Origin of the sequence: Streptomyces hygroscopicus subsp. hygroscopicus (assembly GCF_030269125.1) — a bacterium.
Lineage (GTDB): Bacteria > Actinomycetota > Actinomycetes > Streptomycetales > Streptomycetaceae > Streptomyces > Streptomyces hygroscopicus_C.
In genome coordinates this window covers 1-111,188 of sequence record NZ_BSSM01000024.1, presented here as the reverse complement: position 1 = coordinate 111,188, position 111,188 = coordinate 1, and the positions used below count along the sequence as shown (strand labels likewise).

70 protein-coding genes and 1 pseudogene are annotated in these 111,188 nt (G+C 74.7%); 30 read left to right on the top strand and 41 right to left on the bottom strand.

What is annotated here, in order from left to right:
- The 3 genes and pseudogenes from QSK45_RS35405 to QSK45_RS35395 all read left to right on the top strand — a co-directional run.
- Window positions 1-258, top strand: a pseudogene (locus QSK45_RS35405) (2-oxoacid:ferredoxin oxidoreductase subunit beta); the annotation flags it as partial.
- 147 nt (window positions 259-405) lie between these two features.
- On the top strand, window positions 406-1,392 hold the full coding sequence (locus QSK45_RS35400) for an AfsA-related hotdog domain-containing protein (RefSeq protein ID WP_285563037.1): 987 nt from the start codon (window positions 406-408) through the stop codon (window positions 1,390-1,392).
- A gap of 10 nt (window positions 1,393-1,402) precedes the next feature.
- Complete coding sequence (locus QSK45_RS35395; protein WP_285563036.1) at window positions 1,403-4,171, top strand: AfsR/SARP family transcriptional regulator; 2,769 nt, start codon at window positions 1,403-1,405, stop codon at window positions 4,169-4,171.
- 130 nt (window positions 4,172-4,301) lie between these two features.
- Here the strand turns inward: QSK45_RS35395 and QSK45_RS35390 are convergent, their stop codons facing one another.
- The 10 genes from QSK45_RS35390 to QSK45_RS35345 form a co-directional block, all read right to left on the bottom strand.
- Window positions 4,302-5,195, bottom strand: a complete 894-nt coding sequence (locus tag QSK45_RS35390; RefSeq protein WP_285563035.1) for a 4'-phosphopantetheinyl transferase family protein — start codon at window positions 5,193-5,195, stop codon at window positions 4,302-4,304.
- A complete protein-coding gene (locus QSK45_RS35385) occupies window positions 5,083-5,961 on the bottom strand; it encodes a 2-oxo acid dehydrogenase subunit E2 (protein ID WP_285563034.1) in 879 nt (292 codons plus the stop codon). The genes QSK45_RS35390 and QSK45_RS35385 overlap by 113 nt, the downstream gene beginning before the upstream one ends.
- Window positions 5,958-6,230 carry a phosphopantetheine-binding protein gene (locus QSK45_RS35380; protein ID WP_285563033.1) on the bottom strand — a complete coding sequence of 91 codons (273 nt, stop codon included), beginning with the start codon at window positions 6,228-6,230 and terminating at the stop codon, window positions 5,958-5,960. The genes QSK45_RS35385 and QSK45_RS35380 overlap by 4 nt, the downstream gene beginning before the upstream one ends.
- A complete protein-coding gene (locus QSK45_RS35375) occupies window positions 6,227-7,258 on the bottom strand; it encodes a 3-oxoacyl-ACP synthase III family protein (RefSeq protein WP_285563032.1) in 1,032 nt (343 codons plus the stop codon). Before QSK45_RS35375 ends, QSK45_RS35380 begins: the two co-directional genes overlap by 4 nt.
- The gene (locus QSK45_RS35370) at window positions 7,255-10,335 is read right to left on the bottom strand and encodes a type I polyketide synthase (RefSeq protein ID WP_285563031.1); all 3,081 of its coding nucleotides are present in this window, start codon (window positions 10,333-10,335) and stop codon (window positions 7,255-7,257) included. Before QSK45_RS35370 ends, QSK45_RS35375 begins: the two co-directional genes overlap by 4 nt.
- The gene (locus QSK45_RS35365) at window positions 10,335-10,613 is read right to left on the bottom strand and encodes an acyl carrier protein (protein ID WP_285563030.1); all 279 of its coding nucleotides are present in this window, start codon (window positions 10,611-10,613) and stop codon (window positions 10,335-10,337) included. Before QSK45_RS35365 ends, QSK45_RS35370 begins: the two co-directional genes overlap by 1 nt.
- Window positions 10,614-10,710: 97 nt before the next feature.
- A complete protein-coding gene (locus tag QSK45_RS35360) occupies window positions 10,711-12,483 on the bottom strand; it encodes an acyl-CoA dehydrogenase family protein (protein ID WP_285563029.1) in 1,773 nt (590 codons plus the stop codon).
- Complete coding sequence (locus tag QSK45_RS35355) at window positions 12,477-14,279, bottom strand: acyl-CoA dehydrogenase family protein (protein ID WP_285563028.1); 1,803 nt, start codon at window positions 14,277-14,279, stop codon at window positions 12,477-12,479. Before QSK45_RS35355 ends, QSK45_RS35360 begins: the two co-directional genes overlap by 7 nt.
- A gap of 1 nt (window position 14,280) precedes the next feature.
- Window positions 14,281-16,071, bottom strand: coding sequence for a fatty acyl-AMP ligase (locus QSK45_RS35350; protein ID WP_285563027.1), 1,791 nt, complete (start codon window positions 16,069-16,071; stop codon window positions 14,281-14,283).
- Between the two features lie 174 nt (window positions 16,072-16,245).
- A complete protein-coding gene (locus tag QSK45_RS35345; RefSeq protein WP_285563026.1) occupies window positions 16,246-18,183 on the bottom strand; it encodes an HAD-IIIC family phosphatase in 1,938 nt (645 codons plus the stop codon).
- Between the two features lie 227 nt (window positions 18,184-18,410).
- Between QSK45_RS35345 and QSK45_RS35340 the strand changes: the two genes are divergently transcribed.
- Window positions 18,411-19,673: an FAD-dependent oxidoreductase gene (locus QSK45_RS35340; RefSeq protein WP_285563025.1), complete on the top strand. Its 1,263-nt coding sequence runs from the start codon at window positions 18,411-18,413 to the stop codon at window positions 19,671-19,673.
- Window positions 19,674-19,808: 135 nt separating this feature from the next.
- On the opposite strand, the gene QSK45_RS35335 is transcribed toward QSK45_RS35340, so the two are convergent.
- The 4 genes from QSK45_RS35335 to QSK45_RS35320 form a co-directional block, all read right to left on the bottom strand.
- Entirely contained in the window at window positions 19,809-21,071 is a 1,263-nt protein-coding gene (locus QSK45_RS35335) for a cytochrome P450 (RefSeq protein WP_285563024.1), read from the bottom strand.
- A 163-nt stretch (window positions 21,072-21,234) separates the two neighbouring features.
- Window positions 21,235-21,648, bottom strand: a complete 414-nt coding sequence (locus QSK45_RS35330; protein WP_285563023.1) for a DUF4260 family protein — start codon at window positions 21,646-21,648, stop codon at window positions 21,235-21,237.
- A 118-nt stretch (window positions 21,649-21,766) separates the two neighbouring features.
- Window positions 21,767-22,567: a thioesterase II family protein gene (locus tag QSK45_RS35325; RefSeq protein WP_285563022.1), complete on the bottom strand. Its 801-nt coding sequence runs from the start codon at window positions 22,565-22,567 to the stop codon at window positions 21,767-21,769.
- A 113-nt stretch (window positions 22,568-22,680) separates the two neighbouring features.
- Window positions 22,681-23,481 carry an AfsR/SARP family transcriptional regulator gene (locus QSK45_RS35320; RefSeq protein ID WP_285563021.1) on the bottom strand — a complete coding sequence of 267 codons (801 nt, stop codon included), beginning with the start codon at window positions 23,479-23,481 and terminating at the stop codon, window positions 22,681-22,683.
- A 213-nt stretch (window positions 23,482-23,694) separates the two neighbouring features.
- On the opposite strand from QSK45_RS35320, the gene QSK45_RS35315 reads away from it, so the two are divergent.
- From QSK45_RS35315 to QSK45_RS35305, 3 genes are all read left to right on the top strand, one after another.
- On the top strand, window positions 23,695-23,964 hold the full coding sequence (locus QSK45_RS35315) for a DUF6059 family protein (RefSeq protein ID WP_285563020.1): 270 nt from the start codon (window positions 23,695-23,697) through the stop codon (window positions 23,962-23,964).
- A gap of 51 nt (window positions 23,965-24,015) precedes the next feature.
- Window positions 24,016-24,288, top strand: a complete 273-nt coding sequence (locus tag QSK45_RS35310; RefSeq protein WP_285563019.1) for a hypothetical protein — start codon at window positions 24,016-24,018, stop codon at window positions 24,286-24,288.
- Between the two features lie 172 nt (window positions 24,289-24,460).
- Window positions 24,461-25,447, top strand: coding sequence for a L,D-transpeptidase (locus tag QSK45_RS35305; RefSeq protein WP_285563018.1), 987 nt, complete (start codon window positions 24,461-24,463; stop codon window positions 25,445-25,447).
- 489 nt (window positions 25,448-25,936) lie between these two features.
- Here the strand turns inward: QSK45_RS35305 and QSK45_RS35300 are convergent, their stop codons facing one another.
- The 5 genes from QSK45_RS35300 to QSK45_RS35280 all read right to left on the bottom strand — a co-directional run bounded on the left by QSK45_RS35300 (window position 25,937) and on the right by QSK45_RS35280 (window position 32,868).
- A complete protein-coding gene (locus QSK45_RS35300; RefSeq protein WP_285563017.1) occupies window positions 25,937-27,616 on the bottom strand; it encodes a class I adenylate-forming enzyme family protein in 1,680 nt (559 codons plus the stop codon).
- Window positions 27,613-29,331 carry a CoA transferase gene (locus tag QSK45_RS35295; protein ID WP_285563016.1) on the bottom strand — a complete coding sequence of 573 codons (1,719 nt, stop codon included), beginning with the start codon at window positions 29,329-29,331 and terminating at the stop codon, window positions 27,613-27,615. The genes QSK45_RS35300 and QSK45_RS35295 overlap by 4 nt, the downstream gene beginning before the upstream one ends.
- A complete protein-coding gene (locus QSK45_RS35290) occupies window positions 29,328-30,137 on the bottom strand; it encodes a methyltransferase domain-containing protein (protein WP_285563015.1) in 810 nt (269 codons plus the stop codon). The genes QSK45_RS35295 and QSK45_RS35290 overlap by 4 nt, the downstream gene beginning before the upstream one ends.
- A gap of 404 nt (window positions 30,138-30,541) precedes the next feature.
- Window positions 30,542-31,684, bottom strand: coding sequence for a DegT/DnrJ/EryC1/StrS family aminotransferase (locus QSK45_RS35285; RefSeq protein WP_285563014.1), 1,143 nt, complete (start codon window positions 31,682-31,684; stop codon window positions 30,542-30,544).
- Window positions 31,681-32,868 (bottom strand): DegT/DnrJ/EryC1/StrS family aminotransferase, encoded by a 1,188-nt coding sequence (locus QSK45_RS35280; protein WP_285563013.1) that lies wholly within the window; start codon window positions 32,866-32,868, stop codon window positions 31,681-31,683. The genes QSK45_RS35285 and QSK45_RS35280 overlap by 4 nt, the downstream gene beginning before the upstream one ends.
- A gap of 297 nt (window positions 32,869-33,165) precedes the next feature.
- Here QSK45_RS35280 and QSK45_RS35275 point away from each other — a divergent pair, with 297 nt between their 5' ends.
- The 6 genes from QSK45_RS35275 to QSK45_RS35250 are packed head-to-tail and all read left to right on the top strand — an operon-like array spanning window position 33,166 to window position 38,907.
- A complete protein-coding gene (locus tag QSK45_RS35275) occupies window positions 33,166-34,233 on the top strand; it encodes a Gfo/Idh/MocA family protein (protein WP_285563012.1) in 1,068 nt (355 codons plus the stop codon).
- 1 nt (window position 34,234) lies between these two features.
- The gene (locus QSK45_RS35270) at window positions 34,235-35,113 is read left to right on the top strand and encodes a sugar phosphate isomerase/epimerase family protein (protein WP_285563011.1); all 879 of its coding nucleotides are present in this window, start codon (window positions 34,235-34,237) and stop codon (window positions 35,111-35,113) included.
- Window positions 35,110-36,417: a M20/M25/M40 family metallo-hydrolase gene (locus tag QSK45_RS35265; RefSeq protein ID WP_285563010.1), complete on the top strand. Its 1,308-nt coding sequence runs from the start codon at window positions 35,110-35,112 to the stop codon at window positions 36,415-36,417. The genes QSK45_RS35270 and QSK45_RS35265 overlap by 4 nt, the downstream gene beginning before the upstream one ends.
- Window positions 36,414-37,529 carry an Ldh family oxidoreductase gene (locus tag QSK45_RS35260; RefSeq protein ID WP_285563009.1) on the top strand — a complete coding sequence of 372 codons (1,116 nt, stop codon included), beginning with the start codon at window positions 36,414-36,416 and terminating at the stop codon, window positions 37,527-37,529. Before QSK45_RS35265 ends, QSK45_RS35260 begins: the two co-directional genes overlap by 4 nt.
- 2 nt (window positions 37,530-37,531) lie before the next feature.
- The gene (locus tag QSK45_RS35255; protein WP_285563008.1) at window positions 37,532-38,467 is read left to right on the top strand and encodes a Gfo/Idh/MocA family protein; all 936 of its coding nucleotides are present in this window, start codon (window positions 37,532-37,534) and stop codon (window positions 38,465-38,467) included.
- Window positions 38,464-38,907, top strand: coding sequence for a DUF6917 domain-containing protein (locus QSK45_RS35250; RefSeq protein ID WP_285563007.1), 444 nt, complete (start codon window positions 38,464-38,466; stop codon window positions 38,905-38,907). Before QSK45_RS35255 ends, QSK45_RS35250 begins: the two co-directional genes overlap by 4 nt.
- Before the next feature lie 204 nt (window positions 38,908-39,111).
- Here QSK45_RS35250 and QSK45_RS35245 read toward each other — a convergent pair whose 3' ends face one another.
- The 3 genes from QSK45_RS35245 to QSK45_RS35235 all read right to left on the bottom strand — a co-directional run bounded on the left by QSK45_RS35245 (window position 39,112) and on the right by QSK45_RS35235 (window position 41,426).
- On the bottom strand, window positions 39,112-39,645 hold the full coding sequence (locus QSK45_RS35245; RefSeq protein WP_285563006.1) for an EF-hand domain-containing protein: 534 nt from the start codon (window positions 39,643-39,645) through the stop codon (window positions 39,112-39,114).
- 155 nt (window positions 39,646-39,800) lie between these two features.
- The gene (locus QSK45_RS35240) at window positions 39,801-41,060 is read right to left on the bottom strand and encodes a nucleotide sugar dehydrogenase (RefSeq protein ID WP_285563005.1); all 1,260 of its coding nucleotides are present in this window, start codon (window positions 41,058-41,060) and stop codon (window positions 39,801-39,803) included.
- 57 nt (window positions 41,061-41,117) lie between these two features.
- The gene (locus QSK45_RS35235; RefSeq protein WP_285563004.1) at window positions 41,118-41,426 is read right to left on the bottom strand and encodes a hypothetical protein; all 309 of its coding nucleotides are present in this window, start codon (window positions 41,424-41,426) and stop codon (window positions 41,118-41,120) included.
- Between the two features lie 293 nt (window positions 41,427-41,719).
- Between QSK45_RS35235 and QSK45_RS35230 the strand changes: the two genes are divergently transcribed.
- Window positions 41,720-42,292, top strand: a complete 573-nt coding sequence (locus QSK45_RS35230; protein WP_285563003.1) for a class I SAM-dependent methyltransferase — start codon at window positions 41,720-41,722, stop codon at window positions 42,290-42,292.
- 87 nt (window positions 42,293-42,379) lie between these two features.
- Here the strand turns inward: QSK45_RS35230 and QSK45_RS35225 are convergent, their stop codons facing one another.
- On the bottom strand, window positions 42,380-42,979 hold the full coding sequence (locus tag QSK45_RS35225; protein WP_285563002.1) for a hypothetical protein: 600 nt from the start codon (window positions 42,977-42,979) through the stop codon (window positions 42,380-42,382).
- Between the two features lie 224 nt (window positions 42,980-43,203).
- Between QSK45_RS35225 and QSK45_RS35220 the strand changes: the two genes are divergently transcribed.
- The 4 genes from QSK45_RS35220 (at window position 43,204) to QSK45_RS35205 (ending at window position 47,043) form a co-directional block, all read left to right on the top strand.
- Window positions 43,204-43,638, top strand: coding sequence for a VOC family protein (locus QSK45_RS35220; protein WP_285563001.1), 435 nt, complete (start codon window positions 43,204-43,206; stop codon window positions 43,636-43,638).
- Window positions 43,639-43,729: 91 nt separating this feature from the next.
- Complete coding sequence (locus tag QSK45_RS35215) at window positions 43,730-44,323, top strand: DUF4291 domain-containing protein (protein WP_285563000.1); 594 nt, start codon at window positions 43,730-43,732, stop codon at window positions 44,321-44,323.
- Window positions 44,324-44,467: 144 nt separating this feature from the next.
- Complete coding sequence (locus tag QSK45_RS35210) at window positions 44,468-45,676, top strand: LuxE/PaaK family acyltransferase (protein ID WP_285562999.1); 1,209 nt, start codon at window positions 44,468-44,470, stop codon at window positions 45,674-45,676.
- Window positions 45,673-47,043: an acyl-CoA reductase gene (locus tag QSK45_RS35205; protein WP_285562998.1), complete on the top strand. Its 1,371-nt coding sequence runs from the start codon at window positions 45,673-45,675 to the stop codon at window positions 47,041-47,043. Before QSK45_RS35210 ends, QSK45_RS35205 begins: the two co-directional genes overlap by 4 nt.
- An 882-nt stretch (window positions 47,044-47,925) precedes the next feature.
- Here the strand turns inward: QSK45_RS35205 and QSK45_RS35200 are convergent.
- The 10 genes from QSK45_RS35200 to asnB form a co-directional block, all read right to left on the bottom strand.
- On the bottom strand, window positions 47,926-49,119 hold the full coding sequence (locus tag QSK45_RS35200) for a serine hydrolase domain-containing protein (RefSeq protein WP_285562997.1): 1,194 nt from the start codon (window positions 49,117-49,119) through the stop codon (window positions 47,926-47,928).
- A gap of 20 nt (window positions 49,120-49,139) precedes the next feature.
- Window positions 49,140-52,259, bottom strand: a complete 3,120-nt coding sequence (locus QSK45_RS35195; protein ID WP_285562996.1) for a non-ribosomal peptide synthetase — start codon at window positions 52,257-52,259, stop codon at window positions 49,140-49,142.
- Complete coding sequence (locus tag QSK45_RS35190) at window positions 52,256-57,871, bottom strand: type I polyketide synthase (protein WP_285562995.1); 5,616 nt, start codon at window positions 57,869-57,871, stop codon at window positions 52,256-52,258. The genes QSK45_RS35195 and QSK45_RS35190 overlap by 4 nt, the downstream gene beginning before the upstream one ends.
- Window positions 57,872-57,981: 110 nt before the next feature.
- Complete coding sequence (locus tag QSK45_RS35185) at window positions 57,982-66,714, bottom strand: non-ribosomal peptide synthetase (protein WP_285562994.1); 8,733 nt, start codon at window positions 66,712-66,714, stop codon at window positions 57,982-57,984.
- Complete coding sequence (locus tag QSK45_RS35180; RefSeq protein ID WP_285562993.1) at window positions 66,711-71,177, bottom strand: type I polyketide synthase; 4,467 nt, start codon at window positions 71,175-71,177, stop codon at window positions 66,711-66,713. Before QSK45_RS35180 ends, QSK45_RS35185 begins: the two co-directional genes overlap by 4 nt.
- A gap of 251 nt (window positions 71,178-71,428) precedes the next feature.
- Window positions 71,429-72,166 (bottom strand): aspartyl/asparaginyl beta-hydroxylase domain-containing protein, encoded by a 738-nt coding sequence (locus tag QSK45_RS35175; protein ID WP_285562992.1) that lies wholly within the window; start codon window positions 72,164-72,166, stop codon window positions 71,429-71,431.
- 1 nt (window position 72,167) lies between these two features.
- Window positions 72,168-78,719: a non-ribosomal peptide synthetase gene (locus QSK45_RS35170; RefSeq protein ID WP_285562991.1), complete on the bottom strand. Its 6,552-nt coding sequence runs from the start codon at window positions 78,717-78,719 to the stop codon at window positions 72,168-72,170.
- On the bottom strand, window positions 78,716-80,431 hold the full coding sequence (locus tag QSK45_RS35165) for a non-ribosomal peptide synthetase (RefSeq protein WP_285562990.1): 1,716 nt from the start codon (window positions 80,429-80,431) through the stop codon (window positions 78,716-78,718). Before QSK45_RS35165 ends, QSK45_RS35170 begins: the two co-directional genes overlap by 4 nt.
- Entirely contained in the window at window positions 80,428-81,189 is a 762-nt protein-coding gene (locus tag QSK45_RS35160; RefSeq protein WP_285562989.1) for an aspartate/glutamate racemase family protein, read from the bottom strand. The genes QSK45_RS35165 and QSK45_RS35160 overlap by 4 nt, the downstream gene beginning before the upstream one ends.
- Window positions 81,186-83,066, bottom strand: a complete 1,881-nt coding sequence (asnB, locus tag QSK45_RS35155) for an asparagine synthase (glutamine-hydrolyzing) (RefSeq protein ID WP_285563039.1) — start codon at window positions 83,064-83,066, stop codon at window positions 81,186-81,188. The genes QSK45_RS35160 and asnB overlap by 4 nt, the downstream gene beginning before the upstream one ends.
- Window positions 83,067-83,287: 221 nt before the next feature.
- Here asnB and QSK45_RS35150 point away from each other — a divergent pair, with 221 nt between their 5' ends.
- On the top strand, window positions 83,288-84,082 hold the full coding sequence (locus tag QSK45_RS35150) for a thioesterase II family protein (protein WP_285562988.1): 795 nt from the start codon (window positions 83,288-83,290) through the stop codon (window positions 84,080-84,082).
- 59 nt (window positions 84,083-84,141) lie between these two features.
- Here QSK45_RS35150 and QSK45_RS35145 read toward each other — a convergent pair whose 3' ends face one another.
- The 3 genes from QSK45_RS35145 to QSK45_RS35135 form a co-directional block, all read right to left on the bottom strand.
- A complete protein-coding gene (locus QSK45_RS35145; protein ID WP_285562987.1) occupies window positions 84,142-91,467 on the bottom strand; it encodes an amino acid adenylation domain-containing protein in 7,326 nt (2,441 codons plus the stop codon).
- A gap of 111 nt (window positions 91,468-91,578) precedes the next feature.
- Window positions 91,579-92,076, bottom strand: a complete 498-nt coding sequence (locus tag QSK45_RS35140) for a GNAT family N-acetyltransferase (protein ID WP_285562986.1) — start codon at window positions 92,074-92,076, stop codon at window positions 91,579-91,581.
- A 118-nt stretch (window positions 92,077-92,194) separates the two neighbouring features.
- Entirely contained in the window at window positions 92,195-94,312 is a 2,118-nt protein-coding gene (locus QSK45_RS35135) for a M20/M25/M40 family metallo-hydrolase (RefSeq protein ID WP_285562985.1), read from the bottom strand.
- 233 nt (window positions 94,313-94,545) lie between these two features.
- On the opposite strand from QSK45_RS35135, the gene QSK45_RS35130 reads away from it, so the two are divergent.
- The 4 genes from QSK45_RS35130 to QSK45_RS35115 are packed head-to-tail and all read left to right on the top strand — an operon-like array spanning window position 94,546 to window position 97,755.
- Window positions 94,546-95,622, top strand: coding sequence for an ABC transporter ATP-binding protein (locus QSK45_RS35130; RefSeq protein WP_395484715.1), 1,077 nt, complete (start codon window positions 94,546-94,548; stop codon window positions 95,620-95,622).
- Between the two features lie 31 nt (window positions 95,623-95,653).
- Window positions 95,654-96,484, top strand: a complete 831-nt coding sequence (locus tag QSK45_RS35125) for an ABC transporter permease (protein ID WP_285562984.1) — start codon at window positions 95,654-95,656, stop codon at window positions 96,482-96,484.
- A gap of 23 nt (window positions 96,485-96,507) precedes the next feature.
- Window positions 96,508-96,678 carry an MbtH family protein gene (locus tag QSK45_RS35120; protein WP_285562983.1) on the top strand — a complete coding sequence of 57 codons (171 nt, stop codon included), beginning with the start codon at window positions 96,508-96,510 and terminating at the stop codon, window positions 96,676-96,678.
- A 33-nt stretch (window positions 96,679-96,711) separates the two neighbouring features.
- The gene (locus QSK45_RS35115; RefSeq protein WP_285562982.1) at window positions 96,712-97,755 is read left to right on the top strand and encodes a P1 family peptidase; all 1,044 of its coding nucleotides are present in this window, start codon (window positions 96,712-96,714) and stop codon (window positions 97,753-97,755) included.
- Between the two features lie 20 nt (window positions 97,756-97,775).
- Here QSK45_RS35115 and QSK45_RS35110 read toward each other — a convergent pair whose 3' ends face one another.
- Both QSK45_RS35110 and QSK45_RS35105 read right to left on the bottom strand, forming a co-directional pair.
- Window positions 97,776-98,411 carry a response regulator gene (locus QSK45_RS35110; protein ID WP_285562981.1) on the bottom strand — a complete coding sequence of 212 codons (636 nt, stop codon included), beginning with the start codon at window positions 98,409-98,411 and terminating at the stop codon, window positions 97,776-97,778.
- Entirely contained in the window at window positions 98,408-99,667 is a 1,260-nt protein-coding gene (locus QSK45_RS35105; RefSeq protein ID WP_285562980.1) for a sensor histidine kinase, read from the bottom strand. Before QSK45_RS35105 ends, QSK45_RS35110 begins: the two co-directional genes overlap by 4 nt.
- 123 nt (window positions 99,668-99,790) lie before the next feature.
- On the opposite strand from QSK45_RS35105, the gene QSK45_RS35100 reads away from it, so the two are divergent.
- The 3 genes from QSK45_RS35100 to QSK45_RS35090 all read left to right on the top strand — a co-directional run bounded on the left by QSK45_RS35100 (window position 99,791) and on the right by QSK45_RS35090 (window position 103,708).
- Window positions 99,791-100,876, top strand: coding sequence for an ABC transporter permease (locus QSK45_RS35100; protein WP_285562979.1), 1,086 nt, complete (start codon window positions 99,791-99,793; stop codon window positions 100,874-100,876).
- Window positions 100,873-101,556 carry an ABC transporter ATP-binding protein gene (locus QSK45_RS35095; RefSeq protein ID WP_285562978.1) on the top strand — a complete coding sequence of 228 codons (684 nt, stop codon included), beginning with the start codon at window positions 100,873-100,875 and terminating at the stop codon, window positions 101,554-101,556. The genes QSK45_RS35100 and QSK45_RS35095 overlap by 4 nt, the downstream gene beginning before the upstream one ends.
- Window positions 101,557-102,535: 979 nt before the next feature.
- Window positions 102,536-103,708, top strand: coding sequence for a DUF3103 family protein (locus QSK45_RS35090; protein WP_285562977.1), 1,173 nt, complete (start codon window positions 102,536-102,538; stop codon window positions 103,706-103,708).
- 523 nt (window positions 103,709-104,231) lie between these two features.
- Here QSK45_RS35090 and QSK45_RS35085 read toward each other — a convergent pair.
- Window positions 104,232-104,693, bottom strand: a complete 462-nt coding sequence (locus tag QSK45_RS35085) for a universal stress protein (RefSeq protein ID WP_285562976.1) — start codon at window positions 104,691-104,693, stop codon at window positions 104,232-104,234.
- Between the two features lie 36 nt (window positions 104,694-104,729).
- On the bottom strand, window positions 104,730-105,779 hold the full coding sequence (locus QSK45_RS35080; RefSeq protein ID WP_285562975.1) for a lactonase family protein: 1,050 nt from the start codon (window positions 105,777-105,779) through the stop codon (window positions 104,730-104,732).
- Window positions 105,780-105,826: 47 nt separating this feature from the next.
- Here QSK45_RS35080 and QSK45_RS35075 point away from each other — a divergent pair, with 47 nt between their 5' ends.
- From QSK45_RS35075 to QSK45_RS35060, 4 genes are all read left to right on the top strand, one after another.
- Window positions 105,827-106,195 carry a hypothetical protein gene (locus QSK45_RS35075; RefSeq protein ID WP_285562974.1) on the top strand — a complete coding sequence of 123 codons (369 nt, stop codon included), beginning with the start codon at window positions 105,827-105,829 and terminating at the stop codon, window positions 106,193-106,195.
- Between the two features lie 154 nt (window positions 106,196-106,349).
- Window positions 106,350-108,179: a glycoside hydrolase family 15 protein gene (locus QSK45_RS35070; protein WP_285562973.1), complete on the top strand. Its 1,830-nt coding sequence runs from the start codon at window positions 106,350-106,352 to the stop codon at window positions 108,177-108,179.
- Window positions 108,176-109,624, top strand: a complete 1,449-nt coding sequence (locus tag QSK45_RS35065) for a glucose-6-phosphate dehydrogenase (RefSeq protein ID WP_285562972.1) — start codon at window positions 108,176-108,178, stop codon at window positions 109,622-109,624. The genes QSK45_RS35070 and QSK45_RS35065 overlap by 4 nt, the downstream gene beginning before the upstream one ends.
- Before the next feature lie 16 nt (window positions 109,625-109,640).
- A complete protein-coding gene (locus tag QSK45_RS35060) occupies window positions 109,641-110,222 on the top strand; it encodes a gluconokinase (RefSeq protein WP_285562971.1) in 582 nt (193 codons plus the stop codon).
- A gap of 69 nt (window positions 110,223-110,291) precedes the next feature.
- Here QSK45_RS35060 and QSK45_RS35055 read toward each other — a convergent pair whose 3' ends face one another.
- Complete coding sequence (locus QSK45_RS35055; protein ID WP_285562970.1) at window positions 110,292-110,786, bottom strand: hypothetical protein; 495 nt, start codon at window positions 110,784-110,786, stop codon at window positions 110,292-110,294.
- Between the last annotated feature and the right edge of the window lie 402 nt (window positions 110,787-111,188).

The following is a 111,188-nucleotide window of genomic DNA, read 5'->3' as shown; positions in this document are numbered from 1 at the left end:
CCGCGCAACGAGGCCGACCTCCTGGTCCACGACGCCCACGCCGCCTCCCCCACCACCGCCTTCGCCCTCTCCCGCCTCGCCGACCCGGACACCCTGCACCACACCCCGATCGGCGTGTTCCGCTCGGCCGAACGGCCCGTCTACGACGAGCAGATGAGCGAACAGCTGGACACCGCGACCGAGCAGAAGGGCAAGGGCGACCTGGCCGCGCTGCTCGCGGGCGGCGACACCTGGACGGTGGCGAACCGGAGGGACTGAACGCCGGGCGAGGGGGCGGTGCCAGGGCCCCGCTTCAGTGCGGCTTCCCCGGTCCTTCAGTGGAATCGGGCAACGTGCTCTCCATCAAGCGCACGTGCCCAGCAAGCGTTCCGCAGAGCCGCCGGACACCGCCGTAGAGGACCCCCCATGGACACCTTCACCCCCACGTCCCCCTCTTACCTCGGACCCCACCACCTGGTCCACAGGCCCGTCAGCCCCGAGGCCTTCCTGCTCAAAGCGACCGCGCCGGTCCGGCAGAACTTCGCCTTCTCCGCACAGCTTCCGGAGGAGCGGAGGGTGTCCGGCGAATCCGGGTCGCGGTACCACGACCTGCTGTTCCCCCTGGAGTCGCTGCGTCGCACGATGTTGTTCGCGGCCCGCCCGTACTTCCGGGTGCCGGCGGACCGGCGCCCCGTGCTGGCCTCCGGTGGCGCCGCCATCACGCGTCTCGACGCCTGGCGCCGCGAGGGCACGGGGGCCGCGATCGCCCTCGACCTCGGCCTCACACCGCTGGACGTCCTGGGCGGCGTGCCGCGCGGCCTGGACTGCCAGGCCGCCGTCTCGATCGACGGCAAGCGCTGCGGCACCGCCTCGGCGCGGCTCGTCTTCCTCGCCGAGGACGTCCACGGCCCACGGGCGTTCGGCCGGACGGAGAGCGGGGAGGCCGCGTCGGCGCGGGACGCCGACCCGGTGTCCACCGGTATGCCGCTGCCCGAACAGGTGGGCCGTCACGACAGCCGTGACGTCCTGGTCGGCCTGCCCGAGTACGCCGGGGCCGACGGCGGGGACTGCCTGGTCTTCCCCCTGCGCACGCCGGCGGCCACCGAGGCACCGGGCGCGACGCCGCCGGTGCCGTACCTGGAGGCGTCCCGTCAGGTGGGGCTGCTGGCCGCCGCGGAGCTGCGTGGCTTCGTCCCGTCGTACGCCGTGCTGTCCCGGTGGCGGGCCACGTTCCGCGGCCCGGTCGAGCCGGGCCTGCCGCTGCGCTGCTCGGTGCGTGAGGGGGTGCGCCGCACCGACGGACGGGTGTCCCGGGACGAGGAGGGCCGTCCGGTGATCGACCTGCGGCTGTCGTTCCGCCAGGGCGACCGGGTCGTCGCGGGCGTCTCCGCGACCGTGCTGCAGGACTGCTGAGGCGCGCGGGATGAGATACCGAGTCCTCGGCCCCGTGCACATGTCCCCTCGTACGCCGTCCGCGGCCAAGCTGCGGGCGGTCCTGGCCACCCTGTTGGCGCAGTGCAACACGGTGGTGTCGACCCACTCCCTGATCGACGAGCTGTGGGGCGCCGAACCCCCGCGCACGGCCACCACCACCCTCCAGGTGTACGTGTCCCAGCTGCGCAAGGCCCTGGTGGCGGTGAGCGGCGAGACCCCGGCGGAGTCGGACCCGGCGCAGCCGCTGCTGACCCGGTCGCCCGGCTATCTGCTGCGGGTGGCCCCCGGTGAACTGGACCTGTCCGCCTTCGAGGCGCTGCGTGCCGAGGGCCGGGCCGCGTACGGCAGGGGCGAGTACGAGGCCGCCTCGCGGACGCTGAGCCGGGCGCTCGGGCTCTGGACGGGGCCCGCGCTCTCGGGCATCCCGCACGGGCCCGCGCTCCAGGCCTCCGCGATCAGGCTGAACGAGCTGCGCACCGAGGTGCTGGAGCAGCGGATCTCAGCGGATCTGCGGCTCGGGCTGCACCAGGAGCTGATCGGTGAGCTGATGGCACTGGCACACGAACACCCGCTGCGCGAGACGCTGCACGGTCACCTCATGGTGGCGCTCTACCGGTCGGGCCGGCAGTCCGACGCCCTGCGGGCCCACCAGCGGGTACGGCGGTCGCTGGTCGACGAACTGGGGGTGGAGCCCGGCCCGGAGCTGCGCGGGCTGCAGGAACGGATCCTGGCCTGCGATCCCTCGCTCGCCTGGCGTGGCGAGCCGGAGCACCGGTTCGCGCCGGCCGGCGGTTCCCACGGCCACCCGCCGAAGCGGCCCGTGACCGGGGCCGGCCCCACGGTGTGGTTGCCGCCCGCCGTGGCGGGCTTCACCGGACGCGAGCGCGAACTCGCCGCCGGTGAGAAGCTGTTGATGGACGACGCGCCGGGCCGGAACAAGGTGCTGCTGCTGTCGGGCCGGGCGGGCGCCGGAAAGACGGCGCTGGCCGTCAAGCTGGCCCACGGCGCCGCCGACCGGTTTCCCGACGGGCGTGTCCTGGTGACGTTGCGGGACGCGGCCGGGCGAGCCGTCACGTCGAGGGCCGCCCTGACCGTCCTGCTGCGCCGGTTGCGGGGACCCGGGGCGGCGGGAGCGGTGACGGACTCCGGGAGCGAACCGCTGCCGCCGTCCGAGGCGGAACTCGCGGAGCTGCTGCACCGGCGCACCGCGGGCCGCCGGATGCTCCTGATCCTGGACGACGCCGTCTCGGAGGCCCAGGTACGACCGCTGCTGTCGGCCGTACCGGACAGCACCGTCGTCCTGACGAGCCGTCATGTGCTGGGCGCGCTCCAGGAGGTGGAGCGTCTGACGCTCGACGTGCTGTCCGGGCCCGAGGCCGAGGTGCTGCTCGGCGCGTGCGGGGGCCGGCGGATGCGGGACGACCCCGAGGCGGCGGGCGAGATCGCCCGGCTCTGCGGCCGGTTGCCGCTGGCCCTGCGGGTGGCGGCGGCCGGGCTCGCGGCCCGCCCGCACTGGACCGCCGCCGGGCTCGCCCGGCGGCTGCGCGACGAACGCACCCGGCTCACCGCGCTCCGGCTGGGCGACCTCGACGTCCGCGGCACTCTGCTGACCACCTACCGCGATGTGGACGAGGAGGCCAGGCACGCCTTCCGCGTCCTGGGGCTGGCCGCGCCGCCCGACTTCGCCCTGTGGAGCGCCGCCGCGCTGCTCGGCACGGGCCCGGCGGAGGCCGAGCGGCTCGCCGAGGAACTGGTGCAGGCCCATCTGCTGGAGGCGCGGCGGCAGCCCGGAGGACGGGCCCCCGTGCGCTACGGCTTCCACGCGCTGCTGCGCTCACTGGCCGTCGAGGAGCTGGACCGCAGGTGCCCGCAGGAGCGCGCCGCAGCCGTGGAGCGGCTGTGCCGCGCCTTCCTGGCGCTGGCCAGACACGCGGACGCCCGGCTGACGCCCGGCCGGGACCGGCTCGCGCACCGGGCACGGACCGAGGACGGGATCTCGCCCGAGCCGGCCGGGTTCTCGCCCGAGGAGGTGGTCGGCGATGCGCCGCTTCGGTGGTTCCAGAAGGAGTCCGCGGGCCTGTCGCAGGCCGTACGGCGGGCCCATGCGGCCGGGTGGTGGCAGCTGTGCTGCGCCCTGGCCTCGGCCTCGGCCGGCTACTACGAGACGGGCGCCCTGTGGGACGAGTGGGAGTCGACGCACGGCCTCGCGCTGGACGCGGCCCGCAGGTGGGGCGACGGCCACGCGGAGGCCGTCGTCCTGCGCTCGCTGGGCGACCTTGCCTGGCAGCGTCGGCAGACGTCGGCGGCCGTGGACCGCTTCCGCCGGGCCGGGGAGCTGTTCACCCGGCACGGTGACCGGGCGGCGGCGGGCCGCTGCCTGTCCGCGGAGGCGGACGTGCTCCTCGGGACGGGACGGACGGCGGCGGCCGAACGGACGTGTGCGCGGGGCCTGTCGGTGAGCCGGTCGGCCGGCGATGTGCGCGGCACGGCCGAGGCGCTGCGCGGACTGGCCCTGGTGGCGGTGCGCGAGGGGCGTCACGAGGAGGCGCTGACCCGTCTGGCGGAGTGCGGGAGGGCGGCGCGCTCGGTGGGTGACCGGCGCTGGGCCGAGTACGCCCACCGCACGGCCTCCGCCCTCCGCACGGCGCTCACGTCCGGCGGCCCGGCCACGGCGACGGCGATCCCCCTCGAAGTCCGTCCGGGTGTCTGGCTCTTCAGTCCGTCCGTGCCGGCCCCGCGAGCGGAGTGCGCGGTATGAGCGCCGCCCGCCCGGGTTCCGGAGGTCTCCGGTTCCCGGGTGGGCATCCGCGGCAGGGGCACGGGCGGTGTTCCGAGGGGATACGCCGCGCGGGCCGGTCGCGGCCGGGGTCCGCACGCCTCCCCCGGCCTCACCACTCGTCGCCGGCGACGGCCGGCCGCTCCTCCTTGCCCAGTGCCGCCGCGACGGCGTCGACGACGGCCGGGTCGAGTGCCGTGCGCGCCGCCGTGTCCGCCGTACGGCCGAAACCGGCGTCCTCCACGGCGACGGCGAGGGTGTAGCGGCCGCCGAGCGACGACGTGCGCAAGAGCCATCTGCCCATCGAGGCGGGGGTGCCGTCGGGGCGCAGCACGTCTTCGGGCGCCCGGTCGGGGGTGAAGCCGAAGTCCGTGAAGCGGAAGCGCAGTCCGAGCCCGCGGGCTTTGCTGTATGCCTCCTTCAGGGTCCACAGGCGCAGTACGGCGGGATTGCGTTCGGCGAGCGGGAGGGCCTCGATCCGGGCCAGCTCGTACGGGGTGCACACGTGCCGGTCCAGTCCCGGTCCGTACAGGGTCCGTGTGGCGGGCTCGGCGTCGACGCCGATCGCGCCGTCGGTGGCCAGGCCGACCAGCAGCAGGCCGTCGGTGTGGCTGAGGCTGACGTGGACGCCGTCGTAGCCGCGCAGTTGGGGGCGCCCGGTGAGGCCGTAGCCGATCTCGACCGACTCGGGGCGCGCACCGAGCGCCGCCGCCGCCGCGAACCTCAGCAGGACGCGCGAGGCGGCGAACCGGCCGCGTACCCGCGGATGCGTCAGCTCCAGATAGCGCTCCCAGTCCCGGCCGAGGAGCACACGCAGCCGCGGCAGGCCCGCCCGTTCCGGGCACCACGTGTCCTGGTGGGCGAAGAGCACGGCGGCCCCGTGCCGGTCCAGGTCAGCGCGTACCCTGCCCCAGTCCCCCGACGGGCCGCGGATCTCGATCGGCTCCCCGAGCGTCCGCCCCGGTGCCCGGCGCGTGGGTACCGGCCGCGCCGTCGCCGCCGTCATGGAATGCCTCCATCGTGTCGTGGAGATCGGACAGCACATCGGCCGCGGCGGCGCCGTCGATCACCCGGTGGTCGAAGGTGAGGCCCAGCCGCATCACGGGCGCGGGCACCACGACGCCGTCGCGTACCACCGCACGGTCCACGACCCGGCCCGCGCACAGGGTGACGGCGGTGCCGCCGGCCGAGTGGAAGCCGTCCACGCTGCGATGGCCGAGCGAGCTGACCGAGACGGTTCCGAAGGCGGCGGCACGTCGGCGCGGGTCGCGCAGCGCCGCGGCGAACGCGGCCCGGCCGACCGTGACCGGGAGCCGGCCCAGCATCCGTACGCCCTTGAACTCGGGCAGTTCCGCGGCCTGTGCGCCCCGGTAGCGGTCGACGCGTCGCTGGATCTCGCCGAGGGTGGCCGTCTCCAGGCCGGGCAGGAGCGCCGAGAGCACGGTGCGCTCGCCCTCGACCGGCCGGTCGAGGGCGAGTTTGGCGGTGACGCCGTCGTAGCGCACGGTCCTCGGGCGCCGCAGTGGTCCGGGCCAGCCGGGGGCCATCGCGGCGTTGGCCTCGGGGTGGCGGTCGAGGACCCGGCCGGTGGCGTACAGCAGATAGCTGACGATCGAGTAGCGCAGGCCGTGCTCGCGGGCGGCGGCGCGGTGCGCCAGGACGCGGGTCATGTCGATGTCCGTGTCCAGGTGCACGGGCCGCTGGGCCGCCGCCCACTCCAGGAAGTACAGGGTGTGGCGGCGGCGCCGTTCGGCGGTGACGGCGGGTGTCACCCGAGCACCGCCAGTTCGTAGATCTCCTTCAGGCTGCGGGCCTCCAGCACCTTGCCGACGGGGACCCGGCGGCCGATGGCGGGTTCCAGGGCGGTGACGAGCTTGAGGAGGTGCAGCGAGTCCCAGTCGGGGAGTTCGTCGAAGTCGGCGGCGACCTGCTCGGGCGCGAGCGGCATCCCGGTCTCGTCGGTGACGAGCCGGACGTAGTCGTCGAGGGTGAAGCCGCCGGGGGCGGTCACGGACGCGGGGGCGGTGCTGTCGGCACTCATATCTTCTCCAGGGCGAAACCGGCCTTGATCCACTTGCTGGACTCGACGGCGACCGCGAGGGCCCGCTCGCCGACGAACATCCGTTCCAGCAACTTCTCGATCTGCAGGAAGGGCAGGGCGTTTCCGTTGTTGCCCGTGTCCGCGACGCAGCTGACGTCCCGCGCGGTGGGCACGTCGAGTTCCTCGGTGATGCGGCGGGTCATCCGGCCGGACAGCTGGGGCGGCAGCAGGTAGTCCACCTGGTCGGCCTCCCAGTCGAGTTCGCCGAGCATCTCCCAGAGGATCTCGACGGCCATGACGGGCACGGACTCCTCGATGGCCTTGTAGTCCTCGACGAGGGCCTGGCGGTCGTCGTACCGGTCGGCGAGCCCGAACCACTCGATGACCTGGCCGGGCTTGCGGCCGAGGCCGGTGAAGCGGTTGAGGACATGGCGCAGGGCGACGCGCTCGCCGCGCGGCTCGTCGGTGACGACGGCCGCGCCGGCGCCGTCGCCGAACAGGACGTAGTTGACGAGGTCGCCGGGGGCGGCGCCGGCCACGTCCCGCTGGAGGTCGAGGTGCTTGCTGCACACGTCGCCGCCGATGACGAGGCCCGTGCGGTACTGGCCGGAGGCGATCATCGTCTGCGCGACGCCCAGGGCCTGTACGGCACCGGCGCAGCCGGACTGGAGCTGGAAGGTCGGCACCTGGTCCAGGCCGAGCTGGTCGGCGACATGGTTGACGGTGGCGGGCATCAGGGTGTCGGGGGTCGCCGTGCCGAGGACGATGAAGTCGATCTCGGACGGGTCCACTTCGGGGGCGGCGAGCGCCTTCTGCGCGGCCTGGGCGCACAGGTCGGCGAGCGACCAGCGGACGACTCCGGTGCCGAGGTCCCGGGCGAAGTGCCGGGTCCTGGTACCGATGAAGACCTCGATCCAGTCCTCGTTGATGCCCAGCACCTTGGCCAGGGTGGCGTTGTCCACCGGCGCCCCGGGCAGAGCGGTGCCGAGGGAGGCGAGGTGGGTGGTGGCGGCCGTCGGGGTGGTCATGCCGTCCTCTCTTCTTCCATGAGCGTCCGCTGGTGGGCCTCTTCCCGCGGCGTCCGCTGGTGCGCCGTGCCGCCGGAGCCCGCGGAGGCGGGCGGCGCCGCACCGGTCTCGCGCAGGAAGGCGACGAGGTCGCCGACGGAGGAGAGGCGGGGCAGGAGGTCCTGGACCGACAGGGTGGCGATGCCGGTGAGCCGGGACTCCAGCCGGTTCTTCAGCTCCATGATCATGACGGAGTCGAAGCCGAGATCCTCGTACAGCCGGTCGTGCGGGCCGACCTCGGCGACGGTGTAGCCGCCGACCGTCCGGACGGCGCCGAGGACGGCGTCGGCGAGCGGGTCCGGCGGGCCGCCGGGCCGGTCCGGGCCGAGGACGGCGGCGGGCGCGGACCGCGTTCCCCGGTGGGGCGCGGGCGTCTGTTCCGCCGGTTCGACGACCGTTCCCCGGCCGTGCACCGGATTCCTCGCCCAGTAGCGGTGTTCCGTCGAGAAGGTGTACGGCGGCAGCGGGTGCGGCACCCGGTCCTCGGGTGGGTGGACGGCGTCCCAGTCGGGGTCGACGCCGCCCCGGTACAGCGCGGCGAGGGCCTCGGCGAGTTCCCGGCCGCCGGACTCGGGGCCACGCACCGGCAGGACGTGCGCCGGGCCCGCGCCCGAGGCGGGGCCGGCGAGTCGGCGCACCATGCCGGAGAGCACCGGCTGGGGGCCGGTCTCCACCAGGTGCGTCGGGCCGTCGGCGAGCAGGGCGCCGGCCGCGTCGGCGAACAGCACGGGGGCGCTGACGTGTTCCACCCAGTACGCGGCGTCCATGGCCTCGCCGTCGAGCACCCGTCCGCGGACGGTCGAGTACAGCGGGATCTCGGGCGCTTTCCCGCCGACCTCTTCGGCGATCACGGCGAAGCGGTCCAGGACGGGCCGCATCAGTGGTGAGTGGAAGGCGTGCGAGACCTTGAGGAGGCGGGTGCCGATCCCCCGGTCCGCCAGCTCTGCGCCGATCTTCTCCAGGGTCTCCAGGTCGCCGGACAGGACCGTGGACGTGGGGCCGTTGACCGCCGCGACACCGACCAGGGGTTCGTGTTCGATCCGGGTCTCCAGGTCCGCGCGGGGGGCCCGGACGGCCAGCATGCCGCCGCCCTCGGGCAGTTCCTGCATCAGGGCGCCGCGCGCGGCGATCAGCCGGGCGGCTCCCTCCAGCGGGAGGGCGCGGGCGAGGACGGCGGCGGCGAACTCCCCCACGCTGTGCCCGAGGAGCAGGTCGGCGCGCACGCCGAGTTCCGCCAGGGTCCGGCCGAGGGCGTAGCCGACGGCGAACAGGGCGGGCTGGGTCCACCGCGTGCTGTGCACCGCCTCGTCCCCGGCGAGGAGCAGATCGCGCACGGATGCGCCCGTGTACGGCAGCAGCGCCGCGTCGGCCTCGTCGAGGAAGTGCCGGTACAGCGGCGCCTGCGCGTACAGTCCGGCGGTCATCCTCGGGTACTGCGAGCCCTGGCCGGTGAACAGGAACGCGGTGCGGGGCCGCTCGGCGGGCCGCGCCGACAGCCGGTCCAGCAGCCCGGGGTCGGCGGCCGACTCCCGCAGCGCGGCGACGAGTTCACCGGTGTCGGTGACGGCGGTCGCGAAGCGGTGGCGGTGTCCCGCCTTGACCCGGTTGCTCGACCTGGCCAGCGGGCCCAGCGGGACCCGGCGGGCCGCCACCGCGTCCGCCTGGGTCAGCAGGTTGCGGCGCAGCGCGTCGGCGGTGGGCGCGGTGAGCGTGAAGACGGCGGCGCCGATGCCGGCCGGTGCGGCGCTGTCGGCCGCCGGTGCGGGCGCGGCGGGCGCGGACTCCAGGACGGCGTGGGCGTTGGTGCCGCCCATGCCGAAGCTGCTGAGCCCGGCGACGGTGGGTCCCGCGGGCAGCCGCAGGGGTGCCTTGAGCAGCCGCAGCCCGTGCTCGCGCAGTCTGAGCCGCTTGTTCTCCTTGGCCGCGAAGCGGCTGGCGGGGACGACCCGGTGGTGCAGGGACAGGGCGACCTTGATGAGTCCGGCGATGCCGGCGGCGCCCTCGGCGTGGCCCAGGTTGCCCTTGACCGAGCCGATCGCCATGGGCTTCGCGGCACGGCCGGCGTGGTGGTGGCCGAGCGCCTTGACCTCCATCATGTCGCCGAGCGCGGTGCCGGTGCCGTGCGCCTCGGTGAAGGCGACGTCGCAGGGCTCGACGCCGGCCCGGTGGTAGGCGGCGGCGATCACCTCCTGCTGGGACCAGCGGTTGGGGGCGGTGATCCCGTTGCTGCGGCCGTCCTGGTTGACGGCGGTGCCGCGGATGACGGCGTACACGCGCTGGCCGTCCGCGACGGCGTCCCGCAGCCTGCGCAGCACGATCACGCCGACGCCCTCGCCGCGGCCGATGCCGTCGGCCGCGGCGCTGAAGGGCTTGCAGCGGCCGTCGGGGGCGGACAGCCCGGCCTGCGTGTAGAAGATCGACAGGGCCGGGGTGAGGGCCACGTTGACGCCGCCGACGAGCGCGGTGTCGCACTCCTCGGCCAGCAGCGCGTTCGCCGCGAGGTGCGCGGCGACCAGCGAGGACGAGCAGGCGGTGTCGACGGCGAGGCTGGGCCCCTTGAGGTCGAGGTGGTACGAGATCCGGTTGGCGGTCATGCAGTAGCCGTTGCCGGAGCCGACCTGTGCGGTGACGTGGGCGTAGTCGGTGAGGTGCAGGTGCGCCCACTCGTTGCCCATGATGCCGACGAAGACGCCCGTACGGGTGCCGGCGAGGGTCCGGGGCGCGACGCCCGCGTCCTCGACCGCCCGCCACGCGCACTGGAGCAGCAGCCGCTGCTGGGGGTCCATGGCGGCCGCCTCGCGCGGCGAGATGGTGAAGAACTCGTTGTCGAAGGCGTCCGGGTCGGCGATGAAGCCGCCCTCGGTGGTGTTGGAGTGCCCTTCCTCCCCGGCCGCCGAGTGGAACTCCTTGGCGTCCCACCGCTGCCGGGGCACCTCCCCCACCCCGTCCGCGCCGCGCATCAGCAGGTCCCAGTAGGCGCCGGTGTCGGGCGCCCCCGGGAATCTGCAGTCGATGCCGACGATGGCTATGGGCTCCATCAGGCGCCGCCGTCCTGCGCGGCCAGCTCCGCCACGAGGTGGTCGGCGAGCGCGTGGACGGTCGGGTAGTCCCAGGCGGCCGTCGGCTCGATCACCAGGTCGAAGTCGTCCTCGATGTCCCCGCACAGGCTGAGGGCGGCGACGGAGTCCAGGCCGTACTCGGCGAGGGGCACGTCCGGGTCGATCTCGGTGGGCCGCCGCTTGAGATAAAGGGCGATGCGTTCGGCCAGCCACGTGGTCAGCGACTCGGTGGTGTGTCCGGCGGTCGGAACGGGCATGGTGCACTCCTCGCGGGGGTGAGCGGTTGTCGCGTGCTGTCGTGGTGGGGTCCGGCGGCCGGTGCGGACGGGCCGTTGGCCGCGCCGGCCGACGTCGTCAGCCGGCGAGCGGGGTGTCGTACAGGTCGTAACTGGTGCGTTCGCGGAATCGACGCAGCACTTCCTCGTGCAGGCGCGCCGCCACGGACGGCGGGAGGTCGGCGGGCCGCCGGCCGAGGCGCCGGGCGAGCCGGTGCAGTACGGCGGCGAGCCAGGCGGGGTCGGCGAGGAACGCGTCGCCGCCGTCGCGGGCGGCCTGCTGCCACACGCCGGTCGCGGCGGCGGCCGCGAGCAGGACGGCGTAGCGGTCGGCGAGGGCGAAGACCGCGGGCCCGGCGAGGGCCGTGCGGTCCTCCGGCGCGAGCGCGCGGCTCGCCTCCTGGACCTGCCGCAGCTCGTCCACCAGCTGGAGCACGAGCCCCTGGACGGCCCGCTCCTCGGGCGAGGCGTCCGGCAGCCGGTCCACGGCGGCGACCAGGGTGGCGCAGAGCGCGTCGCGCCCGCTCGCCAGGGTGAGCCGGTCGTAGGGGAGACCGGGCAGGCCGGTACGCGGCTGGAAGAGTTCCGCGGGGGCGGGTTCGTCACTGAACCAGGAGCGCCGGGCGAGCCGGGACAGCTGCGGGATGATCGTGGCCTGGCAGGCGGCGGAGCCGGCGTGGCCGAGGCTGAGCACCGGCAGGTCGCGCAGGTGCTTCTGGAAGATGCCGTGCTCGCCGTCGCGGATGTAGAAGCGGGCCCCGAGCACGACGGACAGCTCGTGCATCGCCTCGGTGAGCACCTTGGGGACGAGGTACTTGGTGGCGGCGGCGAAGACGCTGGTCTGCTCGGGCAGCAGGTGCACCGCGCGGGTCGCGGCCAGCGAGAGGATGTCGCAGGTCAGCAGGTCGGTGAAGGCGCCGGACAGGGTGTCCCTGGCGTGCGGGATCTCCATGACGGACCTGCGGTAGAGCTGCCGGCCCAGCGCGAAGCGCACGACGGTCCGCAGCGCCGTGTCGGTGGTGCCGACGGCCATGCCGGGGAGCGCGGACCGGGTGATCTGGAAGGCGCGCAGGGCGGTCTCGACGCCCTTGCCGCGCTCGCCGACGAGGGCCGAGCCGGGTACGGGCGTGCCGTCGAACCGGAGGCCGGACAGGTGGCAGCCGCGCACCCCGACGGCGTCGTAGCGGGGCAGTACCCGCCAGCTGTCCGGGTCCAGGCCGGCGCGCTCGACGAGGAGCACGGAGTGGCTGCGGCTGCCGGGTGCGGGGCTGGTGCGGCTGAACAGGACCCAGGCGTCGGCGCGTTCGGCGTTGTTGATGACCTGCTTGGCGCCGTGCAGCCGAAAGCCGCCGCCGTCGGCGGGGCGGGCCTCGAACTCGTTGCGCACGAAGTCGTTGCCGTGCGCGAGCTCGTGGTAGGCGACCGACACCTTGCCGCCGCCGGTGAGGATCCGCGCGAGCCTCTCGCGCTGCGGGTCGTCGCCGGAGGTCCACACGTTGACGGCGGCCATGAAGGAGGTCACGCCGTATCCCAGGCCGAGGGCGACGTCGCGGCGGAACACCTGGCGCATCACCCGCACCAGGGTGTCGAGCCGCTCCAGGCGGCCGCCCAGGGCACGGGGCACGAAGTCGGCGCCCAGGCCCAGTTCGTCGAGGGCCCGTTCGCCGGCCGCGGACAGTTCACCGGCCTCGTCCGCCGCCAGCAGCCGGGCGTAGGACAGCTCGTTGTGCTCGTCGGTGGGGTCGCCGAGGCGCCGCTCCAGCTCCGCGACGCGGGCCGCGGCCCGCGCTTCCTGTCCGGTGGCCCGCGGACCGTCCTCCACGGCGCCCCTGGGCTCTGTGCCGATCAGCATGACGTCCTCTCACTCCCCCCGGCGGCCCCGCCGGTCGTCGCGGGCTGCCGCTCCGGGGTCCGCTGGGGCAGCAGCGAGAACAGCCGGCCCTCGGTGCGGGCCGCCCGCAGGGCGCCGAGCAGGTCTTCGTACGTCTCCTCACCCGCCGCCGCCGGTTCGCCGAGACGGCGCAGCAGCCGGTCGAGGACGGTGTGCAGCCACAGGCCGTCGCGCCACAGCGGCCCGGTTGCCGGGTCGTCGCGCACGTGGTCGGTGCTGTGCGTCCACAGGCCGAGGCAGGCCGCGCCCGCCCAGCACAGGGTGTAGCGGCGCGCGGCCTCGAAGGCGGCGGGCGGGACCTCGGTGAGGACGCCCTGGTACTCCTCCATGTCGGTGTGCACCGCGGTGGTGACGGCGAGCAGCCGCCGCGCGGCCTCGGCCACCGGGGCCAGCGCGGGGTTCCGTGCCGCCCGCCGGGTGATCTCGTCGACGGACGCGGGCAGGGACGCCGTCATGCCGCTGCCGTGCCGGGCGATGAGCGACAGCCGCGACGGGTCGAGGGGCGGCAGGGGCGCCGTCAGGTCGCAGGCCACGCCGGCGCCCGCCGTGTCGCCGGTACCGCGCCGGAACCCGCGGACCAGGGAACGGAACTGGTTCACCAGGGAGTTGAGGTTGACCAGGGTGTTGCCGTCGAAGAGTCCGACGAGCCGGTGGTCGCGCACGAGTTTCTGGAACCGGCCGTCGGCGTGGACGCCCTTGAGGAAGGCGCGGGCGCCGAGCAGCCCGGTCAGGTCGGCAAGGACCCGGTCGGTGCCGGTGGGCAACAGGTACTTGGTGACGGCCGAGGTGACCCCGAGTTCGGCGGTCTGGGCCTGTACGGCGCGGGCGGCGACCAGCGCGACCGCCTCGTGCAGCAGGACGTCGGCGGCGGCGCCGGTCAGCACGTGCCGGGCCTGCGGCAGGTCGACGAGCCGGCGGCCGTACAGCTCGCGCTCCTCGGCGAAGTCCAGGCCGAGCCGCAGCCCGTGGTCGCCGGCGCCGAGCGACAGCGCCGCGCACATGGTGCGGGTGAGCTGGAGCGCCTTGAGCACGATCTCCAGGCCGGCGCCCTCGGCGCCGACGAGGGCGCCCTTCGGCACCCGGGCGCCGTCGAAGGCGATGCCGGAGATGTCGGCGCCGCGGATGCCGAGGGTGCGGATCTTCGGGAGGTGGCGGTAGGTGTCCGCGTCGAGTTCCCGCTTGTCCACGAGGAGGACGCTGAAGCCGCGCGGGCCGCCGTCCGGGCGCGTGCGGGTCAGCAGCGACAGCACCGAGCCCCGTGTGGCGTTGTTGATCAGCCACTTCTCGCCGCTGACCAGCCAGTGGCCGCTGTCGTCCAGGGCCTCGTCGTCGGTGCGCACGTCACCGGCCAGCAGGTCGCTGCCGTGGGCGCGTTCGGTGAGCCCGAGGGAGACGGGAACCCCCGCGATGATGTCGGCGCCGAGCCGGGCGCCCTGCTCCGCCGAGCCCGCGACCCAGACGCAGACCCCGCCGAGATAGGTCTTGCCGTGACCGATGGCGCAGGTCAGATCGCGGCGGGCGACGGCGCGCACGAGCTGGAGCACCTGCTCGTAGTCGCGCAGCCGGCCGCCGTACTCGACCGGTACGTACTGCTCGGGCAGGCCCCATTCCTCGAAGCGGCGGCAGATGTCCGCGGGGAACTCCTCCCTGTCGTCCAGGTCCGCGCAACGCGCGTAGGAGAAGACCTCACCGGGGTCGTGGGGGTCGCCGAGGTAGTGGTCGAACTCCTCGGCGAGCCGGTAGGGCCGGTGTTCCATGTCAGACCACCGTTTCCAGGGACGGCGCCGCGGCGGCGGCGGTGGCGATCAGGTCGCGGACGGCGGGGTCCAGCACCTCGTGCAGCGCGGTGATCCGGCCCTCCAGGAAGAGCCGGCGCATCAGGGTCCGCTGGATCTTGCCGCTCGTGGTCTTGCGGACGGTGCCGGGCCGTACGAGCACGACGTTGCCGGCGGGGACCGCGAACTCCCCGCTGATGAACCGCTGGACCGCGGAGGCGAGGGTGGGCAGGTCGGTGGAGACGGCGCCGGGGCGGACCTCCTGGACCGCCACCAGCTGCTCGTGGTCGGTGTCGACGGCGAAGACGGCGCCCGCGCCGTTGCCGAAGGCCGGGTCGACGGACTGCACGGCGCGTTCGACGTCCTGCGGATAGAGGTTGCGACCCGCCAGGATGACCACCTCCTTGAGCCGGCCGGTGACGTAGAGTTCGCCGTCCTTCAGGACGCCCAGGTCGCCGGTGCGCAGCCAGCCGCCGCCGTCGTCCGCGCCGCTGCCGTCGCGCACCGCCGCGTCGAAGATCTCCTTGTTCGTCTCGGGCCGTTTCCAGTACCCGCGGGCGACGCTGTCGCCCTTGAGCCAGATCTCGCCGACGTGTCCCTCGGGCTTCCCGGTGAAGGTCTCCGGGTCCACGACGCGGATCTCGAAGTCCCGTACGACTCCGCTGCTGACGAGGGAGCGGCTGGGTTCGTCGCCGCGCGGGTCCGCCAGTTCGCCGCGCTCCAGGGCCGCGGCGTCGACGTCGAGCACGCGGGGGCCCGCGGTACGCGGGATGCCGGAGACGAGCAGGGTCGTCTCGGCCATGCCGTAGCAGGGGAAGAACGCCTCGGGACGGAAGCCGGCGGGAGCGAAGCGCTCGGTGAAGGCGCGGATCGTCTCGGCGCGCACCGGTTCGGCACCGTTGTTGGCGGTCGTCCAGCTGGACAGGTCCAGCGTCGCCAGCTGTGCGTCGGTGACCCTGCGGACGCACAGGTCGTAGGCGAAGTTGGGGCCACCGCCGGTGGTCACGCCGTAGTCGCCGATCATCTTCAGCCAGCGGTAGGGGCGCTTGAGGAAGGTGAAGGGAGCCATCAGGACGGCGGGGGTGCCGAGGTAGAGCGGGTGCAGGATGTGCCCGATCAGGCCCATGTCGTGGTAGAAGGGCAGCCAGCCGCCGCAGACGGTGTCCGGGCCGGTGCCGATCGACCGCTGGATCGCCGCCTCGTTGGCGAGCAGGTTGCGGTGCGAGACCGCGACGCCCTTGGGTTCGCTGGTCGAGCCCGAGGTGTACTGGAGGAAGGCCAGGCTCTCGGGGGTGAGGGAGGGCGTGCGCCAGGCGTTCGCGTCGCCCTGGGCAGGGTCGTCGGTGGCCAGGCAGGGCACGTCCGTGCGGCCCTCCGCGGCCAGCCAGGCCGAGATCTCCGGGGCGCTCGCCGAGTCGGTGAGCACGGCGACCGCCTCGGCGTCGCGCAGGATGCCGGAGACCCGGGTGAACTTCCGGCCCTGTTCCGTGGGCACCGGCGCGGGTACGGCGACGGCACCGGCGTACAGGCAGGCGGTGAACGCCTTGATGAAGTCGAGGCTGGACGGGTAGAGCAGCAGCACCTGGCGGTTCGCCGCGCCGCGCGCCTGGAGCCAGGAAGCGATCCGGCGTGCCTCCTGGTCGAGCCCCGCGAAGGTGAGGTGCCGCGGCACCGAGCCGCGGGCGTCGTCGGGCAGGAAGATGAAGGCATCCGCGGCGCTGCGGGCTTCGGTGCGCTCCAGAACCAGTTGCGTGAAGGTCCGGAAGTTCGTCAACGTCTTTCTCCGACCTCTCCGAGATCCGCTGGCGTGGCGCCGGCACGGGTCGCTGTGACATCACGATCGTCGTCCGCGGCGCTAAGGAGACGCTTGTGCGTGTCCGCCCCGCGGCGGTGGGGGGTGGTTGGGGGACAGGGGGCCCGCCCCGGGTGCGGTGGGGCGGGCCTTCGGTCAGCCGGCGTCGCGGCGGAAGTCCGCGTCGAGGGTGATGTGCCCGGGGACTTCGGGCAGTTCGGTGAGCGGGTGCCGGAACTCCGCCGCGCCGTCAGGCGACTCGGCGGTCCGCTCGAAGCCGAGCGAGGGGTACAGGCCCGCCACCTTGTGGTTCTTGGCGGTGGGCCGGTAGCTCGCGCGTACCTCGGCGGCGCCCGATTCCCTTGCGTGCTCCAACAGCGCGGCGAGCGCGGCCTGTTCGATGCCGCGGGCGAAGACCCGGCAGCTGAGCAGCATGTTGTCGATGCGCAGCGCCTGGTCCTCGCGGTGGGCGAAGAGGGCGCCCACGACCCCGTTGTCGCCGAAGCGGTCGCGGGAGCGTACGGCCAGTACCAGGTGGTCCGGGGAGTCGAGCCGTTCGCGGACGTCGGGCACCTGGAGCCGGCGGGTGGTGAGGTTGAACTGGTTGGTGCGCAGCGTGATCTGGGCGAGCCGGGCCACTTCGTGGTCGCGCACCGGGGTGACCTCGACGCGCACGCCGAGGGCGTCCAGGTACTCCGCCATCGAGCCGGTCGCCTGCTGGAGGTCCTGCCGCTTCGCCTCCTGGTGGTACTGCGCCGCGCGGCCCCGGTCCGCGGTGGTCAGTTCCCGTACGTCGAACCAGCCGTCGGCGAGCAGTCGTTCGATGTGCAGCGCCGGCTCCTCGTCGAGCGCGATCAGGGCGACCTCCGGGAGCGAGGAGGCGACGAGACCGCGTTCGAAGGGCGAGTCGTCGGCGAAGACGAAGCTGTCGGTCCCGAGATTGAGCCGGTCGGCGAGGGCGCGCAGTCGGCCGTCCTTCGGCTCCCAGTCGGCGCTGATCCGCACGAAGTCGTCCTCGCGCAGGATCATGTCGGGGTGGGTGCGCAGCACGTCGAGGACCGGCTCGCTGTCGTTCTTGCTGCACACCGCGAGCAGCACGCCCTGGCCGCCGATCTGCTTGACGACGCGCTGGAACCGGCCGAACGCCGCGCCGCGGTAGGTGGTGGCGGCGGCGATGCCGTCGGGCCCGTCGTCGCCGAGGATGCCGTCCCACAGGGTGTTGTCGAGGTCCACCACGAGGACCTTCCTGGTCCGGCCGCGCAGCGTCCGCAGCAGGTGACCCGCCTGCCGCGCGTACCGGCCGAGCAGTTCCTCGCCCAGGTGCACCTCGGCGTAGGCGGCGAGCCGCGGGTCGCGGACGGGTCCGCCCTCGGCTATCAGCGGCTCCAGGTCGACGACGTGCAGCCGCGGGTGCGCGAGGGCGAGCCGCAGCAGGCCGATGTTGAACTCACGCCACACGATGGAGAGTTCGGTGCGGGAGCGGTGGTCGACCAGTTGCCGCGTGTGCTCGGGCAGCAGCGGCAGCGTGTTGAGCACGAGGGTGCCGGTGCCGTGTTCGTCGTAGCGGGTGGCGAGCGCGTCGAGGAGGTCGAGCTTCCCGGCGACGGCCTTGGCGACGTCCTCCGCGCCCCAGGGCAGGGGCAGTTCGCCGAAGACGACCTGGGCGTCGAGCAGGCACAGGGCGAGTTCGGTGCCGGGGGCGTACAGATGGCTGCCGGTGTCCTGGAGATCGCGCAGCCACGCGTCGTGGTCGCCGACACTGACGCGCAACGGGACTCCGTGGCGGGCGAGTTCGGCGGTGAGCGGTGCGGTCAGCCCGTCGATCGTGCCGTGTCCCGTGACGGCGACGGCGGCGGGTTCGATGCCGGGGTGCCGCTCCGCGATGTCCTCGGGGGCGACCTTCGCGAGCAGCCGGCCCGCGCGGGACAGCTGGGCCGGCCCGTCGTCCCGCCGCGCGAGTTCGGCGAGCAGCGCGGGCACCGCCGGATAGGCGGCTGCGAGCCTCTTCTCGCCGTACAGCGCGCGCAGCCGGTCGAGGGGGCCCTCGGGGCCGGTAGGCTCCGGGCCGGACGGCGTCGTCACTGCTGTGCTCACGGTTCGTTCGCCTCTCTGACAGGGCGGGCGGGCTCCTCAGAGGGTGCGCCCCGGGCCTAAAGACGGGCTTGCGCCGGGGCGCCCGCCCGTTCCGCGGGCCGCTGCGCGCGCCGCCCGTGGGGGCCGGTCCGCGTGCCCTGCGTGGGGGCCGCCGCCGTCCGCAAGAGCTGCTTTAGGCGCGGTGTGGACCATCGGCGCAGGATGACTCCTTCTGAAAGGCAGCGTTGATGACGACAACTGAGCTGACCGCAGAGGTGTGTGTGGTCGGAGGAGGCCCGGCGGGGCTCACGCTGGCGGTGGAGCTCGCCAAGCGTTCCGTCTCCGTCGTGGTCCTGGAACAGAGCGGGCACTTCGACCGGTCGTTCCGGGGCGAGTCGGTCTCTCCCGACTCGGTGTGGCTGCTCGACGAGTTGGGCGTCCTCGACCGGCTGCACGGCGCCTACCAGCAGATGCACAGAATGGAGATCGTCGACTCCGGCAGCACCGTGCTGCGCGCCGACTTCCGCCGTTTCCGGTATCCGCACCCCTACCCGGTGGAGATGCCCCAGCCGGCGCTGCTCTCGGCGCTGGCGGCCCTCGGGCAGGAGGAGCACCCGGAGCACTTCGTCCTGGTGCGCCGGGCGACGGCCACCCGGCTGCTGCGCTCCGCCGACGGCGGCGGGCCGGTCACCGGGGTGACGGCGCGCACCCCCGAGGGCGAGATCACGGTGCGGGCGGCGCTCACCGTGGCGGCGGACGGCCGGTTCAGCAAGGTCCGTGAGATGGCGGGTCTGCCGTACACGAAGCTGCCGCTGGACCGTGACGTGGTGTGGCTGAAGCTGCCGTTCCCGCCCGAGTGGGACGACCGTACGTACCGCATCCGCATCCGCGGCGACCAGCACGGGCTGTTCATCCCGACCCACCCGAACAGTGTCCGCGTCGGTTTCAACATCCCCAAGGGGGGTCTGAAGGCGCTGCGCGCCCAGGGGCTGCCCGCGCTGTACGAGCGCCTCGACCTGCTCGCACCCGAGCTGTCCGGGTCGGTGCGCAGCGAGATCCGTTCGTGGTCCGACACGTCGATGCTGGACATCTTCACCGCGCTGGTGCCGCGCTGGTCGATGCCGGGCCTGGTCCTGATCGGCGACGCGGCGCACACGCTGACACCGATCCTCGGGCAGGGCGTCAACCACGCGATCATCGACGCGGTGACCCTGGCCCCGCTGGTCCGCGAGGCGATCGACGCGGGCGGGGACGAGGCGGCGCTGCTGCGGGCGTGCGAGGAGTTCCAGCGGGCGCGCGAGGAGGCGGTGGGCAGGTCGCGCGGGCTGCAACTGCGGCAGGAGCGGCTGTTCGCCCTGCACGGCGCCGGCGGGGTCCTCCGCCGCTCGCTGTACCGGGTGGTCGACCAGAGCCAGAAGCTGAAGGAGAAGGTGCTGGGAGGTGCGTACTTCCAGCTGCAGAAGCCGGGACCGCACGCCGTGCGGGCGCAGGTGCCCGCCACCCGGATGTGACCGCCGCGGCCGGGTGCGGGCGGCACAAGGCCCTGGACCGTACGTTCCCGTACGGTCCAGGGCCTTCGTCGGGCTCGCCGGAACACCGCCCGGCCGCCGGCCGGTGACGGCGGGGGCGGTGCTCCGGCGGGCCGGTCACCAGGTGACGGGCAGACGGGTCAGGCCGTGCACCATCATGCCGGTGGTCAGCTCCAGGGACTCGACGTCCTCCGCGAGCCGCAGGCCGGGGAAGCGGTCCAGCAGCGAGGTGAGGACGATCTGCAGCTCCGCCCGCGCCAGCGCGGCCCCCAGGCAGAAGTGCGGGCCGTGGCCGAAGGCCACATGGTGGACGGCCTCGGGCCGCGCGGGGTCGAACTCGTCCGCCGTCGCGCCGGGGAACCGCGCGGGGTCCTGGTTGGCGGAGCAGACCGCCGCCAGGACCGCGCTGCCCTTGGGGATGACGGTGCCGCCGACCTCGACGTCCTCCAGGGTGATCCGCAGCGGGCCGCCGTCACCGATCGGGTTGACCCGCAGCAGTTCCTCGATGGCGTGCTCCATCATCTCGGGACGTTCGCGCAGCGCGGCCATGTGCTCCGGGTGGCGCAGCAGGGTGAGGACCATCTTGCCGATCATGCTGACGGTGGTCTCGTGACCGGCGACGAGGATGGTCGCCGCCATGACGATCAGCTCGTACTCGTTGAGGCTTCCCTCTTCGTCGTGGGCGGCGACGAGCGCCCCCATCAGGTCGTCCGTCGGCTCCTCCCGCTTGCGGCCGACCAGGGCGGCCAGGTACTCGATCATCTGCTGGCGCTGCGCGGCGGTCTCCTCCGCGGTGTGCGCGGTGAGCGAGACGAACGCGTCCGACCACTCGCGGAACCGGTCGCGGTCCTCGAAGGGCACGCCGAGCAGTTCGCAGATCACCATCACGGGCAGCGGGAAGGCCAGCGCCGCGTTGAGGTCGACGGGCTCCCCGGCCTTCGCCATCTCGTCCAGGAGACCGTCCGTCAGCTCCTGGATGCGCGGACGCATGTTCTGCACACGGCGGGCGGTGAACTCGCGCGAGACGAGCCTGCGCAGCCGGGTGTGCTCGGGCGCGTCCGTGGTGAACAGACTGCCCGGCACGGGGGGCGTGCCGGTGAGCTGCGGCGCGTCGGGCGCGATGGTGGCGGCCCGGCTGAACCTGGCGTCCGCGAGCACGGTGCGCACGTCGTCGTAACGGCTGACCACGTAGCCCTCGTCGCCGCTGGGCAGCCGGACGTGGGCGACGGGGCACTTGGCCCGCAACTCCTCGTAGACGGGGGGGACTTCGACGGCCGAGGGACGGTGGAACGGGTAGGTGAGGAGGGACTGGTCCGTCTCCGGGCCGCTCCCCGCCGTCTCCGTCGCCGCTGTCGTCTCCGTTGTCTCCGTCGTTTCCATACGCTTCCTCCGGCAACAGGTGGTCAGGGTCGCTGATCTGCGGTGGTCCGGTCCCCGGGAGGCGGCGAGGCCCGCCGGGGACCCGACGAGCCTCGCAGCAGGGGCTTGCGCGGAGGCAAAGCGCGCCCCGGCCGGCCCGCGCCCCTTCCGGGATCGCCCCGGGTCAGCGCTGCCAGCCCTCGGCGGTGCGCAGGCCGAAACCGAAGGCGCGGTCGGAGGCGATGTGCTGCAACCAGACCAGACCGAAGTTGAAGAGGGGAATGGCGACGGCCGGCGAGTCGGGGATCAGGCAGGAGAGCATGACGAGGACGGCGACGACGGGCCGGTGCAGGAGGTTGTAGAGGGGAACGGCCTTGGGGGACAGCCGCCCGTGCTGGTGCGGCCCGGACAGGCCGGCGAGGAACGACAGGTCGGGTACGACGATGCCGGCGACGACCGCCGCGATCACCCAACCGCCGTACTTCACCGCCTCGAACACGGCCCAGACCAGCAGGAAGACGGACAACACCCCCCAGGCGATGCGGACCTGCCGGGAGGCCGAGCTCCTGATGGCGCCCTGCGTGGCGTCGTGGGTCACGGCGCTGGTTCCTTTCGCGATGGTTCCGTGAACTCTCCGGGGCACCGCCGTACGGGCGTGACGGCGCCCGCGCGGCGGGGCCCCGGTATGACATGTCGGTGGCCGGGGAGCGGGAGGCTCACGAACCGGCCGCGGCCGGCACCTGGTGCGCCGGGGCGCGTTCCATGGCGTACCGGCGGGTCAGGGAGGCGAGTTCGCGCAGGAACGCGTCCTCGTCCGACCTGATGAAGAAGTGGCCGCCGGGCATCGTCCGCACCGCGCAGCCGGCGCCCGCGTGCCGCCGCCAGGAGAGCATCTCCTCGACGCCGGCGAGCCGGTCCGCCAGCCCCGCGAACAGGTGCAGCGGCACCCGCAGCGGCTCGGTGGGGACGGCGGTGCCGCCGAGGCACAGCCGGAGGTCGTCGCGGGCCACCGGGAGCATCGCCAGGAGGATCTCGGGATGGTCGAGCAGCGTCCGCGGGATGCCGCCGAGCGCCACCAGGGCGGCGAGGAGTTCCTCGTCACCGGCGTCGGGATCGGCGATCGCCGGGGGCGGCAGGTGCGGGGCGCGGCAGGCACTGAGCACGAGGGCCCGGGGCAGGCTCGCGCCGCGCCGCTGCCGGTGCCGGGCGAGCGTGTACGCGATGAGCGCGCCCATGCTGTGGCCGTAGAAGAGGTGGGGCTCGGACAGCTCCTCGTCGAGCTGCGCGTCCATGTCCTCGACGAGGGCGTCGAGATCCGTGAACCTGGGTTCGCCGAAGCGTTCCTCACGGCCGGGCAGTTGCACGGGCACCACCCGGACTCCGGCGTCCAGGGCGTCGAGGCCGCGCTGCCATCGCCTGTACGCCGACGCTCCACCGCCCGCGTAGGGGAAGCAGAACAGGCGTGTCGTGGGGGTCGTTTCGTGATCCGGGCGCTTCCGGGACAGGTATCGCGTCATGGTGGTCCGTCTCGGTTCCGTCCAGGGGTGAGTGGGGGTTTCCCGGGTCCGGTCCAGACACCCGGGGTCATGGGGCCGGGTCCGGCGGGTGCCGGCCAGACTGCCCGGGAGTACTAAAAGGCTGCCAAACTCGGTGTGGCGAGGTCGAGTTGTGGATCACCGGAGAGGATCGCCCGGTGTAAACGCTGGATGCGCAGGGAAGGTTCTATACCCAACTCCTCGACGGTCGACGCGCGTAGCTTTCGGAAAATCTCAAGCGCCTGCCACGAGCGACCGCTTCGGTAGAGCGCGAGCATCAACAGCGCGTGCAGATTCTCTTCGAGCGGCAACCGTTCGGTGAGTACCAGGAGTTCGCCGATCACGGCGGCGTGTCTGCCGAGCCGCAGGTCCGCGGTGATCCGTCCCTCCAGCGCGGAGCGCCGGGTCTCCTCCAGCCGGAGCGACTCGACGCGCAGGGCGGGACCGATCCGCACGTCGGCGAGGACCGGCCCGCGCCACAGGGCGAGCGCCTCGCCCAGCAGCCTCGACGCGGTCTCGTCGTCGCCGCCCGCCAGGGCCCGCAGCCCGCGCGCGGTGAGCTGCTGGAAGATCTCGGCGTCGACCACGCAGGTGGGCATCTTCAGCACGTACCCGGCGTAGCTGCGGCTCAGGACCTCCTTCGGCGCACACTCGTGCCCCGGTCCCAGGGCCAGCGCGATGGCCCGGCGCAGCTGCTTGACATAGGTCTGCACGACGCCCGCGGGCCCCTTGGGGGGACTCGCGTCCCACAACTCCTCCGTCAGGGTCGTCACCTTCACGTCCCCGCCCGCGTTGACCGCCAGCACCGCCAGCATCTGGCGAGGCTTGGCCGCGCTCGGCACCACGGAGGTGCCGCAGATGTCCACCACGAGCGACCCCAGAACCCCGATCTTCATGCCAATCCTCCTTCCACCTGGCGGAACAGTGACACGTTGGCGCTTACAACGACACTCAGCCGATCATGATCGCGTCTAGGAATCTGGCCGGGTCCGGGCATGAGATTTTCACGCCCCTGCGGCTTTAAGCGGCGCTTCAGGCCGGCCGGTGACCATCAGGCCCGCGGGGTCGCCCCGCCACGGCCTCGGGACCGGATCGAAGGAGGGGCCCGTATGCGACTGCGGATCTGGCTCGGCAGGACCGGCGCCGCCGCGGTGAGGGAACTGCTCGTGCAGCTCCGCGGTCTCGGCGTCTTCTTCACCGGCCCCCTGCCGGGGGTGCACTACGACGACCTGGGCGGCGATGTCGGCCCTGCTCGCCGCGAAGCCGTGCCGGGCCCTCCGCCCGGCCACCCGGAGCGGTACTGCGCGACCCCGCCGAGCCGCCAGGAGCGGGAGCTGTGGGCGTCACTCGGCATCGACACGGAGCGGACCGGAGGCTGACGAGGGGACCCTCCCGTGGACCGGCGTCGGGGCCCGGCGTACCGTCCAGCCATGAACAGAACACTGCGCCGGGACCTGACCCTCGTCGCCGTCGGCGTCGTCGCCGCGGCCGTGGCGAAGGAGCTGCGCAAGCCGCCGGGGGCACGCACCTGGACGGGGACCGTCCTCGGCGTCCCGTACGACTTCCGGTGGCCCACCGCCGAGAGGATCGCCCGCGAGTTCTGGGATCCCGGGAACGACGCCTTCCTCACGCCGCACACCTTCGGCGTCGGATACGGGGTGAACCTGGCCCGGGTGGTGCGTGAACTGCGCCGTGCGCCGTGACGGGCGACACCTGGGTCGCGGGTCGCCCGAGTGCGCCCGCCGCCGACCGGTTGCCCGACGCACGGGTTTTGGGACACTTTTTGCACGGCACCCGCAACTGTGGCCCGCCTTCCGTCTGTCTGGCAGGGAGTCGGGACACACAGAACCGAAGAGCGAGAGAGCGGGGCAGGCAGTGGGACGGCGCAAGGGCGGCATAGGGATCGCACTGGTCACGGGCGCGTTGCTGATGGGTGCGAGTGCCTGCGGCGGGGGCGGGGGCGCCAAGGCCGGCGGGGACGACGCGAAGGCACCGGGCAGGTCGACCGCGAGCGCCTCCCCGTCACCGACGAAGCCCGCGGGGCCGCCGATGCTGCTGGACACGATCACCCCGCAGACCGGGGCCACGGTGGGCGTGGCCATGCCGATCTCGGTGGTCTTCACCGACCCCGTGGCGGCCAAGGCACGCGCCACGGTGGAGAAGCACATGAAGGTGAGCGCCTCCCAGCCGGTGGCCGGCGCCTGGCACTGGTTCGGCGACAGGCGCGCCGACTGGCGGCCGAAGACGTACTGGCCCTCCGGTACCAAGGTGCGGATCGACGCCGACATGAAGGGCGTCGGCAACGGCGCCGGACGCTACGGCGTGCACGACTACACGCACACCTTCACCATCGGCGACGACGTGCGCGCGGACGTCTCGGTGACCGGCCACACCATGAAGGTGACCCGCAACGGGAAGCTGGAACGCACCCTGTCCATCAACGCTGGCAGCGCCCAGTACCCGACGTGGAACGGCACGATGGCCGTCATCGACAAGCAGGAGAAGGTCCACATGACCTCCTGCAGCGTCGGCATCAGCTGTGACAAGGGCAGCCCCAACTACTACGACCTCACCCTGCCCTGGGACGTGCACCTGACCCAGAGCGGCACGTACGTGCACTACTCGACCGGCGACCCGAGTCCCGGCAGCGGCAGCGCCCGCGGCTCGCACGGCTGCGTCCACCTGTCCCTGTCGGACGCCAAGTGGTTCTACGGCCAGGTCGAACAGGGCGACCCCGTCACCATCACCGGCTCGCCCCGTGCCAAGGCGGCGCCCGACAACGGCTACGCGGACTTCAACCTGGGCTGGGACCAGTGGCTCGCGGGCAGCGCCTCCGGGGAGGCGACGACCGGGGCCCTGTGACCCGGGGCCGGCAGCGGCGCCGCCGCAGGTCGCGTCGGCCGGAGACCGGCCGCAGGACGCGGGGTCCCGGCGCCTCGGGCCCGCGCGGCCGCGCCCGGCGCGTGCGTGGCGGCCCGGGAACCGGTTCCCCGGCGAACTCGCCGTCACGGCGGCGTCACCCGGGGCCGAGGCGTCGCGGTGGCGCCCGGCCCGCTGCGCCGACGGACCGCGCCGCCCCGTCCCGGATGTCCGAAGCGTGCGGGACGGCGCGGCGATCCCGCTGCCGTACGGGCCCCCTCGACGCCCTGCCGGCCGGGAACGCCGCGCGCCGCTCGGCGCGGCCCTCGGGGACCCGCGCCCGTCCCGGGCCCTCGCGCCCGGCGGCGTCCCGGCCGGCGGTGCACGCCATGGACGACGGGGCCCAGTGGGTCTCCGGGCTCACCCGCGCCGACCGCCGCGCCCCGTCGGCCGTCGTCGGGAGCGCCTCCCCCGCCGGGCCGGGACCGGCCCTCATCCAACCGGCCCTCCGTCGCCCCCCGTACGGCTCGCGCGGGCGGCGAGCGTCCGGTAGCAGATCTTGCCCGTGGGACCGAGGGGCATCTCGTCCAGCAGCAGGAGCCGTTCGGGATGCTTACGGCGGCCGAGGCCGCGGGCCAGCAGGTGGGCGGTGAGGTCGGCCAGTGTGGGGGCGGGGGTGCCGGGGGCCGGGCGGACGCAGGCGCACAGCCGTTCCCCGAGGTCCGGGTCGGGCACCGGGACGCACACCGCCTCCGCGACGGACGGATGGCCGCCCAGTTCGTGTTCGACCTCGGCGAGGCTGATGTTGAGGCCGCCGCGTACGACCACGCGTCTGAGCCGGCCCACGACGTGCAGCCTGCCGTGCTCGTCCAGCCGGCCGATGTCGCCCGTGCGGACCCAGCCGCCGGGGGTTCGGTAACGGGCGTTCAGCTCGGGTGAGGCGACGTAGCACATCGGTGTCATGGGGCCCAGGGCCTCGATCTGGCCGCGGTGTCCGGCGGGCAGCGGTGCTCCGTCGGGACCGGTGATCCGGATGCGGGCGACCGCGGGGTCGGGGGTGCCGACGCTGTCGCCCGGGGGGCGACCCTCCCCCGCCGTATGGCAGTTGACGCCGTCCGAGGAGCCGTAGACGGTCACCACCGGGCGGCCGAAGCGCCGGCGGCAGGCCCGTGCGACGGCCGGCGGCAGGGGGGCGCCGCTGGAGACGACGGCGCGCAACGACGAGGTGTCCTCGCCCGGTCGGGGCGGCAGCTCGGCGACGCGCCGCAGCATGGTGGGCACCGCGAACAGGTGGGTGGGCCGGTGCTCGGCGACCAGCCGCAGCGTGTCCGCCGGGTCGAACCGCGCCGGCACGATCAGGGTCCCGCCGAGGACGGCGAGGGTGACCGGGGTGCCGAGGGAACCGAAGGAGGAGGCCAGCGGGACGAGGACGAGGTGGCGGGGCGGCGCGGCGGGGTCCGGGTGCAGGGAACGGACGTAGCGGGCCCGGCCGCCGGCGAGGGCGTGATGGCTGTAGGCGACCATCTTCGGCTCGGTCTCGGACCCGGACGACACCAGGATGCGGGCGGGGCCGTAGGGGTCGACCGGCCGTGGCCGCCAGGGCAGGGCCGCCCGGGACCGCGGTGCGTGCAGCCCGAGCGCGTGTCCGTCGCCCGCTCCGGGCACGAACACCGCTTCCAGGTACGGGAGTTCGGCGACGGCCCGGCTCCGGTGTGCCGAGGCGAGGACGGCGGCGCGGGCCCGGGAGCGGGCGAGCAGGGCACGGGTGTCGCGGTCGTCGGTGCCCGGGGGCAGCGGGAGGGCCACCGCGCCGATCGCGTACACGGCGAGTTCCGCGGCCACGGCGTCGCGCCCGTCGGGCAGCCGCAGCGCGACCACGTCCCCGGCGGTGAGGCCCGCGTGCGCGAACAGGGCGGCGACGCGGCGGACTTCGGCACCGAGGGCCGTGTAGGACAGCGTGCCGAAGCCGTCCACCACGGCGGCGCGGTCCGGGTGTTCGCGGACCCGGGCGGTGAACAGCGTGTACAGGTCGGTGTCCGGGCACAGGCCCTCCCGTACCCAGGCCCGGCGCCGGTCCCGCGGCACGAGGTCGGGGAAGGGGACGCCGGCGCGTGAGGTCCACACCGGGTGCCCGCCCCGGACCCCGGGGCGGACGGCGGGGGCGACTGTCATGCGAACTCCCAGGGCGCGTGCGGGCGGGCGTGGCCGACGACCGGGTCGGACGGTGCGACGGCCGCCTCGAACGCGGGGTCGTCCGCCAGCGCGGCCAGGTCGGTGTGGACGGGAGTGGCGGGCAGGCCCGCTGCGGCCAGCCGTCCGGCGCACTCCGCGGTGGTGAGGGCGGCGAGGCCCGCGGGGCCGAACAGGCGGTGCACCGCATCGGGGTGCGCGCGGGCCTCGGCGCCGAGGTAGAGATGGCCGTCCGCGGTGCGCAGCGGCCGGTCCAGTGCCGTCCAGCGGACCCGGTGCGCCGGACGCGGGACCAGGGCGGCGGCGGACATCAGGCTGGAGTCGACGCGGCAGCCACGCCCGGTCCGCTCCCGGGCCGCGAGGGCGGCCAGCACGCCCTGGGCGCAGACCAGTCCGCCGAGCACGTCGGTGAGGGTCATCAGGGAGGGCGCCGGGGGTTCGTCCGCCGGGCGCACGGCGGCGGCGAGTCCGCCGTGCACCTGGGCGAGGTAGTCGGTGCCCAGGGGCGGCCGGTCGCCGAGGGCGTCGCCGAAGCCGGAGGCCCAGGCGTACACGAGGGCGGGACGGGCGGCCGACAGGTCGGCGGCGTCCAGGCCGAGCCGGGCGGCCTTGCCGGGGGCCCAGTTGTGCACGAAGACGTCGGCCTCGGCGGCCAGCGCGCGCACGGTGTCCCGGCCCTGCCCGGTGGTGATGTCGGCCTCGACCACCCGCTTGCCCGCGTTGAGGGCCGTGAACCGGGCCGAGGTGCCCCCCGCCAGCGGGGGCAGCCAGCGCATCGGGTCGCCGCCGGGCGGCTCGATCCGGATCACCTCGGCGCCCAGTATCCGCAGCACGTGCCCGGCGAGGGGGCCCTGCACCCTGCGCGTGGACTCCACCACCCGTAGGCCCGCGAGGGGCAGGGACGAGGCGGTACCGGCGTCCGGGCCGGGCGGTGCCGGTGCGGGAACGGGCCGCCGGAGGCGGGCGTCCGGTGCGGGGGTCAGCCGCCAGGGGTCCGGGCGGACGGCCGGAGCGGGGTCGGAACCGACGACGAGGAGGCTGACGCCGGTGTCGCCCGCGGCGGCCCGTAGCTCGGCCGACGTACGCCGGCGGACGGCCTCCCGCAGTTCGTCGGGCAACGGGCAGACGGCGGTGGCGAACCGCTGCTGGAAGGGCAGCCAGCCACGGCCGGCGAGCGCGGGCGGTACATCGAGCCGGGCCCAGAACTCCCGCCAGGCCGGCGGGTCGAGGGTCTCCAGCTCCACGCGGACGCCGTCGCACGTGTCGAGCGTCGCCAGCCCGCCCGCGCACACCCTCGGCTCGGGCGGTCCGTCGTCCTCCCCGGCGGTCGCGGCGGCGAGGTACTGGCCGACCGCCAGCAGCGCCCCCTGGGCCACCGAGGTCCGCGCCTCGCGCAGCCCCAGTCCTCGGGCCCGCCCGATCGCGACCGCGGTGGCGCCTTGGGCGGCGAGCACCCCGGCGACCACCGAGGCGTAGTCGACGGCGAGCGGGACGGGGCCGCCGGTGGCCCGGCCGTGGACGTGCATGAGACCGCAGGCGGCCTGTACGGCACGCTCGTCCGGCAGGTCCATGGCGACCGGGCCCGCCCGGTCGATGGTGTGCCGCCCCACCCGCGCCCCCGGCGCGGTGTGCCGGAGCAGCCGGTCGGCGATCGCGGTGGCGACCGCCGGTACGTCGGTACGAGGACTCGGCGTCACCTGTGCTCCTCGCCGGGCCGGCGGCCCTGCACCGAGTAGAAGACGCTGGAGGCGGCGCGGAACGACGGGTCCCGCATCAACTCCCCGACCCGGTCCAGTTCCTCGTCGGTCATGCCCTGTGCCACCAGCCGGTCCCTGAGGTTGCGGGTGTGGTTCAACTGCAGCCCCAGGCCGGGGTCATGGGCGTGTCGTACGCCGATGGACAGGTGGACGTCGATGCCGGTCAGCCCCGCCGCGCGCAGGGCGCCCGGCACCCTGCGTCCCCAGTGCGGGTCGCCGCCCGCGGCGCGCATCGCGGCCGTCTTGGCCCGCAGGAAACGGACGTACAGCGCCTCGGCGGCCGCGTCCGGGGTCAGCAGCGGCGGCTCGTAGGAGGCGTCGATCTCGTCGATCTGGAGCAGCCCGCCGGGCCGCAGGGCTCGTACGAGGCCGTGCAGGACCGCCTCGCGGGAGGGCACGTGCTGGAGCACCAGGCGGGCCACGATCAGGTCGTAGGCCGCCTCCGGGACCGGGTCTCGGGCCACGTCGAGGGCGGCGACCTCCAGACCCGGGCCGGGTGCGAGGTCGCGGGGATCGCGGTCGGTGGCGAGCACCGAGCCGCCGGGTGCGACCCGGTCCGCGAGCCAGCGGGCGATGCTGCCGCCGCCCGCGCCGATCTCCAGGCAGTCCCAGCCCGGTCCGACGCCGGCGGCGGCCAGGCGGGGCAGGGTCACCGGGTCGTAGGCGTCCTCCAGACAGCGGTGCTGTGCTCGGCTGTGCGCGGTGCCGTTGGCGAAGACCGCGCGGGCGGGGGCCGGCGGTGCCATGAGGGGGGCTCCTCTCCTCGGGGATCGGCCGGCCGGGACGCGGCCGGCCGGAGGGGGCGGACACGCGGTCGGTCAGGTCCAGCGCCCGGTGCCCGCGGGCCCCGCGCCGGTGAGCCGCCGTGCGAGGACGGCGCGGCGGACCTTGCCGGTGCCGGTGCGGGCACATCGTCCCAGGTGAGAACGGCCGGTTCACGCAGCCTCGGTAGCCCGTTCGTGGCCTGTTCCCGGGCGTCCGGGTCGAGTCGGCCGTCGGCGGTGACCACGACGGGCAGCGGATCGCCGTCCGCGGCGCCAGGACCACGCGTTCCAGGGCCCCGGGCAGCCGCTCCTCCGGGATGTCCTCGGTCCGCGGGCAGCTCAGCCCGGCCGGGCCGTCGACCTCGCGGTCCAGGACACCGACGCCCTCAGCCGTGCCCGGCGGCGAAGGCGCACACGAGGTCGGCGACCCGCTGGACCTGGGCGTCGGTCAGCAAGTGGTGGACCGGCAGCGCCAGATGGCGGCGGGCGGCTTCCTCCGCTCTCGGCCAGCGGGCACCGGGGGGCGCGTAGGGCGCGAAGGCACGGTGCGCGGGCAGGGGCCGCGGGTAGTAGACGTGGGCCGCCACCCCGTGCTCGGCCAGGTGCGCGGCGAGCGCCTCCCGGGCGTCGGCGAGGACGGTGTACACGTAGAAGCACCGGCCGTCCGGGTCGGGCGGCGGCGGGGTCACCCCGCGGTCGGCGAGCGGGGTGAAGCGCTCGGTGTAGTACGCGGCGATCTCGGCCCGCCGCGCGAGACGCGCGGGGAGACCGGCGTAGCGGTGCGTCTGGAAGGCGGCCTGGATCTCGTCGAAGCGGCTGTTGACGCCGACGGCGTGGTGGACGAACCGCCGCCCGGGGGGCTGGCCGTGGTTGCGCAGCATCCGCACCCGCTCCCCGAGCGCCGGGTCCCGGGTGATCACCACGCCGCCCTCGCCGGGCATGCCGCACGTCTTGACCTGGACGAAGGAGTAGACGCCCGCCTCGCCCCACAGCCCGGCCGGGACGCCGCGCAGCACGCCTCCCTGGGCGACCGCCGAGTCCTCCGGCAGGCGCAGGCCATGGCGGCGGGCCAGCTCGGCGAACCGGGGCATGTCGGCCATCACCGAGAACATGTGGGCGGGCATCACCGCCCGGGTCCGCTCGGTGACGAGCCGTTCGGCGTCGTCCGGGTCCATGGTCATGGTGTCCGGCCGGATGTCGGCGAAGACCGGGGTGGCCCCGACGGTGACGACCGAGGAGGCCAGGGGCGCGCAGCCGAAGGCCGGGACGATCACCTCGTCGCCGGGGCCGAGGTCCATGGCCCGCAGCACCAGCGAGAGCGCGGCGGTGCCGCTGGAGCAGGCGACGACGTCGGCGGCGCCGAGGTCCGCGCGCAGCAGTTCCTCGAAGGCGGCGGTGCGCGCGCCCAGGATGAAGCGTTGCTCCTGATCGAGGCCCACTTCGCGGACCAGGCCGATCAGTTCGGCGCGGTCGGCCTCGAAGAGGTCGGGTGGGAAGAAGGGGACGGCGGTGGCGGGCGTGGTGGTCATGCGGTGGTCCTCGTGGTGGCGAGGAAGGAGCCGAGGGTGTCGCAGACGCGGTCCAGGTCGCCGGGGCGGAGATCGGGGTGGAACGGCAGGGCGAGGGCGTGCCGTGCGGCCGCCTCGGCGTGCGGGAAGTCGCCGGGCCGGTGGCCCAGGTGGCCGAAGGCGGGCTGGTGGGGCAGCGGGAGCGGGTAGTAGACCTCGGTACCGATGCCCTGCCGGGCGAGGTGGGCGGCCAGGGCGTCCCGGTGCTCGGTCTCGATCAGGTAGACGTAGTGCACGTCGCGGTCGTCCGGTCGCTCGGCGGTGGTCCGCGGCAGGCGGAGGACGCCGGGAAGGTCCCGCAGCCGGGCGGTGTAGGCGGCGGCGAGTGCGGCGCGGCGGGCGATGTGCTCCTCAAGGAGGGGCAGTTTGGCGAGCAGGACGGCCGCCTGGATGTCGTCCATCTTGCTGTTCCCGCCCACCAGCGCGCTCTGGGTGGAGATGGCCGGGAAGTCGTTCAGTGTAGGGCCGCCCCTGCCGTGGTGGCGCAGGGCCGCTACGGTGTCGGCCACTTCCGGGTCGTCGGTGAGGACGGCCCCGGCGTCGCCGATCGCCCCGAGCGTCTTGGAGGGGAAGAAGGACAGGACGCCGCCGACGCCGTGCAGGCCCGCGTGGACCCCGTGCCTGCGCATGCCGATCGCCTCGGCGCTGTCCTCGACGACCGTCAGGCCGTGCCGCCGGGCGACCGCCTGGACGGCCTCGACGTCGGCCATGGTGTGGAACAGGTGCACCGGCATCACGAAGCGGCTGCGCGGTGTGACGGCGGCGTCGAGCGCCGTGGGGTCCATCGCGTACGTCTCGGGGTCGATGTCGACGAACTGCGGCCGTCCGCCGGCGAGTTCGACGGCCGAGGCGGTGGCGAAGAACGAGTACGCCGGCACCAGGACCCCGTCAGCGGGTCGCAGCCCGCAGGCCCGCAGCAGCAGTACGAGCGCGTCGGTACCGCTGTTCACACCGATCACATGACGGGCGCCGGTGTATTCCGCGAGTGCCGTCTCGAGTTCTCCGACCTGTTTTCCGTGACTGAACTTTCCACTGTCGAAGACGTCTTCCAACGCCTTTTCGACAGCAGGCCACAACCGTTCGAAAGTCGCGGCCTGGGAGAAGAAGGGAATCGGTTCGCCCGCATCCGGGGCGGTCGGCGACACGCCCCCGGTCGGCGCCCGAAGCTGTCCGCTGGAAGGCAATCTCTCACCCGTCCCGTTCGTTCCTGTGGAACGGCAACGCTAGTCGGGTCTTCCCGCGGGCGGAGAAAGGAAAGGATCATCTTCACACTTTGTGGGTAACGGCGTTCCGGATCACTTGACCCTTTCCTTTTCGGGCCGCAATAGTCGTGCGGCGCACCGCGGTTGTGCGCGACGTGACGCGGAAGCCGTGGGCGGCATGACGCGAACGGCGCGTCCCACGCCCGGTGTCCACTCTCCCCCTTTCCCCCAGGAGGCCCCGTGCTGCAGCCCCTCGTGGTCGGGCTCGGCCGCTCCGGGTCCGGACTGCATCTGCGGACCCTCGCCCGGCTGGCCCGGCGCACCGCGGCCACGGGCGATCCGCTCGTCGCCCTGCCCGCCGTCGGCTGCGACCCGCGCGCCGGCGCACCGGGCACCGTGGGCGCCCCCGACGAGGTCACGGCCGTCAGCACGCTGGAGCAGGCCCTGGCCCGGGTGGACCCCGGCACGGCGGTGGCCCATGTGTGCACACCGCCCCGGCTGCGGTACGACGTGATCGCGCAACTGGCCGGGCACGGCGTCCGCAGGCTGATCGTGGAGAAGCCCCTCGCCTCCTCCGCGGCGGAACTCGACGCCCTGGTACGGCTCCGCGAGCGGGCGGACCTCGACATGGTGGTCGTGTCGCACTGGACCAGCTCCCGGCTCGCCGGCCGGCTGCGCCGGCTGGTCCGCGAGGAGACACTCGGCCCCCTCCGCCGTATCACCGTCGACCAGCACAAACCCCGCTTCCTGCGGTCGCTGGCCGCCGACGGGCATCCGACGGCCCTGGACGTCGAGATCCCCCACTCCCTGGCACTCGCCCTGGACCTGGCCGGGCCGGCCGAACTCCGCGTGGCGCGCTGCTGGGACCTGCGCTGCGAGGACCGCGCGCTGCCCCGCCTCGGCGGTGCGGAGGTCGAGCTGGAGCACCCGTCGGGAGTGCTGACGCACCTGCGCTCCGACCTCGGCGCGCCCGTCCGGCAGCGCAGCGTGGTCTGCGCGTTCGAGGGCGGAACGGCGACAGCGCACTTCCCGCTGAGCGAGGACGACGACCACGCCCAGCTCATCGTGCACGGTGGGGCCGCCGAGTCCGAGGCCGCGCACCAGGTGTTCCGCGACGACGCGCTGACCGACTTCCTGGCGGGCGCCTACCGCGGCTTCGCCTCGGGCACGGCCGGTGCCGTGAACTTCCCGCTCGCCTGCGCGACCACCCGTCTGCTGTGCGCGGCCCGCGCGCACTGCGCCGTCGTACCGCACACGACCGCCGTACCGCACACCGTCGTGCCCCACGCCCGTGCCGGGAGCCGCTGACATGCCCGCGCGACAGCGTCCCGCCGTCCACCGCTTCGGACCGCTGACCGGCATCGGCGACGAGGCCGCGCCCGGCACGGACGGCCAGCTGACCGCCCTGCGCCGCCTGGGCTGGACCACCGTCGAACTGCGCGACGTCGACGGCACCGCGCTCGCCGACCTCTCCCCCGCCGCCTTCGGGGCGCTCGCCCGGCGGCTGTCGGACGACGGCGTCACCGTGGCCGCCGTGGCCTCCCGGATCGGTAACTGGTCGCGGCCCGTCACCGGCGACCTCGGGCGGGACCTCGCCGAACTCGACGTGCTGGCCGAGCGGTGCGCCGTCCTCGGCTGCCGGCTGGTGCGGATCATGTCGTATCCGAACGACGGCCTGCCGGAGCGGGAATGGGCCGACCGCGTGCTGGCCCGCACCGCCGTCCTCGCGGACCGCGCCGAGCGCGCGGGCCTGCTGCTGGCGCACGAGAACTGCGCGGGCTGGGCCGGGGACCGGGCCGACCGCGCGCTGCGGCTCCTGCGCGCCGTCGACAGCCCCGCCCTGCGGCTGCTGTTCGACACCGGCAACGGCGTCCCCTACGGCTACGACGCCCCGGCCATGCTCCGCGGCCTCGCGCCGTACGTCGCGCACGTCCACGTCAAGGACGCCGTCCGCCTGCCGGACGGCTCCACCGCCTACACGCTGCCCGGCGAGGGAGATGCCGGGGTGGCCGAGTGCCTGCGCATCCTGGCCGCCCACGGCTACACCGGGGCCCTCTCCCTCGAACCGCATCTCGCCGTACGGCCCCACGAGGGGCTGACCCGGGCCGGTGAGGACGCGGTCGATCTCTTCGTACGGGCCGGACACGCGCTCGCCGCGCTGCTGGGCCCCGGGCGGGCCCTGGCGTGAGCGCTCTGTTCACCGGGCGGTACCGCGACCTGCTCCTGGACCTGCTGCGCCTGCCGAGCGTCAACCCGCTGGAGGCCGGCCCGCAGGACCCGCCGTCCCTGCTGCCCCGGCTCCTGGAGCGCTACGCGGCGGCCGCCGCCGAGACCGGGTTCCGCACGGTACGACTCGCCGCGCCGGCCGCCGACTGCCTGGAGCGCCCCGGCGTACCGGCCACGGTGACCGCCGCCGCCCGCGATCCGCGCTTCCTCGCCGGTCAGCCCAGTCTGCTGCTGCGGCTGGGACCCGAGCGGCCGCGCGCGGACACCGTGATGTTCAACGTGCACCTGGACACCGTCGCCGGACACACCGCGCCGGTCTTCGACGGCGCGCGGTTCACCGGCCGGGGCGCGGTCGACGCCAAGGGGCCCGCGGTCGCGCTGCTCGCCGGGCTGGCGGCAGCCGCGTCGCACCCCGCCGTGGGGCGGGACGTCACGGTCCTCGTGGCGGCGGTCGCCGGGGAGGAGGGCGGTGCCCTCGGCACCTACGGCACCCGTCCGCTGCTGGAGGCGGGGTACCACGGCCGGCTCAACGTGTTCTGCGAGCCGACCGGGCTGCGCGCGCTGCCCCGGGCCACCGCCGCGATGACCGCGCGGATCACCGTGGCGGGCGAGGACGCGGTGGACGACCACCCGGACGCGGGGCACAACGCCACCGTGCTGCTCGGCTTCCTCGCCCAGCACCTCGCCGCCCGCCTGGACGGGGCCGTGCCCGGCGCCCGGGTGTGCGTCGCCGGACTGCACACCGGCCGCACCCACAACCGCGTCCACGGCACCGGGACGCTGCTGCTGAACCTCTCGTACCGCACCAGCGCCGACGGCGGCAGCCTGAAGAGCGCGGTGACCCGGCACCTCGCCGACGGCCTCGCCCGCTTCGCCGAACTCTTCGGCGAACGCCGCGAGTTCGCCCGCACCGCGCGGGACGCGGCGCGGATCACCGGGCTCGCCTGGGACAAGCAGGGGCTGCCCGCCCTGGACAACCGCGACCCCTGGGCCGAGGCCCTGCTGAGCCGGGCGGGAGCGCGGCCGGCGGCCGACGACCCCGGCTTCACCTGCGACGCCATCTGGGCCGCGGGACTGGACGACGCCTTCACGGCCGTGCTGGGTCCCGGCTCCCTCGCCGCCAACCGCGCCCACGCGCCCGGCGAGTTCGTGGACCTCGCCGACCTGGAGGACTTCGCCCGAGTGATCCACCGGCTCGTCACGTCCTTCGCCGAAGAGAACCGATCCGACGAGAACCCGACCCCCCTCCGTAAGGAATCCGGATGACGGCACCCCCCGCCCGTCGAGCGGCCGAGCACACCCCTGTCCTGGTCGGCCACGCGGAGCTGCGCACCGCGCTCACCGCCCTGTTCGCCGGGCACGGCATCCCTGCCGCGCGGGCCCGGCTCGCCGCGGACGCGCTGTGCCACGGCGACCTGACCGGGCTGGACTCCCACGGCGTGTTCAACCTCGGCCGCCTGTACCTGCCGCTGCTCGCCTCGGGCCGCTGCGACCCCCGCGCCGAACCGCGGACCCTCACCGACCTGGGCGCGTGCGCGGTCGTGGACGCCCGCCGCGCGCTCGGCCTGTGGGCCGCGGCCGAGGCCATGGACGACGCCGTGGCACGCGCCGCCCGGCACGGGATCGGCCTGGTGTCGGTGCGCGGGGCGACCCACTTCGGGTGCGCCGGGTTCCACGCCGGCCGGGCCGCGGCGGCGGGGATGATCGGCGTGGTCGCGAGCAACTGCGGCGGCCAGCGCATCGCACGCCCCCCGGGCGGCGCGGTCGCGATGCTCGGCACCAACCCGCTCAGCGTCGCGGCGCCCGCGCTCGACGGACACCCGTTCCTGCTGGACATGAGCACCACCGTCGCGCCCACCGGCAAGGTCCGCGTCGCCGCCCGGCGCGGGGAACCGGTGCCCGCGGGGTGGCTGGAGGACGCGGCGGGCGATCCGGTGACCGACCCGGCGGCCTTCGACCGCGGCGAGGCCTTCCTGCGCTGGCTCGGCGGCAGCGCGGAGACCGGCGTCCACAAGGGCTTCGGGCTCGGCATCGCCGTGGAGCTGCTGGCCGCCGTGGTCTCCGGCGCGGCGCTGGGCCCGGCGCCCGCGGCCCTGGAGGGGGACGGACGGCCGCACGGCAGCGACGACGACATCGGCTTCTTCCTGCTCGCCATCGCCCCGCGGGTGCTGCGCCCCGACGCGGACGTGGCGGGCGCGACCCGCTCCCTGTTCGGCGCGCTCACCGGCTGCCCGCCCGTGCGCGAGGGCGAACCGGTGCGTTACCCGGGCTGGTGGGAGGCTGAACTCGCGGCCGAGCGCCGCCGTGACGGCATCCCGCTGCCGCCGCACCTGTACGACGAACTGACCGCCCTCGGTCTGCTCGGGGGACGCTCGTGAACGTGCCCCTGCGCCTCGGGATCGTCGGCCTCGGCGCCATCTCGCCCTACTACCTGGCCGCCGCCGAACGGCTGCCCGCGTGGGAACCGACCGCCGTGTGCGACGCCCGCGCCCAGGCCCTGGAAGGGTTCACCGGGTCGGCGGCACGCTTTCGCGACCACCGGACGCTGCTGGCCGAGGCCCGGCCCGACGCCCTTATCGTGGCCGTCCCCAACGACGTCCATCTGCCCGTGTGCCGGGACGCGTTGGACGCCGGCGTCCCGGTGTGCGTGGAGAAGCCGCTCGCCCTGACCGCGGCCGAGGGAGGCGTGCTGGTGGATCTGGCGCGCCGCCGCGGGGTCCCGCTGGTGACGGCGTTCCACCGCCGCTACAACACCGCCGTCCGCGATCTGGCACGCCGGGTGGCGGGCCGGGAGATCCGTGCGGTCCGGGTGCGGTACCTGGAGCGCATCGAGGACCACCTCGGCGGCGAGGACTGGTACCTGGACCCGGGCCGCTGCGGCGGGGGCTGTCTGGCCGACAACGGCCCCAACGCCCTCGACGTGGTACGGCTGTTGCTCGGGGACCTCACGGTCACCGGTTGCGCGATCGAGCGCGACGCGTCCGGCGTGGACCGGCGGGCGGGGATCCGGCTGCGCGGCCGTACCGGGGCGACGGCGAAGGTCGAGCTGGACTGGTCGTACCCGGGGGAACTCAAGGACGTCTCGGTGGTCTTGGCGGACGGGGAGCTGCTGGACGCCGACATGCTGGCCGGGCACGCCGCGTTCAAGGGGTCGCTGTGGCATGAGTACGAGGGGATTCTCGGGGAGTTCGCGGGGATCGTGAGCACGACGGGCGGCCCGGCCGGACCGGGGGCGCACGGGGGCTTGCAGGCACTGGAGCTGGTGGAGGCGGCCTATGGGTGCGCCCGGCCGGCGGCGGAGGGGGCGGGCCGGTGAACCCCGCGGAGGACGGCCCGAAGCGCGTGGTGCGCGGCGCCCTGGTCAAAGTGCTGGTGCACCGGCGCACGGACCGCGGTATGCGGGTGGCGGAACATGCCGCGCGCTGTGTACGGCGAGGTGAGGTGCACGAGTTGGTGACGACCGACCAGTGGGAGCCCCGACCGGGCGCCCGGATCGACCGGGTGGGCTTCCTGGGCTTCGTCGAGCTGGGATGCGGCGGGGTGATCGACCGGGGTGACCTGGTGCGGGTCGGGGACACGGCGGTCGGCAGGGTGCTCGGCTTCGACGCCTGCCATCTGCCGAACCACTACAACATCCTGATCCATGCCGAGCGTTCGGTCAGCGGCCGGGACCTGGGGCTGCGGCCGGAGGTGGCCGTCACCTTCACGCAGGGTGGGCCCGTCCTGCCCGGCGCGGACCCGGGGAAGACGTCGTGACCCCCGTACCCACCGCTCCTGACGGCACCGAGCCTGAGCGCGAGGCGGGCCCCTGCGTCCGGCATCGGGTGCAGGGGCCCTCGTGTGACCGGACCGGCGGGGGCCCGGCCTCGGTGTGGTGGTGCCCCGGTGAGGCCGTACCGGGTGGCGCCGACCGCTGAGCCCGGCGGCGCCATCCGGTGCCACCGGAGGCGGTCCGGCAGGTCAGCCGAGCAGCTCGACCTCGAGTCGGCCGAAGTGGAAGTCCCTTACGACTTCGAGGAGTTCGTCCTCGGACAGCCGCCCGTCGCCGTCCTTGTCGACCTTCTGGAACGACAGACCGGCCTCGGAGACCGGGACGCCGACGCCGGCCAGCCAGGACTGGAACTCACGGGCGTCGATGTGGCCGTCGTGGTCGTCGTCGCACAGGCGGACGAGCGCCTTGACGATGGGCGACAGGGCACGGTTGAAGCTGGCCTCGCCCTCCTTGAACAGGATGTCCCCGGTGGCGTCGAGGAACTGCTGGCGGTTGATGGCGTCGCCGGCCTCGACACCGGCCTTGTCGGCCAGGTACTCGTAGAGCCCCTTGAAGGCGTTCTGGAGATCCTGGACCTCCGGCGAGCCGGCGTCCTTGCCGAGGTTCTGGGCGATGCGCCCGGCCTCGCTCTGGAAGTCGGCGGCGTCGAGGACTCCGTTGCCGTCGGTGTCCCACTTGTCGAAACGCTTCACCAGACGCTCGCTTGCGGCAGCGGTGCTCATGTGTCTCTCCTTGGCTTGGCTGGTGGTGCGGCGATACGGACTGCGGCGCCCGGTCAGGGCCGCATCCACGCACGGCGGTGCCGGTGCGCGGGCTCTGGGGGTCGGTTTCGGGCCGGCCGGAGGGCGCGCCGGACGTGGCCGGCGGAAGGGAACGATCAGAGAAGGGTGACTCTGCTGCCCACGGCCCTGCCGCGGGTGTCCAGGAGGGCGCAGCGGGCCTGGCCCAGCCTTTCCCCCGCGTAACAGGCGTGGTCCTGAAGCAGGATGGCCACGTCGGCGCGGGCCAGGGCGTCCTGGAGGTTCTCGGTGCGGGGCAGCGGGCGGCCGTCGACGGTGAACTCGGGCACGTAGGGGTCGTGGTACACGACCTCGACGCCGGCGGCGAGCAGTCCCGCGGCCACCTGACGTGCCGGGGTCTCGCGGATGTCGGCCACGTCGGGCTTGTAGGTGACACCGAGCAGCAGGGCCCGTGCGCCCTCGGGGCGGCCGGTGGCCTCGGCCAGGAGGGTCAGCGCGCGGTCCACCACGTGGTCCGGCATGCGGCTCAGTACGTCCTGGGCGGCTGCCAGGGTGCGGAACGCGAACCCCTGTGACTCCGCGCGGGCGGCCAGATAGCGGGGGTCGACGGGGATGCAGTGCCCGCCGACGCCGGGTCCGGGGCTGAACGACGCGAAGCCGAACGGTTTCGACGCGGCGCAGTGCAGCACGTCCCAGATGTCGATGCCGGTCTCGTGGCAGAACAGGGCCACCTCGTCGACCAGGGCGATGTTGACGTAGCGGTAGGTGTTCTCCAGGAGCTTGGCCATCTCCGCCTCCCGGGTGCCGCGGGCGACCACGAGCTGGTCCACGAACCGGGAGTAGAAGGCCACGGCGTGTTTGGCGCACAGCGCCGTGCGGCCGCTCACGATCTTGGGGGTGTTGCGGACGTCCCAGGTCGGGTTGCCGGGATCGATGCGCTGCGGCGAGTACGCGAGGTGGAAGTCCTCACCGGCCAGCAGACCGCTGCCGCGCTCCAGCAGGGGGCGTACGACGTCCTCGGTGGTGCCCGGGTAGCTGGTGGACTCCAGGACGACGAGCGTGCCGGGGCGCAGCCGGGCGGCGACGGCCCCGGCCGCGTCCTCGACCGCGGACAGGTCGGGCAGGCCCTGCTCCGTGAGTCCGGTGGGTACGCAGATCACCACGGTCTGCGCGCCCTCCAGGACCCCGGGGTCGTCCGTGGCGTGGAAGCCGGCGCGGAGCATGGCCGCGACGTCGGCGTCGCCGACCCCGCCGACGTGTGAGCGGCCGTCGGCCAGGCCGTCCACCACCGTGCGGGACACGTCGTATCCCGCGGTCGCCAGGCCGGCCGAGACCGCGGCTCGGGAGAGCGGCAGCCCGACGTGCCCCAGCCCCATGACGACGAGTTCGGCGGCCATCTGCGCGGGTTCTCCAAGGTGCGGAAGGATGTGCGGGCGGGACGGGAAGGCCGTGGCTCAGGCGGAGAAGCTGCCGCTTGCGGGGGCCACGTGCGAGCCGTACCCGGGCCTCACGATCAGGCCGGGCGTCAGGCAGAAGGGGTCCGCGTACACCGTGACCGGCCGGTCCGTGCGGTTCGTCAGCACATGTGCGTCCGGGGGGAGCTTCTGGCATCCGTGCGGGTCGTGATAGACGGTCAACGGCGACAGTTCCGTCCTGAACACCACGACGTCGCCCTCCTCCGCCGCGAAGGCGGTGCCGGCGGTGGCGCTTGCCGCGAGCAGCGCACTGGCCGCGACGAGCAGGGCGATCCGGCTACGGCGCATGTATGACTCCCCTTCGGTGGCTTCGTTGAGTCGATTATTTTCTGGAAGAACACCGGATAAGCGCAGCGTCTCGCGCAAGCACCTGAACCGGCGACGCGGTCAAGGGACGTTGACGCCGGGGTCCGCCCCGCACCCCTTGGCGTGCGCGAACTCCCCCGCTCTTGGTGAGCCTTTGGCTCCGGATTCCGTGATGCGGAGGGCGCGGAGCGCGGTCGCGGTCGATCTGGCAGTCTGATGTCGGACATACGTCCGGCCGGCGGTGACCGCGCGGCCGCCGCCCACGAGGGAGCCTGATGACGAGGGGCACGGCCACCGCCGATCACTGGGAACCGCTGTGGGCGTCCGGACGCCGGTACCGGGCGATCGACGATGCCGAGGCCGCGCTCCTGGCGGATCATGTCGGCCCCGGACGCGGCCGCCCGGCCCTCGACGTCGGCACCGGTGACGGGGGGCTCGCCCGCCGCCTCCACCGGCTCGGCTACCGCACCACCGGCGTCGACTGCGCTCCCAGCGCCCTGGCCGAGGCCGCCCGGCAGGGGGGCGGCCCCGCCTGGCGGCTCATGGACTTCGCCGCCGACGACCTCGGCACGCCGCCGTTCCGCGCGGGGACGTACGCGCTCGTCACCTGCCGCCTGGTCTACCGGTGGATGGAAGACAAGGCGGCCTTCCTGGAGCGCGTCCGGCTGCTCCTCGCACCCGGCGGAACCTTCTGGGTGGTCACCGAACTCGCGGGCCGCCGCCCGGACGACGACCCGCTCCACCACCTGGGGATCACCCCGGCCGAGGCCCGGACCCTGACCACCGGCTGGTCCAGGGTCCGCACCGCCGACCTCGACGTGCTGCGGTGCTACGCCCTCCGCCGCTGAATCCCCGGGTCCCGGGAACGAGAAGACCGCCGCCCCCGTCGGGCAGCGGTCGTGCTCGTGGTCCCGCCTCCGGAGCGGACGGTGAGGTCAGTGCTGGACCGGCGGGCAGTAGCCGGTCTGCTCGCCGATGGAGTTGATCTCCGCGTTGGACCGCGGGTCACCCGCGTAGTCGATCTGGTTGGTGCAGCTCACGCCGGGCTTCTTCGGGGTGCCCGCCGGCTTGGTGCCCTTCTCCGGCACGGGACAGTAACCGGTCCGCTCCCCGATGGAGTTGATCTCCGCGTTCGACCGCGGGTCACCCGCGTAGTCGATCTGGTTGGTGCAGCTCACGCCGGGCTTCTTCGGGGTGCCCGCCGGCTTGGTGCCCTTCTCCGGCACGGGACAGTGCCCCGTCCGCTCCCCGATGGAGTTGATCTCCGCGTTCGACCGCGGGTCACCCGCGTAGTCGATCTGGTTGGTGCAGCTGACACCGGACTTCTTCGCGGTGCCCGCCGGCTCGGTGCGGGTCGAGCCCTGGGCGGACCTGGAGGCGGAGGGCGCGGGCTGCGCCGTGCTCGTGGCCGTGGCCGTGGACGAAGCGGTCGGGGAGGACGAGGCGCTGTCGGAGCCGCCGCCACCACAGGCCGTGAGCGAGAGGCCGAGAGCCACACCCGCGACAGCGAGCACCGAGATCTTCTGGACGCGCATCAATTCCCCCTGAGGTCGGGCCCCGCTCCTGGCGAGCGGGCCTTGCGACTATCCAGACAGAACCTCCTTCACCCCGGTTGCCCGGCACCCGCCCCTGAGACATTCCTGTGACACGAATGGCCAATACACATATCAACTGGCCGGAAGCGAGAGGAGGTTGCCATGCCGTCAGGGGCCGTCGGCAACCCACAGCAGCGGGTCTCCCGTCCTGCTATGGTGCGCCGATGTCATCGATCAGGCAGTTCCAGGTCACCTTCGACTGCGCGATACCCGAGCGCGTCGCCCGTTTCTGGTGTGAGGTGCTGGGGTACGTCGTACCGCCGCCGCCGAAGGGGTTCGCCACGTGGGACGATTTCGATCGCTCGCTGCCGCCCGAGCGGCAGGGTTCGGCGTTCGCCTGCGTCGATCCCTCGGGCGTGGGCCCGCGGCTGTACTTCCAGCGCGTTCCCGAGGGCAAGGTCGTCAAGAACCGGGTGCATCTCGACGTGCGGGTCGGCACCGGGCTCGTAGGCCGAGAACGCCTCGCCGCACTCGAAGCGGAGTGCGCGCGACTGGTCGCGCTCGGAGCGACGCACGTGAACACGCTGTTCGCCGACGAGCACAACGAGTCGTGCATCGTGATGCAGGACGTCGAGGGCAACGAGTTCTGTCTCGACTGAGCGTCCTTTGGGCGGATGCGGAGCACCACGGCGGCTCCGCACCGCCGAAATTCGATGGCGTGCGCGAAACGGTGTGACCACCCTGGTCCCCGTGACAGAACCCGAATACCGCGTCCGTGCCGTGTACACGGACTCCACAGTGACCGTCTACCAGGCGTACACCCCGGAGATCGGCCTGCCGGCGGCCCGGGACGGCCGTTTTCCGGGGGTGTGGAAACGGGACCGGATGACGTGGGTCAAGCCCTCGTTCCTGTGGATGATGTACCGCTGCGGGTGGGGCACCAAGGAAGGGCAGGAGACGGTCCTCGCCATCGAGATGTCCCGCGCGGGCTTCGAGTGGGCACTGGAACACGCCTGCCTGTCCCACTACGAGCGGGGGCTGCACGCCGACCGCGCCGCGTGGAAGCGCCGGTTGGAGCGGGCTCCGGCCCGTGTCCAATGGGACCCGGAACGCGACCTGCGCCTGCGGCCGCTCGCCCACCGCTCGCTCCAGCTCGGCCTCGCCGGTGAAGCCGCACGTCGCTACGCCGACGAGTGGACCGTCTCCATCACCGACGTCACCTCCCTCGCCCACACCGTCCACGCACGGGTACGAGACGGAGACCTGGAGGCCGCGCGGCAACTCCTGCCCCTTGAACGCCCCTACCCCGTGCGGGAAGGGCTCCTGGCTCATCTCCACCGGTGAGTCCCGGCCTCGAAGAACGCTCCCCCGCGGGACCTGTGCGGCGTCCGAACGGCCGTTGTGGCTCGAATCCTTCGTACGCGTCGGCGATTTCCGGCTCGGCGGGTTCAAATTGGTCCGCATACGTCGTGATCAAGAAGGAGTGCCATGACCACCGCGTCGACCCCTGATGTCGACCTCGTACGCCGACTCGACTCCCTCGGGAAGTACTTCCGGCCCCTGGAGGTGCCGGACCCGGAAGAGCTTCCGAACGTACGGGAGTTGTGCGGCGTCTCCGACCCGTTTCGCACCGATGAGGACGCCGACGAGCTGTTCGTCGCGGCCATGCGGGAGATCAATGCCTGGCATGCCCTGCGCAATCGGCTGTTCGGGTCCGTGTGGAAGGAGGCGGGGGCACCGGATATGGACAGGATCGAGCGGATCACCGACCTTCCTTATATACATGTGAACCTGTTCAAGCGGCACGCGCTGAGTTCGATCGCGGATGATGCCGTGGCCCTGCGGCTGACGTCGTCGGGGACGGGTGGCGAGAAGACGGAGATCGGTTTCGACGCCTGGTCGATCGGGGCGGCGCAGCGGATGGACGCCTGGACGATGAAGGCGCTGGGGCTGATCGACGTGGAACGTCCCGCCAACTACCTCGTCCTCGGCTACGAGCCGGACCCGCGGCTCACCGTCGGTGCCGCGCACGGACTCAGCGAGCTGTGCGACTTCGCGCCCGTGGCCTCCGCGGCGCACGCGCTGCGGAACACCGGCGACGGGCACGAGTTCGATCCCATGGGCTGCGTCGACGCCCTGGTCGAGTTCGCGGCGCGCGCGGAGCCGGTGCGGATCGTCGGCTTCCCCGCCCTGTTGCACGCCGTGCTCGAACGGATGGGGACGATGGGGGTGCCGCCGCTGCAACTGCCTGCGGGTTCGCTCGTGTTGACCGGCGGCGGGTGGAAGAGCCATGCCGATCGGGCCATCGGACGCGGGGAGTTCCGGGAGGCGATCGAGCGGCGGCTCGGCATCGCGGGCGAGCGGGTCCGGGACTGTTACGGCTCCGTCGAGCACTGTCTGCCGTACATCGAGTGCGCGGAGCACCACTTCCATGTGCCGGTGTGGGCGCGCTGCGTGGTGCGGGACGTGCGCACCCTGGAGCCGGTGGGGTACGGCGCCCGCGGCTATCTGCAGTTCGTGTCGCCGTTCATCACGGCGCTGCCCGCCCACAGCATCCTGATGGCCGACCTGGGCACCCTGCGTCCCCCCGGCGACTGCGGGATCGCCACGCCGTGGTTCGAGGTCCACGGGCGGGCCGGAGTCCGCCGCAACCGTACCTGCGCCGTCGCCGCGGCGGAACTCCTGGAGGTCCGATGAAGACCGTCGCGCAGACCACGCCCTACTACTGGCAGGGCGAATGGGTCGACGAAGAGGAGGCCGGACGCCGGCTCGACGGGCTCGGCGGCGTGCTTCCCGCCCTGTCCGGGCCGCTGGACACCGAGCATGTCCTCGCCGCGTGCGGGAGGCTGGCCGCGGTCCTCGGCGATCCGGACGGTGCCGGATACCGCCGGCTGTTCGCCGACCTGACCGACCCCGCCACGACGGCGCTCCCCGCCGAGGACGCGGAAGCCGCCCTCGCGGGTCTGGCCGCCGCTCTCGATCCCGAGCAGCTGTCCGCCCAACTGACCGCCGAACTCGGTGGTACCGCGCCGCACCGGCCCGTCCCCTCTGCCTTCGGCCAGGGCGCGACCGAACTGTGGCAGCCGATCGGGACGCTGGTCCACATCGCCCCGCGGAACGTGGCCGTCGCCGGGGTGCTCAGCGTCGTCGAGGGGCTGCTCGCCGGGAACGTCAACGTTGTCAAGACCAGTGGCGCCGAGGGCATGTTCACCCAGCACGCGCTGGCGGCGCTGGCCGATGCCGATCCCTCGGGGCAGGTGCGCGAGCGGCTGGTGGTGCTGCGGTTCTCCTCCCGGAACACCGAGTGGCTGCGCCGGCTGTGCCGCCCGGCCGACGCGGTGGCGGTCTGGGGCACCGAGGAGGCGGTCGAGGGGGTCGCGCGGTTCCTGCCGTCCGGGTGCCGGCTGGTCGAGTGGGGGCCCAAGATCTCCCTCGCCTATCTCGACCGCACGGGGGACCGGCGGGACGGGCGGGCGCTGCGGGCGCTGGCGCGGGACATCCTGCGCAACGGCCAGCGCACGTGCACCAGCCCGCAGGTCGTCTACGTCGACACGGACGACACGCAGGCGCTGTTCACCGAGGCCCGCGCCCTCGCCGACGCGTTGGCGGCCGAGGCGGACGGCTTTCCCGAGTTCCCGAGGGAGCCGGCCGAACAGGCGGAGGTCACGAACGTCGTCACGGTCGCGCGGCTCGAGGAGCACCTGGGCCTCACCCGGACCTTCAGCGGGCCCGGAGGCCGCTGGCACGTCCTCGCGGACAAGCGTGCCGGGCTCACCGCCTCTCCCCTGTTCGGTACCGTCTGGGTCAAGCCGCTGCCGCGCGAGGAGATCGTGCGGGTCCTCCACCCGATGCGGCGCTATCTGCAGACCGTGGGCCTGCACGCCGCCGACGACCGCGTGATGCCGCTCGCCACCGAGTTCTTCCGGGCGGGCGCGCTGCGGGTCACACGGCTGGGTTCGATGCTGGAAAGCTACCCGGGCGAGCCGCACGACGGGCAGTTGGCGCTGCAGCGGTACAGCCGCAGGGTCAGCATCGCCGCGGCGGGGGCCGGCGCGGGAGCGTGACGGCCGTGGGCGTCCGAACGCCGTATGCCGCGCCGCCCACGGGCGAGGTGCTCGGCGTGGCCGGCGGCCCTCCGCGCGTGCCGCTTCGTCGCCCGGTCCCTGTCGGACGCGATCGGCGCGGCGCCCGGGGGCGGCCGACAGCGGGCAGGGCGGGCGGAGTTCGGCGCGGACGGGTGGCCGTCGGCGCCGGGACCGGTGTGGCGCCGGCGCCCACCCGCGCCGCACCGGCCCGGCCAGGAGCCCTCACGCCCGCCACAGCGCGGCGCGCGCACAGCCGTGGTCGCGCAGCAGCGCACACGCGACCACCGAGCCCGCGGCGAAGGCCGGACCGGCGCGACCGACGCCACAGGGGCGCGCCGGGGCGGGGTGGGCCCACCTCGCCGGCGGCGAGACCGACACCGCGGCGGGCCGGGCGATCTGTCCCGGCTGCGGGTCGGGCCGCCGGTCGCCCGTGGTCGTCGGGAGCGGGCGATCGAGGAGACTCGGCACGTGTTGAACCGGAGGACCGGCACCAGGCGCAGGACCTCGCCGAGCCGCTCTCCGGCGCCGGCGGACGGAGGAGGCCGTCGCGCTCCCGGGCCCGGCCGTCCCGGCCCGGCGGCACGCCCCCGCCGCGCACCTCGTGAGGGCCGGACGTGTCGAGGAGGCCGTGGCCCTGTTCCGCCGGCCGCGCGGACGTGGGGCGGCGTACGCGTGGGGCGACGTGCGGTGACGCGGGGATTCAACGATCGATTGACCAACCGAAAACGATCGTTGACAGTGCGTGTCCGCCCGTAGCACGATCATGCGGTGGGGCGGCGGCTACGGGGGTACCGCCGCCCCTGCCCGATACCGCGAAGCGCCGTCGCCCCGGCGCGGTGCGGCTCTGCCGCCCGGAGCCGCTCAGTCGCCCGCGATGCCGAGCGCGGAACGGATCGCGCCCGCCAGTCGCGCGTCCAGGCCCGGCACGGTCATGCGGTTCTTGACCAGCGCGAAGGAGAAACGGTGCGCGGGGTCGGCGAAGGCCGTGCTGCCGCCCGACCCGCTGTGGCCGAAGCCGCCCGGCGGCCGCACCGGCTTCGCCCCGCTGTCCCCGATCACGAAGCCGCCGCCCATCGTGCAGGTGGTGCCCATCATCCTGTCCACCCCGCTCACCCATCCCCTCGTCGCCTCCCTCAGGGTCGCCGCCGACAGCAGCCGCACGCCCGCCGACTCACCGCCGCAGGCCAGCACCGCGTACAGCCGGGCGGCCCCGCGCGCGGTCATGATCCCGTTGGCCGGCAGCGCCGTGCGGCGGAAGTCGTCGCGGTTGCCCAGCTCCGCCACCGGCAGCACCCCGCGCGGAACGCACGTGAAGAACGGCGCCCCGGGCGGCATCCGTTCGAGACGGGCCGCCCAGCCGCCGTCGTCACAGGTGGCCACCCGTGGCGCCAGGTGCCCGGGGACGTGGAAGAGCAGTTCGTCCCCGATTCCGAGCGGGTCGGCCAGTTCCTCGCGCAGCAACCGGTCGCAGGTCCGGCCGGTGGCCCGGCGAAGGATCTCGGCCAGCAGCACCCCGTAGGTCCAGGCGTGGTAGCCGAACGCGCTGCCGGGCTCCCACCGCGGCCGCTGCCCGGCGATCCAGTCGGCCATCGCGGGCAGGTCGAGCAACCGCTCCGGCGTCACGTCCGCCGGCAGGTGGGGCAGGCCGGCCGTATGTCCGAGCACCTGCCCCAGGGTGATCCGCTCCTTGCCCGCCCTGGCGAACCGCGGCCAGTACCGCGCCACCGGTGTGTCGTACGCCAGCACTCCCTGGTCCACCAGCACCGCGACCAGGGCGGCCGCCACACCCTTGCCGGTCGACCAGGCCGGCACCAGGGTGTCCGGTCGCATCGGCCTGCCCTCGGCGGCGTCGGCCGTCCCGGCCCAGGCGTCGACCACCGTCTCGCCGTCGTGCCAGGCCGCCACCTGCACCCCCGCCTCCACGCCCGATCCCGTCAGCTCCGCGAGGATCTCCTCGACGCGCCGCTGCGCCGGGTTGTCCGGCGCCGTGCCGGGGCGCACGGCGCCGCTGGCGTCCGCGGGGACCGGGCGAGCGGCTTCGGAGGGTGTCTGCACGATGGGGGTCGCCTTTCCTGTCAGTTCCCGGCTGCCGTGATCCGGGCGATACCGGCCGCGAGTTCGCGCACCGTGGAGTAGTCGAAGAGCAGCTCGACGTCGAAGTCGTCGCCCAGTTCGGACTGGATGCGGGCGGCCATGCGCATGGCGCGCAGCGAGTCACCGCCCAGGTCGAAGAAGTCGTCGTCGGGCCCGACTTCGGGCAGCGCGAGCACCTCCCGGAAGAGGCGGGCGATCAGTTCCTCCAGGTCGTTCGAGGTGCTCGGGTCCGCGGGGGCGGCGGGAGCGGGCTCGTCGGCGGGGACCGTGAGTGCGAGGAGGTCGGTCTTGCCCGCGGGGGTCAGGGGCAACTCGTCCAGTGTGACGAGGACTTCGGGGATCATGTAGGACGGCAGCCGCAGCCGCAGCCGTTCGCGCAGCTCCGCCGGGGTGGCCGGCGCCGCGCGGTCGGCGGGCACGGTCCAGGCGACCAGGCGGTCGTCGCGGGCGTCGACGACGGCGGATGCGATGCCGGGCACGTCGAGCAGCACCTGCTCGATCTCCCCGGGCTCGATGCGGTAGCCGCGGAGCTTGAGCTGGCGGTCGATGCGGCCGAGGACCTCGATCCGGCCGTCCGGCAGCACCCGGGCGTGGTCGCCGGTGCGGAACATCCGGGCGCCGGGGGCGTAGGGGTCGGTGACGAACCTCTCGGCGGTGAGGTCGGGGAGGTTCCAGTAGCCCTCGGCGACGCCGTCGCCGCCGATGCACAGTTCGCCGACGCAGCCGACGGGGACCAGCGCGTCGTCGCGGTCCAGGACGCGCAGGGTGGTGCGGGAGATGGGCCAGCCGACGGTGACCCGGGTGGTCCCGGCGTGGATCTCCTCGACACTGGAGTAGACGGTGGTCTCCGTCGGGCCGTACATGTTCCAGACCGAACGGCCACGCTTGGCGAGGGGTTCGGCCAGGTCCGGCGGGAACGCCTCCCCGCAGCTGTACAGGCGGGGGCTGCCCTCGCCCTGCCAGCCGGAGTCGAGCAGGGCCCGGTAGCGGGAGGGGGTGGCCTGGAGGGCGGTGATGCCGTGCCGCGCGAGGTAGGCGTCCACGTCGCGGCCGCTGAGTCCGAGGGTGCCGCCGCCGATGTGGACGGTCGCCCCGACGGCGAGCGGTACGAGGAGTTCGGCCAGGGAGGTGTCGAAGGTGAGCGTGGTCAGGGCCAGGAACCGGTCCTCCGGGGTGAGGCCCGGGTGGCGCAGGGCCAGGCTGTCCACGAGGTTGGCGAGCGCGCGGTGGCTCACGGCGACGCCCTTGGGGCGGCCGGTGGAGCCGGAGGTGTGGATGACGTAGGCGAGCCGGTCGGGCGCGCAGCCGGGCAGCGTGGCGGCCGCCTCGGGGTCGGCGGGCGTGAGGGGCTCGTCCGAGAGGTCGAGGACGGTGCCCTCCCAGCCGTGGGGGCGCAGGGCCACCGTGGCGTCGGTGAGCAGCAGGGCGGGGGCCGCGTCGGCGAGGACGTAGGCGATCCGGTCGGCGGGGTGCGCGGGGTCGAGGGGGACGAACGCGGCGCCGGCCCGCGCGATCGCCAGCAGGGCGGTGACCAGGTCGGTGCCGCGGCTGAGGCAGACGGCCACCCGGTCGCCGGTGGCCACGCCGTGTGCGGTCAGGCGAAGGGCCAACGCCGTGGCGCGGTCGTCCAGTTGCCGGTAGGTGCGGGTGGCGTCGTCGCCGACGACGGCGGGGTGCTCGGGGCGGGTGCGGACCGCTTCGGCGATCAGGTCCCCGAGCAGGGCGCGCGGCGGGGTGCGGTCGATGTCGGTGCCGTTCCAGCGGTCGAGGAGCAGGGCGCGCGTCTCCTCGGGTACGGCGAGGAGTTCGCGGACCGGCTGGGCCGGGCGGTCGGCGAGGCGTTGCAGTACGGCGGTGAAGTGGCGGAGCACGTCCCGGGCCTCGTCCTCGTCGATCGCGGCCGAGTCCACGATCAGTTGGACGTGCAGCTCACCGGCGGCGCGGACCACGAGGGTGGCGCGGTAGTTGGTGCGGGTCTCGTAGCGGACGTCGGTGGTGCGCAGCGCCCCGTCGGCGAGGACGGCCCGGGAGGCGTCCGGGTAGTTCTCGAACACCACCACCGTGTCGAAGAGTCGGGCCCCGCGCTCGGTCCCCGCCCAGCGCTGGACGTCGGTGAGCGGGGTGTGCTGGTGCTCCAGGACGGGGTGGCGGGAGGAGGCGTAGCGGGCCAGCCACTCCTCGGCGGGCAGGTCGTGCTCGACACGGGCGCGCACGGGCACGGTGTTGATGAACATGCCGATCATGGCGTCGGCGCCCGGCAGCGGGGGGCGTCCCGCGACGGTGACGCCGAAGACCACGTCGTCGCGGCCGCAGTAGCGGGCGACCGTGCCGGCCCAGGCAGCCTCGACCAGGCTGCCGAGGGTGGTGGAACGGGCCGCGGCGAGGGCGCGCAGCCGTCCCGCGGACTCGGCGGACAGGGTGGCGCGGACGGTGCGGAACTCCCCCGACGGCTTCGCGCCCGGCCGCACCCGCGGCAGGGTGAACACGGCCGGCTCGTCGTAGCCGTCCAGGTAGGAGGTCCAGAACGCGCGGTCCCGCGCCGGGTCCTGGCGGCGCAGCCAGGCGATGTGCTCCCGGAAGGCGGGCGGCGGGGGCGGGGCGGCGGCGTCGGGTCGGGCGAGGCGGGCGGTGACGTCCGCCAGCAGCAGGGCGGCCGACCAGCCGTCGAGGATCATGTGGTGGTAGGTCCACACCATCAGGTGCTCGTCGGGGCCCAGCCGCAGGGCGAGCAGCCGCATCAGCGGCGCCCGGGTCAGGTCGAACGGCTCGGCGCGGCGGCGGGCGATCTCCGCGTCCACGGCCCGGTCGCGGGCCGCGCCGTCCAGGGCGGTGAGGTCGCGGACGTCGATACGGACGTCGGCGCTCGGCAGGACGACCTGGCGCGGGGCGCTGATGCGTTCGTGGACGAAGGCGGTGCGCAGCACCGGGTGCCGGGCGACCGCCGAACGCCAGGCCGCCGTCAGCGCGTCGAGGTCCAGGGCGCCGAGGAGACGGAAGGTGGTGGTCTCGACGTAGAGGCCCTGGTCCGGGGAGGTGGTGGTGTGGAAGAGCATCCCCTCCTGGGCGGGCGAGAGGGGGTAGATGGCCTCGATGTCGTTCACTGGGTGTCCTCTCCGGACCGGAACAGGTTCATGACCTGGGCCAGGTCCTCGGTGCTGAGATCCGCGTCCGGGAAGGGATCCGGGTCGGGGGCGGGGTCGGTGGGCGCTTCGGGGGCGGCGGGCGGCTCGCTCGCGGTGCGCGCTTCGGGAGCGGCGGGCGGGGCCGGCTCGTTCGCCGCGAGTCGGGCGGCGAGGGCGCCGGGGGTGGGGTGGGCGAAGATGTCGCCGGGTGAGACGGGCAGGCCGGCACCGCTCATCTCGCCGGCGATCTGCACGATGGTCAGCGAGTCGGCGCCCAGCTCGAACAGGTTGTCGTCCGTGGTCACGGCGGGCAGTCCGAGCATGTGGGCCCAGATCCCCGCGATCCGGGAGGGGATGTCGTCCGGGCCCTGGCTGCCGTCGGGGCGGTGCTGGGGAGCGGGGCGCGTGGGAGCGGCGGGCCGGGGCCGGGTCGCGCGGGGGGTGACCAGGACGTGGGCCAGGTGCGGGTTGTCCAGCACGCGTTCCAGGGCGTGCAGGCCCTCGTGGGTGGGGATGCCCGCTGCGGGGTCCTCGGCGGCGGGTCGCGCCCCCGGGGCGTGCCCTGGCGCGGACGCGGCGGGGCGCAGGACGAAGCCCTCGACGGTCACGGTGGGGTGCCCGTCCGGGTCGGTGAGCGTCACGTCGGCCACGAGGGTGTCGTTCTCGGCGGCGGGGTCGCCCGAGCGCAGGACGATCCGGGCGTACGCCCGCGCACCGATGTCCTGGTGCACCGTCACCTTGCGGTAGGCGACGGGCAGGTGACGACCGGTGGTCTGGGCGACGGCGCCGGTGGCCGCGTCCAGGAGCGCCGGATGCAGGGGGTGGGCCCCGGTGTCGTCGTGGTAGCGCTCGGGCAGGCGCAGGGCGAGCAGGAGGTCCGGTCGGCCCTGCTCCCGGCCGCCGGGTACGGCCCGTTCCACGCACGCCCAGCGGGGTCCCGTCTCCAGGAGTCCCCCGGCCGCGCGCGCCGGCGCCCCGGTGTCCGGGCCGGCGGGTGCGCGGAGGGGGGCGAGGTCGAGGCGCTCGGGGCGCGGGGCGCCGTCGTGCCGGACGCGGCCCTGGGCGTGGGGCCGGGTGGGTGCGGCGGAGGACCGCACCTCCCACTCGTGGCCGCCGTCCGGGTGCGGGCGCAGTCGTACGACGACGTGTTCCGCGGGCATGTACAGGGGTCCGGTGAACACGGCGTCGAGGGCGACGGGTCCGGGGCCCGCGCCCTGCGCGTGCAGGAGGCGGTGGGCGGCCACGGCCAGGTCGAGGAGGGCCGTGCCGGGCAGCACCGGTTCGCCCGACAGACGGTGTTCGTCTGCGGCCCAGGAGGTGTGGGGGCCGTGCCGGAGCAGGAGTTCCTGCCAGCCGTCGGGGGTGTCGCGGCGGGCCGCGAACAGCGGGTGGTCCAGGGGTTCGCCCTCGCCCGCCGTCCAGGTGACCGTCGTACCGCGTACGGCCATTCCGGTCTCGGACCAGCGGTCCCAGCCGATCGAGACGGCCGTGTCGGTGGTGTGGGCGTAGCTGTCGAGGAAGGCGTTGGCCGCGGCGTAGTCCGCCTGGCCGGGGCCCGCGGCGACGGCGATCACCGAGGAGCACAGCACCATGACCGGGCGGTCCGGTTCGGTCAGCCGGTGCAGCAGCACGGTGCCGCGGACCTTCGGTTCCAGGACCCGGGCGATGTCCTCGGCGGCGCGCAGCGCCAGGACGGTGCCGCCCGGGACGCCCGCGGCGTGGACGACACCCGCGATACGGCCGTGACGTGCGCGGACCTCGGCCAGGGCGGCGGTGAGGCCCTGTTCGTCGGCGACGTCGCACTGGACGACGCAGACCGCCGCGCCCCGGTCGGCGAGCCGGGTCAGGGATGCGGCGAGGGCGGGCGGGCACGGCGGCGCGGGGTCGGCTCCGGTCCTGATCACGTGCCAGGCCGGTCCGTCCGGCACGGGGCGGCGGGTCAGCAGGACGAGGGTGCGGTCCGGTGCGGCCAGCCGGTCGGCGACGGCGGCGCCGATGCCGCCGAGACCGCCGGTGATCAGCCAGGTGCCGGTGGGGAGTCGGTCGGCGGGCGGGTGGCCGTCGCCGTGGGGGGCGAGGACGGGGCGGGACGGCTCGGGGACGAGTCGGGAGCGTCCGCGCAGGGCCACGACGGGGGTGGCCGGGCCGGGGTCGGTGCCGCCGAGCGCGGACAGTTCGGTGACGACGGCTTCGGCCGCCCGGGTCAGGCCGGGGCCGGAGCGGGGGAAGTGGTCCAGGTCGAGGACGCGGACCGCGCTGCCGGGCAGCTCCTGGGGCAGGACGCGGGCGGGGCCGGTGGCCGCGGCGGCGGCGGGGGTGCGGGGGCGCCCGCCGCCCACGGCCAGTGCCTCCTCGCTGACCAGGAGCAGCCGCGGCGGCCGGCCGGGGAACCGGTCGCCGAGGGCCCGGCCCAGCGCGGCGGGGACGGTCACGGCCCTCAGCGCGGATCGCGCCATGTCGTCGGGGCTCGCCAGGTCGACGGAGCGGTCGTCCAACGCCCAGCAGGACACGACGGCTTCGGGCGCGGCGCCGGCCGCCGCCAGCGCGGCGGCCAGGGCGGGGAACGACTCCGGGTCGTCCGGGTCGATCCGGTGGCCGTCGTCCTCGGCGGCCAGGCCGGACCCCGGGGCGCCGGCGCTCACCCGGTGGACGCGGGCTCCGGCGCCGGTGAGGCGTGCCGCGATCTCGTCGGCGAGGCCGGATCGGTCGGCGAGGAGGAGGACCGCGCCGGGTACGGGGGCGGGAGCGGGGGGCAGGGTGGGCGACCAGGTGAGGACGTGGAACCAGTCGTCGATCCCGGTGGTGGGGGCCGGCCCGTTCGTGTCCGGTGCGGTGCGGAGGGGGCCGGGCCGCGCCGCGGCGGAGGAGCCGGTGCCGGGCCGCGCGGCCGAGTCGGACCGGACGGGCCCGAAAGCGGCCGTCGGCGTGGCGGCGGGTTCGAACCAGTGGCGGGTTCGGGCGAAGGGATACGTCGGCAGGGGTATCCGGCGGCGGCCGGTCCGCTCCCCCAGCGCCGTCCAGTCGAGGCCGGCGCCGTGTTCCCACAGCCGGGCCACGGTGGCCAGGCGGGTCGGGGGCTCGGCGCCGGCGCGGCCGAGGCCCGGGAGGGCGGTCCGGCCGGCACCGAGGGTGCGGCGCGCGAAGCCGGTGAGGGCGGTGCCGGGGCTGGCCTCCAGCAGGATCACGCCGTCCGGCAGGGCGCGCAGGGCGTCGGCGAAGCGGACCGGTTCCCGCAGTTGCCGGGCCCAGTACCGCGGTGACGTCGCCTCCGCGGCGCCGAGGGGCCGCCCGAGGACGGAGGAGACCAGGGGGATGACGGGCGGCCGCATCGGTGTGGCGGCGACCAGTTCGGCGAAGTCGTCCAGCAGGCCGTCGGCGTGGCGGCTGTGGAAGGCGTGCCGCACGGACAGCGGGCGGGCCGGCACGCCCGCGTCGGCGAGCACGTCCGCGAGGCGGGCGATCGCGGCGGGGTCGCCGGCCGCCACGCAGCGGTCGGGTGCGTTGACCGTGGCGATCTCGGGCGCGGGCGCCTCGTCCTCCTTCCAGTCCGCGAGGACGGCGCGCAGTTCGGTCTCCGGCAGCGGTACGGCGAGCATGGCGCCCTCGGGCATCGTGCCCATCAGCGCGCCGCGCCGGGCGACGAGCCGGGCCGCGTCCGGCAGCGTGAACACCCCCGCGGCACAGGCCGCGACGAGTTCGCCGACGCTGTGCCCGGCCAGCGCGGTCGGCCGCAGGCCGAGCGCGGTCCACCACTCGGTCAGCGCGTGTCCGACCGCGAACAGGGCGGGCTGGGCCGCCTCGGTGCGGTCGAGGCCGCCGACGTGCGCCGGATCCAGCAGGAGTTCGCGCAGCGGGGCGTCGGTCCAGGGCCGCAGAGCGTCCAGGCAGCGGTCGAGGGCGGCGCGGAAGACGGGCTCGTGCGCGTACGGTTCGGCGGCCATACCGGGGCTCCCGGCGCCCTGGCCGGGGTAGAGCAGGGCCACGCCCGGGAAGGTGTCCGCCGCACGCACGGCCGCTCCGGAAGGGCCGGCGCCGAGGGCCTCCGGACGGCCGGGCCCCACCACGACCGCCCGGCGCCACGGATGGGGCTCGCGGCCCGTCTGCACGGTGTGGGCGGTGTCGGCGAGGTCCGGGGCGTCGGGGCCGGCCAGCGCCTCGCGGAACCGTTCGGTGAGGCGGTCCAGGGCCTCGGGGGCGCGGGCGGACAGCGGCAGTACCTGCCAGGCGCTCGCACCGCCGGCGGGTGCGGCGGGGCGGGCGGCGGGCGGCGCGTCCTGGAGCACCACGTGCGCGTTGGTGCCGCCGATGCCGAAGGAGCTGACGCCCGCCACGCGCGTGCCGTCCGCGCCGGGCCACGGCTCGGGGGCGGTGAGGACGCGGAAGCGTCGCGGATCCAGGTCCTCGGACGGCGTCTCGAAGTGCGCGGTGGGCGGCAGCGTGCGGTGGTGGAGGGCGAGCACGGTCTTGATGAGCCCGGCCATGCCCGCGCAGGTGTCCAGGTGGCCGACGTTGGACTTGACCGCGCCGAGGACCCGGCGGTCGTCCGGAGCGTCGGCGAACACCCGGTTGAGCGCGGTGAGTTCGATGCGGTCGCCGAGGGCGGTTCCGGTGCCGTGCGCCTCGATGAGGGAGATGTCGGCGGGTTCCACCCCGGCGACGGCCTGTGCCGCGGTGATGGCCCGGACCTGCCCGTCCAGGCCGGGCGCGGTGAAGCCGACCTTCCGGTCGCCGTCGTTGCTCAGCGCGGAGCCGAGCAGCACGGCCCGTACCGTGTCGCCGTCCCGCACCGCGTCCGCGAGTCGCTTGAGGACGACGACGCCGACCCCGCTGCCGAAGACGGTGCCGGTCGCGTCGGCGTCGAAGGGCCGGCAGCGGCCGTCGGCCGACAGGATGCCGCCCTCGGTGTGCAGATAGCCGAGCCCCTGGGCGACGCCCGCGGACACCGCTCCCGCGAGGGCGATGTCGCACTCCCCGCTGAGCAGCGCCTCCCCGGCGAGGTGGACGGCCACCAGAGCGGAGGAGCAGGCGGTCTGCACGCTGAGGCTCGGGCCGGTCAGGCCGAGCCGGTACGACGTCTGCGTGGCCAGGTAGTCCTTGTCGCCACCGGCCAGCCACTGCACGTCGGCACGGTGGCCGAGCTGCGCGGCGTGCGGCAGCAAATGATGGGTCAGGTACGAGTTGAAGCCGGCCGACGCGTAGACCGCGACGTCGCCCGCCGTGTTCCGGGTGCGCTGCCCGGCGTCCTCCAGCGCGGTCACCGCGCACTGGAGGAACAGCCGCTGCTGGGGGTCCATCAGCGCGGCGTCGGCGGGGGTGATGCCGAAGTACTCGGCGTCGAACTCGTCGATGCCCTCCAGCACTCCCCCGGCGGGCACGAACCGGGGGTCCGCGAGGCGGTCGGCGGGCACGCCGAGGGCGGCCAGCTCGTCGCGGTCGCGGAAGGTGATGCTGTCGCGGCCGGCCAGCAGACCGGTCCAGAAGGCCGTGGCGTCGGGCGCGCCGGGGAACCGGCAGGCGAGTCCGGTCACGGCGATCGCGTCCGGCAGGTCCGCCGAGGCGTCGGGACCGTACCCGGTGTCCTGACTGGTCATCGAAGTCTTTCTCCTATCGGGGCGGTACGGGCCGCGTGCCCTGGCGGTGCGGGCCGCGGTCGAGGGCCGCGCGGGCGGGCGGCGGTGCCGTCCCGCCCGCGCGGTGGGCCTCAGTCGGCGGACGGGGCTTCGGGTCCGCCCGAGCGGCGTACGGCGCGCCGCCGCTCGTGGTGCCTGCGCCGGCCGGCGGCCGGTTCCGCGTCCTGGGCCTGGGGGGCCGCGGCCGGGGTGACCGGAGCGGCCGGGGTGACCGGAGCGGCCGGGGCGGCCGGGGCGGGGGCGGTGCTCTCGAGCAGCTCGGCGAGGAGCCGTACCGTCGGGCGGTCGAACATGTCCACGACGGACAGTTCGACTCCGAACTCCTCGGTGACGCGCCGCTGGACCCGTACGAGGTGGAGTGAGGTGGCGCCCGCGTCGAAGAAGTTCGTGTCGATGGCGAGTTCCTGGCCCTCCATCACCTCCTGCCACAGGGTGGTGAGCCGCTCCACCGCGGAGCCGGACGGGACCGTCGGCGCGGGCGCGGGCGCGGCGACGGGCGTGGGAGCCACGGCCGTTGCCGACGCCGATGCCGTCGCCGTCGCCGTCGCCGGCGCCGTCGCCGGCGCGGCCGGGACCGGGTCGCCCAGCCGGGCCAGCGCCTTGCGGTCCACCTTGCCGTTGGCCGACAGGGGCAGCGCGTCGGCGATCCGGATGTGCCGGGGGACCATGTAGGCGGGGAGCTGCCGGGCCAGTGAGGCACGGAGCGTCTCCTCCCACGGCGTCGCGCCGGCGGCGGTGACCGCGCCCGCGAGGGGGCCGCCCAGGAGGGTGTGCAGGACCGTCTGGTCGTCCTCCAGGCGCAGCACCTCGTGCAGCGGCTCGGCGTACACGTCCCCGATCGGGCACAGGCCGATCCGGCAGTCACCGGCGCGCTGCCGCAGCAGCTGCGCCATGGCGCCGGCCTCCAGCAGTCCGAACCTGCCCGCCAGGCCGCCGTAGACCGGGGTCACGGCGGCATTGCGGGCCACGAGGTAGACGGCGAAGCCCGCCGCGCCCGCCAGGGCCCGGTTGGACTCGTCGAACAGCAGCGGTTCCAGGGCGCGTCCGGCGCCGTCGGGGCCGTCCATCGCGACCAGGGCGGGGCCCGCCGGGTCGAGGTAGTACGCGCCGGCGGGGACGCCGTCGACGCCGCCCGGCGCGACCGCGACGTACGTCTGCACGGGGTACAGGCCCCCGGCCGAGCCGTAGGCGTACCGGGGCACTCCGTCGGCGTCCTGGCGGGCGAGCACGGTGAGCAGCGCGTACAGGTCGGCGGCGCAGACCGTGCCCGTGCCGAAGCCGGTCGCCGCGCTCCACGCGGCGGAGGTGGCGCGCAGCTGTCCGCTGTCGGCGGGCAGGGCGATGGGGACGATCTCCCGCCCGGCGAGGTCCTCGCGGCGGCCCGGCTGACGGAGCCGGGTCTCCAGCCGGCGCACGCGGGTGGCGTCGAGGGTGGCGGGGGCCGCGGCGCCCGTGGTCCGCGGCTCCTGAGCCCCGGGAACAGCGGTCGGCCGCGGTACGTCCCGCACCACGTACGCCGCCAGCTGCGCCGTCATGCCCGTCCCCTCGACCAGCGCGGCCGCCGCGCGGACCCCCTCGGCCCGCAGCAACGCCGACTCGATCTCGCCCAGTTCGATGCGCATGCCGCGCACCTTGACCTGGGAGTCGGCGCGGCCGAGAAACTCCAGGTCGCCGTCGGGCAGCAGGCGCGCCAGGTCGCCGGTGCGGTAGAGGCGTTCGCCGGTGACGGGGTGGACGGGGAAGGCGCGGCCGGTGAGGTCCGGCGCGTTGCGGTAGCCGACGGCGAGGCCCGCTCCCGCGATGAACAGGGCGCCGGGCACGCCGGTGGGGCGCAGCCGGAGGGCGTCGTCGAGGACGTACATGCGCTGGTTGCGCATGGGGCGGCCGTACGGGATGCTCGGGCGCTCCGCGTCGACGGTGCCGATCGGGTGCAGCACCGACCAGATCGACGCCTCGGTGGCGCCGCCGAGGCTGATCACCTCGGCCTTCGGGGCGACCGCGCGGATGCGGTCGGGCAGGCTGACGGGGATCCAGTCGCCGCTGAGCATGACCAGGCGCAGGCCGCTCACGTCCACGGCCGGGTTGCCGGCGGCGTGCACGAGGAGCATCTCCATCAGGGCCGGTACGGAGTTCCACACGGTGACCCCGTGGTCGGCGAGGAGCCGGGCCCAGCGGACCGGGTCGCGCTCCTCTCCCCGGCCGGGCAGGACGAGCGCGGCACCGGCGGCGAGGGTGCCGAAGATGTCGTACACGGACAGGTCGAAGCCGAGGGAGGAGAGGGCGAACACCCGGTCCTCGGCGTGGACCTCGAAGCGCTCGTTGATGTCGGTGACGGTGTTCAGGGCGCCCCGGTGGTCGGTCATCACGCCCTTGGGGTCGCCGGTGGAGCCGGAGGTGTAGATGACGTACGCCAGGTCGCCGGGGGCGGTGGCGGGGCGCGGGTCGTGGTCGGCGCCGAGGGCGGTGCCGCGGTCGACGGCCTCGGTGAACCGCAGGACGGTGACGCCCCCGGGTACCGCCCCCTCGACGGTCGTCTCCTCGGGCGCGAGCAGGGCGACCGCCCCGGCGTGTTCGAGGGAGCGCGCCACCCGGGCGGGCGGCAGGCCGCTGTCGAGGGGCAGGTAGGCGGCGCCGGCGCGCAGGACGCCGAGGGCGGAGGCGACCTGTTCCCAGCCGCGGTGCGCGAGGACGCCGACGAGGTCGCCGTCCTCGACGCCGGAGGCGCGCAGGGTGCGGGCGACGGCCAGGGAGACCCGGTCCAGTTCGCCGTAGGTGACGGTGCCGGTCGCGGAGACGACGGCGGTGCTGTCCGGGGTGCGCCGGGCGCGCTCCAGGAACGGCTCGTGCAGCAGTCCGGCCGGGAGCGGTCCGTCGGTGGCGTTGAGGACGGTGTAGCGGGCGGCCTGCCGCGGCGGCAGGATCTCGCGGTGCGGGTCGGACCAGGCGAGGGGTTCCCGGGCCAGGGCGGTGAGCAGCGCCGTGTACGCGTCGAACATGTCGTCCAGCGTGCCGGGCGCGAAGAGCGCCTCCACGGCGTCCCAGGTGAGCCGGAGCCGGCCGCCGTCCTCGGCGATCTGGTGGTCGAGCCAGACCTGCGGCGTCTGGGTGATGGTGTACGCGACCCGCGCGCCCAGCCCGGCCGGGGGCGTCGCACCGGCGTCGGCGGCGCCGAGTTCGCTCGTGAAGACGACCGGCATGACGGCCTCGGCGACACCGCGGCGGCGGGCGAGTTCACCGGCGACCCACACGCCGCTGACGAGCTGGTGGTCGAGGTCGTTCCAGAGCCGGTCCTGGATGCGGCGGGCCCGCGCCTCGAACGCGTCTTCGGTGGCGCCGTCGATCTCCAGCATGGTCAGCGCGGTGAAGTCGCCGACGAGCGACGGGAGTTCGGGGTGGTCGCCGACGCGGTTGAAGAGGGTGAGGTTGAGGGTGAAGCGGTCGGTGCCGGACCAGGCGCCGAGGACGGTGGCGTAGGCGGCCAGGGCGAGCGCGGACGGGGTGATGCGGGCCGCGGCGGCCCGTTCCTTCAGCCGGGCCCACAGGCCGGCGTCGAGGTGGGCCTCGCGGCGCCGGAAGCGGGTCTCGGTGAGCTGCTCGGGGCGCTGGGCCAGGGGCAGCGGCGGGGCGGGCGGCAGGGTGTCGAGGCGGTCGCGCCAGTAGGCGAGGTCGCGTGCGCGTTCCGGTCCCTCGCGGCGGGCGCGCTCGGCGACGACGTAGTCCCGGAACGACAGCTCCATGGGCTCCGGGTCGAGTTCGCCCCGGTAGACGGCGAGGAGTTCGCGCAGCAGGATCTGGACGCTGCCCCCGTCGGCTATCAGGGTGTCGATGCCGAGGTGGAGGCGGACGGCGCTGCCGGTGGTGCGGCTGGCGCGGATGTCGAACAGGGGCCAGGTGTCGGAGGGCAGTACCTGGTGCGACATGGCCTGCCGGGTCGCCTCCAGGCGCCGCTCCCGGTCGGCCGCGTCCAGGGCGCGCAGGTCCTCGGCGCCGATCCGGTAGTCGGGTACGTCGGCGAGGACGCGCTGTTCGCCGTCCTCGTCCACGACGATGCGCAGCGCGTCGTGGCGCCGCACGAGCGACTGCCAGGAGGTCTCCAGGCGCGTCAGGTCGACGTCGTCGAGGTCGAGTTCGACGTACAGGTGGCAGGAGACGTCGCCGCCGACGGCGCCGCTGCGCCCGATCCAGTAGGCCCGCTGCACCTCGGTGAGCGGGAACGGGTCGTGGCGGTGCTCGGGGTCCGGGTGGAGCCCGGCCGGGGCCGCGGTGTCCCGCTGTCCTGCGGCGGCCCCGGTGTCGGTGCCGGTGTCGTCCACGGCGCGGGCGAGGGCCGCGACGGTGGGGGCCTCGAAGAGGGTGCGCAGCGGCAGCCGTACCCCGAGGGCGCGTCGGATGCCGGCGACGACCTGGGTGGCGAGCAGCGAGTGCCCGCCCAGTTCGAAGAAGTCGTCGTGTACGCCGACGCGTTCGGCGCCCAGCGCCTCGCGCCACACCCGCGCGATCGTCTCCTCGGTGGGCGTGGTAGGTGCCGTGAACGCCGTGCCGTTCTCGCGGCCGAGCGGGCCGGGCGCGGGCAGCGCGCCGCGGTCGATCTTGCCGTTGCCGGTCAGCGGCAGCGCGTCGAGCAGCACGTAGTGCGAGGGCACGAGGAACCCGGGCAGGCGGCGGGCCAGTTCGGCGCGCAACTCGGCCGGGGCGGGGGGCCGTCCGGGGTCGGCGGGTACGACGTGGGCGGCGAGCGCGGCCCGGGAGGTGCCCGGCGCGTGGGCGGTGACGACGCACTGGCGCACGGACGGCAGGGCGGTGAGCGCGGCCTCGACCTCGCCGGCCTCGACGCGGAAGCCGCGGATCTTGAGCTGGTTGTCGTTGCGGGAGAGGTACTGGAGCCGGCCGTCGGGGCGGACGCGCACGATGTCGCCGGTGCGGTAGAGGAGTTCGCCTTCGCCGGTGGTGACGTAGCGTTCGGCGGTGAGTTCGGGGCGGCCGAGGTATCCGGCGGTCACCCCGGCGCCGCCGATGTGCAGTTCGCCGGGGACGCCGAGGGGGACGCGGCGCCCGTGCGGGTCCAGGACGCGGACCGTGGTGCCGGCGATGGGCCGCCCGATGGTGACGGTGCCTTCCGCCGGGTCGACGGTGTCGGTCGTGGACCACACCGTGGTCTCGGTCGGCCCGTACATGTTGCGCAGTGTGCCGCGCAGGTGTCCGGCGAGGGCGCGGACGAGGTCGGCGTCGAGGGGCTCGCCGCCGAGGAGGAGTTCGCGCAGGGTGCCGAGGGCGGCGGTGTCCTCCTCGTCGAGGAGGGCGCGGGCCTGGGAGGGGGTGCACTGGAGGTGGGTGACGCCGTGCGCGCGGACCAGGGCCGTGAGGTCCGCACCGACCGCCGCGGGTCCGGCCCCCGCCGGGGTTCCGGTGCCCGGCGCCGCGGACGCGGCGGCGCGGGACCTCAGCTCCGCCAGTGCGGGCCAGGCCGCCGCGGCGGCGTCCGCGTCGACGCCGAAGTCGACCAGGCAGGCGATCTCGTCCACGCCCGCCTCGGTCAGCCGCCGCACGAGCGGCAGCCGGTCCTCGACCGTGCCGATGAGGGAGCTGTCGGCGAGGTAGCGGGCGCAGGCGTGGTCGAGCAGGGCCTCCTGGTCGTCGTCCGTGAAGTCGTCCGCGGTGATGTCGACGCCGAGGGCGCGGGCCATGTTCTCGATCAGGCCGACGGAGGACCGCAGATACTCGCGGAACGGCTCCCAGGCGTGCGCCCGGACGTCGTCGGCGTCGGCGCCCACGAAGGTGTGCAGCATGAGGGTGACGTGCGGTTCGCCCGCGTGGCCCGCGCTCCGCCAGGCGTCCCGGTAGACCGCGATGCGCTCGGCGAGGTCCTCGACGCTCTGCCCGAGCAGGTGCGTCAGCAGCCGGGCGCCCGTCTCGCCGGCCCTGCGGCAGGTCTCGGGGCTGCCCGACGAGGTGAGCCAGACGGGCAGTTCGCCCTGGACGGGCCGGGGCAGGACGCCGACCTCGACGGTGCGTCCGGCGGGTCCCTCGAAGGGCACGCGCTCGCCGCGCCACAGCCGGCGGACCGTGTCCAGGCCCTCGACGGTGCGGCGTTGGCGGTCGTCGTAGGCGTCCTTGGCGAGGACGAAGTCGTCCATGTGCCAGCCGGACGCGAAGGACAGGCCCACCCGGCCGCCGGACAGGTTGTCGACCACGGCCCACTCCTCGGCCACCCGGACCGGGTGGTGCAGGGGCATGACGACGCTGCCGGCGCGGATGCCGATCCGGCGGGTCGCGGTGGCCAACGCCGCGGCCAGGACGGAGGGCGCGGGGAACGGGCCGCCGAACGCGTGGAAGTGCCGCTCCGGCAGCCATACGGCGCTGAGCCCGTGCTCGTCGGCGAAGCGCGCGCCGTCCATGAGGAGCCGGTACTGGTCGGGTCCGGGGAGGGTGTGGCCGGTGTCGCTGGCGAAGTAGAACAGGCTGAACTCGGGGGCGGACCCCGCGGCGGCCGGGGTGGCCTTCGCGGGGACCGGGGCGGTCTCCGTCGTGACCGGTGCGGCGGTGTCCTTGTCGGGGCCGATCACCACGCGGTGTCCCCGGCTGACGGTCCACAGCAGTTCGAGGACGGAGATGTCGAAGGAGACGCTGGTCACCGCGAGCCAGGTCACCGGCTCGCCGCCGGTCCCCACGACCTTGTCCATCGCGGCGAGGAACGCCGTGAGGTTGCGGTGGAGGACCACGACGCCCTTGGGCCTGCCCGTGGAGCCGGAGGTGTGGATGACGTACGCGGGGGCCTCGGGATCGGCTGCCGCGTGCGCGGGCTCGGTCCCGGCGGCGTGCGGCGTCCCCGCCTCGTGGTCGAGGTCCACCAGCGCGGTCCCGTCGGGGACGATGCCCGAGGCGAACGCCTCCCGGGTCGGGGTGTGCACCAGTACGGCGGACGGGGTGGCGTCGCCGCACACGTACCCGAGTCGCTGCGCCGGGTAGTCGGGGTCGAGCGGCACATAGGCGGCGCCGCTCATGAGCACGGCCAGCAGCGCGGCGGGCAGATCGGCACCGCGCCGCAGCCCGATGCCGACGCGGTCGCCGGGGCGGACGCCGGCGGTGCGCAGATGGGCGGCGATGCGCCGGGCGCGCTCGTGCAGGGCGCGGAAGGTGAGGGTGGTGCCGCCGGAGACGACCGCCTCGGCGTCGGGGTGGCTGCGCACGGCCTCGGCGAACGAGGCGAGCACGTCCGGCGTGCCGTCCGCTACGCGCCCGCCGTCCCCGGCCGCGTCGAGGACGGCCTGCTCGGCGGGGGTCAGGGCGAGGAGTTCGGACAGGCGCAGCCCCGGGTCGGCGGTGGCACGCCGCAGCACGCGTTCGAGCGCCCCGGTCAGGGTCTGCGCGGTGGTCGCGTCGAACAGGTCGCGGCTGAACTCGCAGATGCCCTCGGTGACGTCACCGCTGCGGGCCAGTTCGAGGCTGAGGTCGGTGCGGCACAGGCCGTTGTCGAGGTCCACCGGCTCGACGCGGACGCCGGGCAGGGACAGCTCGCGCTCCGGCACGTTCCGGTAGCCGAACTGCACCTGGTACAGCGGGGCGTGGCCGAGGGCCCGGTCGGGGCTCAGCTCCCGCACGAGCCGTTCGAAGGGCACCTCGGCGTGGGCGAACGCGCCGAGGGACGTCTCGCGCACCTGGGCGAGCAGCTCCTCGAAGGTGGGGTCGCCGGACAGGTCGGCGCGCAGCACCAGGCTGTTGACGAACATCCCGGCGAGGCCGGCGAGTTCGGGCCGGTCGCGGCCTGCGGTGGGTACGCCGACGACGACGTCCTCCTGCCCGGAGTGCCGCATCAGGACGGCCTGCCAGGCGGCGAGGGTCACCATGAACGGGGTGGCGCGGGCCTGCCGCGCGGCGCTCTCCACGGCCTCGGTGAGCCGCGCGTCCAGGGTGAAGCGGGTGCGGCCGCCCCGATGGCTGGGCACGGCGGGACGCGGCCGGTCGGTGACCAGGTCGAGCAGCGGCGGTGTGCCGGCGAGGCGCTCCCGCCAGTAGGAGAGGTGGTCGGCGAGGTGCTCGTCGGTGAGTTCGCGGCGCTGCCAGGCGGCCCAGTCCCCGTACCGCAGGGGCGGCGGGGCGGGCTCGGCGCCGTCCCCTTCCAGCTGGTCGCGGTACCCGGAACACAGCTCGTCCACCAGGACGGCACGGGACCAGGCGTCGCCGACCATGTGGTGGTTGACGACGAGCAGCAGGGCACGGTCGGGCGCCGAGCGGATCAGGACCGCGCGGAACAGGGGGCCCCGGGCGAGGTCGAAGGGCCGGGCGGCCTCCCGCTCGGCGATCGAACGCTCGGCGATCGAACACCGGGCCGCGGACGCGTCGGCGGCCTCGCCGTCGTCGGTCTCACCGTCGTCGGTCCCGCTGCCGTCGGTCCCGCTGCCGTCGACCTCGACGACATCGAGGACGGACCGTCCCGGCGGCAGCACCCGCTGCACCGGCACTCCGTCGGCCACCTCGACCACGGTCCGCAGCGCGTCATGGCGGTCGGCGAGCCGGGTCAGGGCGGCGTCGAGCGCCGATAGGTCGAGCGCGCCGGTGAGCCGCAGCGCCACGTACTCGTTGTGGACCCCGAGGCCGGGGGCCAACTGCTCCAGGAACCAGAGCCGTTCCTGTCCGAAGGACAGCGGCACGGGTCCCTCGGCCGGGGTGATCGCGGACTTGCGGTCGGCGTCGGGGGGCGCGGTGGCGTTCGCGACGGCGCGGCCGCGGGTGCGTGCCTCGAAGGCGGCCCGCTGTTCGGGGGTGAGCCGGGCGAGTCGGTGCTCCCGGCCGGTCGGCTTCGTCACTGGTTCTCCAGTTCGGCGAGGATGCTGTCCTCGATCAGCTCGGCGAGTTCGGCCACCCGGCCGCCCTCGAAGAACGCGCGGGCGGGCACCTCGACGTCGAACTCGGCCCGCAGACGCGCCACGACCTGCGCGGCGAGCAGGGAGTGGCCGCCGAGATCGAGGAAGTCGTCGTCCACACCGACCCGGTCCAGGCCGAGCATCTCGGCGTAGATCGCGGCGAGGCGCTCCTCGGTGGGGGTGCGCGGGGCGACGTACGGGGTGGTGAGGTCGGGGCGGGGCAGCGCGACGGCGGCCGGGCGTGCGACGGCCGGCTCGTCGGTGAGGCGCAGGGCGCCCTCCGTGACGACCGCCGAGGCGCGGGCCACCACATGGCGGCCGGCGGGCCCGTCGAGGAGCGCCGCGAAGGCGCGGGCGCCCTGGTCCGGGGTGAGTGCCCCGGCGAGCATCCGTTCCTGCAACGCCTTCAGGTCCGCGGGGACTTCGGCGTCCGCGGCCATGCCGACCTCGCGCCACATGTCCCAGTCGACGGCGAGGACACGGCGGTCGCCGTGCCGCGCCTCCGCCTCCGCGGCGGCGGCCAGGTAGGCGTTGGCGGCGGCGTAGTCGGACTGTCCGTAGGTGGGGACCAGGGTGGCGAGCGAGGAGCAGACCAGCAGCACGCGGGCCTCGTCGGGGCGGAGCGCGGCGAGCAGGTTGCGCATGCCGGTGATCTTGGGGGCGAACACGGCTCGGGCCTCGGCGTCCTCCCGCAGCGCCACGGAGCCGCCGCCGGGAACCCCCGCGGCGTGCACGACGCCGTCGATCCGGCCGAAGCGGGCACGCACCTCGTCCAGCGCCGCGCCCAGGGAGTCGGCGTCGGTGACGTCGGCGCGCAGGGCGATGACCTCGGTGCCCGCGTCGCGCAACTCCCGCGTGAGACCGGCCTCGGCGGCGCTGCGGCCCAGCAGGGCGAGGCGGGCGCCCCGGGTGCGGGCCAGTTCGGCGGCGAGGGTCCGGCCGATGCCGCCGAGACCGCCCGTGACGACCCAGGTCTCGCCGTCGGCGGGGCGGTCGGGGACGGTCGGGACGGTGCGCTGCGTGAGGGCGCGGGTGAGCAGGGTGCCGTCCCGCAGGGCGAGGAGCCGGGCGGGCGTGGTCAGGACCGCGCCGAGGACGGTCTCGGCCGTGGCGGTGTCGAGCGCGGCGCCGGGCGCCAGGTCGATCTGGGCGCAGCGCAGGTTGCCGTACTCCTCGGGGAGCACCTGCACCGGACCGCTGAGCATCGCGGCGGCCGGGTCGGGGCGTTCGCCGTCGCCGGTGCGGAAGGCGCCGGTGGTGACGACGCCGACGCGGACCTCGTTGACGACGCTCTCCTCGGCCATCGCGCGGGCCAGCCGGACGAGCCCGAAGTAGCAGGCCGTCTCGTCCGGTTCGCCGATCTGCGCGGCGTCCAGGCCCCAGGCGTAGAGGACGGCGGTGGGGGTGCGGACCAGGGCGCGCAGGTCGGCCACGAGCTTGGCGTACTGCGCGGGGTCGCGGGGGTCGAGTTCGTACACGCCCCGGCGCACGCGCCGGTACTCGGTGCCGGGCCGGACCACCGTCACGATCTGGCCGCGCGCGGTGAGCAGGTCCACGGCGGGCTGGGCGGCGCCCGCGCGGTCCATGAGGACGAGCCAGGTCTGCCGGCGGCCGCGCAGCGGCTCCCCGCCGTCCGGGGCGGTGTCCAGGGGGCGCCAGACGATACCCGCGAGCACGGCGTCGGCCGACTCCCGCGCCACCGGCTCCTCGACGGGAGCGGTGCCGGGATCTATCCAGTGGTCGAGGTGCTCGAACGGGTAGCCGGGCAGCCCGGTCACCCGGGCCTCCCCGCCGACCGGTTCCCAGGCCACGGCGGCGCCCCGCGTCCACAGTCCGCCCAGGGACAGGACGGCGCTCGCGGGCTCGTCCTCGGGGCCGCGCCGGCCGCGGGCGGGCAGCGGTGCGGGGGCCGTGTGCGGCGCGTCGCCGCCGGGGCGCACCGCGCGCACCAGGTCGGTGAGGACGCTGCCGGGACCGTTCTCGACCAGCACCAGGCCGTCGTCCAGGGCGGTGAGGGTGGCGAGACCGCGGTCGAAGCGGACCGGCTCGCGCATCTGCCGGGCCCAGTAACCGGGGTCGGTGGCCTCGGCGTCGGTGATCCAGTCGCCGGTCACTCCGGACACGAACGGGACGCGGGGAGCGCTGCGGGCGGTCTGTGCCACCGCCTCGGCGAACCGGTCCGCCGCCTCGTCGCACAGCCGACTGTGGAAGGCGCGGTCGACGGGCAGCCGGAGGGTGCGCAGGCCGCGCTCGCCGAGGGCGCGGGCGGCGCGTTCGACGGCGTCGAGGGGGCCGGCCAGCACGGCCGCCTCCGGCCCGTTGACCGCGGCCAGGTCGAGGCCGTGGGCGGCGGCCTCCGCGGCCGCGGCGTCCTCGGCGAGCGGCACGGCGAGCATCGCCCCGGGCCCGGTGTCCGCCATGAGACGGCCGCGTTCGGCGGCCAGCCGCAGGGCGTCCGGCAGCGCGAAGACGCCGGACAGGGCGGCGGCGGTGAACTCGCCGAGGCTGTGCCCGAGCAGCGCGGCCGGCCGGACGCCCCAGTGCGCCCACAGCCGGGCGAGGGCGTGTCCGACGGCGACGACGGCGGGCTGGAGCAGGTCGGTGCGGCGCAGCTCCTCCTCGCCGTCGCGCAGCAGCTCGATCAGGTCCCGGCCGAGGACGGGCCGCAGGTGGTCCGCGCACTCGTCCAGCGCGGCGCGGAAGACGGGATGGGTGTCGTACAACCCGACGGCCATGGACGGCAGTTGGCTGCCCTGTCCGGGGAGCAGGAACGCGACCGGCGCGTCCACCCGCCCGGTGCGGGCCGCCACCGTGTCGCGCCGCCCGCCCGCGCGCAGGGCGGCCACGGCCTCCGCCGAGTCGTGGGCGAGGACGACTCGCCGGTGGTCCAGTTCCCGGCGACCGGTGCGCAGGGTGCGGGCGACGTCCGCGAGCGGGACCTCGGGGTGTGCCTCCAGGTGCGCGGCGAGCCGTTCGGCGAGGGTGTCCAGGGCGGTGGCGGTACGGGCCGACAGCGGCAGGGCGACCGGCACGGCGGGCCTGCCCGGCGCGGGGCGGCCGGCGGGAACCGGCGCCTCCTCCAGGATGACGTGCGCGTTCGTGCCGCCGATGCCGAAGGCGCTGACGGCGGCCCGGCGGGGCGCCTCGCCCGCGGGCCACTCGGCGGACCGGCCGGGCGCGTGGAACGGCGTCCCGGACAGCGCCTCGCCCGGCGTCCCGGCGTCGCCGTGCAGGGTCGCGGGGATCCTGCCGTGGCGCAGCGCCTGCACGGCCGCGATGAACCCGGTGACACCGGCGGCCGCGTCGAGGTGGCCGATGGTGGACTTCACCGAACCGAGGGCGCACCAGGCCACGTCGTCGCCCGCCGTGCCGGCGGCCCGGTAGGCGCGGGTGAGGGCCTCGATCTCGATCGGGTCGCCGAGCGCGGTGCCGGTGCCGTGGCCCTGGACATAGCCGATCGTGCGCGGCGGGACGTCGGCGACGGACAGCGCCTCGCTGATCACCGCCGTCTGCCCGGCGACCCCCGGCGCGGTGTAACCGGCCTTCGCCGAGCCGTCGTTGGTGACGGCGGAGCCGAGCACGACGGCGTGCACCCGGTCGCCGTCCGCGAGCGCGTCGGCCAGCCGCTTGAGGACGACGACGCCGGCGCCGTTGCCGAAGACCGTGCCGTTCGCGTCCGCGCTGTAGGGACGGCAGCGGCCGGTCGGCGACTCGATGCCGCCCTCGACGGGCAGGTACCCGGAGCGCTGCGGCACGGTGACGGTGACACCGCCCGCGAGGGCCACGTCGCACTCCTGCCCGAGCAGGCTCTGGACGGCCAGGTGCACGGCGACGAGCGAGGTGGAACAGGCCGTCTGCACGGTGATGGCCGGACCGCGCAGGTTCAGCTTGTAGGCGGCGCGGGTGGCGAGTTGGTCGGGCTGGTTGCTCTGGAACAGCAGCGGCACGCCGAGGGAGGCGCGCAGGTCGGCGCGCGGCAGCAGGTTGTGGATGAGATAGGTGCTCAGCAGCGAGCCCGCGTACACGGCGATCGGTCCGCCCGCGCGGTCGGGGTCGCAGCCGGCGTCCTCCAGGGCCGCCCAGGCGCACTCCAGGAAGATGCGCTGCTGGGGGTCGATGACCGAGGCCTCCAGCGCGCCGTATCCGAAGAGCCGGGAGTCGAAGCCCGCGATGTCGTCGAGGGCACCCTTGGCCGGCACGTAACCCGGCGCGGCCGCCTCGCTCGCCGGCACGCCGGAGTCCCGCAGCTCCCCCGGGGTGAACCGGGAGACGGCGTCCGCCCCGGAATCCAGCAGGCGCCACAGCTCGTCGGGCGTGTCGGCACCGGGGAAGCGGCCCGCCATGCCGACGACGGCGATACGGCCCTCGACGTCGTCCGGGTCGGGCTGGACTGGCTCTGCGTTCACGTTGGTCTCCGTTGGTGGCTCGGCGCGGACACCGCGCGGCGGCGGGCGAGGAGGGCGGGGGTGGGGCCGGGGCGGGTCGGACGGTCGTCGGGGAACCGGTACGGCCCCTGCGGCGGCGGTCGGACCGCCGTCAGGTGGCCGGTGCCGTACGGCCGTGTGCCGCACGCGGCCCGGCCCGGCACGACGGCGACCGGCCCCGTGCGACGACCGCTCGCGCGGGCCGGCGGCTGGTTCCCCGCGACGGCGGCGTGTCAGACCGCCATCAGATAGCGCTGGAACCGCGGCATGAGGTGCTCCAGCGCGCGGACCTCGGTCTCGGTCAGTTCGGGGTGCCAGACGTCCCAGAGCAGGACGGCGCGCTGCTGGGTGCCGCGGTTCCACGCCTCGTGGATGAAGCTGTCGTCGAAGAGGATGACCTTGCCCTCCTCCCAGCCGCGCTCGTCGTCGCCGACCTTGACGGCGCAGCCGGGCGGCACGATCAGCGGCAGGTGCGCGGTGAGCAGCAGGTTGACCCCGCCGGTGTGCGGGGTGATGTGCACGCCGGGGTTGAGGACGGTGAACATGCCGTCGCGGGGCCCGTGCGGGGTCGCCGCCAGCGCCTCGCACGTCTTCGGGCAGCGCTCCCGCGCCTCGTCGCGCCACTTGCCGTCGCGGTAGATCTGGTACGTGTCCCAGCCCTGCCAGCCGAGTTCCTTGGTGTACAGGTCCTCGTAGGGGGCGAAGCGGGCCTGTGCCTCGCGCAGCGCGAGGAACTCGGCGCGGATGTCCGCGAAGGCGGCCTCCATGCCGGCCGCCCACGGCTGGGCGGCGGCGTCGTGCCAGGGCAGCGCGCTGATCCCGGGGAAGAAGAGCCGGGTGGGCTCCTGGTCGTCGTGCAGGTATTCGGGGGCCTTCTCGCCGACGAGGATCGCCAGGCACTCCTCGACCCGTTCCAGGCCGTCGCCGCCCACGGCGTCCCGCAGCTCCGTCATCACGCTCTGCACGTCCATGTCAGTCTCTCCCTGTCGGTGTGTCGGACCCCGTGGGTGTGTCGGAACCTGTCGGCGTGCCGGCCCCCGGCCGCGTGTCGGGTCTCCCGGCCCGGCCGCGGGCGCGGGCGCGCACGGCGGAGCGTCGTCGGGTGCCGCGCGCGGCGGCGTCGTCCGCGGGGGCGTCGGGGGCTCCGGGTCCCGACCCGGCGGGGCCGTCCAGACCGGCGACGAACTCGGCGATCGTGGGCCGGGCGAAGACGTCCACGAGGCGGACCGGGCGGCCGAGGCGGTCGGCGAGGTCCAGCTGGAGCCGGGCGGCGAGCAGTGAACTGCCGCCCGCCTCGAAGAAGTTGGTGTGCCGCCCCACGGGACGGTCGGCGCCCAGCACCCGACGCCACGCGTCGGCGACCAGCTGCTCGACGGCACCCCTCGGTGGCGCGGCCGTGTCCGGGGCGGCGTCCTCGGGTGCCGGGAGCCGGGCACGGTCCCGCTTGTTGGTGCGGGTGCGGGGCAGGGCGTCCAGGAGCAGCACGCGTTCCGGTACGACCGCGGCGGGCAGCCGTTCGGCCAGCCGCGCCCGGAGTTCGGCGGCCGTGACGTCGCCGCTCACCACCGCGTATCCGATCAGGCGGGGTGCGGCGGCCGTGCCGTGCAGGGCGGCCGCGGCCTCCCGTACCGCCGGATGGGCCTCCAGCAGGGCCTCGATCTCCTCCAGTTCGACCCGGTTGCCGTTGATCTTGACGAGGCTGCCGGTGCGGCCGGTGAAGGCGAGCTCGCCGTCGGGCAGCCAGCGACCCAGGTCGCCGGTCCGGTACAGGGTGCCGCCGGGCACCCAGGGGTCGGGCACATAGGCCCGCGCGCTCTCCTCGGGGCGGCGGTGGTAGGAACCGGCCAGGAATCCGCTGCGCAGGTGGATCTCGCCGACCGCCCCGACCGGGCAGGGCCGGCCGCGGTGGTCGAGCACGAGGGCCTGCCGTCCGGGTATAGGCCGCCCGATGGGGACGGAGGAGGAGAACCGTTCCTTGGGCGCGAGTTCGCGGTGGGTCGCGAGGACGCACTCGGTGGGCCCGTACAGGTTGTGCAGACGGGGGCGCACGGGGCGCTCGGCCCAGGCGGCGGCGAGGGACGGCGGCAGCACCTCCCCGGCCAGCAACACGTGTTCCAGGTGGGGCAGTTCACCGTCGGCGCGGTCCAGCGCCTCGGTGAGGACGGCGAAGAACCCGGGCACGGTCTGGATCTGGGTGACGCGTTCGGCGCCGAGCCAGTCGGCCATCGCGACCGGGTCGCGCCGGACGTGCTCGGGCGGGACGGACAGCGCGGCGCCGTGGCACAGGGCGGCGAACACCTCGGTGTAGGCGGCGTCGTAGGTGAACGGCGCCCACTGGGCGACCCGGCTGTCGGGCCTGATGCCGAAGTGCTCGCCCTGCCAGTGGGCGAACTGCGCGAGCGTCGCGTGCGGCAGGGCGATGCCCTTCGGGGTGCCGGTGGAGCCGGAGGTGTACACCAGGCACAGGGTGTCGTCGCCGGTGACGGCGGGGGCGGGCACGGCCGCCACGTCTCCCGGCTCCGGCACCCCCCCTTCGAGCGGCTCGACGGGAACCCGGCCGAAGGTCCCCCGCCCGGCGTCCCACAGGCCCGGCTGGGCGGCCAGGCATTCCTCGGCGGCCAGGACGCACACCGGATCGGCGTCGGCGAGGACGGCCCGCAGACGCAGTTCCGGCGTGTCGGGGTCGAGGACCGCGAACGCGGCACCGGTCTTGGCCACGCCCAGGATCGCCGCGGTCTGCGCCGGTCCCGTGGGCAGCAGCACCGACACGAAGCGGCCGGGCCCGGCGCCGCGGTCGCGCAGGCGCAGGGCGATCCGGTCGCTCCAGGCGTCCAGCGCGCCGTAGCTGACGACCTGTCCCGCATGGCGGACGGCGGGGGCGTCCGGCCGGGCGGCCGCGCGGGCGCGGAACAGCTCGTGCACGGGCACCGCATGGCTCTCGCGGCCGGTGCCCGCCGGGCGCGGGGACGGCGTCTCCCGCTCGTACGGGTCGACGGAGGCGCGGGCGGCCTCGGCGTCCGGGTCGTCCAGGGCCGCGTGCAGCAGGGTGCGCAGGTGGCGCGCGAAGCGGGTCGCCCAGGCGGCGGTGAAGCGTCCGGTGGCGTACTCCAGGACGCCCTCGATCCGGTCGGGGTGTTCCTCCAGCGCCACTGTCAGGTCGTACTTGGCGGTCCGCGTGGACACCGGCCGCAGCACGCCGGAGGCGGCACCGAGCCGGAGCCGGTCCTCGGGCGCGTCCTGGAGGACGAGGGTGGCCTGCGCGAGGGCGGTGCGCCCGGGGTCGCGGGCCACGCCGAGGGCGTCCACCAGCCGGTCCAGCGGGACGAGGGACCGGTCGAGGTCGGCCGCGAGCAGGGCCGCGGTGCGGCGGGCCAGCTCGGCGAAGGAGGCGCCGCCCGCGAGGTCGACGCGCACCGGCAGGGTGTTGACCAGGGAACCGATCAGCCCCTCGAGACCGGGTGCGCCCCGGTTGGCGGCAGCCACCCCGACCACGATGTCGTCCGTGCCGCCGTACCGGCCGAGCAGGGACGCGTAGGCGCTGAGCAGCAGGGTGAACGGGGTGACGCGCAGCCGCGCGGCCACCGTGCGCAGCCGGGCGGTGAGGTCGGGCTCCAGGACGAACGGCACGGTGGCGCCGGCGCCCGCGGGGGCCGGTTCCGCGTCGGGGTCGGCGGGCAGCTCCAGGACGCCGGGGTGGCCGTCGAGGCGCTCGCGCCAGTACGCGAGGTGCTCCTCGCGGACGGCACGGGCGGCGGGGCGGGCCTGGGCGGCGGCGTACCGAAGGAAATCGACTTCGGGCAGCGGGGGTTGGGACCCCGTGCCGGTGTGCTGCGCGTACAGCGCGGACAGTTCGCGGACGGCGACGCCGATCGACCAGCCGTCGAGGGCCATGTGATGCGCCGTCACGATGAGGTGCGCCTCGCCGCCGTCGACCACGGTGACCCGCAGCAGGGGCCCCTCGGACAGGTCGAAGGGCCGTCCGGCCTCGGCCTCGACGGCGTCGTCCAGGGCGCGCCGGGTGCCCCCGGGCACGACGCGGGGGCGCACCGAGTCCGCGGGCAGCCGGAGCAGGACGGGCCCCTCGTCGGTGAGGGCGCAGCGGGCGGCGAGGACGGGGTGGCGGGTGGCCAGGTCCCGCAGGGCGCGGGTCAGCGCGGCGAGGTCGACGGGCTGGTCGAGGCGGACGGCGGCGGCGAGGTTGTAGGCCGCGGACTCGGGCGCCAGGCGCTGGGTCAGCCACAGTTGCCGCTGCTGGTCGGTGAGCGGGACGGGACCCTCGGGAACCGGCTGCCGGTCGAGGGGCGTGTCCTGGGCCTCGGCGGCGTCGGCCGCGCGGGCCAGGCCCTTCGGGGTGGGATCGGCGTAGAAGCCGGCGAGTGAGGGCGTCCGGCCCAGGGTCTCGCGGAGGCGGCCGAGGAGGCGGGTGGCGACGATGGAGTTGCCGCCGGCGGCGAAGAAGTCGTCCGTGGTGCCGACGGACTCCGGTGCCGCGCCGAGGAGTTCGGCCCACAGCCGGAGCACGGTCCGCTCGGTGTCGGTGACGGGCGCCGTGGGCGCGGCGCGGCCGTCGATCTCCCGGGCCCGGCGCGCGAGGGCCGGACGGTCCACCTTGCCGCTGGTGTTCAGCGGGAGTTCCGCGACCGCGGCGAAGACGGCGGGTACGACGGCGGCGGGCAGCAGGGTGCGCAGATGGCGGCGCAACTCGGCGGCCAGGGCGTCGGCTCCGGCGGCGGACGCCCCGGCGCGCTCCGGTGCGCCGGGTACGACGAAGGCGACGAGCCGGGGTGCGGCGGGCCGCTCCCGGTCCACCACCACGACGGCGGCCCGTACCAGCGGGTGGGCCGCCAACCCGGCCTCGATCTCGCCCAGTTCGACGCGATGGCCGAGGATCTTCACCTGCTGGTCGGAGCGGCCGAGGACCACGATCCGTCCGTCGGGCAGATAGCGGGCCAGGTCGCCGGTGCGGTAGACGAGGGCGTCCGGGTCGCCGGTGGCGAGCGGGTCGGCGGCGACCGGGTCGGGGACGAAGGCGGCGGCGGTGAGGTCGGGCCGGTTCCAGTACCCGGCGGCGACACCGGCGCCGCCGATGACGAGTTCGCCGACGGCGCCGAGCGGGACCGGGCGGTCGTACCGGTCGAGGATGTGGCAGTAGGTGCGGGCCAGCGGGCGTCCGACGGTCACCGGTTCGCCGGGCAGGACGCGTCCGGCCGTCGACCAGATGGTGGTCTCCGTGGGGCCGTACAGGTTCCACAGTTCGGCGCAGCGCTCCAGCAGCCGGCCGGCGAGCGCCCGGTCGAGGGGCTCGCCGCCGCTGAGCGCCCGCAGTCCTGGCAGCCCTGGCCAGCCGTCGTCGAGCAGCGCCCGCCACAGGGACGGGGTGGCCTGCATCAAGGTGGCCCCGCTGTCGCGCAGCAGCGCGGCGAGGCGGCCCGGGTCGCGGACCGTCTCGTGCCCGGCGATCACGACGCGGGCGCCCGCGACGAGCGGCGCGAACAGTTCGAGCACCGAGATGTCGAAGGTGAGCGCGGTGACGGCGACCAGCACGTCCTCGGCGCCGATGCCGGGCTCGCGGACGACGCTGTGCAGGAGGTTGGCGACGCGGTCGTGCGGTACCGCCACTCCCTTGGGGCGGCCGGTGGAGCCCGAGGTGTACATGAGGTAGGCGAGCGAGTCGGCCGGGGGGCCGTCGGGGAAGGGAACGGCCGGGACGGTGTCCCCCGCCGGCGCGAGCGCGTCCTCCTCGGCCAGCAGCGCGCGTGCCTCCACCCGGTCCGGGCCGTCGGCCGCCGCCGACCGCTCCCCGGCCCCGCTCACCACCCACCGCGCCCCGCTGTCCCGCACCACGTACCCGACCCGTTCCGCGGGCAGGTGGGCGTCCAGCGGCACGAGCACCGCCCCGGCCCGCCACAACCCGACGACCAGGGGTACGAGCGCCGCGTCACGCGGCGCCAGCAGGGCCACCCGGTCCCCCGGGCGCACGCCGTACCGGCCGGCCAGCCGGGCGGCGACCCGGTCGGCCGCCCGGTCCACCTCGGCCCGGGTCAGCACCCGCTCCCCGTCCGCCACGGCCGGGGCGTCACCCTCGCGCGCGGCGAGCAGCCGCAGCGCGTGCGCCACCGTCGGCCACGGCGGCGGGGTCCGGTCCGCCGTGTTGAAGCCGTTCACGACCCGGTCGCGGGCGTCCCGCGTGGTCACCGGCAGATCGGCGAGGCGCCGCCCGGGGTCGGCCGCGGCCGCCCGCAGCAGGCAGAGCAGTCCGTCGGCGATGCCCTCGACGGTGCTCGCGGCGAGCGCGGCCGTCCGGTACTCCAGGGCCGCGTCGAGGTCGCCGGAGGGCCGTGGCCGCAGGAACAGGGACAGGTCGTACTTGGCCGCGCCGCTGTGCGAGGGCACGGGTGTGGTCTCGACGCCGGGCAGGGCGAGGGTCGTGGTGGGCCCGCTGTGGAAGGCGTACATCAGCTGGAACAGCGGCGACCTGCCCCCGGAGGCGTGCGCGAGGTCCTCCACGACGAGGTCGAACGGCGTGTCCCGGTGGGCGAGGTCGGCCTTCAGGTCGCGCCGGGTGCGGGCCAGGGCCTCCTCGAAGGTGGGGGTGCCGGTGAGGTCGACGCGATGGGCGATGACGTTGAGCAGCGGGCCGACCACCGCGCCGAGGGCGGGCCGGTTGCGGGTGGCCACGGGCATGCCGACGACGAGGTCGCCCTGTCCGGTGTAGCGCTGGACGACCGCGCTGTACGCCGTCAGGAGGGTCGCGGGCAGGGTGGCGACGCGGCTGCGGGCGAGGGCGGCGAGGTCGGCCACCAGCTCGGCGGGGATGACGAAGTGGTGGATGCCGCCCGCGATGGCGTCGGCGGGGCGGGCCCCCGCCGACGCGTCGGTGGGCAGGCTGAGCACGGGCAGGTCGGTGCCGAGGCGTTCTCGCCAGTGGGCGAGGCCCGTCCCGGCGTCGGGGTCGGTGCGCTGCCAGGCCGCGTAGTCGCCGAAGTCGACGTCGGCGCGGGGGAGCCCGCCGGCCGTGCCGGCGTACCGCGCCGCGAGTTCCTCCAGGAAGAGGCCGAACGCCCAGGCGTCCACCACGATGTGGTGGGCGACGAAGAACAGCAGGTACCGCTCCTCGCCCAGCCGGAACAGGCAGGTGCGCATGAGCGGTGGCCGGGTCAGGTCGAGGGGCTCGGCGGCCGCGCGGGCGACGAGTTCGAGCAGCCGTGCCTCCCGCCGTTCTTCGGGCAGACCGGTGAGGTCGACGCGTTCGACGGTGGGGCGGACCGCATCCGCGAACCGCTGGTACGGCTCCCCCGCGTCGTCCGTGGCGATCACGCACCGCATGACCTCGTGCCGGGCGGCCATCTCCGCGAGGGCGCGTTCCAGGGCGTCGGCGTCCACGGGGCCGGTGAGCCGGAAGGCCGCGGTCTCGTTGTGCAGCGCGCTGCCGGGGACGAGCTGTTCGGCACGCCAGATGGCGCGCTGGGCGTAGGACAGCGGGGCGCGGTCCCGGTGCGGGCGCGGCGGGAAGGGCGCGGTCATCGGCTGCTCCCGGCGCTCACGGCGGCGGCGAGACCGGCGACGGTGGGGTTCTCGGCGAAGACGCGCAGGGGGAGGTCCGTGCCGTAGCGCGAGCGCAGCCGGTCCAGGAGCCGGGCGATGGCCAGCGAGTCGCCGCCGAGCAGGGTGAAGCTGTCCTGCCGTCCCACGGCGGGCAGGTGCAGCAACTCGCACCACAGCGTGGCGATCTCGGTCTCGACGCCGTCCCGGGGACGGTCGTCGGCCTCGATCGTCCGCGCCGCCGAGGGCACGGGGAGGGCGCGCCGGTCGGCCTTGCCGTTGAGGGTGCGCGGGATGGCGGCGAGGCGGACGAACACGGCGGGCCGGCTGCCCGGCAGGAGCCCGGCGTCGGCGTGGGCGCGCAGCTCCTCGTCGGTGACGGTGTCCTCGGCGACGACGTAGGCGCACAGCGCGGGGTCGGCGTCGCCCTCCGCCACCGCGGAGGCGCAGGCGTCCCGCACCCCGGGGTGGCGGCGCAACACGTCTTCCACCTCGCCCAGTTCGACGCGGACGCCGTTGACCTTGACCTGCTGGTCGCGGCGGCCCAGCACCTCCAACGCGCCGTCCTCGCGCAGCCGTCCGAGGTCGCCGGTGCGGTAGGCGTGCGGCTCGGCGAACCCGCCGGGGCGGCCGTCCAGGTAGCCGCCGAGCGGGAAGGGGGTGCGGATCTCGATCTCGCCGATGGTGCCGGTGACGGGGCGGCCCGCGGCGAGCACGCGTACCTCCACGCCGGGCAGGGGCACTCCGGCCGGGACGGTGCGGGCCTCGGCGTCCTCGGCGCGCAGCCGCCGGAAGACCTTGGTCATGGTGGTCTCGGAGGGCCCGTAGAGGTTCACCAGGTCCTTGCGGTCGCCGAACAGGCCGTGCCACCAGGCGATGTCGGCGGGCCGTACGGCCTCTCCGGCGAGCAGCACGGTGCGCAGCGCGGGCAGCGAGCCGGCGGTGAGACCGGCGGCGCGCAAAGTGCGGAAGACGGTGGGGACGCAGTGCAGGATCTCGACCCGCTCGGCCTCCAGCCAGGCGGCGAGTCCGGCCGCGACGGGCGGGGTGCCGGTCGTGGCGGCGTGCACGCTGCCACCGGCGCGCAGCGGGAGGAGGGCGTCGCGCAGGAAGGCGTCGAACCCGGGCGAGGTGAGCAGCGAGACGCGGGTGCCCTCGGTGACGGCGAACTCGGCGGTCTCCCAGTCGAGGAAGTGCTCCACGGCCGCGAGGCTGCCCTTGATGCCCTTGGGGCGGCCGGTGGTCCCCGAGGTGAAGTACACGTATCCGGCGTCCGGGACGTCGGGGTCGCGCCAGTCGTCGGCGTGCCAGGCGCCCTGCTCGGCCTGCCCGGCGTCGATGAGCCGTACGGCGTGTCCGGCGAGGGCCGCGCGGCCGGTCCCGTCCACGACGACGGCCGTGGGAGCCAGGTCCTCGAGGAGTGCGGTCCAGCGCGCGGCGGGCTGGCGGGTGTCGACGGGGGCGAAGGCGCGGCCCACGGCGGCGCAGGCGAGGAGGGCGGCGACGACCGGTACGGGGTCGGCGCAGGCGATCAGCACGGGTCCCTCGCCCTCGGCCAGGCGGTCCCTCAACCCGGCCGCGTGCCGGGCGAGTTCGCGCCGGGTCCAGTGGCGCCCCGGGGTGGCGATCGCGAGGGCGTCCGGGTCCTTCTCGACGTGGTCGGCCCACCGGCGCAGGATCGTGGTGTGGCTCACAGCTCTCCGTTCTTGATCCGCCCGGCCACCACGGCCAGGGGGTCGATGGCCGGGAACTCGGCGGACAGTCCCGCGGCTTCGACGGCCCGGGTGACGAGGTGCAGCTCGGTGCAGGCGGCGACGAACCGCCGTACGCCGTATCGGGGCAGGACGGTGCGCAGGAAGTCGAGGGTGCCCAGCGGGTCGCCGCCGGTCTTGAGGCGGTAGACCTCGCGGTGCAGGGCCTCCTGGTCGTCCGGGCGCAGGGCGAGGAGGTGGCGGGCGGCGGTCGGGCGTCCGGCGGTGAGGATGCCGGCCTGGGCGGTGCCCTTGGTGCACAGCAGCAGGTGCGGGCGGCCGTCGCGGGCGAGTTCCTCGTGGACGACGTCGACCAGGGAGACGCAGCGGCGCAGCAGCGCGGGCGGCAGGTCGCCGAGGACCCGGTGGGCGGTGACGCACGCGACGACGATCCGCTCGGCTCCGGCGGTGGCCAGTCCCTCGACGGCCTTCTCGACGGCCCGGTACAGGGCCTCCAGGCGGCCCGCGCCGATGGCCTCGGTGCGGTCGACCACGGCGGGGTCGGACCACAACAGCACGCGGGGCGCCTGTTGTTCGGGGCGGCCGTCCGCGGGGAGGTAGACGCTGCGCAGCAGTTCGGTGGAGGCGAGGGGGCCCATGCCCCCGACGACGCCGACCAGGGGCAGCGCGGGAGGGGCGTCGCAGGCGGGGCCCGACGGTGCGGGCGCCGGGCGGTCCGGTGGTGCGGAGAGGCGGGTCATCCGAGACACGGCAGGCCGAACTCCTCTACGAAGAGCGCGAAGGTGGCGATGACCATCAGGTAGTCGGTGTCGAGGTGCGCGTGCACCTGGTCGCCACCGGCCCGCTGGTGGCGCACGAGAGTGGAGACCGCGTCCGGGTCGAAGTAACCCTGTTTCCGCACGACTTCGGGAGACAGGAGTTCCTCGAACCAGTCGGCGCCGGTGTGCAGCAGATGACTGCTGGTCTGGCCGCGGAAGCCGAACTTGGGCCGGGCGAGCACCTCGCCGGGGACGAGGGGTGCGGCGAGTCTGCGCAGGACGGCCTTCTCGGTGCCGCCGGCCACCATGAGGTCGGGGTGGAGACGCAGGGCCTGGTCGACCACCGGCCGGGCGAGGAAGGGGAAGCGTGGCTCGACGGCGTTCGCGAGGGCCATGCGGTCGCCGTGGTCGCCGAGGAGGTGGTCGGCCAGCCGCAGATGGAAGTCGAGGTAGGACCGCTGGTGCAGGGGGTGACGGCCGCGCAGCCGGTCGGCGTCCACCAGCCGCTGCCCGGTGACGGCGAACTCCTCGAAGGAGGGCGCCAGTTCGGGGGCGTACAGGTCGCGGCGCAGTTCCTGCGCGGTGATCTGGTCCTGCTCGTAGGCGATGTCGACGCCCCACATGCGCTCGCGTATCTCGCCCTCCAGCAGGGCGTCGAGTCCGTCGAGGCGGCTGCCGCCGAGGCCCGCGGCGTCGTAGCGGTACCCGGGGTAGCCGCCGAAGAGTTCGTCGGCGCCCTCGCCGGTGAGGACGGCGACGGTGCCGTCGGCGCGGACCGCCTCGGACAGCTTGAGCGAGCAGACGTTGTACGACTCGCGGACGGGCGTCTCGGCGTGCCGGACCATCTGCCGGAGCCGGTCGGCGAGGTCGTGGCCGTGCACCGGCACCTCGTGGTGACGGGTGCCCAGCTTGGCGGCGACCAGCCGTTGGTGGCGGCTCTCGTCGAAGTCGTGGCCGGGGAAGACGACGGAGTAGCTGGGCCAGGCGTGTCCCGGGCGGGCGCCGGCGGCGAGGGCGGCCAGGAGGCTGGAGTCCAGTCCGCCGCTGAGGTAGAGGCCGACCGGGACGTCGGCCATGAGCCGGTCGCGCACCGCGCCGTCGAGGAGCGTGGCCATGTGGTCCGCGGCGCGGTCGAGTTCGGCGTCGGGACCGGCCGGCGCGGGGTCCAGGTCGGCGGCGGCCGGGTAGTCGAGGTCCCAGTAGCGCTCCACCCGCACCCCGTCGGCGTCGGCCAGCAGCCGCTCGCCCGCGCGCAGGGAGTGGATGCCCTCGAACATGGTGCGGGGGCTGACGAGTCCGGGCAGGGTGAGGACCTGGTCGAGGCCGCGCAGGTCGACGCGGGGACTGACCGCGGGGTGCCGCAGGATCGCCTTGATCTCGGAGGCGAAGAGCAGCAGTCCGTCCACCACGGTGTAGAACAGGGGCACGATGCCGGCGTGGTCGCGGGCCAGCATCAGCCGGCGCGCGGCCACGTCGTACAGGGCGAAGGCGAACTGGCCGTCGAGCCGGTCGGTGAGGCCGACGCCGTGGCGGCGGTAGAGGTGGACGAGCACCTCGGTGTCGCACTCGGTGCGGAACCGGTGGCCCGCGCCGCCGAGTTCCGCGCGCAGCCGGCGATGGTTGTAGATCTCGCCGTTGCAGACGGAGACCAGACCGCCGTCCTCGGACAGATGCGGCTGGTTTCCATGCTCCAGGTCGTTGAGCGCGAGTCTGCGGAATCCCAGTGCGATTCCCTCGCCGGTGTAGTGGCCGACATCGTCAGGACCCCGGTGGATCAACTCGGATGTCATTTCACGAATAACACCTGTTTCGCAATGGCGCGCCCCGCCGAGCGAGAACATTCCCGCAATTCCACACACGTTGGAAAATCCCCGTTTCACGTTTGCACGGCATTGCCGGGTGCGAGTGTCACCCTAGCCGAGAAGTTTTTCCAGATCAATGAAAAGTTTTCGGACCGCACTGCCGCACAAGGTTATTGACGACCCGTCGTACTGGCCTGACGGGCGAAAACCCAAATAGGCTCCGCGGTGCGGGCCGCGGTACGGCACGCAACTCCACGACAGCGGAAGGGCACAACGCAGTGACACACAACCGATGGACTCCCTGGGACTCGGCCCCCGCGACCGACGGCGGCGCGGCTCCGGTCCGGGTCTACTGTCTGCCGCACGCCGGCGGCTCGGCGGGTGCCTATCTGGCCTGGGCGCGCTCCCGGCAGGCGCCGGGACTGCACTTCGTGCCGGTGGAACTGCCCGGCCGCGGCACCCGGATGGGAGAGCCGCTGCTGACCTCCATGCGGGACGTGGTCGACGGAGTGCTGTCGGTGCTCGGATCCCGGCCGGCCGACGAGCCGTTCGTCCTCTTCGGGCACAGCATGGGCGCCCAGATCGCGTACGAGACGGCACGCCGCCTGGTGGCCGAGGAGCGGCCGCTGCCGCGGGCCCTGGTGGTCTCCGGATGCCGGCCGCCCGGCTCCCCGGCCGCGCTGCCCCTGCGCGACCGCGACGACGAGCAGCTGGTCAAGGACATGGGGGAACTCGGCGGCACCCCGGCCGAGATACTGCGCCACCGCGAGCTGCTGGAGATGCTGCTGCCGGTGCTGCGGGCCGATCTCACCCTGCTCGACGCGTACATGCGCGAGGTGCGGCCGACGGTGCTGCCGTGCCCCACGGTCGCGCTCGGCGGGACCGAGGATCTGCTGTCCGGGGCCGAGTGGGTCGGCGGCTGGCGCGCGGTGACCGCGGGCGGCTTCCGGCAGCGGATCCTGCCCGGCGACCATTTCTTCCTGCACAGCAGGGTGGACGAGGTGATGGCGGAGATCTCCGCCGCCGTGGCGGACCACGCCGGCACAGCGGGCCGGGCCGACGCGGTGGGCTGAGCCGGCGCCCCGCCGCCCGGAGGCCGCGGCGGCCTCCGGGCGGCGGGTACACGCGGGGCTCACCGCTCCTCCAGCCGGGCGAGTTCCGCGGCCAGCACGCGGCCGATGAAGTCGATGTGGCCGGGCTCGGCCAGCTCCAGGTGCCGGGCCGCCATCGGATGCTCGGTGACCTCGCCGGTCAGGTACGGCGCCCACAGCTGGGCGCTGCTCGCACCGCCCAGCTCGGCCGCCCGCCTGGCCTCGGCGGTCGCGGTGAAGGCGAGCAGGCCGCCGTCGTGGACGCGGGGCGTCCAGCGGATCATCAGCTCGCCGTGGTAACGGCAGGCGTCGACCATCGCGGCGAGCCCGGCCGGGTCCTTCGGGGCGGAGGCGCCCATCGCCGGGGCGAGCAGCCGCAGCAGCTCCGCGGGCTCGGGCACCCGACCGCCGTCCCGCACCGCGGCGATGTCCGCCGCCGGCGCGCCCACGCCGTCGAGCAGGCCGAGCAGCACGTCCTTCTCGCTCACCGGGTCGTCGGGCGCGCGCCGGTCGGACTCCAGGGGCGGCACGCTGTCCATCAGCGCCAGCAGCTCGACCCGCTCGCCCGCCTCGCGGAGCTGGACGGCCATCTCGTGCACGAGGACGCCGCCGAAGGACCAGCCGAGGAGCCGGTAGGGGCCCTCGGGCTGGATCCGCCGTATCCGCGCCAGGTACTCGGCGGCGAGCCCGCCGAGCGTCGCGGGGCGGGGGCCGTTGCCGGCCGGGCCCGCGCCCTGGAGGGCGTACACCGGCTGCTCGGGCCCGAGGCCGCGCAGCAGGCCGACGTAGCCGAAGCCGTCGCCGACGACGGGGTGTACGCAGAACAGCGGCCTGCGGCTGCCCTGCGCGCGCAGCGGCAGCACCGGCTCCCAGGTCACCCGGTCGTCCGCGAACCGGTGGTCCAGACCCGGGTCCCCGGCGATCCGGTCGGCGAGACCGGCGGCCGTCGGGTGGTCGAAGAGGGTGCGCACGGCGAGCTGCACGCCGGTCTCGGCGCGGATCCGCTCGACCAGCCGGACCATCATCAGCGAGTGCCCGCCGAGCAGGAAGAAGTCGTCGTCCGGGCCGGCCCCGGGGACCTCCAGGACCTCGGCGACCAGGGCCGTCAGCACCCGTTCCAGCGGCGTGGCGGGCTCCCGGGCGGTCCGCTCCTCGGCGTCCGGGACGGCCGCGGGTTCGGGCAGGGCGGCGCGGTCCAGCTTGCCGTTGGGCGTGACCGGCAGCTCGTCGAGGATGACGTAGCCGGTCGGCACCATGTGCTCGGGCAGCCGGGCGCGCAGGTGTTCGCGCAGTTCGCCGGCCGTGGGCTCCGGACCCTGTCCCACGGGCACCACGTAGGCGACGATGCGGGGCGCGCCGTGCCGGTCCTCGCGGACCAGGACCACCCCGGCGGCGACGGCCGGGTGGTCGCCCAACGCCGCCTCGACCTCGCCGAGCTCGATGCGGAAGCCGCGGACCTTCACCTGGCCGTCGACGCGGCCCAGGTACTCCACCGCCCCGTCGGCGCGCCAGCGGGCGATGTCGCCGGTGCGGTACATGCGGGACCCGGGCGGCCCGTAGGGGTTGGCGACGAAACGCTCGGCGGTCAGCGCCGGGCGGCCCAGGTAGCCGTCGGCCAGCTGGGCGCCGTCGAGGTACAGCTCGCCCGCGACACCCGGGGGGAGCAGCTGGAGTTCGGCGTCGAGGATGTGCACCCGGGTGTTCCACACGGGCCGTCCGATCGGCACCGGGCGGCCGTCGTCGTCCCCCGGCCGGCAGGTCCAGGCCGTCACCTCGATCGCGGCCTCGGTGGGCCCGTACTGGTCCACGAGCCGGATCCCTGGCAGCACCTGGTGGAAGCGTCGGGCGGTCGCCGTGCTCAGCGCCTCGCCGCCGACGATGACCAGGCGCAGCGAGTCGCACCGGCCGGCGTCGGGGTGCTGGAGGAACGCGTCCAGCATGGACGGCACGAACTGCGCCACCGTGACCCGCTCCTCGCGGATCAGTTCGCACAGGTATCCGGGGTCCCGGTGGCCCTCCGGCCGGGCCACGACGAGGGTGGCGCCGGTGCTGAGCGGCCAGAAGATCTCCCAGACGGAGACGTCGAAGCTGGACGGCGTCTTGTGGAGGACCCGGTCCTCGGCCGTGAGCAGGTACTGGTCCTGACCCCACCGCAGCCGGTTGGTCACGGCGCCGTGCGGCACGACGACGCCCTTGGGGCGGCCGGTGGAGCCGGAGGTGTAGATGACATAGGCCGGGTCGGTCGGGGCGGGGACGGCGCTCGCGGCCCGCTCCGCCACCACCGGGACACCGGCCGTCCCCCGCTCCACCGGCGCCGGAGCCTTCGCCCCGGCCCGCTCCCGCGCGGCCTCGGCTCCCGGGAAGACCAGTGCCACGCCCTCCGGCACGCTGAGCCGCTCCGCCTCCGCGGGCGTGGCGACGACCGCCGTCGGCCGCGCGTCCTGGAGCATGAACGCGAGCCGGTCGGCCGGGTAGTCCGGATCGAGCGGCACGTACGCGGCCCCGGTCCGGTGCACCGCGCACAGCGCGACGACCAGTTCGACGGAGCGGGGTACGGCGACCGCGACGGTGTCGCCCCGTCCCACGCCGTGCGCCGCGAGCCGACCGGCGAGGCCGTCGACGAGCGCGTCGAGGCCGCCGAACGTCACCTCCTCGCCCTCGAAGACGACCGCGGTCGCCTCGGGGGTCCGGGCGATCTGCTCGGCCACGGAGGCGGCGAGCGTGGTGGGCTCCAGCTCGTGCCGCGTGTCGTTCCACTTGTCGAGGACGAGGCGCCGCTCGTCGTCCGAGAGCAGGGCGACCCGGCCGATGCGCCGGTCGGGGTCGGCGGCCACGGCGGTGAGCAGCCGGGTGAGCCGGTCGGCGAACGCGGCGGCGCCCGCCTGGTCGAACAGGTCGGTGCGGTACTCGACGGTGCCGGTCAGCGGCCCCTCGCCGCCGTCCTCGGCGCGCTCGGCCGCCAGGGTCACGGTGAGGTCGAACTTGGCGGGGGCCAGCTGGACGGTGATCCGCTCGGCGGTGACACCCGGGATGTCGAGGCGGACTCCGTCGCCCTGGTCCACCACGAGGGCGACCTGGAACAGCGGGTGCCGGCCCGGCTGCCGCTCGGGGTTGACGAGGTCGACCAGCTGCTCGAAGGGCAGGTCCTGGTGGGCGTAGTCGGCCACGTCCCGCTCCCGCACCCGCTCCAGCAGCTCCCGGAACGTGGGGTCTCCCCCGGTGTCGGTGCGCAGCACCAGCGTGTTGACGAAGAAGCCGACCAGGTCCTCCAGGGCGGCGTCGGTGCGGCCCGCCACCGGGGTGCCGAGCGGGATGTCCGTGCCGGCGCCGAGGCGCGTCAGCAGGGCGGCGAGCGCGGCCTGTACGGCCATGAAGAGGCTCGCGCCGCCCGCCCGCGCGAGGTCCGCGAGTGCCTTGTGGGTCGCGGCGTCGATCCGGACGGGAACGGTGCCGCCCTCGTGGCCGGTCTCGGAGGTGCGGCGGCGGTCGACGGGGAGCGGCACCTCGTCCGGCAGGCCCGTCAGGGCCGTACGCCAGTACTCCCACTGCCCGGCGGCGAGCGTGCCCGGGGTGCGGGCGTCGCCGAGCAGCCGGTGCTGCCACAGGGTGTAGTCGGCGTACTGGACGGGCAACGGCGACCAGTCGGGGGCGCGCCCCTCGGCGCGGGCCCGGTAGGCGGTGGCGAGGTCGGCGGCGAGCGGCTGGAGGGACCAGCCGTCGCAGGCGATGTGGTGCACCGTCAGCAGCAGGACGTGGCGGCCGGGTCCGAGCAGGTACAGCCGGGCCCGCAGCGGCGGCCGGTTCGCCAGGTCGAACGGCACGGACGCCGCGGCCCGCAGCTCGGCCGCGAGCCCCTCGCCCTCGGCACGAGCGGGGTCGAGCGGGGCGATGTCCAGCAGTGACGGCAGATCCGCCGGGTCCAGGACCCGCTGGTGGGGTACGCCGTCGCGGTCGGGGAACACCGTGCGCAGCGCCTCGTGGCGGACCACGACGTCGTGCAGCGCGGCGCCGAGCGCCCCGATGTCGAGGGGTCCGTCGAGCCGCAGCGGCAGCGGGATGTGGTAGGCGGGACTCTCCGTCTCCAGGCGCTGGAGGAACCACAGCCGGCGCTGGGCGTGCGAGAGCGGGGTCTCGGCGGGACGTTCGGCCGGGACGAGCGCCGGGCGCTGCTCCGTGCCGCCGAGCAGGCGGGCCAGCCGGGCGGGGGTGCGGCCCTCGAAGACGGCGCGGATCGGGAGTTCGGCGCCGGTGACCGCGCGGACCCGGCTGACCAGGCGCATGGCGAGCAGCGAGTGCCCGCCCAGCCGGAAGAAGTCGTCGTCGGGGCCGACCGCGTCGGCGCGCAGCACCTCGGCGAACAGCGCGCACAAGGTGGCCTCCCGCTCGTCGGCGGGCGGGCGGCCGCCGCCGTCGGTGACGCGCAGGTCGGGTTCCGGCAGGGCGCGCCGGTCCAGCTTGCCGCTGCTGGTGAGCGGCAGCCGGTCGAGGTGGGCGAAGGCCGCGGGCAGCATGTACGCCGGGAGGTGCTCGGCGAGGTGGTCGTGCAGTTCGGCGGCGCCGGGCGGCCGGCTGCCGGCCGCGGGGACGACGTAGGCGGCGAGGTGGGGGTCGCCGGTCTCCTCGCCGCGCACGGCGACGGCGGCCTGGGCGACGCCGGGGTGCCGGGCGAGTACGGCCTCGATCTCGCCGGGTTCGATGCGGAAACCGCGGATCTTGACCTGGTCGTCGGCGCGGCCGAGGTACTCGACCCGTCCGTCGCGCAGCAGCCGGGCCAGGTCGCCGGTGCGGTACATGCGGCTGCCGGGCGGCCCGTAGGGGTCGGCGACGAACCGTTCGGCGGTCAGCGCGGGGCTGCCGACGTAGCCGCGGGCGAGCTGGGGTCCGGACAGGTACAGCTCGCCGGGCACGCCGAGGGGGGCAGGGCGCAGGCGCTCGTCCAGGACGGCGGCGCGGACGTTCTCCAGGGGGCGTCCGATGACCGGGACGGGGCTGTCGCGCAGTTCGCAGGAGAGCGCGTCGACGGTGAACTCGGTCGGCCCGTAGTAGTTGTGCACGTCCGTGCCCTCGACCGCGGCGAGCCTGGTCCACAGCTCGGGTCCGACCGCCTCGCCGCCGAGCATGAGGACGCGCGGCCGGTGGTGGCCCGCGTCGAGGAGACCGGCGGCCAGCAGCGCCTGGGTGTAGGTCGGGGTGAGGTCGAGGAAGTCGAGGCGCTCGCGCCGCACCTCGGCGACGAGGGCCTCGGGGTCGAGGCGCACCTCGTCGGGGAGCAGGTGCAGGCAGTGCCCTTCGAGGAGCCAGAAGAACGGTTCCCAGGCGGTGTCGAAGGTGATCGAGGCGACCAGGCCGAGCCGGAGGCGGGGGGCGCCGTCGGGCGCGTACCGGCGCGCCATGCGGACCCGGTGGTGGTGGGCGAGGTGGCTCAGCGCCTCGTGGCTCACGGCGACGCCCTTGGGGGTGCCCGTCGAGCCGGATGTGTGGATGACGTACGCCGTGTCCTCGGGGCGGACCGGGGCCGCGCGGTCCGCGTCGGTGAGGCCGGTGTCCGGGCGGGCGGCGACGCGTTCGCGCGTGCCGGGGTCGTCCAGCACCAGGGCGGGCGTGCCCCCGGGCAGCCGGGGGGCGGTCACCGCGGTGGTGACGGCGCAGACGGGACCCAGCGTGGAGGCGACGGCGGCCAGCCGTTCGGCGGGGGTGTCCGGCGTGAGCGGGACGAAGGCGGCGCCCGACTTCAGGACCGCGAGCAGCGCCACGACGAGGTCGGCGGTGCGGTCGAGCAGCACGAGGACCGGCGCCCCGGGCGCCGCGCCCCGCTCGACCAGTTCGCGGGCGAGCCGGTTGGCGCGGGCGTCGAGTTCACCGAAGGTCAGCCGGGTGTCCCCGGCGACGAGCGCGGGCGTGTCGGGGTCGGCCGCGACACGCTCCTCGAAGGACTGGTGGTAGGCGAGCGCGGGGACCTCGCTCGCCGGGCCCTGCCACAGTCCGGTGAGGACGCGGTGGTCGTCGTCGGTGACGAGGTCGATGTCGCCGAGGCGGAGGTCGGGGTCCTCGACGACCCGCTCCAGGAGCAGGACGAGCCGCCGGGTGAGGTCCTCGGCACCCGCCCGCTCGAACAGGTCGCTGCTGTACTCGACGAAGCAGGTCAGCCCGGCCGGGGCGCCCTGGGGGTCCTTGCGCTCCATGACGTTGAACGACAGGTCGAACTTGGCCCCGCCGGGGTCGGCCTCGACCACCTCGCAGTCGACGCCGGGCAGCCGGAGGGCCGCCTCGGGCAGGTTCTGGAAGGCCAGCATGACCTGGAACAACGGGTGCCAGGCGAGCGAGCGCGGCGGGTTCAGGGCGGTGATCAGCCGCTCGATCGGCATGTCGTGGTGGGAGAAGCCCTGGAGGTCGGTGTGGCGCACCCGCTTGAGCAGTTCGCGGAAGGTGGGGTCGCCGGAGGTGTCGACGCGCAGCACCAGCGGGTTGACGAAGTAGCCCACCACGTCGTCGTACCGGGAGTCGGCGCGCCCGGCGGTCGGGCTGGCGAGCGGGATGTCGTCGCCGGCGCCGGAGCGGCTGAGCACGGTGGCGAGCGCCGCCTGGACGACCATGAAGAGGCTGACCCGGCAGGTGCGCGCGAGGGCCAGCAGGTCGCGGTGCAGGTCCGCCGGGATCTCCCAGGGGAAGTAGTCGCCCTCGTGGGACATGGCCGCGGGGCGCGGCCGGTCGGTGGGCAGCGGCAGGCAGTCCGGTATCCCGGCGAGCGCCTCCTTCCAGTAGGCCAGTTGGGCGCTGATGCCGCTGTCGGGGTCGTCCAGGCTGCCGAGGGAGCGGTGCTGGGCGAGGGCGTACTCGGCGAAGTCGGCCGTCAGGGGCGGCCAGTCGGGTGCCTCGCCGGCGAGGCGGGCGACGTACGCGGTGTTCAGGTCGCGGGCCAGGGGGGCCATGGACCAGCCGTCGCCGGCGATGTGGTGCTGGACCAGCAGGACCAGGTGGTCCTGCGGCCCGAGCGCGAACACCCGCAGCCGCAGCGGGATCTCGGTGGCCAGGTCGAAGCACTCGCGGCAGGCCGCGGCGATCAGGCCCGGGAGGGCGGCCTCGTCGGCGGGCTCCACCGTCAGGGGCGTCTCGACGTCGGCGGCGTCCAGGATGCGCTGGTAGGGGGTGCCGTCCCGGTCGGGGAACACGGTCCGCAGGGCGGCGTGCCGGCCGATGACGTCGGTGAGCGCGGCGCGCAGCGCCTCGATGCCGAGCGGGCCCCGCAGGCGGAGCGCCACCGGCATGTTGTAGGAGGCGTCGCCCTGCTGGAGCCGGTCGTTGAACCACAGCGCGAGCTGCGCGTAGGACAGCGGGATCTCGCCCGCGACGGTGCCTTCGCCCTGCACTAGGGTGTTCCCTCCCCTGATCACGGCGGGCGGAGGGGTCCTGCCGCGGCCCGCCGTTGTGGTGGATGCACTGCGTGGTGATGCGTGGTCGGGCCGGGCCCCGACGGTGGGTCAGCGAGCCGTCCAGTGGTACGTCACGTCGGGCTCGTTCTCCTCGTTGCGGCTGCCGTCGTCGAACTCGCCGGCGGTGAAGCCGTGCCGCTCGTAGAAGGCGCGGGCGTCGGTGTTGCGCTGGAAGCAGTGCAGCGACAGTTGCTCCGGGGACGCCTGTTTCACGGTCTCGAGCAGAGCCGTGCCGATGCCGCGGCGCCGCACGTCGGGGTGCAGGTACAGGTGGTCGAGGACGGTCTCGTCGAGGGCGGCGAAGCCCACGATCCGGGCGTCCTCGCCCTGTTCGGCCACCCACACGGTGCAGGAGGGGAGAACGACGTGCTCGAAGAAGCCGAGGGTCTCCTCGTCGCTGTAGAGCCGGGGCAGGTAGGGCAGGGCCGCGGCCCGGGAGGCGAGGAAGACGGCGGTGATCTCCGCCGCGTCGGCCGCGACCGCCGTGCGCAGGCGGAAGGGCTCCGGGTCCGCGGTGGTGTCGGCGTGGTGGGGGGTGGAGGGCATCAGGGCGCTCTCTTCTGTCGGGGCCAGGGGTCGCCCGGCCGGATGTGGTCCTGGTCGCGTGGTGGCCAGGTGTCCCGGTGTTCCGGTGCCCGGGTGTCCAGGTGTCCAGGTGCCCGGGTCAGATGGTGTACAGGCGGCTGGCGAAGGAGAGTCCCGCCGCGCCCGGTTGCCAGGTGAGGTCGGCGGGCCGCGGTCTGCTCAGGGCCCCGTCGGGCAGCCCGGCGTCCTCCGTCATCGCGAGCAGGCGCACTGGCTTGTCGCCGTGGACGACGAGGGTCACTTCCTGGCCTCGCGGGCCGGGAGCCACCATCAGCAGACCCCACTTCCACGGTGATCCGGCGTACCGGCGGTTCTCCCCGCCGGACAGGTCGGGTGTGCCGGCGGGCGCGCCCTCGACGCGGGCCCGCACGACCCGCGTGGTGGAGGTGTCGACGTACAGGGCGAGCAGGGCCGGCTTTCCGCTCTTGGGCCGGACCTTGAGGCGGACGGTCCGGGTGGCGCCGGCGCGGGTGTCGGACACGGTGGTGACCTCGGGGGTGGTGACTGGGGCTACCGGGGCCGGCCCGGCGAGCAGGCCGCCCGGCGGCGCGGCGAGGGCAGGCGACCAGCTCTCCAGCGTGTCGGTGCGCCGGTGCCCGGTGTATCCGGTGACCCAGGAGGCCGGGTCGGCGTCCTCGGACACCCAGTAGGCGCGCCCGTGATCCGCGTCGAGGGCGTACATGAGGCTGACCGGCCGCGGATGGTCCGCGTCGGGCCGGTCGGCGGCGACGGCTCCGCCGACGCAGGCGGTGCCGGCCAGCGCGACGACGGCCGCGAGGGCGATCAGACGCCTGGCCCGCAGACCGCGGAGCAGGCGGGCCAGGGGTGTCGCCAGGACGGCGAGGGCCAGGGCGGCCAGGGCCAGCGGGGCCGCCGCCGTGGCGAGGCCGAGCGTCGGGAAGAGCAGGGTGACGAGCGGCACGAGGACGATCACGGAGGGCAGGGCCGCCCCGAGAAGGGCCGCGGTGCGCCACGGGGACTCCTCGGCGGCGCGGGCGGCGAGGGCGACACCGGCCGCCATGCCGAGCGCCGTCCACGTGAACACGTACGCCGCGCCGGGCAGCAGCAGGGCGGTGGGTACCGCCAGCAGCGCGGGCCACACCGCGATGCCCACGGCCGTGTCCAGGGCGCCGGCGCGCCGGGCCGTCCATGCGGCCCACAGCCCGGTGACGGCGGCGGTGAGCAGCAGCAGGCCGATGACGGCGGGGCCGGTGCGGTAGGGGTCCCCGGTGAGGAACGAGGCGTAGTACGGGCGGATCAGCACCAGAACGCGCCAGGCGGCCCAGCCGAGCGCGGCCGTGGCCAGGAGCACGAGGGGGAAGGTGAGCGCGGGCCTCGGCACCGCCCCGGGCCGCAGCGCCTTGCGGCGGCGGGCGTACCAGCCGGCCAGGAGCAGGGCGAGCGGCGCCGCGGCGGCCAGCGGGAGCACCGCGCCCGAGGGGTAACTGACCAGCACCGGGCCGACGTTGAACCAGGTCGCGTCGGAGGACCGGGTGACGTCCCGCAGATCCGTGGCGGACAGCCGGCGCACGGCGGACAGCACGGTGTCCCCGAGGTCCTGGAGGCTGCCCAGGTGGACGTGGGCGAGGTCGTCGCCGGGGGTGTGGTAGTCGGCGCTGTCGCCGATGACGGCGAAGTTCAGCCCGGTCATGCCGGCCTCGCGCAGCTGGGTGAAGTCGGTGTCGTTCGGCAGCCGCCGGTAGACCTCGGCGGACAGCGAGGTGGCCACGGGCGGGTGGCCGCCGAGCGCCTTCACCAGGGCGGAGCTGTGCTCGCCGGTCTCGAACATGACGGCGCGTCCGGAGGTGCCGCGCGCCTCCAGGTTGAGGACGACACGGGGCTTGTCGGTGGCGTCGCCGAGGCTGTGGACATAGGCGCGCGCCCCGAGTTGGCCGGTCTCCTCCGAGTCGGTGAACAACAGCACGACGTCGTTGCGCGGGCGGGGCCCCTTGGTCAGGATGCGGGCGATCTCCAGGAGGGACGACACGCCGAGTCCGTCGTCGGAGGCGCCGGGACCGGTGAGGACGGAGTCCGTGTGGGCGACCAGCAGGACCTGCCCCGTGGGAGAACTGCCCGCGATGGTGGCGGAGATGTCGTGCACCCGGCCGGCCAGATGGGAGGCGGAGTCGCCGGGGACGACCTCGGTCGCCTCGTCCTCCACCGGTTTCAGTCCGAGCCGCGTCAGCTGACCGCTCACATAAGCACGGGTCCGTTCCGCACGCGCGCTACCCGAAGGATGCGGCGCGTCCGCGAAATGCTCGATATCGGCCTTGGCGCGATAGGCGGAAAACGCCGACGGCGCAGCATCGGCCCGCACTGGATCGGGGACCGCGTGTACGACGAAAGCACAGTCGGCACCGATGAGCACCAGCAGCAGCCCGGCGACAAGCACGACTATGCGTGCCCTCATCAAACCCCCCGGATTGGAACATGCCCACGTCGGGGCTTGATCACGTCGCACCTTACCAACAACGTCGCGCAGGCAGAAGGGGGTTCACAACCGGGTGCCGGGTGCGCTTGTATGGGCGGATGCGGCGGGCTCGACGCCTTGGGACCTCGTCCGTGCCGCGTATCCAAAGGGGGGGAATTAACCGGGTGAGCGTCCCCACTGTCCTTTTTCGGGATGTTGTAAAGACCTATGGCTCGGCGAACGCCGTGGACGGACTCAGTATCGATATTCCGCCAGGCCGATTCATGGGTCTCCTCGGGCCGAATGGCGCGGGAAAGTCCACCACCATGCGGCTCATCACCGGCCAGAGCCGGGCGACCCGCGGCACGGTGGAGGTGCTGGGGCACGCCATGCCCGCCGGGTCCCGCCGGGTGCGCTCGCTGCTCGGTGTCGTACCGCAGGAGGACAATCTCGACATCGAGCTGACGGTGCGTCAGAACCTTGAGGTCTTCGTCCGTTTCAGTTCCCTTTCGGCCGGCGAGTACGACGGCGCGGTGGACCGCGCCCTGGCCGCCGTGCGGCTGACCGACCGGGCGGACAGCCGGGTGGAGGAGCTGTCCGGCGGAATGCGGCGCAGGCTGCTGCTCGCCCGGGGCATCCTCACCTCGCCGCGGCTGCTGCTGCTCGACGAGCCGACCGTCGGTCTCGATCCCCAGATCCGGCAGGGCCTGTGGGACGTGATCGAGGCGCTGCGCGAGTCCGGTACGACGGTGCTGATGTCCACGCACTACATCGAGGAGGCCGAACGCCTCGCGGACGAGGTCGCCGTCGTCTTCGCGGGCCGGCTGATCGCCCAGGGCGCCCCGGACGAGTTGCTGCGCGTCCATGCGGGGGCCCAGGCCGCCGAGTACCGGGGCGACGCGAACCGCCGCGCGCAGGTGGAGGAGCTGGTACGGCGGGCGGGGCTGCCCAGCCGTCGTACCGGCCTGTCGGTGTCGGTGCTGCGCGCCGAGACGATGCCCGAGTCCCTGCGCGAGGCGCTGGGTCCCGCGGACGTGCTGCGTCCGACCACGCTGGAGGACGTGTTCGTCATCCTGACCGGCGAGTTGTTCGTCTGACGCCGGCATCATCATCCGAAGGGACCCGTTCATGACGAGTGCCGCTCCGGCTCCCCCGGCGAGGACCCTCGCGCCGGCGGACGCCGACGAGGCCCCGACGCCCGTCCTGCTGCCGGCGCTGCGCGCGGTGTGGCGGCGTGAACTCCTGCTGTTCCGGCGCTACTGGCCCGCGATCACGTTCGGTTCGCTGATCGAGCCGCTGGTGTACCTGGCCGGCTTCGGCGCCGGCTTCAACCGCCTGGTGGATTCGGCCGAGGGCCGCCCGTACCCGCAGTTCCTCGGGGTCGGCATGGTCGTCACCTCGGTCCTGTTCGCCTCCGCGTTCGCCGGCATGTTCGAGAGCTACAACCGGCGGTGCTACCAGCACCTCTACGACGCGGTGCTCAGCCGCCCGGTGGACGTGTGGGAACTGGTCACGGCCGAGGCGTCGTGGATCGCGGTGAAGTCCGCCGTCTACAGCTCGGTTCCGCTGCTCGTCACCCTCGCCATCGGTCTGCCCCTCGGGCCGTCGCTGCTGCTGGTACCACTGATCACCCTGGTGTCGGGGCTGGCGTTCGCGCTGGGCGGGATGTGGATCTCCACGCTGGTCCCGGCGATCGACTGGCTGCGGCTGGTCGTCTCGGGCGTCCTCACCCCGCTCGTGATGGCCGCGGGCGTCTTCTTCCCGCTGTCGGGGCTGTCCGGCTGGCTGCGGATCGTCGCGGCCCTCAACCCCATCTACCACTGCATGCGGTTGGTGCGGCACGCGGCCTTCGGCACGCTCGGCGCCGTGGACCTGCTGCATCTGGCGGTGCTCGGCTGCTGCACCGCGGCCGCCTGGTTCCTCGCGGTGCGCGGCATGAGCCGCCGCCTGTTCGACTGACCCGACCCTCGACGGGAGCCCCGATGACCAACCCCTTCGACAGCGCGGACCGTTCCTACGTCGTGCTGCGCAACGCCCCCGGTGACCACTCCCTCTGGCCCGTGGGCATCACCGTCCCGGACGGCTGGGAGGTCGTCCACGCGGAGGACTCCCGGCAGGCCTGCCTCTCCTACATCGAGGACCGGGCCGCCTGACGGGGTCTCCGGCGGCGGGTAGCGTGGTGCGGCATGGAACATTCGGCAGGGCGCGCCCGGTCCCGTGATCTCGGCATCGTCATCGGGGAGTTCGCCCCCGGGCCGCTCGACGCGATCACGGACGTGCCGGGCGTCCGGGTCGGGCACGCCACCGTCCGCCGGCCTCCCGACGTGCACAGCGGGGTGACCGCCGTCGTGCCCGGCGCCGTGGGCCCCCACGCGCCGCTGCCCGCCGGGGTGTTCACCGGCAACGGCTACGGCAAACTCATCGGCACGACGCAGCTCGCCGAGCTCGGCACCCTGGAGACCCCGGTGCTGCTGACCTCGACCCTGTCGGCCTTCCGGGTCGCCGACGCCCTGGTCGGCTGGATGCTGGAACGGCCCGACTGCGCCGACGTACGCAGCCTCAACCCGGTCGTGGGCGAGTGCAACGACGGCTTCCTGTCCGACATCCGCGCCCGCCCGGTGCGCGAGGAGCACGTCCGGGCGGCGCTCGACCGGGCGTCCGGCGGCCCGGTGGCCGAGGGCTGCGTCGGCGCGGGCACCGGCACCGGCGCCCTGGGCTTCAAGGCCGGCATCGGAACCTCCTCCCGCACGACGGACGTCGGTGGCCGGCGCCGCACGGCCGGGGTCCTGGTCCAGGCGAACTTCGGGGGCACGCTGCGGGTCCTCGGCCGCACGGTCACGCCGCGCTCCCTCGGCCTGGCCGACGCCCCGGGCCCGGCCGCGGAGACCGGCTCCTGCGTGATCGTCGTCGCCACGGACGCCCCGCTCGACGCCCGGCAGCTCACCCGCCTCGCCCGCCGCGCCGTGTTCGCCCTGGCCCGCACGGGCGCCGCCTACAGCCACGGCAGCGGCGACTACGCCCTCGCCCTCACCACCCGCCCGGAGCCCGGCGCCCTGGTGGCGGACACCGAACTGAGCCCCCTGTTCGAGGCCGTCCTGGACGCGGTCGAGGAGTCGGTCCTCAACTCCCTGCTCGCCGCGACGACGACCACGGGCCACCGGGGCCACACCTTGCCGGCCCTGCCCGCGGACCGGTTGCCGGACGTGCTGGCGGGGCGGAGTCCGTGCTGAGCCTCCGGCCGGTTGCGGCGTCAGCGCCGGATGAGTCCGAGCCCGGTGGCCGTGGCGACCGCGGCGGTGCGGGAGTCGGCGTCGAGCTTGGCGTAGATGCGGACCAGGTGGGACTTGACGGTGCCCTCGGTGAGGTGGAGGCGTGAACCGATCGCCTGATTGGACAGCCCCTCGGCGACCAGGGACAGGACCTCGGTCTCGCGGCGGGTCAGCGTGGTGCCGGGCGTGCGCAGCCGGTTCATGAGGCGGTCGGCCACGGTGGGCGCCAGGGTGGTGCGGCCGGTGGCGGCGGTGCGCACGGCTGCGGCCAGTTCCTCGGGCAGGGCGTCCTTGAGCACGTAGCCGGTGGCGCCCGCCTCGATGGCGGGCAGGATGTCGGCGTCGGAGTCGTACGTCGTGACGATCAGGACCCGGGGCGCGCCGGGGCGCGCGGTGACGGCGGCGGTGGCCTCGGCACCGTTCATACCGCCTCGGAACTGCAGGTCCATCAGGACGACGTCGATGTCGCCCGCGGCCACCCGGGCGACGGCTTCCTCGGCGGTGGCGGCCTCGGCCACGACGACGAGCCCGGGTTCGGTCTCCAGCACGGCGCGCAGCCCGGCCCGGACCACGGGGTGGTCGTCGGCGAGGAGCAGACGGATCGGCGTGTCGGTCACGGGCGGGCCTCCGCATCGGTGTCGGCGGGCTCGGCGGGCCCGGTGAAGGGGAGCCTGGCGGCCACCGTGGCGCCCCTGCCCGGGGCGGATTCGATGGTCAGGGTGCCGCCGAGGTCGCCTATGCGGGCGCGCATAGCCGCGAGTCCGAACCCTCCGTCGGCCGGGTCGGGGGCGGGCAGCGCGTCGGGGTCGAAGCCGGTGCCGTCGTCCACGACGTCCACGGCGACGTGGTCGCCGAGGTACCCGAGGGTGACCTCGGCGGTGGCGGCGCCCGCGTGGCGGACGGTGTTGGCGAGGGCGGACTGGGCGATGCGCAGCAGGGCGACCTCGTGCGCCGTGGGCAGCCGTACCAGCTCACCGGTGAGGCGGAAACGGGCGTCGAGCGGGTGGCGCGCGGAGGTGGTGGCGCACAGCCGTTCCAGGGCACCGGCCAGGGTGGTCCCGTCCAGGGCGGGCGGAGTGAGGGCGGCGACGAAGCGGCGGGCCTCGGCGATGTTGTCGACGGCGGTGTGCCGGGCCTGCTCCACGTGGCGGGCGGCGGCCTCGGGCCTGCCCGGCAGCGCGCGTTCGGCGGCGTGCAGCAGCAGCTGGATGCTGGACAGACCCTGGGCGAGGGTGTCGTGGATCTCGCGGGCCAGGCGTTCGCGTTCCGCCAGTACCCCCGCGGTGTGCTGGGCGGCGGCCAGATCGGCACGGGTGGCGGTGAGTTCCTCGATCAGCCGGCGGCGCTGTTCGCTCTCCCGGTACAGGGCCTGGTAGCCGCGGACCACCGCGACCGCCACGGCGGCGCCGAGGGCCGGGCCGATCGCGGTGGCCAAAGTGAAGGAGCCCTGGTGGGCGGCGAAGGCCACGATGGCCGCGGTCGCCGTGGCGGCGACGGCGGCCGGGCCGGCGCGGCGTGGCAGGAGGTGGAGCTGGAGGAAGTACAGCGGGAAGGCGATCCACACACCGTCGGCGGACAGGACCAGCAGCACCAGCCAGACCGTCCCCACGGCGGTCAGCCACCAGGTGGCGGCCCGGTGGGAGGCGGCGACGCGCGGCAGCAGCGGCCCCGCCGCGTACACCAGGCCCAGGACGGCGGTCACGGCGACGACGGCCGCGGCGTGCGGCGCTCCGTCGATCACGGCACGGCCCGCGGCCAGGGCGAGCAGGCCGGCGGTGAGCAGGTGCAGGCACCAGGCGAGCGCCCGGGTGGTGGGGGTCAGGGTGTTCACGATCGTCCAAGCGTACGGTCCCGCGGCCGCTCGGACATCCATCGAAAGACAGAACCGGGCCCCCGCCCTTCGATCCGCAAGGTCCCCTCCCAGGCCAGATGCCCGGAGCGGGTGCGGGCGGCGACAGTCGGGGTGCACCGCTTCCACCACACGAAAGGCAGGGACGTGTTCGTCGCCTGGAGGGACCTGAGATTCGCCAAGGGGCGGTTCGCCCTGATGGGAACCGTCATCGTGCTGATCACTCTGCTGGTCGGCCTGCTGTCCGGGCTGACCGCCGGGCTCGGCAGGCAGAACATCTCCGCGATCGACGGCCTGCCGGCGGACCGGATCGCCTTCGGTGCGCCCGGCGGCGGGCAGAAGCTGTCGTACGCCGACTCGACCGTGACCGAGCAGCAGTGGCGGCGGTGGTCGAAGGCCCCGGGCGTCACCCGTGCCGAGCCGCTGGGCATCAGCACCACCAAGGCCACCGCGAGCGGCGGCGGGAGCACCGGGGTCTCCGTCTTCGGCGTCCGGCCCGGCTCCGCGCTGGCCCCGGACGGCGACCGGATCGACGACGACTCGGTGGTGCTGTCCACCGCCGCCGCCGACGCCCTCGCGCTCGGACCCGGCGACCAGGTCACCCTCGCCGGCCGGCAGCGCCTGACCGTCGCGGCCGTGCGCGGCGACGCGTCGTTCAGCCACACCCCGGTGATCTGGGCCAGTCTGGACACCTGGCGCAGGACCGCGCCCCCCACCAACGGCCCCACCGCCACCGTCATCGCCCTGAGCACCGCCTCCGGCGCCGACGTGCGGGCCACCGACCGGGCCGTGGGCACGAGGACGGTCTCCAAGCAGGACTCGTTGTCCGCGATCGGCTCCTACAGCTCCGAGAACGGCTCCCTCCAGCTGATGCGCGGCTTCCTGTTCGCCATCTCGGCCCTGGTCATCGGCGCGTTCTTCACCGTGTGGACCATCCAGCGCGGCGCGGACATCGCCGTCCTGAAGGCCCTGGGCGCCTCCACCGCGGGCCTCTTGCGCGACGCCCTCGGCCAGGCCCTGGTCCTGCTCACCGGCGGCACCCTCGTCGGCACCGCCCTCGCCGCCGCGCTGGGTGCCCTGGTCGCCGGCACCACCGTGCCGTTCCTGCTCACCCCCGCCACCGTCCTGGTGCCCGCCGCCGTGATGATCGTCCTCGGCGCACTCGGGGCCGCTCTGTCGGTCCGCCGCATCACCTCCGTCGACCCGCTGACCGCCCTGGGGAGCACCCGATGAGCCTGAGCCTCACCGACATCACCCTCACCTACGCCGACGGCGACGACCGCCTGACCGCCCTCGACCGGGTCACCCTCGACGTGCCGGGGGGCAGCCTCACGGCCGTCGTCGGCCCCTCCGGTTCCGGGAAGTCGAGCCTGCTGGCCGTCGCCGCGACCCTCGTCACCCCCGACTCCGGCACGGTCACCATCGACGGCACCACCACCACGGGCATGACCCGCGGCGAACTCACCGAGCTGCGCCGCCGCACGATCGGCATCGTCTTCCAGCAGCCCAACCTGCTGCCCTCCCTGACGGCCGCCGAACAACTCCAGGTCATGGCCCACCTCGACGGCCGCTCCCCCGCCAAGGCCCGGCCCAGGGCGATGCGCCTGCTCGACGCCGTCGGCCTGGCCGAGCAGGCGGACCGGCGCCCCCACCAGCTCTCCGGCGGCCAGCGCCAGCGCGTCAACATCGCCCGCGCGCTGATGAACGACCCCGCCGTCCTCCTGGTCGACGAGCCGACCAGCGCCCTCGACCACGAACGCGGCGCCGCCGTCATCGACCTGCTCACCCGCCTCACCCACGAACAGCGCACCGCCACGATCCTGGTCACCCACGACCGCGCCCACCTCACCGCCGCCGACCGGATCGCCGAGGTCCACGACGGACGCCTGAGCTTCCCGTCACCGGTGCGCTGACGCGCGGCCGGGCCGTGCCCTGGGCTGTCCCTCGGGAGGAATCGGCGGCCCCTGCCGGTGATCTCCCCATGACCGGCGCCGGGGAGGGGCGGGGACACGGGCACCGCTCGGGTGCGCCATGCGGTTGCGCCGCCATGGACGACCACCGTGGGCGCGGTGACGCGGCGCGGGTTCGGCGGTGCGGTCACCCGGCGACGGGAGGGCGCCGGTCCGAGGGAGAACGCCTTCACGGGCCGCGCGCCCCGGACAGGTGCCCACGCCGAGGTGGCCCGCTCCGGCTCCCGCGCCTCGTCGGCCGGGACGACATGGGAGCCGACGAGGTCGAGCGGGGTCGGGTGCCGGGTCACCGGTTCCCCCGCGGGCCCGGCGGGGCGTCCGGCCGGGTGCACGGGGACGGAGAGCACCGGCCGCCCGGCCACCCGGCCAGGGCGTCTGCGCGATCGCGCCGCCGCTCGACGCGCCGGTCAGGTGGACGCGCTCGGCGCCGAGGGGTCGAGGAGGTGGCGGTTCGCCTCGGCCGTCGGCAGCGGCCGAGGCGGCAGACGGCAGACGGCAGACGGCAGACGGCAGACGGTAGTAGTACAACGCCCCCCGGTCGCCACCCGTTTGTTCACCCACCGCGGGCCGCCACCCGTCTGTCCACCCACCGCGATCCCCTGCTCCGCCGCCTCCACCGCGCCGACCGGCTGCTGCCGCGCCCGCCGCCGAGCATCCGCTCGATGTCGCCGCGGGCCCGGAGCAGCGCGCGGCGCTCGGCGAGCAGATCCGGCACCGGCATGCCTCCTGAGGCATCGTCAATTCTCTGCGCAGCATCGGAACTTCGTCTGCTCACACTGTGAGAACCTTGTAAGAGTGACATGCTCGCGTCATCATGGGGAGGGAATCATCTACCCGCATAGACCCACTGCGGACCGGTTCCCGCGCCACCCACCCCCGACCACGTGTCACCGACCACTCCACATCCGGAGGATCGATCCTCGTGAGACCTCGCCACGCCCGCGGACGCCGCACCCTCACCGCCGCCGCGGCCACCCTGGTCACCTTCTGCGCGGCCCAGACCCTGGCCGCCGCGCCCGCGGCCCTCGCGGCCCCCGCCCCCGCGGCGACCCGCGCGGCGCACGCCCACTCCGCGACCGCGTCCGCCGTCACCTCCGCCCAGGACCGGGCGGCCCGCGCCATCGCGCGCTCGCTCGGCGACGCCTCCTGGAACACCCGGCTGCGCACGGCCGCCCTGAAGTCGCGCGAGGTGCCCGTCACCGAGCGGGCGAGCGGCTCGCTGAAGTCCCGACTCGCCACGGCCGACCGGCAGATCGCCGCGGCCAAGGGCCTGGACACGAAGACCGGCTCGCTGCTCCGGCTGCGCCTCGGGGACCCCTCGATGCGCGCCTCCCTGGCGGCCGGCACGACCCCCTGGGTCGCGGCCGCCGTCTCGGACGACGACGCCACCACCGTCACCGCCTACGACAGCCGGGGCCGCGCCCACCGCCTGGACGCCCGCAAGGCCCCCGCGCACCCCGTGTACGTCGTCGACGTCGACAGCTCCAAGGCACTGGCGGCCGGTCTGGACGTCCTGCGCGAGGAACTGGTCAAGGACGGCATTCGCTCCGCGGCGCCCGCGGCGGCGGTGGACACCACGGCCGCACCGCGGGCGGCGGCCACCGCGGGCTACTGGACCACGAAGATCACGGCCGTCGAACTCTCCGACGACGAGGAGCCCTGGGTCAAGGGTGCCGCCGAGATCTACACCCTGGTCAGCGGGTTCGGCCAGGACGGCAAGGTCCGCGTCGACCCCGTGGACATGCCGTACCTCGACTACGACGGCACCGTCTACAAGCCGAACCAGATCCTCGTGAACTGGTCGAACTACAAGTACAACCTGGCCGACGCCGTGATGATGGAGGAGGACGGCAGCACCAACTACCGCGACCTCGCCAAGGCGATCGCCACGGCGCTGCTGACCATCACCGACCAGGGCACCTACATCCCGCTGGTCAACGCGATCCTGGACGCCATCCCGAACGACTGGTGGACCGACGACCCCGACTACGTGGACTCCTGGTACACCCTGGCCCGCAGCGACCAAGGCACGTACTACGGCGCCCGGGGCAACGGCTGGATGACCGTGGAGCCCTACTTCGTCGAGCAGTTCTGACGGACGGCACCGGACGGGGCCTGCCAGGGGCGAAGTCCCCGGCAGGCCCTTCCGCACGGCACGCCGCGGCCGTCGTTCCGCCCCGGACGGCCGGTTTCCGCACGGGGAGCGGCATTCCAGCGGAAAGGACGGCCCCGGCGGCGCCGAGGAGCCGGAGCAGGCCCGCGCGACCACACCGCGTAGACCACGAGTGCGCCGGCGGGACCGAGGTGGGCGACGCCGCCGATGTCGCGCCGGCCGAGGTGGTCCGGCGGCGACTCGCCGGCCGGTATCACCGATACCAGCACCAGCGCGGTCGTGCGGGCGGCCTGCGACGGCCACGAGACCGTGCCCACCGCGCGCGTGGCGGGCGGCGGGTACCCGCGGCCCCGATCCGGCGTGGGCGCGCGCACGGCTCTCCCGCTCCGTCCGGCACGAGCCCTCCGCCCGGCACGGTCCCCGCGACCGTCCGCGGACCTCGGTGCGGACGCCCAGCGCCGGTCGTCCCCGCCGAGCCGCACCGCCTCCCGGCCGCGGGCGGCCCTCACTCCTCCTCCTGCCCCCTGAGGACGAGGACCGGGCAGGGGGCGTGCTGGACGCAGTGCTGGGCGACCGAGCCGAGCAGCAGGCCGCGGAAGCCGCCGAGGCCGCGGCTGCCGACCACGAGCAACGCGGCGTCGTGGGAGGCATCGATGAGAACGCCGGCGGGGGTGCCGTAGCGGACCACGGTGCTGACCTCGACGGCGGGGTGTGCCGCGGCGGCTTCCTCGACCGCGTTCGTGAGTTCGCTCCGCGCCCGTCCCTCCAGGGCGGCCTCGTCGGAGGCGGACGGCGGCAGCCAGCCGAGGGCGCCGTGGAACTGCGGGACGTCCCAGGCGATCACCGCCTCCACCCGGCCGCCGGTGAGCGCCGCCTGGCGCACCGCCCAGTGCAGGGCCTGCCTGGAGCCCTCCGAGCCGTCCACCCCGACCACGATGCGTTCTGTCCCGCCCTGCCGCTCGGCCATCCTCTTCCCTCGTCCTCGTCCTCGTACGGAGCACCCTCATCCGAAGGCGACACTGCTGGCAGCGGGCACGGGCAGTGATCCGGCGGGTCGGGGGACGCCCGTCGCGGGGTCGACGTCGAGCCACGTCACCTCGCCCGAGCGCTCGTTGGCCGCGTACAGACGCCGGCCCGACGGATCGAGCACCAGGTCACGCGGCCAGCGGCCACCGCAGGGCACGGCCGTGACCAGTTCCGCCCGTTCCCCCGACTCGTCGAGCGCGAGGACGGCCACGGTGTCGGTGCCGCGCACCGCCGCCCACAGGTACCGGCCGTCGTACGCGACCACCGGGGCCGAGGGCTGCACCGGGACGTCCGGGCCGTCCGGGAACAGCGGCGTCTCACCGACCGCGCCGAGGACCCCGGCGGCCGCGTCCCAGCGGCACACGGTCACCGTCGGCCGGAGCTCCCCGAGGACGTAGGCGTGGTCCCCTGAGGGGTGGAAGGCGAGGTGCCGGGGCCCGGTGCCCGGGGGCAGCGCGGTCGTGCCGTGCGGACGCAGTTCGCCCGTGCGCTCGTCCAGCGAGCAGACCCGCACCGAGTCGGTGCCGAGATCGACGCCGAGGACCCAGCGCCCGGTCGGATCGGGGACGACCTGGTGGGCGTGCGGGGACCGCTGGCGTTCTGGGTGCGGGCCGGAGCCCTCGTGGTGCAGCACGCTGCTCGGGGGCTGCGGCAGGCCCTCGGCGGTCAGCGGCAGCACGCTGACACTGCCCGAGCCGTAGTTGGCGGTCAGCAGATGTCCCTGGACCAGGGTGAGATGGGTCGGTTCGTCGCCGCCGACCGGCACGGGCCGGCCGAGCGGGCGGGGCACCGCCTCGGTGGCGTCGTACGCGGCCACCGCTCCCCCCACCGTCTCCGAGACGGCGTAGAGGACGGGACCCGTCTCCCCGTGCCCGACGGCGAGGTACGACGGGTCGGCGACGGTCTTCACGGCGCCCGTCCTGATCAGCGCCCCGGTGCCCGGGTCGAGGTCGGCCACGACGATCCCCGGCCCACCCGCCGATGTGAACGACCCGATGAAGGCGCGCCCCGCGGCACCGCCGGCCATGAACCCTCCGCCCTCCGCCCCGCGCGCAGCACGGCGGAGCCACCACGATGCCGACGGGCCGCCGGGGCGAAGCGGATTCGCCGTACGACGCGGCCCGGCTTTCACCGGAACGCATCAACGGCGCTTCGGTCCCCGCGCGGTCCGCGGAGCCCCGTGAGACGGTGATCACGATGGTGCGAGGTCGTCGCCGGCCGCCGGGGACGCGGCGGGCTGACCGTACGTCCGGCGGGCGCGACAGCCGTAATCCGATCAGGAGGGCGCGAACCGGTGAAGGCATTCGTGACGAGAGCGGGCGCGTCGATCCGACCCGGATGACCACCCACCGGTTCCCCTTCGGCCAGATGGAGCGGGCCTTCGAGGTGTCGGACAAGAAGCTCGAGGAGACCGTGAAGGTGCTGGTCGGCTTCGACGAGTGACGCGCCGGCCCGGGAGGGGTCGTTTCGGCGTCCGACCTCCGCGGGCGTCACGCAAGGCCGGTGGGGCGCCGACGTCCGAGGTGTTCCGGCGTCACACAGGGCCGGGGGCGCCCGCAGGGCCCGGCGTCGCAGAAGAACCGAGAGACGAGAGCGTATGTACGATCCCGATCCGCCCTTCCGGCCGATCCGCAGGCGGGACGGCCATCTCCCGCTGGAGGACCTCGGCCTGATCGGGGACGGCACCACGGCGGCCCTGGTCGGCCTGGACGGCTCCGTCCCGTGGATGTGCGTGCCACGCTTCGACTCGGACGCCCTCTTCTGCGGCCTCCTCGACCCCACGCGCGGCGGTCACTTCACCGTGGCGCCCGAGGACGTGGTGGAGGCCCGGCAGCACTACCAGCCCGACACCGGCGTGCTGGTCACCGAACTGCGCTCCCCCACCGGCCTGGTGCGCCTCACCGACGCGCTCGCCCTCAGGTCCGGCGCCGACCTCACCGAGGACATGCCTGCCGGGCGGGCGGAACTCGTGCGCTCGGCGGTGGTCCTGGACGGGCACGTACGGCTGCGGGCCGACCTGGAGCCGCGCGGCGGCGGGCAGGCGCGGACGCTGTTCAGCGGGCTGGAGGTACGGGCCCGCCGGGATCCCGGCCTCCGCCTCCACCTGCGCTCCAACCGGCCGCTGACCGGCCTGCGCACCACCCACGACCTCCGGCAGGGCGACCGCCTCGACCTGGTGCTGTCCTGGGGGCGCTTCCACCGGCACCACCGTTTCGACACCGACGCCATGCTCAAGGGCACCGCCGACGCCTGGCGCCGCTGGATGCGGCGCTGCTACTACGCAGGCCCCCAGGCGGCCCTGGTCAGACGGGCCGCGCTCACGCTGAAGATGTGCGACGACTGGGCCAGCGGCTCGCTGGTGGCGGCGCCCACCTCCTCCCTGCCCGCGCCGATCGGCGGCATCCGCAACTGGGACTACCGCTACACCTGGATCCGGGACGCGGCGTACGCGGTGTTCGCGCTGCGCCGTATCGGGTTCGGCGGCGAGGCGGACTCCTTCCTCGGCTGGGTCCTCGACGCCTTCGAGCACAGCCGGCACCCGCGCATCATGTACACCCTCCAGGGCGACACGGTGCCCGACGAGGTCGAGGACGGCGAACTGGCGGGCTATCGCGGCTCCGTCCCGGTGCGCTGGGGCAACGGCGCGACCGACCAGCGCCAGCACGACGTGTACGGCGAGATCCTCGACTGCGCCGACAAGTGGCTGCTGGCGGGCGGGGAGATCCAGCCCGCGCTGTGGGCGGGCCTGGCGGGGCTCGCGGACGCGGCGGAGGTCGCCTGGCGCCATCCCGACCAGGGGATCTGGGAAGTGCGCAGCGAGGGGCGGGCGTTCACCTACTCGGCCGGGATGTGCCAGGTGGCCCTGGACCGGGCCGTGCGCATCGGCGAGCGGCACGGTCTGCCCGGCCGGATCGCCCAGTGGCGTAGGGCGGCCGAGGACGTGCGCCGCGCCGTCCTGGAGGAGTCCTGGGACGAGAGGTCGCGTACCCTCAGCGCCCATCTGTCCGGCGGCGGCGTCCTCGACGCGAGCCTGCTGGCGCTGCCGCTGCGAGAGATCGTACCGGCCGATCATCCGCGGATGGTGGCCACGACGGCGGCCGTCACCGAGCGGCTGTCGGCCGGCGGTGGGCTGCTCTACCGCTATCTGCACGACGAGGCACCCGACGGCCTCGCCGGTGACGAGGGCGCGTTCGTGCTGTGCAGCTTCTGGCTGGTCGACAACCTGGTCGGGCAGGGCCGCGTCGAGGAGGCCGGGGAGCTGTACGCGTCCCTGTGCGCGCGGGCCAGCACGCTCGGACTGCTGTCGGAGCAGATCCACCCCACCACAGGAGAGTTCATGGGCAACTTCCCCCAGGCGTTCAGCCATATCGGCGTCATCGCGAGCGGTGTGAACCTCCAGCGGGCGAGGGCGGCGAGACCGCGATGATCGGGCGCCTCGTCATCCTCGGTGCGACGGGCGACCTCAGCGGGCGCTTCCTGATGCCGGCCCTCGCCGCGCTGCGCGCCCGGGGCCACCTGGGCGACGGGTTCCGGGTGACCGGGGCGAGCCGCGAGGACTGGACCACGGAGCGGTTCCGGGAGTGGATCGGCGAGTGGCTCGACCGGCAGGGCGGTGACACCCCGGCCGACGCCCGCCGAGCGGTCGTGGAGTCGGCCCACTACCGGCGGGCCGATGTCACCGACCCGGAGGACGTCCGTGCGGTCGTCGCCGGTGACGAACCCGTCGCCCTGTATCTCGCGCTGCCGCCCTCGCTGTTCCCCCGGGTGGTCTCCGCGCTGCACTCGGCGGGACTGCCGCCGGGGAGCAGGATCGTGCTGGAGAAGCCGTTCGGCGAGGGCCTCGAAAGCGCCCGTGAGCTGAACGCCCTCCTCGCCGAACTGGTACCGGAACGGGCGGTGTTCCGGGTGGACCACTTCCTCGCCATGACGACGGTGCAGAACGTGCTGGGCAGCAGGCTCGCCAACCGGGTGCTCGAACCCCTGTGGAACAGCACCCACATCGCCGAGGTGGAGATCGTCTGGGACGAGAGCCTCGCGCTGGAGGGCAGGGCCGGTTATTACGACCGTGTGGGCGCGCTGAAGGACATGGTGCAGAACCATCTGCTCCAGGTGCTCTGCCTCGTCGCCATGGAACCGCCGGTCACCCTCGGCGAACGCGATCTGCGGGACCGCAAGGTCGACGTGCTGCGCTCCGTGCGGATGCTGACCGAGTACGACGTGGTGCACCGCACGCGCCGGGCCCGCTACTCCGCGGGCGCGGTCGACGGGCGCGACGTGCCGTCGTACGCCGACGAGGAGGGCGTGGACCCCGGGCGCGGCACCGAGACGTTCGCCGAGGTGGAACTGGAACTCGACAACTGGCGCTGGGCGGGTACGACGTTCCGGCTGCGCAGCGGCAAGGCGCTGCGGGCGGACCGCAAGGAGGTCGCGGTGCGGTTCCGGCCCGTGCCCCATCTGCCGTTCGGGCACACCGGGGAGGTGGTGCCCAACGTGCTGCGCTTCGGCCTGGAGCCCGAGGGCCTGACCCTGGACCTGATGGGCACGGGCTCCCGGTCCGGCCATCTCACCGAGCTGGAGCTGTCCGCCGGGCTGGAACCCGCCGAACTGCCCGCCTACGGACGGCTGTTGCTCGACGTCCTGCGCGGAGATCCCGCTCTGTCGATCCGCGGCGACGAGGCCGAGGAGGCATGGCGGGTGCTCAGCCCGGTCCTCACGGCGTGGGAGCGGGATCTCGTCCCCCTGGAGGAGTACCCGGCCGGCTCGGACGGACCGGCGTGCGCGCACTCCTACGGGCCCGGCCCGGTGACCAGGGAGGCCCTGCTCCACGAGGAGACGATCCTGGGTACGGCGCCGAACGACCGCCGGCCGTGAGGAGTGGAACAGTGCGATGCGCCCTGACCGTGGACAGCGCCCTCCGTGCGTCGTCGTGCTCGGGGTGTCCGGGGTGGGCAAGACGACGGTGGCCCGGCTGCTCGCGCGGCGGCTGGACGTCCCCTTCGCGGAGGCGGACGACTTCCACTCGCCCGAGAACATCGCCAAGATGGCATCGGGCGTGCCGCTCACGGACGCCGACCGGCAGACCTGGCTGGAGTCGGTCGGCCACTGGCTGCGCGCCCGCGACCGGGCGGCGACGGGCGGTGTGGTGCCCTGCTCCGCGCTGCGCCGCCGCTACCGCGACACCCTGCGGGAGGCCTGCCCGGACGCCTTCTTCGTGCACCTGACGGCTCGGCACGAGGAAGTGGGGCGGCGGATGAGCGAGCGCTCCGGCCACTTCATGCCGCGCGCGCTGCTGGAGTCGCAGGAGGCGGCGCTGGAACCGCTGGCACCCGACGAACGGGGCGGTGCCGTGGACGCGGGCCCGGCTCCGGGGGTCGTGGTCGAGGCGGTCCTGGGGCTCCTGGCCGAGAGGGACGACACGGCCCGCGGTGCCGAGGAGGGCGGCCGGGCCGACGACGGCGACAGGGCCTGACCGGCGCGCGGTCGCGGGGGCGGACGGACCCGGGCGACGGCGGTCGCCCGGATGCCTGCCGTGGCGGTCTCAGCAGCCGCAGCTGTAGTAGAGGGCGTCCCAGTGGGTGCCCTCGTCGGCGTAGACGTTGCCGGAGGCCGCCGTCCACATCGGGTAACCGTCGCCGCGCAGGCCGGAGTAAGTGAAGCTGTTCTTGATGTAGTTGGTGATGCAGGTGTTCTTGCCGTAGTCGAGCTTGTAGCCGTTCCAGTGCGAGTACGTGCCGGAGGCGTGCCCGGTCTCGGTGCCGCCGGTGATGTTCAGGGCGCAGCCGCTGGCGTGCTTGAGGGTCACGGCGCCCTGGGCGGTGGCCAGGTTGAGCTGCTCGAACGACGTGCAGGTCGAGTTGTAGCGGTCGGAGCAGTTGCCCGACGACGACCACGTGATCCCTGCGTCGCGGAACATCTGGGTCGCGGTGGCATTGCTGATCTTGGTGACCGCGAAGGCGTCCGTCGCGGTGCCGAGGACGGCGACACCGGGGGCGACGACGAGCGCGAGTGCGGTCAGGGCGGAGCGGACCTTCATGGGGGAGCCTCCTGCGTATGGCCGGGCTTCTTGTGGGGCGACTGTGCAGGTGGTGCCTGGGGATGATGCCAGAGATCCACGCGCGTCCGCCAGAGACCGCGGGCGCCGGCCACCCTTCCCCCGCCGCCGACGGGACGACTTGCCCTCTCATACCCCCGTGGGTATACGCTGGCATCAGCTTGATACCCCCCTGGGTATACAATCACCGTAGAGATACCCCCCGGGGTATGAGGGGCCGGGTTGACCGGCCCTTCCGTACCACCCGCACCAGGAGGCACCCATGTACTTCGCCCAGCACTACCTCGACTGCCTGTCCCAGGCCGCGTACGTCATCGGCGATCCCACCAGCGGCAAGGCGGTCGTGATCGACCCCCGCCGCGACGTGGACGAATACGTCGCGGA

What these genes read in the sequence shown, in the direction of transcription:
- QSK45_RS35400 (WP_285563037.1), top strand. Translation starts at nt 406, where the DNA reads ATGGACACCTTCACCCCCACGTCCCCCTCTTACCTCGGACCCCACCAC.
- QSK45_RS35395 (WP_285563036.1), top strand. Translation starts at nt 1,403, where the DNA reads ATGAGATACCGAGTCCTCGGCCCCGTGCACATGTCCCCTCGTACGCCG.
- QSK45_RS35390 (WP_285563035.1), bottom strand. Translation starts at nt 5,195, where the DNA reads ATGACGGCGGCGACGGCGCGGCCGGTACCCACGCGCCGGGCACCGGGG.
- QSK45_RS35380 (WP_285563033.1), bottom strand. Translation starts at nt 6,230, where the DNA reads ATGAGTGCCGACAGCACCGCCCCCGCGTCCGTGACCGCCCCCGGCGGC.
- QSK45_RS35375 (WP_285563032.1), bottom strand. Translation starts at nt 7,258, where the DNA reads ATGACCACCCCGACGGCCGCCACCACCCACCTCGCCTCCCTCGGCACC.
- QSK45_RS35370 (WP_285563031.1), bottom strand. Translation starts at nt 10,335, where the DNA reads ATGGAGCCCATAGCCATCGTCGGCATCGACTGCAGATTCCCGGGGGCG.
- QSK45_RS35365 (WP_285563030.1), bottom strand. Translation starts at nt 10,613, where the DNA reads ATGCCCGTTCCGACCGCCGGACACACCACCGAGTCGCTGACCACGTGG.
- QSK45_RS35360 (WP_285563029.1), bottom strand. Translation starts at nt 12,483, where the DNA reads ATGCTGATCGGCACAGAGCCCAGGGGCGCCGTGGAGGACGGTCCGCGG.
- QSK45_RS35355 (WP_285563028.1), bottom strand. Translation starts at nt 14,279, where the DNA reads ATGGAACACCGGCCCTACCGGCTCGCCGAGGAGTTCGACCACTACCTC.
- QSK45_RS35340 (WP_285563025.1), top strand. Translation starts at nt 18,411, where the DNA reads ATGACGACAACTGAGCTGACCGCAGAGGTGTGTGTGGTCGGAGGAGGC.
- QSK45_RS35335 (WP_285563024.1), bottom strand. Translation starts at nt 21,071, where the DNA reads ATGGAAACGACGGAGACAACGGAGACGACAGCGGCGACGGAGACGGCG.
- QSK45_RS35325 (WP_285563022.1), bottom strand. Translation starts at nt 22,567, where the DNA reads ATGACGCGATACCTGTCCCGGAAGCGCCCGGATCACGAAACGACCCCC.
- QSK45_RS35320 (WP_285563021.1), bottom strand. Translation starts at nt 23,481, where the DNA reads ATGAAGATCGGGGTTCTGGGGTCGCTCGTGGTGGACATCTGCGGCACC.
- QSK45_RS35315 (WP_285563020.1), top strand. Translation starts at nt 23,695, where the DNA reads ATGCGACTGCGGATCTGGCTCGGCAGGACCGGCGCCGCCGCGGTGAGG.
- QSK45_RS35310 (WP_285563019.1), top strand. Translation starts at nt 24,016, where the DNA reads ATGAACAGAACACTGCGCCGGGACCTGACCCTCGTCGCCGTCGGCGTC.
- QSK45_RS35300 (WP_285563017.1), bottom strand. Translation starts at nt 27,616, where the DNA reads ATGACAGTCGCCCCCGCCGTCCGCCCCGGGGTCCGGGGCGGGCACCCG.
- QSK45_RS35290 (WP_285563015.1), bottom strand. Translation starts at nt 30,137, where the DNA reads ATGGCACCGCCGGCCCCCGCCCGCGCGGTCTTCGCCAACGGCACCGCG.
- QSK45_RS35285 (WP_285563014.1), bottom strand. Translation starts at nt 31,684, where the DNA reads ATGACCACCACGCCCGCCACCGCCGTCCCCTTCTTCCCACCCGACCTC.
- QSK45_RS35270 (WP_285563011.1), top strand. Translation starts at nt 34,235, where the DNA reads ATGCCCGCGCGACAGCGTCCCGCCGTCCACCGCTTCGGACCGCTGACC.
- QSK45_RS35260 (WP_285563009.1), top strand. Translation starts at nt 36,414, where the DNA reads ATGACGGCACCCCCCGCCCGTCGAGCGGCCGAGCACACCCCTGTCCTG.
- QSK45_RS35245 (WP_285563006.1), bottom strand. Translation starts at nt 39,645, where the DNA reads ATGAGCACCGCTGCCGCAAGCGAGCGTCTGGTGAAGCGTTTCGACAAG.
- QSK45_RS35240 (WP_285563005.1), bottom strand. Translation starts at nt 41,060, where the DNA reads ATGGCCGCCGAACTCGTCGTCATGGGGCTGGGGCACGTCGGGCTGCCG.
- QSK45_RS35235 (WP_285563004.1), bottom strand. Translation starts at nt 41,426, where the DNA reads ATGCGCCGTAGCCGGATCGCCCTGCTCGTCGCGGCCAGTGCGCTGCTC.
- QSK45_RS35230 (WP_285563003.1), top strand. Translation starts at nt 41,720, where the DNA reads ATGACGAGGGGCACGGCCACCGCCGATCACTGGGAACCGCTGTGGGCG.
- QSK45_RS35225 (WP_285563002.1), bottom strand. Translation starts at nt 42,979, where the DNA reads ATGCGCGTCCAGAAGATCTCGGTGCTCGCTGTCGCGGGTGTGGCTCTC.
- QSK45_RS35220 (WP_285563001.1), top strand. Translation starts at nt 43,204, where the DNA reads ATGTCATCGATCAGGCAGTTCCAGGTCACCTTCGACTGCGCGATACCC.
- QSK45_RS35210 (WP_285562999.1), top strand. Translation starts at nt 44,468, where the DNA reads ATGACCACCGCGTCGACCCCTGATGTCGACCTCGTACGCCGACTCGAC.
- QSK45_RS35205 (WP_285562998.1), top strand. Translation starts at nt 45,673, where the DNA reads ATGAAGACCGTCGCGCAGACCACGCCCTACTACTGGCAGGGCGAATGG.
- QSK45_RS35190 (WP_285562995.1), bottom strand. Translation starts at nt 57,871, where the DNA reads ATGACCAGTCAGGACACCGGGTACGGTCCCGACGCCTCGGCGGACCTG.
- QSK45_RS35175 (WP_285562992.1), bottom strand. Translation starts at nt 72,166, where the DNA reads ATGGACGTGCAGAGCGTGATGACGGAGCTGCGGGACGCCGTGGGCGGC.
- QSK45_RS35170 (WP_285562991.1), bottom strand. Translation starts at nt 78,719, where the DNA reads ATGACCGCGCCCTTCCCGCCGCGCCCGCACCGGGACCGCGCCCCGCTG.
- QSK45_RS35160 (WP_285562989.1), bottom strand. Translation starts at nt 81,189, where the DNA reads ATGACCCGCCTCTCCGCACCACCGGACCGCCCGGCGCCCGCACCGTCG.
- QSK45_RS35140 (WP_285562986.1), bottom strand. Translation starts at nt 92,076, where the DNA reads ATGCCCTCCACCCCCCACCACGCCGACACCACCGCGGACCCGGAGCCC.
- QSK45_RS35130 (WP_395484715.1), top strand. Translation starts at nt 94,546, where the DNA reads ATGCCCACGTCGGGGCTTGATCACGTCGCACCTTACCAACAACGTCGC.
- QSK45_RS35125 (WP_285562984.1), top strand. Translation starts at nt 95,654, where the DNA reads ATGACGAGTGCCGCTCCGGCTCCCCCGGCGAGGACCCTCGCGCCGGCG.
- QSK45_RS35120 (WP_285562983.1), top strand. Translation starts at nt 96,508, where the DNA reads ATGACCAACCCCTTCGACAGCGCGGACCGTTCCTACGTCGTGCTGCGC.
- QSK45_RS35115 (WP_285562982.1), top strand. Translation starts at nt 96,712, where the DNA reads ATGGAACATTCGGCAGGGCGCGCCCGGTCCCGTGATCTCGGCATCGTC.
- QSK45_RS35105 (WP_285562980.1), bottom strand. Translation starts at nt 99,667, where the DNA reads ATGGATGTCCGAGCGGCCGCGGGACCGTACGCTTGGACGATCGTGAAC.
- QSK45_RS35095 (WP_285562978.1), top strand. Translation starts at nt 100,873, where the DNA reads ATGAGCCTGAGCCTCACCGACATCACCCTCACCTACGCCGACGGCGAC.
- QSK45_RS35085 (WP_285562976.1), bottom strand. Translation starts at nt 104,693, where the DNA reads ATGGCCGAGCGGCAGGGCGGGACAGAACGCATCGTGGTCGGGGTGGAC.
- QSK45_RS35080 (WP_285562975.1), bottom strand. Translation starts at nt 105,779, where the DNA reads ATGGCCGGCGGTGCCGCGGGGCGCGCCTTCATCGGGTCGTTCACATCG.
- QSK45_RS35075 (WP_285562974.1), top strand. Translation starts at nt 105,827, where the DNA reads ATGCCGACGGGCCGCCGGGGCGAAGCGGATTCGCCGTACGACGCGGCC.
- QSK45_RS35070 (WP_285562973.1), top strand. Translation starts at nt 106,350, where the DNA reads ATGTACGATCCCGATCCGCCCTTCCGGCCGATCCGCAGGCGGGACGGC.
- QSK45_RS35065 (WP_285562972.1), top strand. Translation starts at nt 108,176, where the DNA reads ATGATCGGGCGCCTCGTCATCCTCGGTGCGACGGGCGACCTCAGCGGG.
- QSK45_RS35060 (WP_285562971.1), top strand. Translation starts at nt 109,641, where the DNA reads ATGCGCCCTGACCGTGGACAGCGCCCTCCGTGCGTCGTCGTGCTCGGG.
- QSK45_RS35055 (WP_285562970.1), bottom strand. Translation starts at nt 110,786, where the DNA reads ATGAAGGTCCGCTCCGCCCTGACCGCACTCGCGCTCGTCGTCGCCCCC.